The 92,320-nt window shown below is 37.1% G+C and carries 72 protein-coding genes and 3 pseudogenes (1 of these 75 cut by a window edge); 17 read left to right on the plus strand and 58 right to left on the minus strand.

The window, feature by feature from the left end; genetic code table 11:
• The 3 genes in view from GH715_RS01030 to GH715_RS01040 are tightly spaced (each overlapping or abutting the next) and all read right to left on the minus strand, a layout consistent with a single transcriptional unit that may run on beyond the window.
• A protein-coding gene (locus GH715_RS01030) for an FAD binding domain-containing protein (protein WP_153833694.1) crosses the window boundary here: on the minus strand, positions 1–807 show its 5' portion. It extends 72 nt beyond the left edge of the window; 807 of the gene's 879 nt are visible here — the first part of the coding sequence; its start codon is at positions 805–807; its stop codon lies off the left edge, out of view.
• Positions 777–1,394, minus strand: coding sequence for a nucleotidyltransferase family protein (locus GH715_RS01035; RefSeq protein WP_153833693.1), 618 nt, complete (start codon positions 1,392–1,394; stop codon positions 777–779). The genes GH715_RS01030 and GH715_RS01035 overlap by 31 nt, the downstream gene beginning before the upstream one ends.
• On the minus strand, positions 1,381–2,421 hold the full coding sequence (locus GH715_RS01040) for an XdhC family protein (RefSeq protein WP_153833692.1): 1,041 nt from the start codon (positions 2,419–2,421) through the stop codon (positions 1,381–1,383). Before GH715_RS01040 ends, GH715_RS01035 begins: the two co-directional genes overlap by 14 nt.
• A gap of 342 nt (positions 2,422–2,763) precedes the next feature.
• Between GH715_RS01040 and GH715_RS01045 the strand changes: the two genes are divergently transcribed.
• A complete protein-coding gene (locus tag GH715_RS01045) occupies positions 2,764–4,212 on the plus strand; it encodes a flavin-containing monooxygenase (protein ID WP_153833691.1) in 1,449 nt (482 codons plus the stop codon).
• Between the two features lie 23 nt (positions 4,213–4,235).
• Here GH715_RS01045 and GH715_RS01050 read toward each other — a convergent pair whose 3' ends face one another.
• From GH715_RS01050 to GH715_RS01080, 7 genes are read right to left on the minus strand one after another with little or no spacing between them, the layout of a single operon-like run.
• Complete coding sequence (locus tag GH715_RS01050; protein ID WP_153833690.1) at positions 4,236–5,486, minus strand: amidohydrolase family protein; 1,251 nt, start codon at positions 5,484–5,486, stop codon at positions 4,236–4,238.
• A gap of 15 nt (positions 5,487–5,501) precedes the next feature.
• Positions 5,502–6,848, minus strand: a complete 1,347-nt coding sequence (locus tag GH715_RS01055) for an amidohydrolase family protein (protein ID WP_153833689.1) — start codon at positions 6,846–6,848, stop codon at positions 5,502–5,504.
• A 2-nt stretch (positions 6,849–6,850) separates the two neighbouring features.
• Positions 6,851–7,924, minus strand: a complete 1,074-nt coding sequence (locus GH715_RS01060) for an ABC transporter substrate-binding protein (RefSeq protein WP_153833688.1) — start codon at positions 7,922–7,924, stop codon at positions 6,851–6,853.
• A gap of 22 nt (positions 7,925–7,946) precedes the next feature.
• Positions 7,947–8,792 carry an ABC transporter permease gene (locus tag GH715_RS01065; protein WP_153833687.1) on the minus strand — a complete coding sequence of 282 codons (846 nt, stop codon included), beginning with the start codon at positions 8,790–8,792 and terminating at the stop codon, positions 7,947–7,949.
• 11 nt (positions 8,793–8,803) lie between these two features.
• Entirely contained in the window at positions 8,804–10,144 is a 1,341-nt protein-coding gene (locus tag GH715_RS01070; protein WP_153833686.1) for an FAD-binding oxidoreductase, read from the minus strand.
• Between the two features lie 13 nt (positions 10,145–10,157).
• Positions 10,158–10,958: an ABC transporter ATP-binding protein gene (locus GH715_RS01075; protein WP_153833685.1), complete on the minus strand. Its 801-nt coding sequence runs from the start codon at positions 10,956–10,958 to the stop codon at positions 10,158–10,160.
• Positions 10,955–11,776 carry a creatininase family protein gene (locus GH715_RS01080; RefSeq protein WP_153833684.1) on the minus strand — a complete coding sequence of 274 codons (822 nt, stop codon included), beginning with the start codon at positions 11,774–11,776 and terminating at the stop codon, positions 10,955–10,957. The genes GH715_RS01075 and GH715_RS01080 overlap by 4 nt, the downstream gene beginning before the upstream one ends.
• A 772-nt stretch (positions 11,777–12,548) precedes the next feature.
• Here GH715_RS01080 and GH715_RS01085 point away from each other — a divergent pair.
• Entirely contained in the window at positions 12,549–13,715 is a 1,167-nt protein-coding gene (locus GH715_RS01085; RefSeq protein ID WP_153833683.1) for a DUF4317 domain-containing protein, read from the plus strand.
• A 112-nt stretch (positions 13,716–13,827) separates the two neighbouring features.
• On the opposite strand, the gene GH715_RS01090 is transcribed toward GH715_RS01085, so the two are convergent.
• From GH715_RS01090 to GH715_RS01160, 15 genes and pseudogenes are all read right to left on the minus strand, one after another.
• Positions 13,828–14,652: a PHP domain-containing protein gene (locus GH715_RS01090; RefSeq protein WP_153833682.1), complete on the minus strand. Its 825-nt coding sequence runs from the start codon at positions 14,650–14,652 to the stop codon at positions 13,828–13,830.
• Complete coding sequence (gene phnL / locus GH715_RS01095) at positions 14,642–15,364, minus strand: phosphonate C-P lyase system protein PhnL (RefSeq protein WP_153833681.1); 723 nt, start codon at positions 15,362–15,364, stop codon at positions 14,642–14,644. Before phnL ends, GH715_RS01090 begins: the two co-directional genes overlap by 11 nt.
• 2 nt (positions 15,365–15,366) lie before the next feature.
• Positions 15,367–16,557: a phosphonate metabolism protein PhnM gene (gene phnM, locus GH715_RS01100; RefSeq protein WP_153833680.1), complete on the minus strand. Its 1,191-nt coding sequence runs from the start codon at positions 16,555–16,557 to the stop codon at positions 15,367–15,369.
• Positions 16,558–16,570: 13 nt separating this feature from the next.
• On the minus strand, positions 16,571–17,410 hold the full coding sequence (locus GH715_RS01105) for an ATP-binding cassette domain-containing protein (RefSeq protein WP_153833679.1): 840 nt from the start codon (positions 17,408–17,410) through the stop codon (positions 16,571–16,573).
• Positions 17,403–18,269 (minus strand): alpha-D-ribose 1-methylphosphonate 5-phosphate C-P-lyase PhnJ, encoded by an 867-nt coding sequence (locus GH715_RS01110; protein WP_153833678.1) that lies wholly within the window; start codon positions 18,267–18,269, stop codon positions 17,403–17,405. Before GH715_RS01110 ends, GH715_RS01105 begins: the two co-directional genes overlap by 8 nt.
• Positions 18,266–19,375 carry a carbon-phosphorus lyase complex subunit PhnI gene (locus tag GH715_RS01115; protein WP_153833677.1) on the minus strand — a complete coding sequence of 370 codons (1,110 nt, stop codon included), beginning with the start codon at positions 19,373–19,375 and terminating at the stop codon, positions 18,266–18,268. The genes GH715_RS01110 and GH715_RS01115 overlap by 4 nt, the downstream gene beginning before the upstream one ends.
• The gene (gene phnH / locus GH715_RS01120; protein ID WP_240469330.1) at positions 19,375–19,986 is read right to left on the minus strand and encodes a phosphonate C-P lyase system protein PhnH; all 612 of its coding nucleotides are present in this window, start codon (positions 19,984–19,986) and stop codon (positions 19,375–19,377) included. Before phnH ends, GH715_RS01115 begins: the two co-directional genes overlap by 1 nt.
• Positions 19,987–20,000: 14 nt before the next feature.
• Positions 20,001–20,423, minus strand: coding sequence for a phosphonate C-P lyase system protein PhnG (gene phnG, locus GH715_RS01125; protein WP_153833676.1), 423 nt, complete (start codon positions 20,421–20,423; stop codon positions 20,001–20,003).
• A gap of 74 nt (positions 20,424–20,497) precedes the next feature.
• Complete coding sequence (locus GH715_RS01130) at positions 20,498–21,217, minus strand: GntR family transcriptional regulator (protein WP_153833675.1); 720 nt, start codon at positions 21,215–21,217, stop codon at positions 20,498–20,500.
• 225 nt (positions 21,218–21,442) lie between these two features.
• Complete coding sequence (locus GH715_RS01135) at positions 21,443–22,837, minus strand: NAD-dependent malic enzyme (protein WP_153833674.1); 1,395 nt, start codon at positions 22,835–22,837, stop codon at positions 21,443–21,445.
• Between the two features lie 52 nt (positions 22,838–22,889).
• Positions 22,890–23,057: a hypothetical protein gene (locus GH715_RS01140; RefSeq protein WP_163578375.1), complete on the minus strand. Its 168-nt coding sequence runs from the start codon at positions 23,055–23,057 to the stop codon at positions 22,890–22,892.
• 1,125 nt (positions 23,058–24,182) lie between these two features.
• On the minus strand, positions 24,183–24,788 hold the full coding sequence (locus tag GH715_RS01145; RefSeq protein ID WP_153833673.1) for a hypothetical protein: 606 nt from the start codon (positions 24,786–24,788) through the stop codon (positions 24,183–24,185).
• A gap of 41 nt (positions 24,789–24,829) precedes the next feature.
• Positions 24,830–25,573 carry a hypothetical protein gene (locus GH715_RS01150; protein WP_153833672.1) on the minus strand — a complete coding sequence of 248 codons (744 nt, stop codon included), beginning with the start codon at positions 25,571–25,573 and terminating at the stop codon, positions 24,830–24,832.
• A gap of 667 nt (positions 25,574–26,240) precedes the next feature.
• Positions 26,241–30,089 (minus strand): tetratricopeptide repeat protein, encoded by a 3,849-nt coding sequence (locus GH715_RS01155; RefSeq protein WP_153833671.1) that lies wholly within the window; start codon positions 30,087–30,089, stop codon positions 26,241–26,243.
• A 727-nt stretch (positions 30,090–30,816) separates the two neighbouring features.
• Positions 30,817–31,077, minus strand: a pseudogene (locus tag GH715_RS01160) (IS3 family transposase); the annotation flags it as partial.
• On the opposite strand from GH715_RS01160, the pseudogene GH715_RS01165 reads away from it, so the two are divergent.
• Positions 31,062–31,292 (plus strand): annotated as a pseudogene (locus GH715_RS01165) (IS256 family transposase); the annotation flags it as partial. The pseudogenes GH715_RS01160 and GH715_RS01165 sit on opposite strands and share 16 nt — an antisense overlap.
• 171 nt (positions 31,293–31,463) lie before the next feature.
• Here the strand turns inward: GH715_RS01165 and GH715_RS01170 are convergent.
• Complete coding sequence (locus GH715_RS01170) at positions 31,464–32,438, minus strand: NAD(P)-dependent alcohol dehydrogenase (protein WP_153833669.1); 975 nt, start codon at positions 32,436–32,438, stop codon at positions 31,464–31,466.
• A gap of 167 nt (positions 32,439–32,605) precedes the next feature.
• Between GH715_RS01170 and GH715_RS01175 the strand changes: the two genes are divergently transcribed.
• Positions 32,606–33,292: a DUF4386 domain-containing protein gene (locus tag GH715_RS01175; protein ID WP_163578384.1), complete on the plus strand. Its 687-nt coding sequence runs from the start codon at positions 32,606–32,608 to the stop codon at positions 33,290–33,292.
• Positions 33,293–33,295: 3 nt separating this feature from the next.
• Here the strand turns inward: GH715_RS01175 and GH715_RS01180 are convergent, their stop codons facing one another.
• The 13 genes from GH715_RS01180 to GH715_RS01240 form a co-directional block, all read right to left on the minus strand.
• Positions 33,296–33,865, minus strand: a complete 570-nt coding sequence (locus GH715_RS01180) for a Crp/Fnr family transcriptional regulator (RefSeq protein WP_153833667.1) — start codon at positions 33,863–33,865, stop codon at positions 33,296–33,298.
• A gap of 184 nt (positions 33,866–34,049) precedes the next feature.
• Positions 34,050–34,562, minus strand: coding sequence for an acyl-CoA thioesterase (locus tag GH715_RS01185; RefSeq protein WP_018931908.1), 513 nt, complete (start codon positions 34,560–34,562; stop codon positions 34,050–34,052).
• A gap of 52 nt (positions 34,563–34,614) precedes the next feature.
• Positions 34,615–35,799 carry an aminotransferase-like domain-containing protein gene (locus GH715_RS01190; protein WP_163578376.1) on the minus strand — a complete coding sequence of 395 codons (1,185 nt, stop codon included), beginning with the start codon at positions 35,797–35,799 and terminating at the stop codon, positions 34,615–34,617.
• Positions 35,800–35,879: 80 nt separating this feature from the next.
• Positions 35,880–37,238: a YjiH family protein gene (locus GH715_RS01195; RefSeq protein WP_153833665.1), complete on the minus strand. Its 1,359-nt coding sequence runs from the start codon at positions 37,236–37,238 to the stop codon at positions 35,880–35,882.
• A 217-nt stretch (positions 37,239–37,455) separates the two neighbouring features.
• Complete coding sequence (locus tag GH715_RS01200) at positions 37,456–38,004, minus strand: hypothetical protein (protein WP_163578377.1); 549 nt, start codon at positions 38,002–38,004, stop codon at positions 37,456–37,458.
• A gap of 385 nt (positions 38,005–38,389) precedes the next feature.
• Entirely contained in the window at positions 38,390–38,971 is a 582-nt protein-coding gene (locus tag GH715_RS01205; protein ID WP_153833663.1) for a hypothetical protein, read from the minus strand.
• 9 nt (positions 38,972–38,980) lie between these two features.
• The gene (locus GH715_RS01210) at positions 38,981–40,144 is read right to left on the minus strand and encodes a ParM/StbA family protein (RefSeq protein ID WP_153833662.1); all 1,164 of its coding nucleotides are present in this window, start codon (positions 40,142–40,144) and stop codon (positions 38,981–38,983) included.
• A gap of 387 nt (positions 40,145–40,531) precedes the next feature.
• Positions 40,532–40,825: a hypothetical protein gene (locus GH715_RS01215; protein WP_153833661.1), complete on the minus strand. Its 294-nt coding sequence runs from the start codon at positions 40,823–40,825 to the stop codon at positions 40,532–40,534.
• A gap of 115 nt (positions 40,826–40,940) precedes the next feature.
• Entirely contained in the window at positions 40,941–41,456 is a 516-nt protein-coding gene (locus GH715_RS01220) for an RNA polymerase sigma factor (RefSeq protein ID WP_153833660.1), read from the minus strand.
• Between the two features lie 3 nt (positions 41,457–41,459).
• A complete protein-coding gene (locus GH715_RS01225) occupies positions 41,460–42,545 on the minus strand; it encodes an outer membrane lipoprotein-sorting protein (RefSeq protein WP_153833659.1) in 1,086 nt (361 codons plus the stop codon).
• Position 42,546: 1 nt separating this feature from the next.
• The gene (locus tag GH715_RS01230) at positions 42,547–44,022 is read right to left on the minus strand and encodes a HAMP domain-containing sensor histidine kinase (RefSeq protein ID WP_153833658.1); all 1,476 of its coding nucleotides are present in this window, start codon (positions 44,020–44,022) and stop codon (positions 42,547–42,549) included.
• Positions 44,019–44,720, minus strand: a complete 702-nt coding sequence (locus GH715_RS01235) for a response regulator transcription factor (RefSeq protein WP_153833657.1) — start codon at positions 44,718–44,720, stop codon at positions 44,019–44,021. The genes GH715_RS01230 and GH715_RS01235 overlap by 4 nt, the downstream gene beginning before the upstream one ends.
• 317 nt (positions 44,721–45,037) lie before the next feature.
• Complete coding sequence (locus GH715_RS01240) at positions 45,038–50,221, minus strand: ATP-binding sensor histidine kinase (RefSeq protein ID WP_163578378.1); 5,184 nt, start codon at positions 50,219–50,221, stop codon at positions 45,038–45,040.
• 110 nt (positions 50,222–50,331) lie between these two features.
• Here GH715_RS01240 and GH715_RS01245 point away from each other — a divergent pair, with 110 nt between their 5' ends.
• Positions 50,332–50,475 (plus strand): hypothetical protein, encoded by a 144-nt coding sequence (locus tag GH715_RS01245; RefSeq protein ID WP_163578379.1) that lies wholly within the window; start codon positions 50,332–50,334, stop codon positions 50,473–50,475.
• On the opposite strand, the gene GH715_RS01250 is transcribed toward GH715_RS01245, so the two are convergent.
• The gene (locus GH715_RS01250) at positions 50,472–51,218 is read right to left on the minus strand and encodes a response regulator transcription factor (protein WP_153833655.1); all 747 of its coding nucleotides are present in this window, start codon (positions 51,216–51,218) and stop codon (positions 50,472–50,474) included. The genes GH715_RS01245 and GH715_RS01250 overlap by 4 nt on opposite strands.
• 350 nt (positions 51,219–51,568) lie before the next feature.
• Between GH715_RS01250 and GH715_RS01255 the strand changes: the two genes are divergently transcribed.
• Positions 51,569–55,732, plus strand: coding sequence for an endo-1,4-beta-xylanase (locus GH715_RS01255; RefSeq protein WP_153833654.1), 4,164 nt, complete (start codon positions 51,569–51,571; stop codon positions 55,730–55,732).
• A gap of 189 nt (positions 55,733–55,921) precedes the next feature.
• On the opposite strand, the gene GH715_RS01260 is transcribed toward GH715_RS01255, so the two are convergent.
• Positions 55,922–57,442: a malate:quinone oxidoreductase gene (locus GH715_RS01260; RefSeq protein WP_153833653.1), complete on the minus strand. Its 1,521-nt coding sequence runs from the start codon at positions 57,440–57,442 to the stop codon at positions 55,922–55,924.
• A 348-nt stretch (positions 57,443–57,790) separates the two neighbouring features.
• Here GH715_RS01260 and GH715_RS01265 point away from each other — a divergent pair, with 348 nt between their 5' ends.
• The 8 genes from GH715_RS01265 (at position 57,791) to GH715_RS01300 (ending at position 65,818) form a co-directional block, all read left to right on the plus strand.
• Positions 57,791–58,441, plus strand: a complete 651-nt coding sequence (locus tag GH715_RS01265; protein ID WP_153833652.1) for an SDR family oxidoreductase — start codon at positions 57,791–57,793, stop codon at positions 58,439–58,441.
• 149 nt (positions 58,442–58,590) lie between these two features.
• A complete protein-coding gene (locus tag GH715_RS01270; RefSeq protein ID WP_153833651.1) occupies positions 58,591–59,865 on the plus strand; it encodes a phytoene desaturase family protein in 1,275 nt (424 codons plus the stop codon).
• Positions 59,865–60,722, plus strand: coding sequence for an RNA polymerase sigma-70 factor (locus GH715_RS01275; protein WP_153833650.1), 858 nt, complete (start codon positions 59,865–59,867; stop codon positions 60,720–60,722). Before GH715_RS01270 ends, GH715_RS01275 begins: the two co-directional genes overlap by 1 nt.
• 69 nt (positions 60,723–60,791) lie before the next feature.
• Entirely contained in the window at positions 60,792–61,148 is a 357-nt protein-coding gene (locus GH715_RS01280) for a DoxX family protein (RefSeq protein ID WP_153833649.1), read from the plus strand.
• A 382-nt stretch (positions 61,149–61,530) separates the two neighbouring features.
• Complete coding sequence (locus tag GH715_RS01285; protein WP_153833648.1) at positions 61,531–62,928, plus strand: sodium:solute symporter family protein; 1,398 nt, start codon at positions 61,531–61,533, stop codon at positions 62,926–62,928.
• 14 nt (positions 62,929–62,942) lie between these two features.
• On the plus strand, positions 62,943–64,043 hold the full coding sequence (locus GH715_RS01290) for a M24 family metallopeptidase (protein ID WP_153833647.1): 1,101 nt from the start codon (positions 62,943–62,945) through the stop codon (positions 64,041–64,043).
• A gap of 423 nt (positions 64,044–64,466) precedes the next feature.
• The gene (locus GH715_RS01295) at positions 64,467–65,153 is read left to right on the plus strand and encodes a DUF421 domain-containing protein (protein WP_163578381.1); all 687 of its coding nucleotides are present in this window, start codon (positions 64,467–64,469) and stop codon (positions 65,151–65,153) included.
• A gap of 98 nt (positions 65,154–65,251) precedes the next feature.
• On the plus strand, positions 65,252–65,818 hold the full coding sequence (locus GH715_RS01300) for a permease (RefSeq protein WP_153833646.1): 567 nt from the start codon (positions 65,252–65,254) through the stop codon (positions 65,816–65,818).
• A 117-nt stretch (positions 65,819–65,935) separates the two neighbouring features.
• Here the strand turns inward: GH715_RS01300 and GH715_RS01305 are convergent, their stop codons facing one another.
• Positions 65,936–66,880, minus strand: coding sequence for an NADP-dependent oxidoreductase (locus GH715_RS01305; protein ID WP_153833645.1), 945 nt, complete (start codon positions 66,878–66,880; stop codon positions 65,936–65,938).
• Positions 66,881–66,971: 91 nt separating this feature from the next.
• On the minus strand, positions 66,972–68,162 hold the full coding sequence (locus GH715_RS01310) for an MFS transporter (RefSeq protein ID WP_153833879.1): 1,191 nt from the start codon (positions 68,160–68,162) through the stop codon (positions 66,972–66,974).
• A 451-nt stretch (positions 68,163–68,613) separates the two neighbouring features.
• On the opposite strand from GH715_RS01310, the gene GH715_RS01315 reads away from it, so the two are divergent.
• A complete protein-coding gene (locus GH715_RS01315; protein ID WP_153833644.1) occupies positions 68,614–70,053 on the plus strand; it encodes a carbon starvation CstA family protein in 1,440 nt (479 codons plus the stop codon).
• A 144-nt stretch (positions 70,054–70,197) separates the two neighbouring features.
• Here the strand turns inward: GH715_RS01315 and GH715_RS01320 are convergent, their stop codons facing one another.
• From GH715_RS01320 to GH715_RS01355, 8 genes are all read right to left on the minus strand, one after another.
• Positions 70,198–71,880 carry a glycoside hydrolase family 13 protein gene (locus GH715_RS01320; protein ID WP_153833643.1) on the minus strand — a complete coding sequence of 561 codons (1,683 nt, stop codon included), beginning with the start codon at positions 71,878–71,880 and terminating at the stop codon, positions 70,198–70,200.
• Positions 71,881–71,965: 85 nt separating this feature from the next.
• The gene (locus GH715_RS01325) at positions 71,966–72,784 is read right to left on the minus strand and encodes a carbohydrate ABC transporter permease (protein ID WP_153833642.1); all 819 of its coding nucleotides are present in this window, start codon (positions 72,782–72,784) and stop codon (positions 71,966–71,968) included.
• A gap of 1 nt (position 72,785) precedes the next feature.
• Positions 72,786–73,646, minus strand: coding sequence for a carbohydrate ABC transporter permease (locus GH715_RS01330; RefSeq protein ID WP_153833641.1), 861 nt, complete (start codon positions 73,644–73,646; stop codon positions 72,786–72,788).
• A 58-nt stretch (positions 73,647–73,704) separates the two neighbouring features.
• Complete coding sequence (locus GH715_RS01335) at positions 73,705–74,940, minus strand: ABC transporter substrate-binding protein (protein ID WP_153833640.1); 1,236 nt, start codon at positions 74,938–74,940, stop codon at positions 73,705–73,707.
• Positions 74,941–75,031: 91 nt separating this feature from the next.
• Positions 75,032–76,036 (minus strand): LacI family DNA-binding transcriptional regulator, encoded by a 1,005-nt coding sequence (locus GH715_RS01340; protein ID WP_153833639.1) that lies wholly within the window; start codon positions 76,034–76,036, stop codon positions 75,032–75,034.
• Positions 76,037–76,286: 250 nt separating this feature from the next.
• The gene (locus GH715_RS01345) at positions 76,287–77,009 is read right to left on the minus strand and encodes an amino acid ABC transporter ATP-binding protein (protein WP_153833878.1); all 723 of its coding nucleotides are present in this window, start codon (positions 77,007–77,009) and stop codon (positions 76,287–76,289) included.
• Between the two features lie 2 nt (positions 77,010–77,011).
• The gene (locus GH715_RS01350) at positions 77,012–77,665 is read right to left on the minus strand and encodes an amino acid ABC transporter permease (protein ID WP_018931940.1); all 654 of its coding nucleotides are present in this window, start codon (positions 77,663–77,665) and stop codon (positions 77,012–77,014) included.
• A 319-nt stretch (positions 77,666–77,984) separates the two neighbouring features.
• Positions 77,985–78,788, minus strand: coding sequence for a transporter substrate-binding domain-containing protein (locus GH715_RS01355; RefSeq protein ID WP_228760225.1), 804 nt, complete (start codon positions 78,786–78,788; stop codon positions 77,985–77,987).
• Between the two features lie 370 nt (positions 78,789–79,158).
• On the opposite strand from GH715_RS01355, the gene GH715_RS01360 reads away from it, so the two are divergent.
• Complete coding sequence (locus GH715_RS01360) at positions 79,159–80,964, plus strand: M3 family oligoendopeptidase (protein ID WP_153833637.1); 1,806 nt, start codon at positions 79,159–79,161, stop codon at positions 80,962–80,964.
• Between the two features lie 70 nt (positions 80,965–81,034).
• Here GH715_RS01360 and pckA read toward each other — a convergent pair whose 3' ends face one another.
• The 6 genes and pseudogenes from pckA to yeiL form a co-directional block, all read right to left on the minus strand.
• Positions 81,035–82,606 carry a phosphoenolpyruvate carboxykinase (ATP) gene (pckA, locus tag GH715_RS01365; RefSeq protein WP_324186968.1) on the minus strand — a complete coding sequence of 524 codons (1,572 nt, stop codon included), beginning with the start codon at positions 82,604–82,606 and terminating at the stop codon, positions 81,035–81,037.
• A 49-nt stretch (positions 82,607–82,655) separates the two neighbouring features.
• Positions 82,656–83,987: a 2-hydroxycarboxylate transporter family protein gene (locus GH715_RS01370; protein WP_153833636.1), complete on the minus strand. Its 1,332-nt coding sequence runs from the start codon at positions 83,985–83,987 to the stop codon at positions 82,656–82,658.
• A gap of 272 nt (positions 83,988–84,259) precedes the next feature.
• Positions 84,260–84,973: a response regulator gene (locus GH715_RS01375; protein ID WP_153833635.1), complete on the minus strand. Its 714-nt coding sequence runs from the start codon at positions 84,971–84,973 to the stop codon at positions 84,260–84,262.
• On the minus strand, positions 84,963–86,570 hold the full coding sequence (gene dcuS, locus GH715_RS01380; protein ID WP_324186967.1) for a DcuS/MalK family sensor histidine kinase: 1,608 nt from the start codon (positions 86,568–86,570) through the stop codon (positions 84,963–84,965). Before dcuS ends, GH715_RS01375 begins: the two co-directional genes overlap by 11 nt.
• Positions 86,571–86,672: 102 nt before the next feature.
• Positions 86,673–87,867, minus strand: a pseudogene (gene ystJ, locus GH715_RS01385) (NADP-dependent malic enzyme).
• Between the two features lie 343 nt (positions 87,868–88,210).
• Positions 88,211–88,879: a transcriptional regulator YeiL gene (gene yeiL, locus GH715_RS01390; protein ID WP_153833633.1), complete on the minus strand. Its 669-nt coding sequence runs from the start codon at positions 88,877–88,879 to the stop codon at positions 88,211–88,213.
• A gap of 82 nt (positions 88,880–88,961) precedes the next feature.
• Between yeiL and GH715_RS01395 the strand changes: the two genes are divergently transcribed.
• Complete coding sequence (locus tag GH715_RS01395; RefSeq protein WP_153833632.1) at positions 88,962–90,128, plus strand: MFS transporter; 1,167 nt, start codon at positions 88,962–88,964, stop codon at positions 90,126–90,128.
• A gap of 68 nt (positions 90,129–90,196) precedes the next feature.
• On the opposite strand, the gene GH715_RS01400 is transcribed toward GH715_RS01395, so the two are convergent.
• Positions 90,197–92,260, minus strand: coding sequence for a choice-of-anchor J domain-containing protein (locus GH715_RS01400; protein WP_153833631.1), 2,064 nt, complete (start codon positions 92,258–92,260; stop codon positions 90,197–90,199).
• Positions 92,261–92,320 lie beyond the last annotated feature (60 nt).

The raw sequence follows: 92,320 nt of genomic DNA on the forward strand, positions 1-92,320 counted from the left end.
TACGAACGGTTCAGACGTCGGATGAAATTCTGCCAAGACTAATTCAACAAGCTCCCAGATGTGTACTTCTGTTAATTGCTTACCACTCAAATACGCTTCACATTCTTTTAACCTTACTGGTGTAGTAGTTCCTCCAGCTACAGCCAACCGAACATCTCCCACTTCATCCCATTCATTCCAATTACAAAAGATAGCTACGGTAACAAGTGAAGGGATGAAAGATTCCCTCCGGCCAACTTTTTGATAATACTGCATTTGTTTCTTGCTGCTTTGTTTTTTAATATGAATGGTTGTAAGTACCGCATTAGGATCTGCTTCTTGCTGTAAATATTCCCATAGCTTTGCCGTACGCAATTGATCTTCTATTACCCAGGAAATATCAGCATCTAATACTAATAATGCAGGTATCGTATCCCCAATCCGATAAGCTATATTTCCGCCAATACTTCCCCTGTTTCTTACCGCAGGAGAAGCAACATCTTTCACTGCTTCTGAAAGTAATGGAGCAAATTTACGTATAATCGGATTTACTTCGCATTCTGCTAATGAAACATACGCGCCTATGTGTAACATGCCCTCATCTTGTGTAATCTCATTCAATTTCGGTATCTGATCTAAACGAATTAAGTTTGATGGAAGGGGAGTCCCTTGTTCTCTTTTTAATTGCAACAGTGTCCCGCCCGCAATATAGGTCGAGTCTTCTCGAAACTGCTTCTTCCATTTCATTGCTTCTTGAATACTTGCTGCCTCCCATACTTTCTCGACGTCCATTTTCTTTACAGTTGCTCCTGCCATTTCTTTGCCCATCGATAATCATCCTTCGTATCAATATCATAAAAACTTTTCCTATCATCGCACTTCATGATATAACCATTATTGTTCATACTTTTTACTATTGCTTTAGCTCCTTGATCTCCCTGAAGAGTCAAGAGACGTTCAAACAAGAACGGGTTAAATAAAATAGGTGGCTGTGTAACACCTGCATACTGAGCAGCTATAAACGGGATTTCTTCATTATAGATATGGATTAATTCATTAATAATAGATACTTGAAGAAATGGTTGATCAGCTAACATTATCAAAGCTCCATCAAATGAGGATTTTTGCACTTGCTCAATCCCCGCTCTGATTGAGTAGGATTGTCCTTGATAAGCCTGTGCATTTTGAACAACCTGGTATTTAGCACTTTGCCGCTTCACCTCATCCGTCATCCAATGTAGCGGATCATTCTCCTGCACGACGATAAAAACTTGATCTAACTGAGAGGCTAGTGCATTCCGCAAAGAAGCACTCCCAATAGTAGTACCACCAATAGCTAAAGATAATTTGTCTTCTCCCATCCTCCGGCTGTTTCCGGCAGCAAGCATGATGCCAGCTACCTTAGCATATTTCATCGACAACTTCTTGACTTTTTAACATCTTTTTCTTTTCCTGAATTAATTCCGCCATCACACTTACTGCTATTTCGTTCGCGCTCTCTGCATTAATATTTAACCCGATTGGAGAAAACAAATTTTTTGGAGGTTGTTGTCCAGCTAATAATCTTTTAGTTCTTCTAGCAGAACCTAACAATCCCAAATACCTTAATGGTTCTTCTATTAAAAAGGATAATAGTTCTTTATCGCGTTGAAAGTTGTGGGTTAGTAAAATGACATAATCCGTTGTATGGAAGGATATCTGTTGTTGTAGTTCTTTTGGAAAGCCAAGGTAATGTTTATTAGCTTCTGGAAAATTGATCGTATTACACAACTCTTCCCGCCAATCAGCAATTTCTACTCGAAATCCCGCTTCTAAAGCTAAACGAACAATAGGTTTCGCATCATCACCCGCTCCAATTACTATTAGTCGAGGTTTAGGTTGATAACAATCAAAGTAAATCGCCTGTTGTGAATGAGCCATTTTTTGCGTACCTCTTGTAAAGGAATTGCTGCTTTGCATCAGTTGATTCAAAGTAGAATTTTCATTTACTTTCCCAAACTGAGCATCGTTCGTCTGAAACCAATAGTTCATAGCTTTATTTTCTGTAGGAAGCTCCTTATAGATTAGTACTTTCTGACCGTTATCCAATGCTTTTTTGATCCGATATAAATGTTGTAGCAATACATGATCGACAGGTTCCACCAATACTTGAATTACCCCGTTACAACCTGAACCCTGTCCCCACAACAAGTCATTATCAGCTCGCATATCATAAGTTATCAATTCTGGCTCTTTTCCGATCCCCAGACGGGTAATCCGTTCAACCAAATCCACCTCAAGACATCCGGCACTCAACATACCTATTTGTGAACCATCTGGTTTAAATAACATCATGGCGCCTTCTTTTTTATACGCTGATCCTTTCACATCTACAATCGTCGCGAGTATAGATCCTACTTGTTGATTCGTAAGCGAGGTTAATACCTCATGAATATCATCCATGTTTCCCCCTCCTCCTTTGACGATCCAACTTTCATGTTAATTTATATAACAATTCACGTAATGTATATAGGTATTCTATAAAATGAAAGAATAGATGTCATTGGTTATAATCCATCAAAAATGGCTGACTTCTTATCTGTTTTCACCAAATCCAAGGGGTATTTAGTAAGAAAATCTTTCAAGTTTGATGAACAACCTCCATTTTAATAGCTAATTCCACCAATAATGTGGGATCTTTTTAGTCAATTCATACATACCTTAACTTAATCATACATGATAACATGTAATAAATTACATTATATGTTAAATAAACTTACAGATATTTTGAGAGGAGGAAGAAGAATGACAATCGAAACACTTAATAAACAGGTAAAAAAAGATCTCGCATATCTTAATATGCCCGAAAAAACTTGGGTACCCTCTCGCGAACTGGATGGCCAGCATATATACGATGCTATTATTATAGGAGGTGGACAGAGTGGCTTAGGCGCAGCATTAGGATTAATCCGAGAAAAAATCACTAATATACTTATTATTGATGAGAATCCCGAAGGTCTAGAGGGCCCTTGGGATACGTATGCACGCATGACAACATTGCGCACACCTAAGCATCTAACGGCCATCGACACCGGCATACCATCTTTAACCTTTCGAGCCTGGTGGGAGGCTCAATTCGGAAAGAAAGGATGGGAAGAATTAGACAAAATTCCGAAAGGAGACTGGATGAATTATCTTCGATGGTTCCGTGAAGTCCTGTCACTCCCGATGCAGAACAATACAAAATTGACATTAATCGAACCTATCGAAAGCGGAATGGTTTACCGTCTACATTTAGAGTCTACTTCAGCCAAGTCGCTACTTTCACGAAAGGTAATACTAGCTACCGGAATTCAAGGAGGCGGAGAGTGGCATGTACCTCCTTTCATTAAAGAAAAACTACCTAAAAATCTGTATGCACACACCTCTGAAAATATAGATTTCACGAATCTTAAAAATAAGCATATTGCCATCCTAGGAGGTGGCGCATCGGCATTTGATAATGCCAATTACGCACTATCACAAGGTGTATCAGAAGCACATGTATTTATACGTCGCAAGAATATACCGAAGATTAATCCTATCCGCCACATGGAACAATCTGGGATGATTGATCGTTTTCATACTTTCGCTGATTCAACAAAGTATAAAATTATGAGTCATTTCTTTTATCATAATCAACCTCCAACAAATGACACCTTCCGTAAAGCAAGCGCTTGGCCAGGGTTTTGTTTACACACTGGCGAACCTTGGTTAGACGTTCAACAGGTGGATGATAAAGTAAAGGTCATCACAGAACGAGAGGAATATATTTTTGACTTTATTATTGTGAGCACGGGGCTTAAAACTGACCCAGCATTACGACCAGAACTACGAATGGTGGAACCATATATTTTTAGATGGCGTGATTATTACCAAGCACCTAATAATATTGCTAACCCATTATTAGATGCACACCCCTATTTAAGTCCTGGTTTTGCATTTCAAAGTAAAGCACAAAAAGGAAAAAGGTTGTTACACGGATTATATTCATTTAATTACTCTGCTTTGATTAGCTGTGGTCTTTCTGCATCCGCTATTTCCGGATTGCGTTTTGCTATACCTAAACTAGCTTCAGCAGTAGCTGATCAGCTGTTTCTAGATAATCAAAAAGAGTTATTGGAAGCATTTTTTCAATATGATGAAGAGGAATTTGTTGGAGAAGTACCTCAACACTCAAAATCAACTAATCAAAACCAACTATTAAACGCCTGAAAGTAAATTTTTCAGGCGCTTTGTTATGTTTTGATCTTTTCAAAATAACGTGTTTGAGCAGGCTCTGTTGCAGCGATCATCTCTCCATCTCGCACCACACAAATTGGTTTTGGCTGCACACTAAGCATGTCTTCCAGATTATCTACTGGTAGAACGATGAAATTTGCCGGTTTGCCAACCTCAATTCCATATTGGTGACTAGCCCGAAAGCAGGTTGCAGCATTTTTGGTGATCATATCGATAACTGAATAAAAGTCACCCCTTCCTGTCATATGCGCAAGATGCAGTCCAAGATGAGCTGCCTGCAGTATGTTGCCGACCCCTAGAGGGTAAAAAGGAGTTCTTATATCATCGTGAGCGATGCAAACATTCACCCCTGCTTCATCCAATTGCTTTACCCTCGTAATCCCCCTCCCCTTCGGATATGGGTCATACCTGCCCTGCATGGCACTGTTAACTAAAGGACAAGTCACAACTGTAATTCCTGCTTGTTTCACCAGTTGAATTACCTTGTTCGCATATACATCAGAATAATAGGCTAATGCATTCGCATGACTCACTGTTACTTTTCCATGATAATCATAATCGATAGCCAAGTTTGCTACTACTTCAAGATACCTAGAATGTTCATCATCTACTTCATCACAAAAGACATGAATGAACGTATCATACTCTTTCGCCATCTGAAAGCAAAAAACTAAAGATTCTATCCCCTTCTCTCTCGTATGCTCCAGATGCGGAACTGCACTAACCGCATCCGCTCCCAATTCTATTGCTTTGCGCATCCTGACTATATTTTCTACACAAGACACTAAGCCACTTTGCGGAAAAGCAATAATTTGTAGTTCTACTTTCCCTTTAAATTGTTTTCTCACCTCGAGCAACGCATTTAAAGCGGTTAAATTTGGATCTGAAATATCAACTGCCGCCCTAATAAAAAGAACCCCATATGAGATTAATAGTTTTATTGCCTTTGAGGCACGTTCAACAACATCATCTACTGTTAAATCATCTTTTCTTGATTGCCAAATATCAATCGCTTCAAATAGTGTTCCAGACTGGTTGTAACGCGGAGAACCAGCTGTTAACACCGTGTCCATGTGCGTATGTGTTTCAACAAATGGCGGTAATAAATAATTACCTTTCCCATCCCATTCTGTATGCCCAGCAATTTCCTGATCCGTAATGGAAACAAACTTACCATTGTTAATTCCGATATGAACTCGTTTTTCACCCTCGAGCAATTTCACATTTTTCACTGTAATATCATACATGCTAACACCCTCTTTTTATATAGGAAGTGAACTATCTTCAGTCGTCTTATTCCATAGTGCTTCTAGTTTTTTATCTGACATCATCATTTCCGCCTTTACACCATTTAACCAACGATTTTTGGTAAATACATATCGGGTTGGTGCAATGGTTCCAAATAGCTCATAGATATCCTTCGCATCCGTCATCACAAAATTTGCAGGGGCATTTTCTTTGATATCGTGATGCTCCAACCCATAAATGCGCCCGGGAATTGTTGTCATCATTTTCAAGACATGTAACAGTTCTTCCTCACTTGCTAAATGAGCAGCATAAGCGGTTAAAAGACCGATTTGTACCATATCTCCACATCCAAAAGGGTGAAAAGGGTCATTAACATTATCAGAAGCAGTAGCGATCGAGACACCATGGCCGATTAACTCTTTTATTCTTGTTACACCTCTACGAATAATCCCCGAATCCTGTCTGCCTTGTAGATACATATTGGCACCAGGGAGTGTGACAGCATGAATCTGATGTCTCCTCATCCCTTCCATGATATGATCAGCCTTCATTTGTTCCATAGCAGCTAACGAACATAAATGTCCAGCCGTAACATATCCTTCCAGTTGGTATTGGGCAGTTTTGCTTATCAGCTCTTCAATCGTACAAACGGCTGGATCATCATTTTCATCAACATGTAAATCAACAAACTTTCCATGCTTTATCGCTAACTGCATAGCAATCTCAATATTTTCCGCTGGGAAGTCCATTAAATGGGGCGCTCCACCAATACCATCAACCCCCAATTGAATTGCTTCTTCGATTACCGCAAACTCTTGATCTGTTCGTTGAAAAAGTTTAGAAAACATCGGCACAATTTGTATATCAATAAAATCTTTTAATTCTTCTTTCACCTCGATTACCGCTTGGAAATTGTCGATTGCCAATTGCACACTGGTATCCATTTCAAAATTAACATGTGATCGGATATGTGTTGTTCCAAAGGAAAGCGACTGAATCGCCTCTCGTCGCACTCGTTGCTTTATTTCTTCTTTTGTAAACAAATGTGCGCGTTCACTATAATTTCGAATCGCTTCGAATAATGTCCCGGTTTTATTAGGCACCGCTTGTAAGGAAAATGCTTTATCGAGATGGGTATGAATATCAACAAAAGAGGGAAGAACAATTCTTCCCTCAAGATCTATTTGCGAGCAATTAGGTAAGTCTTGCAACGCTTGTTTAAACGGAGTCAACGTTTGGTCAATACGTTCTGGCTGCATATCGATTGATCGATATTTACCCTCTTTTATCGTTATTTTGTACCGTTTACTTTTGTCTATCAGCGGCAGTTGTACATTATATAAAGTTAGGGTTTGGGCCATATTTATTCCTCCGAAGGCAAGAATTCCGTCGTAAAGTAATTGTTGGGATCTTCATCATTGCTAATAATACCTAGATCTAGCATTTGATCTTGTAATGTCGACCAACGCTCCTCCGTCATATAACCAAAGCCATATTCTTCTGCATCTCCACCAAAGATTAATTCTTCTTGTTCTTCTGCACCAAATTCCATTAATCCTTCCGTTAAATCAGGGTTGTACTCCAGTAAAATATCTTGATAATTCGCAGGATCTTCTCTGTATGCTTCCCAGCCTTTAACAGTCGCTTCAATGAATGCTGCCACTAATTCTGGTTTTTCCTCGATGATTTCCTCCGTAGTGAAAAGCACGTTAGAGTACGGTTGGAAACCCGAATCATGGATACGCAAGTAACTATTCTCCACTCCCTGCTGGTCTAGCACATAAGGTTCTGAAGTAATGTAACCTTGAGTAACAGCATTTGGATCATCAATAAACGTACTTAATTGACCAGTATAAGAGAGCTCACTCATATCCCCCAATTCATACGCTTCTTTTATATATTCCCAATAACCAACACCAGGAGCTGTAATACTGGTCATTCCACTTAAGTCCTCGAAATTTTCAACTCCTGCATCAGCATGGGAAATTAATACATATGGACTCACTTGGAAGATGGCCCCGATGGCTACTAACGGAATACCTTTATCACGTGAATTAAGAATATCCTCACCAGACGTATAACCGAAATCCATCTTTCCGGATGCAACTAATTGGGTAGCAGATATTTGCGGTCCACCAGGCTCAATCGTCATATCAATTCCTGCTTCCTCATAATAGCCTTCATCTAAGGCAGCGTAATTCCCACCATGTTCAGGCTGGGCGAACCAGTTAGTAACCAATGTAGCTTCACCTAAATCGACCACTTCTTCTACATCAACATCTGTCGCCCCCTCACTTTCCGACGTCTCCACATCGGTTTCTTCGCCACTTTCCGCTTCTGCCCCCGAACTATTATCGCCTCCACACGCTGCAAGTAACAGTAAAAACATCATTGCAACTAGTGCCAACATTCTCTTATTCCAACTAGAACCCTTCATCCTTATTCCCCCCTCAAGACTGTTAATCTTTCTTCATTTCAGATTCATGCCAAGATCCTAATAAGACCTTAGACAATAAACTAACTAATAAGAAAAATACAATTCCTAATATTGATGCAGCTATCCCACAGGCAAATAAATAAGGAATTTCCATCGTTGTGGATGCCACGGTGATCGCATAGCCTAAACCGCCATCACCTCCTCCAATACCAGCTATATATTCACCTACAATGGCACCAATGATTGCTAAAGTACAAGATATCTTTAAACCCGCAATAATATAAGGTAAAGCAGCCGGAATTCTAATTTTCCACATAATTTGCCATTTGGAAGCTTGATAAAGACTTAGCAAATCAAGCATTCCCCTGTCAGTTGCATTCAATCCTATCAACGTATTGGATAACATCGGGAAAAAACCGATTGTAAAAGCAATAATGACAATCGCGTTCATCCCCGAACCGAACCAAATTACAATAATGGGAGCTATAGCTACGATCGGAATCGTTTGGAGCAATATCGCATATGGGTATAAACTTCTCTCTAATATTTTCGAGCTAGCCATAATAATTGCACCAGATACACCAATAACAACACTAAAGAAAAATCCGATCACTGACTCTAGTATAGTAGTAGAAGCTGAATCCCATAGTCGACTCCAATTGTCAACCGTTGCCATAAAGACATCTGTTGGCTTAGGCAAAATATAAGGCGGAATCTGTAACATTGCCGTTCCAAATTGCCAAGCCAACATAAAAATCAGAAACGCTATAAGCGGTGGAACCCAGCTATGAAGGAATTTCAAGTTTACTTTCTTCCGATTTGCCATTTCATTGTTTACTTCCAGTTTTTCCGTCTGTACATTTTCCATTTCCATCCTCCTCACTTTGCAAGTTTCACATTCACTTCTTTAGGAATCTTTCCTCTATTCAAAAGATCATACGGGTCATTCTTTTCTTTTAAGGATGTGATCTTTTCCATCCGTAAGTTATAACCTCCAAAGCCAAGTAAATACGTATGAGGATTATTGACAGTTACACCAACCTCTTCAAAAAACTCGATAATTTCATAGAGTCTTTCTTTAGATTTATAGATCACAACCGGTAAGGAAGTCGGGGTGACATTTCCTTCAATTTTGATATATTCGAAGTGGAATTGAACTTCGTACCCGAACACCTCTCTTATCCTTCGCATTTGTTCAAGTACTTTTTCTGTATCAAATCTCGCTTGTAAATAAGTCATGTTCTCACCGTGTTTGTGAGCCCATAGTGTTGCATGGTTCCAAGTAAAATCAGAAACTTTTAGCCCTTTGTGATACTTTGATGCCGGAATATAAAAGGATTGCTCGCCTCCATATTTCTCGGACAATTCCTTCATTCTCCCTTCTGCATCCTCAGTTATTTCAAGCATCACAATCGATTTATCCTCTACCAAATATTTTTTTAACTGCTGAAAGTGGGAAGGAATCGGCCATTCACAAACAGAAACTAAACGTTTTGTAATAGCTTCATCACGCGAAAGTTCATCACTGAACATAACTGCTTCATGAAAAGTATCAAACGACATAATGTACTGAGACCATTCTGTTCTTGATTCTATTGGCAATACAGCTTCAACCAGAATTCCAGTCGTACCGTAATTATGAATATAATCCAATACTTCTTCATCCTTAATGGTTAACAGTTGGGGCTTTTCTTCAACCGTCAAAATCGTAACCTCAAGAACGTTGCCATCCCACAAATTCCCCCAACGAATTGACCCAATTCCACCAGATCCACCACATAGAAAGCCGCCGACGGTCGATTTCATAAAGGTACTTGGGTAAATACGAAGCTCCTTCCCCTCCTTTCGTAGCGTTTTCTCTAATAATCCCAACTTAACACCAGCTTGTACGCGAACATCCTTTTCATTTATTTGCACAATCTGATTCAGTTTTGTTAAATCAAGAATAATCCCGCCATTTAAAGGAATTCCTTGACCATAATTTCCTGTCCCCGCTCCTCGCGGTGTGAGGGGAACACGATTTTTTACTGCAAAGCGGATTATCTTTGTTAATTCATCGATAGTCTTGGGGACCACAGCACAGTCAGCAACCTTATCCTTCAATTCCTCAAACAAAATGGGGGAGTACCAGTAAAAATCCTTCGATAGCCGATCAATTGCTGAATCTTTGACGATTACATTCTCTTCACCTATCAGTTCCATCAGTCGTTCTTTCCACAATTTGATCACCTCATTAAAATTTAAGATCGCGTGAAACTCTAGCAACAATATCACTAAACTGGTGTGTCGTTCTGATTTCATCATCACGAGGAAATGGTAGCGAGACATTTACAGTAGAAGCAATCTTACCAGGACTAGGGGTCATCACTGCTACTTTGGTAGATAAGTACACTGCTTCAAATACATTGTGTGTAATAAACAATACCGTCATCTTTTGTGATTCCCATATTCTTAATAACTCCGACTGCAGACTCTGTCTTGTTATTTCATCCAAAGCACCAAAAGGTTCGTCCATGAGCAACAGTTTTGGCTTTGCCACTAACGCTCTTGCAATGGACACACGCATTTTCATGCCCCCAGATAATTGACGTGGCAAAGATTTTGCATAATCCTTTAACCCTACTAACTTTAAAGCTCGTTCAGCTTCTTCTCGTTTTTCCACTTTTGACATTCGTTGAAATTCTAAAGGTAACATGACATTTTCCAACACAGACCTCCAAGGCAAGAGAGTGGCATCCTGAAATACAAAGCCAACATCCGTACGTTTTTGTTGTGCTGTTTGCACCTGCGAACCTAAGATTTCAATCTCACCTGTTGTATTTTCTACTAATCCGGAGATCATTTTGAATATGGTGGATTTACCACAGCCAGATGGTCCTACAAAAGATATGAACTCTCCGTCTGCTATATCAATGTCTACGTTGTCCACCGCCACATTCCCATTCGGAAAAATCTTACTTACACCTTTCATTTTTACAACATGTTGACCTGTTTTCTTTTCTACCATTTCTTCCAATTCAGTAGTTGTCATCATGATCCTCCCTTTTGTAATTCGTCTATATTAAATCTACTCATTTCCTTTAATGCTTCCGCAATATATTTACCTGCTCTCTGATTAATTTCCTTCCCTTTTTCTACAGTAGCGCGGGTAGCATCTCCAGCCATCCCCGTGGCAGATATATCGTTAATCACCCACGCAAAATAACAACTCCCCTTTAAGTACAAATACTGGATATCCTCCGGTAAGGAAACAAAATCAACAGGGCTTTGTTCCATGTTCACCCAATTACCTTTGATATCTAATACCATCGAGGTTTCAACATCTCCTCCATGTATCCCAAAAACTCGTTCTTTTTCTGGGATCAAATCCGTTAGCAAATTCCCATCAGAAGAGTTTAATCTGAAGACCATCATGCCCGTTTCTATCCTTACCTCTCTAGAAATCATATTTAATAGATCATGATTACCACCATGGGAATTGAATAAAACCAATCTTTTAAAACCACTATCACTGACACTTTTGGCAATATCCATCACTACGGATTGCAACGTTGCAGCAGAAAGTGTAATTGTTCCAGCCATCCCTATGTGTTCTGTACTTTTTCCATATGGGAGTGGTGGGAGCAGCCAGATATTATCTACCTCTGCAAAATGTTCAAATGCTTCCATTAATACCCCTTCAGCTATTAATGTATCTGTATAAATCGGCATATGCGGACCATGTTGTTCCACCGCTCCAATAGGTAATACTATTAATGCGTCATCTTTCGGTAGTTGTTTCACTTCCTCTGTTGAGAGCCTTGCCAAGAATCTTTTTTCAAAAGCTTCGCCATGATATCGATCAGTTTGCATACGAACAACCCCTGTTCTTTGAAATATCGAATAATAATCAATAGTGGTTCACTCATGTTCATTCGAAAACACATATTGTTATAAAATGTTACATATTCCTATTCATTTATTTCTTTAGATTCATTATCCTAGGAATCATTAGATAATTGTTATAAAAACTAACACTATGCGTTATTTATTGTTACGGTTATCTTAAGGGAAATCATGATAGGTGTCATTGGTCATTGTAAATAAATTAGGCCTGTTATTTAGACGTTTATTACAAAGCGAATTTGTTCTTTTCTGATAAACCCTTTTCTAACAAGCACAGATACAACCTTTCATTTGTTATCATTTCTTACAAAAAGAGAAAAATCGCTTCCGATTGTATTTTGGTGATTCTCATACTATAAAAAATACCCTTCAGCCATTAGACTAAAGGATATTTTGGTTAATATGATCTTTTTTTTCGAGTCGCAAGAGTGGCGCTAAGTAGAAATCACTAATTATAATATCGAAACAGCTGAAGTATTTATGGTATGTTGGAAGTTACGGACCTAGACACTGATCATCACCGACTGATCAAAGTTTATTGCCTCTCCATCTACAGTTAGTCTGAAATCGATCAGATCACTTAAACTTTCAGGATGTTATTCTTTTAGTTCTTTCGGGACTGCTGCAAATTCAATATCCCCTTTTAAAATCGCAACAGGAAGTCTTTCTTTACTTACAAGAGAAAGGGAAAAGTGATATAGTGATGTATGGGAAGAATTGATGTAAGGGAGACAAAGAAATGAACAAAAAAGACATCGCTAATATTCGTAAACAGTTTAAAATAGATAATGACTTAATGAAAATTCATGAGATTTTTAATGTTTATATTATGAAAGAATCGAGTGATATCTATCATTCGCAAAGTCAAATTTTCGATATGCTCGACGAAGACGAAAAAGAATTGTTTATGACCAACTTTAAAAAAGTTTTAACAGGCCAATTGGATGAAAAACTTTTTGAACTAAAATTTAAATCTGATGTTGATAACCCAACACAACTGATCCTACACAAAGGATTGCTAACCGCAGAAAGTGAAGACTGGAAAGACCAGATGTTACAAGTCGTTGGGAAAATGCTACAGGATAGACAATACGAGATGGATGTTGTCGTTACCTTTATCCGTGGTGAATACTTGAAACCGATGAAACGTAGCAATGAAGAAACAGAAGAAAGTGATCGGGATTCGGTATATTCTCATTCCTTTATTCTTTGTAGTATCAATAAAACACAAGATCCGAAGAAGGAATTGCATTTTGATTATGTAGAAAAGGAATTTAAATACAATGTCGTAGTAGATCCCGTGATAAATTTAAACGCACCAATCGGAGGTTTTTTATTTCCTTGCTTTACCGATAATGCGGCAGATGTAAACCATGTGCTTTATGCAGCAGGGAAAGCAAATGAACCGGATGAGTTATTTGTTGAAGACGTCTTAAATGCAGAAGAAACAATGACAGCAAAAGAGGATAAAATTGTTTTTGAAGAGGTTGTTCGTGATGCTGTCGGTCATCAAATTAATACATCTACTCTAGCAAACGTCTATGAAGAAATTCATCGTATGACAGAAGATAATGAGGAAGAAGAAACTCCAACATTAGATTATAAAGATGTCGAACAAGTATTAAAGTCCAGTGGTGTAGAAGATGTCGATACAGAAAAAATGGAAGCTGCTTTTAAAAACGTCATCGATGATACGAGCTATGAGTTAAAAGCGCGTAATATCGTACCAAAATACTCATCAAAGTCAATTAAAATCAATACTAAAGTAGCTAATATTGCCGTCAGCCCCGAGGAACTACGTCACGTTAGGCAGGTAACATTAGACGGTAGACGTTACCTGATGATTGAAGTAGAAGAAGATACTGTAATTGATGGATTTACTATGATCCCAGAGGCTTTTAAATAAGATACTATAAACAACAAATCTCTGTGAGGAAAACTTAGATTTGTTGTTTTTCTTTGTTTTGATAACAAATCTTTTACTGACTGCGATTTGTCTATGATAACCTAGTAAACTACTAGCCCCGAACACGCCCATTATGAACAAACGGTATTTCCGGACTTGTTAAATCTCCTACATCTATTTCTATTCCAAATTTTCCATGATAATCTGTTCCACCTGTCATAAGAAGGTCATATTGTTTAGCTAACTCTATTACTCGTTGATGATCGGCTTTAGTATGATCAGGATGTGTTAACTCGATTCCACCTAATCCAATTTTGACTAGCTCAGGGATAAGTTCATAAGAATTTAGTTGACCTGGATGCGCAACGACTGCGATACCACCATCTAAGATAATTGCTTCTACCGCATCATAAACATCGACGTAAGTTATATCCCTATTGGCAACACCATCTCCTTTAAAAAGCGATCGGTATAGATGTCGATAATCATCAGAACTGTACGGTTTATTGGTGATATGACGCATAATATGCTGTTTATAGATTGTTTGTGATGGTTTCGCTGTCTCTAAGATTTCACCTCGATCAAGTGGATAACCTATTGAACGAATTTGCTCTATTTGCCAAAGTGAGTTTTTTTGTCTGCGTTGTAGTAGTGGCGTGCATAACTCCTTAATATGTGGTGCATCTCTCCGATAAAGATAGCCTAACACGTGTACTTTCCTATTGCGTTTATAATCATATGCAGAAATCTCCACCCCCGGAATCACTTCCACTCCATATAATTCTCCCATTTCTTCCACTTCTGGCCATCCTGCAACAGTATCATGATCTACAATACTCATATGTGTGACATTTGCCTTTACCGCTTGCTTTATCAATTCTTCCACAGAATCTGAACCATCAGAATAATGACTATGTACATGTAAATCAGCTTTCATGTGGTACACCTTCTAGCACTACTGACATTTCATTGCTTTTCATGTCAAAGACCTTATCACACAAACCTTCCATAAATTCAATGTCATGAAAAATCCCAACTAATGTTGTACCTTGTTGTTTTAATTTTTCAATCATTTCACGAACCTTCCGTTTTGATTGCTGATCCAAGCTTGCTGTTGGTTCATCTAGTAGTAGTAACCTTGGCTTTTTGACAGTGGCCATCGCAATATTCAATCGCAATTTCTCTCCACCTGAAAAGGTATTTGGATAACTATCCCACAATCCCTCATCCATTTCAAAATAGCTTAGTGCTTTTTCTGTTTCTATTCGAGCAGTTTCTTTTGTTTCCCCCATCTCCAATAATGCGTTTTGGACAAGCTCCCGGCACGTTGTTCGAGGCATAACATTTAAAAATTGTGATACATAGCCAATTTCATTTTTGCGTAAGAAAATTATTTCACGCTCTGATGCTTGTATTAAATCGATTTTGCCAAATTGTTTCGAATCATATATTATCTGACCAGCATCTGAAAGATAAGTACGATAAATACTTTTTAAAATAGTAGATTTACCGCTGCCACTCTTCCCAATAATCCCGAGAAATTCACCCGCATGAACAGAAAATTGAATCTCGTCAACCGCAAGAATCGTTTTATTTAAGTGATGAATGGTAAAAGCTTTACCTAGCCCATTTACTTCTAACATAGTCATTATTATACCCCTTTCTCATTCATACGATAGTTCATTGTTGTCATTAACTCACCATTTACCATTGTATGAGTAAGCGTTGGATAGCCATCAGCCAAACGATCTATTACGAGCAAATCTGCCTTTTTACCCGGCTTAATCGAGCCGATCTCGTGATCCATATGAACAGATCGAGCGGGATTCAACGTCACCATCCTAAACATCTTGTGTAAATTCTCACCTTTATCATGCAACTGAAAAATCGCATGCAGTAATGCTGCAGGGTAATAATCACTACACAAAATATCAGCATAATCATACTCTATCGCCTCTCTAGCTGATAAATTACCAGAATGAGAACCGCCCATTAAAACATTTGGTGCCCCGACAATCGTATAAAGGCCATGCTGCTTAGCTTCTCGTGCTACATCAAGTGTAATTGGAAATTCACTTATCGATGTACCATATGATTTAACTAGCTCTAACTTTTGGACATTATCATCATCATGAGAAGCAACGGCAATTCCTTTAGACTGTGCTAATGCTGCTACTTCTGTTATTTTTTCCATCGTTAATAATTCTGTACTTGTTCTTTCCGCAATCAAAACACTTACTTCTTCATCTGAAAGATTACGGTGGACTTTGATATTATTCCGGTATATTTCTAAATTGCGATATTGGCCTTGACCAGGTGTATGATCCATAAAGGATAATAAATGAACTTTCCCTTCTTTAATATTGTCTACCAGTTGATCAATTCCTTGAATATTATCCAATTCAAAACGCGCATGTAATCGATGACGAATCATATGCTGTTGGTTGTGTGCCTGATGAATCGTATCAACCATTCGTTGCATGTTTTCCGGATGACGAATATGTTTACGGGTAATTTTCCCTTCTTGATAAAAAGAAAGGGAATGAAACATCGTGGTGATACCGTGGCCAAGCAATATCTTCTCTGTTTCTCGCAAACTTAGTTGAAAATCCATCATACTAGAAGGTCTCGGAGCTACTACTGTCTCAATATAATCAGAATGAATATCTATAAATCCCGGTGAAATATAACCACCATTCGCGTTAATGAAATGTGCATGTTTATAATTACTCACTTCTGCTTCAGGAATGATTGCATCAATAACATCATCTATCACTACCACGGCATGGTTTTCTAATATAGAATCCTCTGTAATGACCTTTCCATTATGAATAATGTACAATCTGATCGACCTCCTATAATAATGAATAAACAAGCTGTTGCGTATACTCGTGTTGTGGATCCTCCAGAATTTGATCTGTTAAACCTTCTTCAATAATTTCTCCATTCAACATAACAATGGAACGATCAGCTAGCATGCGAATTACAGCCAAATCATGGGAAACAACCACCATACTTATATGTAGCTCACGTTGAATTTGCTTAATCAAATCTAAAACACTCGCCTGAACAGATAAATCCAAGCCTGTCGTAACTTCATCTAAAAACAAAATTGGTGGATTATTTGAAAGTGCCTTTGCAATTTGCACGCGCTGTTGCATCCCACCCGAAAAATTTTGTGGTTCTTCTTTCCTTCTTCTTAACGGAATATGGACATTTTTCAGTAATTCTTCTCCTCGCTTTTCCATGCTACCAACATGACGATTTCCCGCTGCAATCATTTTTTCAGCAATATTTCCAATTGAGGAGAAGTTCATTTTTAACCCGTGTACAGGATTTTGATATACCATTCCATAAACATTATTACGAATATACCGTTTTTGTTGAGATGAAAGAGTCAATACATTGTTACCTGCTAGTCCTGGTTGATTAATATACACTTCTCCAGCAGTCATATCACTATCAAAATAAAGGCCCTGAAGCATAGTTGATTTGCCACTACCGCTCTCACCAACAATTCCGAGTACTTCTCCTGGATACAAATCAAAGGAGACATCTCGAACAGCATGTACGGTACCACAAGACGTGCAATAATTCTTCTCTAGATAAACACTTTCTTTATCAAGACAATGAGGACAACCTGTTCCAAATTGCTTTTGTAAATGTTTCACTTGCAACATTGGGATTTCAGACATAACTATTCTCCACCTCCTCCTTCTCTTTCGCATTTAAATGCTCCATACAAAAGCTAGTATCGTTACATTGATAGCTTCTCTCACCTGTATCAGGATCAATGATTTCATCAAGAAATACATCAGTTGATCCACAAAGCTTACATGCCTTTCCTTCAAATGATTCAACAGCAAAAGGATAGTCATCAAACGCCAATGATTTGACATCCGTATAAGGAGGCACAGCAAAAATTTTCTTCTCTCTCCCTGCACCTAGTAAAATAAGTGCTTTGGATTGATGCATTTTAGGGTTATCAAATCTCGGAATCGGACTTGGCGTCATCATATATCGTCCATTCACATATACAGGATGTTCAGCACCGGTAGACATCCGTCCATATTTCATAATCTGCTCGAACAAAAGCAACCATGCACCGCTGTAGTCATCCTCCGCATGCATTCTTTTCGTCAGATATTCTCTCGCCTCCACTTTACGGAGTGGCTCGGGATTCGGAACTTGTAAAACAAGAATTTGATCTTCTCTTAACTGTTTTTCAGGGATTCGATGCCTTGATTGAATGATATTAGCTTCTGCTGTGTCTTCCGTTACCGAAACACCCGTCGTATGCCGGACCAATTTTTTGATACTAACAGCATTGACAGATTCGTCAGCACCTTGATCGATCACTTTTAGCACATCGTCTTTCCCGATCAGAGAAAGGGTTAACTGTAAACCACCCGTCCCCCAGCCTCTCGCTATCGGCATCTCTCTTGATGCAAATGGAACCTGATAACCAGGTATGGCAACTGCTTTTAATGTAGCTCTTCTAATTTCTTTCTTTGATCCTTCATCAAAGAAGGCAAAATGGGGTTTCGTGATCATTTGTTGTTTCCTCCTTTCTTCACTTGTCTCGCACTATCCAATTTGGATTGGAATGTAACGTAATGTGGCAATTTCAAGTGAGAAATAAAGCCAGTCGACTCAACGGAATCAATATGTAACAAGACAAACTCTTCATCATGAGTCGGAAATTCACCGTGAGGATTTTCTAAACATTGATCCAATATACTCATTGCAATAGCTTTTGTTTCATTTTGCCCGAAGCTAATGCCATAACCTATTTCAAATTCGAGCTCTTCCTTTTGATTTTGTTTCTTCACATTTACCGGCACAAATGATTCTACTTCCGTCAATTTCACGTCACCAATATAAAATAAATCGTCTGGATCACTCTCTTCCTCGTATGGATGTTGAACATGAATCGGTACATTACCCACTCTTACTTCCCCAATCGTTGGATGCACCTGTCCATAGCCACGTAGTGATGCATATCCTAAAGAAGTAACAGCACCAGTTTGACCTCTCGTTAAAACCTGCAATCTTTCACTTCGTCCAGTTGGAAATTGTATACTTTGCTTTGTAATATCTTTCGGAGGCGTATCATCTAGTGGATATCTTTCAAATAGACCTTCCTCACGAAGATAATCCACTACTTTCGGAAAAAACTGAAGCTCTTTATCCACAACATCATCACGCATTCGCTCCTGAAATTCTTGTAACCAAGCTTGATTCTCTTCCTTCTTCTCGTTTACCAGATTAAAATCTAACAAACGATGTGTATAATCATTGGTTGATCCTAACAGCTGACCGCCAGGAATATCCTTGAAACTAGCGGAGATCCTTCGCTCAACAAACATATCCTCTGTATCTACTGTTTCACTATAGTAATAACGTGGCAGAGTGGAACGATGAGCTCGTAGTAAGAAGACAGCTTCTTCCATGCTTCCGCCGGCTTGCTTGATGGCAAGAGCTGACAAAAAAGGAGCATACAAGCTTGCCTCCGACATTACCTGATCCACTAATGGACGCATTGTTGCTAAAATAGTCTTGATTTCAACTATTTCTTCTCCTTTTAATCGATCATATTTCAATCGGTCCAAAGACGCTTCGATTGCCTCTGTTCCACCCTTAACTGCAACATATCCCATTAGCTCACCTCCGTTATCGTGACAGATGTTGTTCTTGGTATACAGGCTACCTGACTTGAAAAGTCTGCTAATATGACATCTATACCCAACGGATACTCGTTTACTTTCTCATTTCGTTTTTGCCAAAATAATGGATGGAGTCCGGTTTGTAGTTGTTGGACACCATTAATCCCTGGACCGTTCAAAGACAGACCAGTACTATTAGACAACAGATCACATTCAACTATCCATGTTGCCGATAATTGTGGATCATGAAGATTACCAGTCTTACATTCTATTAATGCTTGCTCAATTTGGTATTCTGGTGCATCCTGTAGCATCAAAATAAAATCTGCTTTGTCAACCGCTTCTGTTTTCGCTATGGTATAAGAGGAAATAATATCCATTAATCTTGCCTTTTTCTCATCATTTGCTATAACATGGAAGGTTACTTCGGCATCTATAAACGTTAAGGCAGACAAAAGAAAAGCATGATTACACGGGAATTCTTCATTCATTTTTTCTGTAATGCTATTTAACCTTGAAATGTTCCCTGGTCTAGACATACTGTAAAGAATCTTTCGGTAAACTTGTTGCAAATCATGAATTTGATCAACTACCATTCCGATCACCTCAGGCAATTATATTAAACTTCCATCGTTTCAAAATTTACTTTCGTCTTTAAGATTTCTGCTTGTTGTTTTACTTTTTGCTGATAGATTTTTTCTGCCGCTACTTCTAATTTCTCTTCCCATTCCGTAGTCTCTGGTAATTCTGCACGATAGGCTGCATCAATGATTGCTAAATGCTTAGCAAGTTCTTCTTCCATTCCAATCACTATTCCGATTCCGATCGATTGATGAACCTCAACCTTTGCTTCTGTAACTAAGGCCTCTCCAAGATAAAACAAGGATTTTTTTGCTGTTTCTCTCATTTTGATCATCGTCAACCCATAATGAGGTTCTTCGATTTCACGAAATTTATAGCTTTGCGTAACCATCTCCGCTAATTCCTTCGCAAGAACGCCTCCATCTTGGATTAGTATTTCTGTTCGCTGTTTTCGCTTCATTCTCCTAAAACCTCCTTACACGCTCAGCATATCTTGTTGCCAAGTTGTTGTCTTGTTAAGATTTTGTAAATCCGTCAGCTATCCCAACTAATGTTATATTTAAATTTATTACTTCGATATAAAACTTTTGTGTGTTCTAATACCTTGTCAGATGAGGCGTCTAAACAGTTACTCTCCACCATAATCAATGGTTCCATACTTTGGCATGCCAGTAATTGTTGTTCTTTAAGTGTGGGAAAGGTAACACTAAGCAAGCTATATCCATTGATCAATTCTGTATACCCTCGTTCTTTGTAGTAGGCAAATATTGATTGAATAGATGAACCATCTTGCTCAATATCTGGAAACAATTTTTGATTGAGATAAGAAATATGAATTGCAATTGGTTCATTTTTAATTACTCGTAGTCTCTTAATTTTATAAATATTGTCTTCTGGATCTGCAGATAGGCGGTCATAGATTTTCTGATCAAATTCAATCTGTTCACAACCAAGATTCTCAGTAATCAGTTGGTGACCCGATCGCTTCATTTTTTCTGTGAAACTAGCCTTTCCATTTAAGTTTAACTCCACTCGGAATGACTCATTTTTCACATATCTGCCAACTCCTTGCTGAGAATAAATAAACCCTCGTTCTTCTAGCTTAGCCAATGACTTTCGAACGGTAGCCCTTGGAACTCGATATTGTTCAGCTAGTTCATTTTCTGAAGGAAGTTTCTCGTTCTCATGAAATTTTTCATCGATTATTTTTTTCATCAGATCATCTAGTATTTTTGATTCGATATCTGCTGACAATTGTATATTCCTCCCCTTATAGAAGTGATTTTTATCTTACATTTAATGATAACTTAGTACCATAAAAGAAATGTTAAGTTTTGTTAAAAAGTTGTTTGCAACGATATCATGGCGAGATATTATCACCTATCTCATCAATGGATGATATATATCGTCAACAAATTTATTTAATTACAAAAAACTACTTACCGCTTCATAGCTGATAAGTAGTTTTTCCGGCTGAAATTATATTTTTCTTGATACACCACTATCAATGGCTGCTTGAACAACTGCTTCTCTTACACGTCCTACGACTTTTTCATTAAACACACCCGGGATAATGTAATCGTCACTTAACTCATCTGATCCAATGGTAGCTGCGATCGCTTCTGCTGCGGCTACTTTCATCTGCTCATTTATCGAAGAGGCTCTCGCATCCAATGCTCCTCTAAAAATACCCGGGAAACAGAGGAGATTGTTGACTTGATTCGGATAATCAGACCTTCCTGTTGCCATTACTCTAACATGATCACGGGCAATGTCAGGTGAAATCTCTGGAATTGGATTGGCTAAAGCAAAAACGATCGGATCTTTCGCCATATTCTTCAAATCCTCTTCTTTTAAAATATCCCCTCTAGAAACACCGATAAATATATCCGCATTTGTCATTGCTTCAGAAAGGGAAGCATCCACTTTCTCCGGATTAGTATGATTCGCATACCATTCCCACATCTTATTGTCATACTGATGATCACGGGTAATACTGCCTTCCTTATCTACCCCAATAATATTTTCAGCACCTGCCGCTAAAAGCATTTTGGTGATGGCAATACCTGCTGCCCCGATACCACAGACGACAATTTTACACTCTTTCAAGCTTTTCTTTGTCAGCTTTAAGGCATTCAAAATACCTGCTAATACAACAATAGCGGTTCCATGCTGATCATCGTGAAAAACAGGGATATCTAACTCCTTTTTTAGTGTTTCTTCAATTTCAAAGCATTGCGGAGATCCAATGTCTTCTAGGTTAATTCCACCAAACCCTGGACTGATCGCTTTAATCGTTTGAATAATTTCATCCTTATCCGTCGTATCAAGGCAAATGGGATAAGCGTTAATATCAGCAAACCGTTTAAACAGCATCGCCTTTCCTTCCATTACAGGCATTGCTGCTTCCGGACTTATTTGGCCTAACCCTAGGACAGCTGTGCCATCTGACACAACCGCAACAGAATTACTCTTGATCGTTAAGTTATAGGCTAATAAAGGGTTAGCATTAATCGCATTACAGACCCTTGCTACTTCAGGCGTATAAACATGGGAAAGTTGTTCTCTGTTTTTCAAATCCAATTTAGGTTTAATATCAATCTTCCCACCTAAATGGACAAGGAACGTTCGATCGGAAATGTGCTTCACATACACTCCATCACTATCATTTAAAGCTTTAATCACTTTTAATTGCCCTGGTTCATCATTCACTTTTATCGTAATATCCCTGATCGTTTTTTCAGGTGTCTCTTTTTTGACATCAATTGCTACCAGATCAGCATCATTTTCATGAATAAGTGTTGCGATTTGACCGATATTTGCCTTAGCCTTTTCAATTTCCAAACGGATAATGATATGCATGTTGGAACGCATAAGGACAGCCTCCTTCAGGATTATAAGTATGGATTACAAAAAGAACTTACCATTAATCATCTAAATCTTTTTTAACAGGCTTCATAACCTGTGAGTGCTTTTGTTCTACATACTTACCTATTACTGATGAATTTATTCCTCTTCTGACAGCTGTTTCGATTACGACGGATAAAATAAACATTACAATAACAAATACAAATATATTGATAGTTATTTCCATTTCATCACCTCAAGTATATTGTATTTCCTATTGAGTTTGATTTAAACCAATTCTTTTCGACAAAATAAGCAAATAAATAATTCTGACGGATTACATCATGCCGCCCGTATAATAACCATTGAAATAATTAAAAACATTGACTAAAAACCTTGTTGTAACAACATTTATATCGATCCGGAAGGTTTTAAGTTGAAGAATCTAAGATGAAGATATGATTAAGTAGGGGTATTTCATGAGAGCTAATAAAAAAACATAAAGGGGGTGATTAAACATGACAGAGCTTTCTATAACTTTGTCCAGTATTGTTATTTTTTTAAACTTTTTACAATAACTCTTTTATTCAAGTATAGAAGAGCAATTAAATAACAAATTATAAAAAATCAGAGAACATACTTTCCTATTACTTATGACAAAATAAAAGACAGAACAACCCCAAAAGTCGAAATAATTGGGGGTTCTTAAATCTCTGTATAGTGACGAATTCCTTCCTTATCTTTACTAAGAAAAGCAGCCTGAATTGGATAAAAGGTACAGGAACCATCCGTTCGATTGTACTTTCACTTACAAGTCCTTACAATTCATAATGAAGGTCTAACTATTTGTGTTCCATCTTCGGATTTAAACTTACCATCGATATATTCTTCAAATGATTCTAATCCTAAAAAGGTTACTATTCCATCGTCATCCTGTAACTCGATTTCTAAAGGTTTAAAAAGGAACGGTTCATATTAACCCGGACTGTGTTCTTTATCAAAAAAATACCGTTACTTATGGTACGATTCTCCATAATGTATCTAAGTGCGGTTTAGTTATTATATTTTCTTATTTTATCTCTAAATTTAACCAATTCATTTTTAATTTCTGTATAATCCCCAAAAGGATTATCTTCACAACTGATTTCATATAAAAAAGCTTTACATCATCAACATTAAGGACCCTAAAGGTTTGCTAAAAGTTTATCCAATTCTCCCTTTCCTTCCAATAATTTCAAGACAAGCAACTGTGCCGAGCTCAGCATCATCATTTTAAAAATTCAAAACGTAACTCGGGTCTACAAAAAGAGATTTACACATAATTCTTGACACTACCTCTTATCTATTAAGCAAAGGAATGATTAGCTGCATGTTATACAATAAAACCTCTAATATAGCTTTGTAATTCCTTAAACTCTCCCTTTAACAGTTCTTTTGCAAAATGGTTTGCTTTACCTTCTTCTTTTTTATCATTTATATAGAAATCCGTTCGAAGCTTAAAGCTTTTTATTGGCGCTAATTTTGCTTCTTGATTTAAATTGTCCTTTTTAAAGAAGTACCAAGTGATACAGTCTGTAAGTATAACCTTTTCATTTTTAGATAGATGGGATTTTATCTGTGTTCTGTGCTGCTCTATATTTTTCTTTTCATTTAGTTCTTCTAAAGGTGCTTTTATTTCAAGTGCGGCAATATAGTCCACGTTCAACTCATCATCAGATTTATTTTTATATTGATAGCCACGTGCCAATAATATGTCTGGTGTTCCCCCAGCACCCGTATAGTGATCCCGATTGTGTATTTTGGTATTTCGATTAGTAGAAACATCTATCACTTGAATATCTGTGTGCACAAGGATTTCCTTCAGGAAATCAGCTATAAAATATTGATAATTTCTTTCCTGAGGGTTGATAATCCCTATTTGTTCCACTTCACTTATATAATCATCGAATGAATCATACCTTGCTTCAACTATCTTCATATAAATCTCTCCATCAGTTTTTCATAGTTTATATTCTATCATTATTTTTCTTGTTTCCATCCAACATATCTATGGGTTTCCATCCCAACTACTGGATTAAACCAAGCGTTTGGTAAGTTACCCATTATTTCTTTTATTTTATCAGTTCTAATTACCTCCAAAGATTTTTCATGAAACAATATTAGGTATTCTATTTTATCTTTGAAATCATATATCCACTTTAATAGTTCTTTATCTGCACTAATTCTATAAGAATCGTATATCGTAACTGGCCTATCCTCATTTTCTATTGCTGTTTGCAAAGCAAAATCTGTATATTCCATTAAAAATATACTATGCTTTTCCTTCAAACAATAATTATCATAACTTATTATGTGCTTTTCCCAATTTTTTTTTATTGATTTATTAATATTTAAATGTGAGTGATTTTCTAAATACTTACCAACTGAATGTTTAGTTACGTTATCAACCTGGCTTTTCTCAAGCTTTAACAAAAAATCGCGCTGGCTTTTTGCTTGTAATTTAGAGGATTCTGCTTTCTGCTTTGAACCTTTTCTTCCCTCAAAAGATGAGGTAACCGAAAAATGCTCTATAATTCCACCCTCAAATAAAAAGTCTGGAAACTCACTGCTCTTTTTATTTGGGACAGCAGACTCTAACCACATTTTTAAATCTTCGTAATTTTCTTCTGATACGCCAAAACAAACATCCAGAGACAACCTCTCTCTAACCTTGTTTAAGCAGTTCAGCTCAATATTATTTTGACCACTTAAATTTTTGTTCATACTGCCTCACCTTCTTCCTTCACTCATTATCCCATAGGAATTAAATTTTCTCCTTTCAAAGATATTATTATAATTTAAGAATACGAGAACGTTAACATTCTTATTTAAAAAAATATTCAAACCTTTCACTACTATATCGTCGAGTAGGCGAATTAAATTACAATAGCTTCTCTCTTAATTCTATTATAAAAGAAGTATACGAAAATACAGGAGCATTTAGACACTCAAACGTGATTAAATAGTTACATGATCACAGCCACCAAAATGTACCCTCTGTCATTTGTTTTTAGCACTGAATGTCAAAGTTTATACTGGTAAATGCCACGCATTTACTACTTCATACTTTTGGGTAATTTTCATGAGCAAATTACAGATTAGGCTGAACTTTTGTAATATGTAGTAGACGCTTACTGCGCAGCAAATGATTTCATTTTTAGTCCGATTTTGTGAAAGCATGCACTTAATCTAATTCGCACTAATGTTGAAGATGAATAAGACATCTAAACAGATCTTGGAGATATCTCCAAGATTTGTTTGTTATTTTTGTACTGTTAATTCGTTTGCATATATAATATATAGCACAGTAAAAATGTTATTTGGACTAAGACTGTAAGTTTTATCCACCTTATGAGAACAATTTATCCCCGCACACTTTTTTCTCCTTTGTTTAACTATTAAGGAACGTCATCACTTCTTCTGACAGGTTGACTTTTAGCCCCTTGCTCATCAAAAGTATTAACTCCTTTACATGGAAGTCTTTTTTTTCTAATAACAACATGAACTCTTTATCAATTTTCTCAGTGTTATTAAAATAATTCCTTTCTTTGATGTATCTGTTGGTCCAAAAATGATTAAAAAATGGTGCTAATATCTTCTCATGTACGTAGTTGTCATTCTTAAATAACTTTGTTAACCATTCAAGCACATTACAATGGAGTTCTAGAGCTTCTTTTGGCAAAAGGTTATTAGCAGTCGCAAGATAAGATAAAGCCTGAAGAACAGTTTTGTCAAATTCTTCAATATCAGGTATTTCCTGAATAACCTCAAATGGAGCGTTCGAAGGCTCCAAAAGACTCTGAAATGCTTTTTTTGCATGAGAATAGAACTTTTCATTAAGACCTTCTGAGCTCTGATTTTCAATAAAGGTTATTATTTCATTCACAACGTTTTCTAATGAATCATCAACACGTGCCTTCAAGGTCGAGGCGTAAATCATCATCGGGACAATATGCAATTTTACTGCGTCATAGACAATTTCGTTTTCTAGGTCAGGGTGATTACTGAGAACCGCTTTCACATCAATTTGACCTAGTTTAGGCATGTCTCCTTTTTGAGAAATGATTCTAACAGCTTGAAGAATTTTATAAGACTGGATTGCTATTTTAAAGGCATCCTCCATTTTATTCTCTACCATAAGGTAATAAGGAAGCCGATAAAAGAGATAGCCTGACAACTCATTTTCTCGTTGATTTCTTTTATTTTCCTCCCAGCCTTTATAAAGCCATTTCCTTGCTACTAAAAAATCCTTCATTCCTTCTGCATACATCACGAGATACATTTGGGTTCCAGATATCGTTTCTTCCTTAAAAAAGGAAGCCAATTTTTGATTATTTTCTGCAAACATTCCTCGGAAAGGCTCCCAATACTCTTCACTTTTAGGTTGTTTTTTATTTTGAAGGATGGAGGAATAATACATAAGTACATGACCAAGCACACTAAAGGAACATTTCCAAGCTTCCTCATATGTTTTTTCTTCCAGTAGGAGAGATACGGCATTTTCAAATGCATAAAATGCATCTTTCTTATTCTCTTCTTGCCAAAGACTGATACCATATTCTCCAAACAAATTTGCAATCTGATAGTTTGGGAAATACCCAGCAGCTTCAGCTTTTTTTATAGCTTCTTCTTGAATTTTCCTAGATTCCTCATATTTCTTGGTTCTGGCCAAGCAAAGGGAATATTCACCTAGAGCATCAACTATTTCCCAATCATATTTTTGCAGAGCTGGCTTCATGGAAATTTGATAATGTTCCATTGCTTTTTCGTGCTCTTTTACTAGAAGATATTGCTTCGCTAACATGGAGTGAATCATAAAGATTGCTTCACTAGGTACAGATTCTCCATGAAGAACCTCGACGGCCTTCTCATTTGCTTCTTCTTTTCTCCCAAGAAACTCAATTAGTATTCGTATTTCCTCTCTTGTAGTGCAATACTGAAGGTGTGGAATCTCATTGTCCTTTGCAAACTGCTTCAGGTCATTTAATACAGCCAGCGCCTCTTCCCATTCTCTTTCATTAGGTGTCTTCTTAAACTCATAGAGAAAAATATTTTGAGTAATAGCTTTGGAACTTTCGGCAGCCAATTCACAAACAAGAACCTGTTGTTTTTGCTCAGATGATAGTTCCTCAAAGAATTCCTTCCATGCTTGTACACCTGCTTTGGTATGAAGTTTAAAGAGAATTATCCAAACAAGTTGTTCAACGTTATTATCAAAGATTAATTCTTCGAACTCTCCTAGTGCACCTGCTCTCAGTATCTCGAAAGCTTTCCTTAGATATTTAAGAGATTGCAGACCATCACTTTCTAAATTGTGCACAGTCATTAACAGGCAAGATAAAAGGATAGTTTCATTTATCTTACTTTCCTCAGATTTTTGGAAGACCATATCATTGATATCTGCCAAAATATAATCTATGTTATCTCGGTAATGCTTATAAACCATTACCTGTTTGACACGAATCATTAATTTCATATCAAATGGAATATCCTGTGGCAATGGAGTGTTGGCCCACATGATTGTGATTCCCCAGTAATCTTCCACTGGTTTTTCTTCTTCAAAGGAATGCAATAGATTTAAAAATACTTGTGCAAGATTGACATATTTTTTGGCGTCAAGTAGATGACCTAATAGCTTGGTAGCTTCTAACGGATTAAGCGTTTTATTCTTAGAAATCACCTTAGCAATCTCACTATGCACGCTTTCCTTTACATCAGTTGCTAAGTTCCTTTCCCCTATCGGAACAACTAATGGGCTAATGGTATATCTCTCCTGTACATTAGTTATCCAGTAACCTGAAAGCTTGTTCAGCTGCTCAAAAGGATGCTTGATTTCAGGGTGAACATTAGACACAGCGTGTAAATAGTCATTGTTAAATGTGTCTTTTATTAAAGATAAGCGATATAGTAATTCCTTCGCTTCATCATCTTCTATTTTTTCAAGAAGTATAGATTGGATTTCACTATTTAAGTCCATAGCATATTCCCCGCGTTGAACAACGTCAAAGACTTCCGCCGAAACTTTCCAAGATTCTGAAGCTAGATATTCAGTTAATGTATTCAACAGAGCAGGACTACCTTTCGTGATAACTAAAAGCCAAGGCGAGAGCTTCTTAGCAAGCTCGGACGGTGCTCCCTTTTGGAGAAGCAATTCTTCTGTTTCTTCTTCTGTAAAACTAGGTACTCTAGTTGAAAGTACGATATCCTTTCCCAACTGCTGTTTGACATATAATCCAACATCATTAGAACCAGCAGTAAGGATTTTTACTCCCTGATCCTCACATGCTTTTGCCACCTTGATTAGGACGTCCCTTAAGCTACTGTACACTGAGAGGGATGGCATGTCATCAATGATAATAATATCCCCTTTTTTAAGTTTTGAAATAGCTGCTTGGTACCATGCATTTTTGCTATTTACACGGGTCCTGGAACTTGATGCGAGTGTCGCATTAAATGCTGCAATGGCTTGTTGTTCATCTAGACCTTTCAAGCTTACCCATATTCTTTTTGAGGCGAATGAAAGGCTCATTAAGTTTAGAAACTGCGTCTTTCCTGAACTTATTTCTCCACTAATATGAACCCAGATCTTATCAGTCCCTCTATCTAGCATGTTTTTTATAGTAATTTCTCTTTTTACTACATTCGAAATTAGCAATGGCGGTGAATCATCGATATTAGGTGTGGTAAGTAACTGATTGCTTAAAGCAAAATCATTTGGCAAGCTCTCAAAAAGCCCACTGATTTTATCACTGACCATTTCAATTAATCGTTCAAAGCCCATACTAGATTTTTTTATTTGGTCTTTTAGTTCTTGATGGTGTTCCCTTGTTTCAGCAATATGTTGAGTTGTTTCTTCCATATGTGCCTTTTCAGCAATGATTTTACTTAGAAATAAATCCTCTTTCATTTCTTTTTCAAGAAAAGCTATAAAATCTATTACCGCTTCAAAAGAGCCATCTCGAGAACCATTAAAACTTTTAGCGCTAAAATCATCTGGCTGAAGCTTTTGTGTACCGTAATACATGGACCGAACGACAGTATCTATGTTTTGTTGGCTTTCCAAAAAACTGTTCAGTTCATCACCAAACTTATCACCATATTTTTTATAAAAGTGCTTTCTTGCTCTTTGATAAGCATCATCCACTCTTCCATATAACTCATCTTCATTTTCAAAAAAAGCATCATAGCTTAAATTTGTCATAAGTCCTGTTGCAATCCCCATTATAGTAGCAGTAAACATCCTAACCCTCCAAAAGCAAGAATCTTTAAACTTTTGTTACATGTATTAATCATAATTGAAAAATTCATTCATTTCCAACTGTTAGGTAATTTTTGAAGAAAAACCACTGTAACTAAATTATATAAAATTGTAAAAAGTTGCAAACTTTTTATTGTAGTAATATTTCCTTTGATAATAATTTTGGAGTGAATAAATGAAGAAAAGATTGTCTTCGGGGTGAAGAGACATTTAAAATTGGAACTGTTTCACTTTCCACAATATTCGTGCAGTCTACTAGTAGAAAACCTAATAGACCAATTAAGAAATTTATACTTTTTAATTTTATAGTTAATAAATGAGTTTCTATACAGATTTTTTTACTGCGCAGTACAAGGATACTACTCGATAATATTATGAAATTCCACAATCGATTATGATTGCAGAAATACCAAAAGCTAAAGCTTAACTCTTCGCGTTTTCTATCCCTATTGGTAAACTTAACTAACATCAAGTAGTAAATATGGTAACTTCTTGTAAATAAAAAGGCAACAGTGCTTCATTTAAGTGGCTGTAAACATTAAAATGTAATTAGAATCGATTAACCTATATATACGCATAATAGAAGATTTATCAGAGCACATTCTGCAGACAAAAAAATACATAAATAGAATAAAATGACTTATGTAGGGAGTGTAATATTAACTGTGTAAGTAAGAAATGGTGGTTACCCCCAAAAGTTAGAGTCTTGTTATGCAGCTGATTGGCTAGATTGAGTTCGGTATTCTACTGGACTCAATCTAGCCAATTTTTCTTTTGATCGTTCATGGTTATACCAGTAGATGGATTCTTTAATTCGTCTTTTTAATTCCTCATAGCTTACTAGTTCTTTTCCACAATACATTTCTTGTTTCAATAGACCAAAGAAATTCTCTATTGAAGCATTGTCTGCACAAGTAGCTTTACGTGACATGATTTGGAATACTTTATTTTCCTTTAATGTACTTACCCACAAATGCCGTAGAAAGTATACATTCCAGCTTTAGAAAAGTGACTAAAAAAGGAGCATTCTCAAACGAGAACGCCCTTCTAAAAGTTTTGTATTTACGAACTAAAGAACTTGAAAGTAAATGGGAAGGTGGCCATATTCAACAATGGGCAATTGTAATGAACCAGTTCTTAATTCATGACCATCTTAATGAACGAGTGTTAAAGTATTTAGAATAACTTACACACTTTACTTGACAAGCCCTCATCCTAATTTAAAATATTTCAATTCAGCAAACTATATAAAGTTGTAATAATAATTTTAAAAAGAGGCTTCCAATAAGGTTAATACCTCAATGGAAATATCTCAATGTCTTATTCTGAATAGCCTATAACAACTGCTGCCAGTGGTCACGAAACAGTAATCACAATTTTTCCTTTCGCATGGCCTTCTTCAAAATACCTAAAAGCATCAGGAACCTCTTCTAGTTTAAACCTTCTATCTAAAACAGGCTTAATCAAGCCTTGTTCAAGTAGTTCTTGGAGAAAGATTAAATCCCCTTGATTTGGCCTTTGTAAAAAAGAGACCATCTTCCTGTTCCCTGTTAAGGTTAGCAATGGTCCAAGCACCATTGCTTGTGCCATTTGAACACCTTTACCACCGACCATGACATACGTTCCATTCGGATTCAATGCCCGTTTATAATCAAAAATGGATCGATAACCATTAACAGCCAAGATTAGATCATACTTGTTTGTTTTTTGGGTGAAATCTTCCTTCGTATAGTCTATTATATGATCAGCTCCGATCGATCGTAAAATCTCTATATTTCTCGCACTACATACCCCCGTTACCTCTGCGCCAAAGTATTTGGCAAATTGTACTGCAAAAGTGCCCACACCGCCAGATGCGCCGTAAATCAGAACTTTTTGACCTGACTGAATGTTCCCTTTATCCCTAAGTGCTTGTAGGGCAGTAACTGCTGCCATCGGGACTGCAGCCGCTTCTTCGAATGATATATTATCTGGCATTGGCACTAAAGCTTCCTCAGGAACAGCAACATATTCAGCATATCCACCCCATCCAAAAGGTTCCAGGTCTCCAAACACTTTATCTCCGGATTGAAATTGCTGCACGTTTTTACCAACCGCTTCAACCTGACCTGCAATATCTCCTCCAGGTATCGTGTATTTAGGCTTAAATAATCCAAACGCGAAACGAGATAAGAATGGCTTTCCTTTTAGAACTACTAAATTACCATAGTTCACTGACGCTGCATGTATCCTTACCAACACTTGATTGTCAGTGGGTTTTGGTTTGTTGAAATCTTGTAATTTAAGCACATCAGGAGAACCATATTTTTTATACATGATTGCCTTCAACATAATCCCTCCTTATTTCGTTATTTTTTGAAGTGCGCATTAAAGTGTCAATCTGGTTATATCAATATTTATGATATTGTTCATTGACTTAAGTCAATGAACAAAAACTTATTTACTTATATAATGCCATTAATGCAATAACTTGGGAGGATGATAAGATGGTTAATTCTATAAGTCAACGAAATGCTGCTCTGACTGCTGGCATTTCACTAATTATTATGACTATTGCTGCATTTTTTTCTTCTGGATTTGTCTATGAAAGTCTCATCGTACAAGGGGATGCGGGTACTACTTTTCACAACATCAATAACTCACAAATACTTTTCAAAGCCGGGATCTTTGGTTGGCTAATCATCTTGATAACGGACATATTAGTTACTTGGGGATTCTATATATTCTTGAAACCACTTAATAACAATCTTTCTTTACTTGGTGCTTGGCTTCGTCTTATGTATACGGCAATATTAGCCATCGCAGTGTTTAATCTAATAATGGTAATGCTCCTTACGAATAGCACTGATTATGTATCTTTGTTTCATATCGATCAGCTCCAAGGAAAAGTGATGTTGTTTTTAGATGCATTTCATATGATTTGGTCGATGGGGTTAGTTATTTTTGGCGGGCATCTCTTCGTTGTCGGATATATTACGTTTAAATCAGACAGCATACCTAAATTCATTAGCATTTTGTTGTTGATAGCCTCTGTCGGGTATATAGTTAATCACCTTTTGATTACATTTCTTCCTCAATACGAAAGTGTCATCACGGTACTTGAGTTGGTATTTCTATTACCTATGATTGTAGGAGAATTAGGATTTGGTATTTGGCTACTAATTAAAACCAAGATAAAGGTTTGATCTCTACTGCTTATCTATCACTCGCTTTTTAATTCTGCTTAATGATTCTGGAGTAATACCAAGGTAACTTGCTAACTGATGTTGGGGGACGCGTTTGATTAAGTCTGGTCGTTTCTGTAAAAGTGCTTTGAACCGTTCTTCCGGTGTGGAAGCAATAAATTCAGCGAAATCATCTTTTAGCTGAATGAAGTTTTCTTCTGTCATCTTGCGTGTCATGGATTCTAATTGTGTATACTTGTCAAACATGTCATTCTCTATATCAAAATCGCCATTAACAAGTAAGGAATCTTCCAAACATGTAAAACTGTATGCAGATGGATGATCCGCTTTAGGGACAATTGCTTGTTCTTCTGTATAGAAGTTAGATGTGACTTCATTGCCATCTTCATCAATTGCATATTCCCTGATACATCCCTTCAAGACGAAATAACACCTTGTAGGAATCTCTCCTTGTCTTAGGAGAACGGTTCCTTTTTTGCATTCCTCGATCACAAGATCTTCCATAATAACTTGTTGTTCTGCTTGTGTAAGGTTTGTAAACTTACTCATGTACTTGAATAAGATATCTTTCATTTGCGTACTTCCTCCCCTATATAGTTGCTATTCTAATTATATTACATGTCAGCAAATACCAAAATAGATAGGGGAAGAAAGAAAAATAACCATTGGCTAACAATTCGGTTATTCGCCAATGGTCTCAGATAAGTATATTAGTGTCCTTCACTTATGGCTTAGAAAACTTCCGTCGAAATTTTTTCTATTTCCACGGTTTGCCCTTTTGAATAACATGCGCTAACTCTTTGCTAGCAGCCCTTCGTTTTTTTCTAGCTTCCACTCGTTCTTTCGCTGTTTCGTGCAAATATTTCTCTTCCTCTGTTACTGGAATAACATTTGGAACAGGAACTGGTTTACCTTCTTCATCCACGGCAACAAAAGTTAAAAAAGCATTCGCAGCAATTTTACGATCCCCTGTAATCAGGTTTTCTGCCAAAACTTTGACAAACACCTCCATAGAGCTTGTTCCTGTCCAAGTAACAATCGACTCTAAACAAACAGACTCACCTGTGCGAATAGGTGCCAAAAAGTCGACAGAGTCAGTTGAAGCGGTTACGACAGGACTCCTCGAATGTCTCATTGCAGAAATCGATGCAATATCATCAATATAACTCATTAATTTCCCACCAAAAAGTGTTCCGTGATTATTCGTATCGGGTGGGAATACATGGCCAACTTTCACAGCAAGGGTTTCATTAATATAAGTATCTTCCATACTATCACCTTTTTTCGTTATTTTTTATTGATCATTGTTTCTTCATAACAGGCTATTTATTAATAACTTCCCCCAACCTCTCGATCCCTTTCGTTATTTCCTTCTTATCACTATAACTAAACGATAGACGGAGCCATTCTTTGCCATCTTGTTCATTTAAGAAAAAATATTTACCTGGCAAAAAGGACACACCTTGATCTTGTGCTTGTTGTAATAATCTTGAAGTATCAACACCAGCCACCTTAATCCAAACGAAGTAACCTCCCTCCGGCACATACCAGGTAACAGACTTTGGCATATATTTTTTTAATGCAGCAAGTAACGCCTCGAACCTCTCTTGATAGGATATTCGTAACGTGTTAAGTCTATTATCAAAATTATTATTCCCCAGATATGTAGCCATAATCGCTTGTGCAAAGGGATGATCTAAATCTTTTTTAAACCAATATAAGGAAGTGATTATTTCCTCTGTTGCAGCTACCCAGCCAATTCGTAAACCTGGCGCGACCACTTTGGATAAAGAACCAACATGTAGGACACGATTTTCATGATCCATTGCTTTTAACGTTACAGGCGGTTTATCAAAATATAATTCACCATAGGCATCGTCCTCTAAAATAAGGAAGTCATACTGAGAAGCTAGCTCCAAAATATGCTTGCGACGTTCTGCTGTCATCGTTGTTCCGGTTGGATTTTGAAAAGTCGGGATCGTATATACTATTTTCGGTAGCGGAAGACCTTGCTCTTTCCTTTCTGCCAATACTCTTTCTAATTCTTTTGTCTGAAGTCCCTGTTCATCGATTGGGATACTAATAAATTGACTCGTATAATTTTGGAATACTTCTAGTGCTTCCATATATGTCGGTGCTTCAACTGCCACAACGGTTTGCTCATCTACAAAAACTCGAGCAATTAAATCAATTGCCTGACATGCACCAGCTGTAACTAGAAGTGCTTTATCTGCAACTCGCATACCACGATCAGACAACCTAGCTTGAATTTGCTCCTTTAGTTTATCCATCTTCGGTGTACCAAGATAATGCAGTGGTAAATCCTTTTCTTGTTTCAATAATTGAACAACCGCCTCTTTCAGCTCATCAACGGGGACAAGGTCTGGTGCTGGAAACCCTGAACTAAGCCGAATACAATTGCCTGGTATATTCGGCATCCATTCACCTGGTGGGTCGTTTTTTAATGCATTCTTTATGTTTTCCGAATAGAAATTTTCGACATTCACGATGATCATTCACCTTTCTTTGAGACAATAAGAAGCATTGGTAAGCACCAATGCTTCTTATTTATATTATGACCGATTATTTAAAAGAATAAAAGGTGTGCCATTAATGCCGCGACTGGCAACGTAATAATCGTTCTTTGTAAGAAAATAATAAATAATTGAAAAAACGAAATCGGAATTTTTGATTTTAATAACAAAATACCTATTTCCGACATGTAAATTAATTGAGCAAGTGACATAACTCCAATTACAAAACGGGTTAATTCAGACTCAATCCCACTACCAACTACTGCAGGCAAGAACATATCCGCAAAACCAACAATCATTGCAGGAGCAGCAGCCTCTGCCTCTGGTAGTTGCAATAATTGCAAGAACGGAATAAATGGATAAGATAAATAGTTAAAAATAGGTGTCTTCTCGGCAATAATCAGTGCGATAGTACCTAACGCCATCACCAATGGAATTAAAGCAAACCAAATATCAACTACATTCAATACACCGCTTTTGATAACACCACGATAACTTTTCACTTGATCCGCTTTTTCTACTGCTTTTTGTACACCCCATTTAAAACTGGACACACCTTCTGGTACGACTTCATTTATTTGTTTACCTGCTGCTTCATAATAGGTATCTTTTTTTAAAGATAAAGGTGGAATTCGCGGTACAATGACCGCCGCAACAACACCTGCAACTATGACAGTTATATAAAACTGAACAAACATATGATCAATGCTTAAAAATCTAGCTATAACCAAGCTGAAAGCAATCGATGCAATCGAGAAGTTAGTTGCAACTACTGCTGCTTCTCGTTTCGTATAATAGCCAGATTCGTATTGCTGTGTCGTTAATAATACCCCTACTGTTCCACTCCCCATCCATGATGCTAAAGCATCAATCGACGAACGACCTGGTAGCTTGAATAAAGGGTGCATAATTTTTCTTACGATGGTACCGATAAAATCCATTAAACCGAATTGTAACAACAGTGGCATAAAGAGACATGCAAATAGGAACCAGACCATTAACACCGGAATCAGATCAAATAATACTGTTCCGCCTGTCGCCATCGACCAAATAAATGCAGGGCCGATTTCTGCTAATGTCATGATCGCGAATATGGCACCGATAAATCGTAAAGCTATCCATAGTGGCGGGATATTAAATAAACTATCCAAAAAAGAATTGTTCTTTATCATCTGCAAATTTATACATTTTACTATTAAACTACCAATAGCAGACAAACATAAAATAATTGTCATAATGAGCGGGATATAATCTGCTAACAGTGCTTGTAAACCATCTGCTAACACACCTAACCCAATTGTAACCTTACCACCTACTGAAATCGGGACGAGGAATAATAACACCCCAATAAGAGATGGTAGCCAAAATTTCATATATTGATTTGCTGTGAATTGTTGTTGTTCTGATTTCATGATGTTCTCTCCATTTTTTTCTTTGTTGTTTCTATTATTTTCGTAAGTTATAATATATCATTTTATTGTATAAATATGCAACAACTTTTTTATAAAGGTAGAACAGCCAATATAATTATTTAGTCTAAAAAGAGATATCGATTATGAAAAATAGTATTCTTATAATGTGGCAGGATGAGAAGATAACATTATTTCAAGAATATGACCAGTTCAAATTTCAATTATCTTTATCTCCTGCTAGCGCTGGAAGAAAGCGATACTCCCAGTTTGTACGACATTCAAAAAACTTGTAATAGGCATCTTTAGGATTAGTCGTGTCTTTTTCCAGCCATCCACATTGCTGTGGCGCATTATTGAAAACGTCCTGTGTATTGCTGTTTTTATCATAATAAGTGGTGTCTGGATTCACTTCGATCCATCTCTGATCGGCCTCTTCTGAGTATCTTGATTTTAAGTCATAAATGATAAAATTATCAGAACTGAAATATTTCACTACCCGTATTTCAGAAGTATTATCATTACCTTTCGTACCAGCTGTTTCCATAAATGTTTCCAGAACTTCTTTATTTTTTAACTCGTTGTTTTGAAAGATAACATCTGTTTCTTTCGGGACAAACGTTTCGTCTTCTGTTTGATTTTGTTCACCTGAAGAACTTGGATTAATATCACTTTGAACTTCATATTGATCGGATGTACCACATGCCTGTAACAGGATAAGCAGTACAATGAACAGACAAATGCTTTTTTTCTTTGAAACAATCATCATTTCACCCCAATAGAGTATGTGCTTTTATAACTGAACCTATGTCCTATCCTTCCTATTTACTTTATCATATTGGAAGCTTTTTTATAATATTATTTCACTTATTAGTAATTAATTTCCACTTATGGATTGAAGAAAACGAAAAGCTATCCTTTCAAAAAATAGCTGAAACAATCACCTTAATAGAGTGATTTATCTCTAAAGAATACTATTCAGTTACCTGCTTGCCCATGGCTAGAAATATCAAGAGAGACTGATTTTAGAAAGTTAAAATAATTGTAGCAGAATTGCTTGAAGATAAAGTGGTTAGCCACAAACTTTAGACTTCCTTTTCTAAAAAAAGCTCTTATAACAAGATGTATTATAAGAGCTAGACGCTTTCACCAAATTATTTATTCATTTTATTTAAGAAATCCCCAAGCAAATCATTAAGATCTGCTTCTTCTGACTCTTTTTCCTCTTCCTCCAATTCTCGATTCTCTTTTACAGCTTCTTCCCAGTCAAACGAATCTAAATCATCATCTAATGGATCATGTTCCTTTTCTGTCTCACTAACATCCTGTAATCCATCTTCATTAGTTTCTTCCGGTAATTCCTCTTGTAAATATAGTGCTTCATCAATATCTGTAGAACTACTATTAAGTGAAGCCAGTAAAGCAGTAGCTCTCACCGGATCATTTAAGAGCTGATAAACAATACTGCCTAACAGCGCTTCTGAATGTTCATGTTTAAGCCAATTACGTTGCGCCTTGTTCAAACTGCTTGGAAGAGGAATTGTAATAGTTTCTCTTTCCTTAGAGCTTGTTTCATTAATCCCTTTTAACACCAATTCAGCCATTTTGCTTGAAAAATTCCGTCGTTCCGTTTCCTTCAGCTGTTGGATTTCCTTCAAAAGATAATCTGGTGTATCTGAAGGGATTCGAAATGAAATGGTCTGGCCTCTTTTAATTTGGTTTGTTGATTTTTTCATGTCATCACCTTAAGACTTTTTCGCTGGCTTTTTCTCTTCCTTTTGCTTCTCAGCTTTTTTTGTGAATTCAGAAATAAGCTTATAATACGCATTGGCCATCATCCAAATACTTTCCTTTTCATCCTCGAAAAATTCAATGTTATAGCCATCTAAATTATTGTTAAGTGTTTTGATATACTCCTTCAAAACATTGGAACCACCGCCAACAAAATAGCAGATTTCTGTTTGCGAATTTTTTTGCCAAACGTTTCTTAATAAGCGATATTGTTTTTTCGCTAATTCCAATAAAATTCGGTCGGTAATATCGTGTACACTTGTCCGGCTTCCTTTGACCATAATATGGTTGCGATCGTTATTTCGAGTAATAATTTCAACGACATCGCGACGACTGTCCAGTTCAACTCCATGGTTACTGAAAATTTCCTCGCGAATATTTTCAAGCGACTCTGACACTCCTAGATTAAAGCCTTGTGCTTTATCATCGTCAACCGTTCGATTCTTGATTACTGCTATATCAGTAGACAAACCGCCGATATCTTGAATAAGAATTCGTTTATCAATTAAATCCTTATTAATGATTTTCAGATCATGATCCATTACCAGGTTTATATAAGCAGCAAAACCTTCTGGATACACCTTAACCTCATCAAATTTAATATTTACTTTAATCCCTTGATATTTCGGCGTCACTAAAAATTCTACCTGGTGAACCGATCCGAGCAGCTTCGAACGATACCCTGCATCTTTTCCTTCTTTCACTTCTCGAAGTGGTAATCCTGTACCTAATATGTAATTCGCATCAATCACTTGATTAGAACCCTGTTTATTTCCTTTCGCTGCATCTAAAGCGATTGAGGCAAAAAGCATAATTAACGTCTGATCTTCCTGTGATTTACTGCTTCCTGGGTCAAGCTCTGTCGAATTACTTGATTTGGATGCTAAGTGCCCTACACGGTAAATCGCATTGTTTTCCTGGAGAGCAGGGGAGTGCACCCGAATATGTATGCCTTCCAAAGGATCTTTTTGATCTAATTCTTCTATACCTATGACAGGACGGTCTTCTATATCTCTGGCAATAATATTCGGTATGTTGAATTCCTGATCCAACTCACCAAATATCGCTTTCACTGAATCATTTCCTACATCAACTGCTGCAATTCTTGATTGGCTCATTTTATAATCATCCTTTTTTTAAAAATCTATTCTTCTAAAAAGGATATTGCAGATGATTGCTGTCATCAATGAGTTAGAGCAAAAAGATATATAACTGTAATTTCCATGAAATAAGTCGTAATGCGTACACAAAATTGTTTACGTCGTTTACATTCAAGTACACATATTGTTTCTTCAACTTGTAAACAACTTTGTAAACAAGCAAACGTGTTTGTGTACTTATTGTTTACAATTTGTACACTTGTAAACTGAAATGTTTATGTAAAGAAAAACGGAACGGACCAAACATGATGATAAACGAAAAGGACCACATTTTTCATTAAAGTGGTCTTTTTCAATGCTATTTAACATGTGTTTTCAGAAACGATAGAGATACCATTAGTAATGTTATGGGGTTACATTATCTTCAAAAGCTTCAAGATTTGTAACTACTCTTTTCAATTCGTGCTGACATTCTTCCACACGTAGTTGAGCATTAAATAGTGGCTCCGTCGAAGTACCACTTCCATTGATCGCTTTGCCACGTGCATCTTGAATTTGTTCCTGAACTTCTCGTAGCTGTTGTTGTAGTTCTTTAATTACTTCGATATCAGCTGAATTTCTCGCATCACGAGTAGCTTCCTCCAAGTCATAAGAAACCTTAGAAAGTTGTTCAATTTCATGTCCGTTTTGTATCGGCATGTTCCATTCCTCCCTATTCATAGTACTTCTTATACTTTTTGCAAAAAGCTTAGAATTACTCATAGTTGAAGGAATTCTACAGAACCCATGAAATAAAGCTAGTGAACAGGCTCTTTTAGCATAGCACTTCATAATAGCGCTCAGTATTATTCTCATCTAACATCTCCACTAGTAATTCCCTACTTTGTTGAAGACTTGCTTGAACTTGTTGTTTTGAAATAGCTAATATCTCCGTAATCTCATTAATCGATAATGAACAGATATATGTTAATCCGAAGATAAATCTGTCTATGATTGGCAACAACAAGATATAAAAAATGGGTTGTCCAAGAAGTTCTTGTTGGAAGTTAGAGTCTTTTCTTATCAGATTTTCTTTCTTAATGAGCGAATTCTGTACATGGCCATGTAAATACTGATAAAGAGCTATTCGACTAAATCGATCTACCTCTTGAAAACGATTATGCCGATACATTTGAACAAACACATCACTTGCTGTTTTTTCGGCTAACGTTTTATTACCAACTAACAAATAACAAAGCTGAAAAACCACTTTTTGATGCGTTTCTATAAAGGCTCTAAATACCATCATATCTGTAGATGAATTGGTTGTTTGTAAAAACGGTATTCTCATGGTTTATTCCTCCACGAATTCCATGTTTTCAACGATTTCCATTATCTCCTCTTTGGTAAGCTCATCGTTATGTATAAGTAAGGAATAACGGAATCCCTCTTCGTCCCAAACAAGGCTTTTGATAATATCGTCCATAAAAACAGCTTCTTTTCCACGTACTTCTATTTCCTCTTCTTTGCCTAATCCTGTTGTTAACCCTTCTCCTTCTGGTGATTCAAAAGACGTTAAAGTAAATTGTAATCGGCCTTCCTTCTTGAATTCTTGATTTACTTCCGTCCTGTCAAAGGAGTCCAAATGAAATTGCTCAACGCTGTCTAATTGATAGGCATTACTAGTTAGGATGGGCTGACCAGTTGCTGCTACAACCTCTGCTAAAGTAGTTTCCTCTGTTTGGTCCATTTCTTCAAAAGGTTTAACTTCCACCCCTTCAGGAAGATCCATCGTAAAGGAGTTTTCGTCAAAAGATGGATTAATCTCCAAATCATGAACCACATAATTAACTGTGATATCTTCTGTCGTAGATACGGATTTTACAACAAACCAATGATCCGTTGTGATCCAGTATTCTTCAACCCCTTGCATCATAGCTTCTTTTTTAGGAGTTGCTTTGAGATGATAAGTATCAAAACCATTTATTTCTTCATTACCAATTAGCTCAATTTCATGAGTTTCCCGCGCAAGTTCAAGTCCATCTTCTACCTGTTCGCGTGTTTTTTGGCCAACTAATGATTCCCCTCCGATATCGGAAGATTCTATTTCAAATGCTGCTTGTTGTATGCTAGAGTATAAAATAGTCTTTTCACCATCATCTAAAGTCATAGTGGTGTCACCATTTGATGTTTCAGATATAATCTTTGATTGATTACTTTCATTGTCTAACCATTGTTCCAAAGTGGAGTCATCAATTTTTTCCTCTCCTTTGAATACTTCAAAATCAGCTTGCATATAATATCCATTTACATCACTGTCATTTTCCACTGCTTTTGTTACGATTTGATCTGGTAAATATTGTGCCATTTCACCTGCTGAACAAGCCACTAACATGAATCCCAAACAAATAACCGTTAACATATTACATATATTCTTCATATCATCCTGTCCCTTTCCATAACTGAAATTTCATTGCAATTACTGTTCCGCTCTTGTCAAAAGACCACAATTTCATTTCGCCATGATGCTTTTCAGCGATTTGCCTAGCTATACTTAATCCAAGACCAGTGTTTTTCATTTGATAGGTGGTGCGTGCTTCTTCGCCTTGGAAGAACGGCGTAAAAACTGATTCTATATCATGAATCGCCGGACCATCATTTTGAACGATCAGAAGCGCATGTTCACTTCGAAATTGTTCGATCTCCAACCTTCCTTCTACAAATAACCAGTCAGGCAACTTCTGATCAGGACCAACGACTGCCAATCCAATAGATGCTCCTTGAGGTGTATAACGTAAAGCATTACTGATTAGATTATCAAGGTAACGAATCATCTGCCTGTCATTCATCTTACATATACCAGTAATGGTCTTGTATTTTTTCAAATAAATATCATGTTGTCTTGCTAATTCATCATAGCCTTCAAACAGCATGTCAAAAAATTCTTCAGCATCTACGTCGATTAATTCCATATCATATTGAGTGGATTGAAGCTTGGCATACATCGTCAAATCCTCAATCATCCCTTTTAAATGACTTGATTTGTTTTTGATGATTTGCAAGTATTCTTTTCTTTCTTTCTCTGTTAAGCTTTGCTCTTCCTGCAATGCCTCGGCATAGGCCTGCAGAGAGGTTAAAGGTGTTTTGATATCATGAGAAAAAGAAGCCATCATTAATTGCTTTTCTTCCTGCTCTTGCTTCGTTTCATTTTGTGCTGCATTTATTTTTTCTTGCATTTGTTCAAAGTGATACATTAACTGACCAATTTCGTCTTTCTTTTTTGGGGCAAAATAGGTTGGCTTTTGCTCTGTTGCGAATGATGACATACCATTCATTAATTTTCCCAGTGGTCTATTTAACTTATGATTCAACATCCAAATAACCACTACGTATACAAAAATAAATAAGGTAAGAAATGCAACAATCATCATATTGCGTCTAATTTCTATTCCTTCTACCCATTCAGATCTATCTATACTTATCTCATAAATTCCCATTATTTGCTCTTCTTGATCTTGGTAGACTGGCTTTTTCACGGTAAATGATTTATAAGTCAAATCATTTTGGTAGAGACCCTTAAATAATTGTGCTCGATCAACTTGATAGATAGACGGACTCTCCCCATCAGTTTGATAAACAAGGGTCCCATCACGACTATAGAGTTTTATACTAACCTCTCTAGCTTTTGCATCCTCCGATAGTTTGTCTTCTATCTCACCCTTTGGTCTTATCTGATATAAATCCGGTGATTGTAATTGCTCTTCAATAACTTCGACTTGTTCATATAACTCCAATGATTCAACTAATCTTTTTGACTGGTCCCATTCTTGAACTAATATAAAAAAACCATACGCAGCAGCTAGCGGTAACAACATAACAATTAAATAAGAAATCATTAACCATGTTCGTATTTTCATTCTACCTGTTCTCCAATAAAGCGATAGCCAATACCCCAAACCGTTTCAATCCATTTAGGGTCTTTCATTTGCTCACCTAATTTTTGGCGCAGACTCTTAATATGAACATTGATCGTATTATTACCTATGTTATCGATCTCACCCCAAACATGTTGATATAACTCAGCTTTTGCAAAAGTTCGGTTAGGGTGGTTAATAAACAATTGAAATAAAGCAAATTCTTTTGTTGTTAATGGAATTTCTTGATCATCCACAAAGACAAGACGTTTCTCCACATTCAATTCTAAACCGTCATTAAATGTCCTATGACCTTTTTTCGGATCTACTCCCTGATATCTTTGATACCTTCGCAAATGTGATTTCACTCTAGCCATTAATTCTGCAAGACTAAAGGGCTTGGTCATGTAGTCATCTGCACCTAGATCGAGACCTTTAATTTTTGCCTCATCTTCCAATTTGGCACTAAGAATAATCAACGGTACATCACTATTAAGACGTATATTTTTACATAATTGATAGCCGTCCATCTCTGGTAGCATTAAATCGACAAGCACAAGATCATAATTATCTTGATTGAAATCCTCCCAACCTTCTTTTCCTGTTGATGCCCACGTAACATACATACTTTGACGTAGCAGATGATCCCTAACAATCCGAGCAATCTCTTGATCATCTTCCACGAGTAAAATAGAAACCATGGTAACTACTCCTCTCACACTATCTATTCTAAAATGATTTCAGTAATGATTTGAAAATTTAATAATTATTTTATATTTTTAAGAAAAACCGGGAAAGCCCACCCGGTCCTGTCCAAAGTAGTTATTTTGACATGAATAATAGGCGTAACAACCGCTGCGATGGTTTCCTGTACAAGCTATTTCAAAATGGCTACTATGCTTACAAATACGTTGATACCGTGGATTATATACTTTCTTTACTTATAAAAAAAGCCAATAGTCCACTATGTACAAATATAGTGAACTATTGACTAAAAAGAAAGCTATTAAACTATTAGTTAAGTAACGAAAAGTTGATGTGAATAAACAGGTAAAGCAAAATAAAAAGTTGTCCCTTGCTGCTCCTTACTTTCCACCCATAAGCGACCATTATGGCAAAGAATAATTTCCTCGCTAATAGCAAGACCTAGCCCATTACCTTGCCCCCTACTCTTTGTATAATACCGGTCAAATACATAGGGAATATCTGATTGGGAAATACCGGTTCCTTCATCTTTCACAGCGAAAATTACTTCATTCGATTCAGAAATGGTTAACGTTATTTCAATCGCACCTATTTCGGTATGTTTAATAGCATTGGAAACTAAATTCGCCATCACTTGCTCCAGTCGCATCACATCAACTTCCACTAACGGATACTCACCCATACAATCAGCCACGATTCGCTGGCTAAAATCAAGACCAGCCTGCTTGATTTCTAACTCGAACATATGACAGAAATGCTCATACAATTGGTCGACAGGAATCGCTTCCATCGAAAAGTTCATGTTTCCTGATTCTAGTTTGGATAAGTCGAATAAGTCTTTAATAAGCTTATCCAAACCGCCCATTCTATTTTTTATGATGTGTAAGTATTCCTTTTGTTTTACAGGATCATCCACCAATCCATCTAATAAAGCACTGACATAGCCTTGAACTACCGCAACTGGTGACTGCAGGTCATGTGACACATTTGAGAGTAAGTGTTTCATTTTCTCTTTTGAATTATTCAATTGCTGGTTAACCTCTGTTAATTGTTGATTGGTTTCATTTAATAATGCTGTTCGTTTACGCACCTTTTCTTCTAAATCGGCATAGAGATAAGCATTAACAATCGATACTGCCGCTTGCGATGTAATAAATGTTAATAAACTTAATCGCTCATAGGTAAAAACATGTGTAGATTTATTGTTTTCCATATATAAAACAGCTACAAGTCTGTCTTGGTTGACAATCGGGAGACACAACAGCGATTTCACCTGTGTCTCTTGAATATAACGATTTTCGATAAAAGGTCCTTGTTCTGCCGCATGGTCTAATACAACCGCTTCCCTACTATTCACTACAAAATGAACGATAGCTGTTGATACACGAGAGTGATCCTCCAGTGGTTGGGGGTGATCATATATTTTTACGTCTCCATCCATATGCTTATAGGCTACCAATTCCAGCTTGTTTTCTTTAGGCAACAGAAAGGATGCATGCTCTGCTCCTGCGTAAGTTAAAACTATTTCCATTAATCGACTAATTAATTGATTTAATACCACTTCGCTCGAAATGACGCGAGCCGCTTCAAATACTGCTTTTGTATCTAAGTTTTCCTTCATGTGATAGTTAGTTGCGAAACTCGTGTTGATTTGTAGTAACAAATCTGGATAAGTTTGCTTGACTTGTTCAGCGACATGCACGGCTCCCCAATTAATATAACCGTTATAGGCCTCTGTCACAAAGGATTTGGCGGTTTTCGGGAATTGTTTTGCTAGATAGAAATTTGCCGCACAGTGATTGGCGATTGCTACATCTTGGAGGAATCCATTCTCTTCTGCATTTTCTATTGCTTGATGATAATTCACGATCGCCTGGTTATCTTGACCAACCAGTTTTTGATATTCAGCGAGAATCAATACATACTTATGCAAATAATTAGCTGGAGATTGTTTTGCCCACTTTTGTAATTTCTTCAAGTTAGCCTTTAACTTACTTAAACCACTTCTTCTCGTGATCTCTTTTTCTTCTATTAACTTTATAATCCATAGTGAATGGTACAAAAAGTAGTCTGGTGCAACGATTAAAACCATGGTATTATCCACGAGTGGTTCTAGCTCCTCAATCAATGAAATTGCTTTAGAACGGTTGTTAAATAAATAGGCCATTTGCAAGCGAGTCGTCTTATGAATAATTGCAGCTGATTTATCGTCTGTGAACTCGGAAAATTTCCATGTTGGCTGCTTCTCCGGTGAGGAAAGCACATCAATCCAATCTAATAACTCACTTAAATAATCATTGGAAATCGCATATTCATGTTTCTTTGCAAATGTTAACTGTCTTTCGATTCCTTCCTTAACCTGTTCTAAGTTATCTCCCTTTAGATACTGTGTCAGACCAATGAATGCACCAGTAGCACCAGCTAAATGTAAATTACCTGATTCGATACAAAGTTGCTGTGATTTCTCTAAATATTCTAAGCTATAGCGGATAGGCTTTATCCAATGGTTAACAAAAGAGCCAAATACAAAGTAAACTCGTGCTTGTAATGCACTATCTCCAGACTTTTCTACATGTCGAATCGCAAGACTTCCAAATCGAAAGCTTCCTTCGTAATCACTAAATCCAGCGCTTAATGTCAATGCATAATTGTTGTAAACAAGTGCAGCTAAATCCATATCACCATATTTCAAGATTAACCGGAGTGCCCGCAGCATCAAAATTGTGGCTAAATTTTGATCAAAATGATATGCCGGCGCATTGGAATTAATGAGAGTTCGCATAATCAACTTTCGATCTTCATCTTTTACAGCTGGGAGCTTGAGTAAATCTTCTTCCCGTTTGTTTGCTAAAGCAAGCTTTGTTAACAAATATTCTTTTGCTACTAGTGCTTTATTCGGGTTATCCTTTATTTCAATACCATATAACCGCAAACCATCAAGCCCTGAATTTGTCGCTTGTTTCACCTCATGGATATGGGTGTACAATGTTATTTTTAAATTGTAAATATACAATTTTTCTTGTGAGTTTTTTGCTTTTAGTAATGTTTCTTCAAAAATGTCTTCCGCTTCTTCAAAAAATTGGTTAAGGTATAATGATTCGCCGTATCCCACCATAACAGCATATGTTTCCTGATAATCACTTTCCCACTTATCCTGAGATAATAATTGAAAAGCATTCTGATAAAACGTTAATGCTGATTTAAATGCTGCTGCACGCTTTGCTTGTTCGCCAGCTATTCGATTCCATTTGATTAAATCGCTTTGTTGACCTTTAGTTAGCCGAGATTGACAGAGATTCAAATGGTTCACAATCGAAAAAATGTGCTCCTCCATTTCATCCATTGTCAAATGACTAATTAATTCTTCTGCAATCAATAAATGACTTTGCTCGCGCTCTTCTGTAGACATCGATGTATAAAATGCTTGTTGAATCTTATCGTGTAAAAACCGATAGTTTGGAGGGTTTTCATCTAATAGCTGTTCATTCTCATTAGGATAGACCCATTTATAACGGGAATCTAGCGGGAGGATAACCCCTTCTTCTAAACCATTCCATAATTGATTTGCGGTTGTTACATAACTTTCCCCAGCGATAGTTGCCAATAATTTAAGATTAAACTGACTTCCTATACAAGCAGCCAATTGTAATAGCTTTTTCGTTTCCGCTCGTAACGTATTGATCTGCTTCATAATAAAATCAATCATGGAATCGGTCATCGGAATCTCTTTCAATGTGGTAAGGTTAATCTGCCAAGTCGCTGTACTTAAATCAAAATGAATCATTTTTTCTTGATTTAACAATTGTAATAACTGAATGATAAAAAAAGGATTTCCTTTTGTAACACGATAAATTAACTCAACCAATGGTTCCGCATCTATTGCTTCAAGTGAAAGGATTTCCTCTATCCATTGTTCGATATGGGCCTTTGCTAAGGGGTGGACAGGAATAGTAGATACATGTACTTCAGTTTGATTGATTTGATTGATAAACACTTCAAAAGGATGCCCAACTGACACTTCATTATCACGATAAGCACCAATAATCAGTAAATTTCTTCTGTCTGGATTTGTTAGAAGATGCTTCATTAAATCAATCGTCGCACTATCTGCCCATTGTAAATCATCAATAAACAATACAAGTGGATGTTTATCAGTAGCAAACACCTCAACAAACTTTCTGACCGCTAACATAAAACGGTTATGGACGCCTTGCGGTGGAAGGTCAGACCCTTCTTCCTGCTTTCCTATCAACCATTCAATCTCCGGGATAAAATTCGCGATTACCCAAGCATTATTGGCCAATGAATGAAAAAGTTTAGCTCTCCACCTTTGGATACTTTCCGCATCCTCCGATAAGATTTGTTTTATTAACGACCGAAAGGCTTCTATAACCGGTGCATAAGGAATATGCTTCTGATATTGAACAAACTTACCCGAAATAAAATATCCTTGTTTGTTTAATAATGGTCGATGAAGTTTATGAACCAAGGCCGTCTTGCCTATTCCAGATGGACCTGGGAGTAATACTAGTGCAGGCTTTCCATGTTGAACATGCTCAAACTTGCTGATCAACTCCTCCAGTTCACGATCTCTGCCATAAAGTTTATTTGGCTTCTCAAGCATCGGACTAGCATCATGCTCTCCTAATGAAAATAACCCTAAGTGATTATTTGAATAAAAAGCATGAGAACATCTTTCTAAATCTTTTTTTAATCCGTAAGTACTTTGATACCTCTGTTCCGGCATTTTAGCAAGTAGCTTCATGATGATATTAGAGATGATTTCAGGTATTGTAGGATTTACTTCGTGAGGGTGAATCGCCGCTTGCGCCAGATGTGCATGAATCACTTCTACCGGGTCCTTCGCTTGAAATGGAACACGACCGGTTGCTATTTGATAGAACAAAATTCCTAACGAATATAGATCGGAACGGTAATCAATTGGTCGATTCATTCTACCTGTTTGCTCAGGAGATACATAACTAACTTTTTCGATCTGATATGGTGTTATGTCAGCTTGGGGCATTTCTTTAGTGAGCATAGTCGATTGGTGAAAGCCTGTTAATTTTAATTGATCGCTATCTGGGTCATATAAAATATGATCTGGTTGAATCGATTTATGAATAATATTGTTTTGATGAACAGATCCAAGAATAGTTGTTAATTTAATCGCGATCTTTAGAAATGTGCTGATATCAAATATTTGATTATTTTTTAACCATTCTGTTAAAGGTTGTCCTTCAAAATACTCCATTACCACATAAGGTTGTTCCTTACTTTTCTCTAAGGCTACTGGTTTAAGAACTCCATAAAGCTCTGAATCAGATAGCGTATAATACTCATGAATTAATTCAGCTTTTGATTGGGGATCTACTTTATTAGGGATAATCTTGATCAAAACTTGTTCCTCACTGAGACTAGAAACTGCTTTATATAAAACCCATGACTTTGAAGCAATAACCGTATCCTTCAGTTGATAACTCGATAATTTCTTCATCATCTATCATCCTAATTTTCAAAATTTTAAGTTAATTTTAACCAGACTTTAGCTCTTTTTTAAACTCGATCCTTATAATTTGGATGACGAGTAAGAAAGGGGGAATACATTTGCAAAATACAAAGACCAAAAATCATCAAAATAAACAGGAGTTAGATAAGGAATGGTTGGTATTACTTATTTTCGCCAAACAAAAGGGATTTACTGTACAACAGGTCCAACAATTCTTAAGAGAAAAGAAGATGACCGATTAAGGCGATTTAATATCGTGGTGTTCTTCGATTCGATTAAATTTATAACCAATTCCGCGGACCGTTTCAATATACTTAGGTTGATTAGTATTCATTTCTAACTTCTTTCTTAGATTACTAATATGTACCATAACTGTCCGATAATCTCCTAAACTGGTTTCATCCCAGATTAACTCAAATATTTTCTCTACACTAAATACTCTTTCAGGATTTTGCGCTAACAAACATAAAATCTGAAACTCCTTTGCCGATAACCGCAATGTTTTGTTATTTAACTTCACAACAGCGCTATCAAGATTAACCTCTAAGCCTGGGTACTCAATTATATTGGACTTTTTCTCCATGGTTTCATTTTGTTTATCAGGATGGGACAGCTTCCGATACCGACGTAAATGCGCCTTTATTTTAGCGATTAAAACTGGTGAACTGGTTGTTTTCTCAATAAAATCATCACCGCCAACACCTAATCCTAAAATTTTATCCATATCATCTTGTTTGGAGCTAAGGAAAATAATAGGTATATCTATTATTTTCTTTATTTCCTGACAAAGCTCATATCCGTCTAATTTAGGCATCATTACGTCTAAAATAATTAAATCTGGCGTTTCCTGCTCGACCATTGCCAAAGCTTCCAAACCGTCTTCTGCAGATAACACTTGGTAGCCGTTTTCTGTCAAATACAATTCCAATATGTTACGCATATCCGCATCATCATCAACTATTAAAATCTTTTCGCTAGCCACCATCAATCCCCCCTCTCTTAAACTATTCTTATTCCTTCTGCTCACAATGTTGTATATATCATTAGTACTTTCGGGTAATATAAACTACCTATAAATGGTACTTTTCTATTAGTATACCAAAGGTTTTACGGAGAACAACAATATAATTAATTATTTCCAATTTTTCCATGATGTTTGTAGGTAAATTCTACTAAATTCCAAAAAAAGATGTTTAATTTTTAAAGTATTTCCTTTAACTTTTGTGGTTAAAGATTTTCCTTTAACAAGCTACAATATGAATTGGAAAGGAGGTTCCACTATTTTGTAAGCGTTTTATTATTAAAACAATTTTTAAATATGGAGGAATTCAAAATATGAACAGGAATTTTAAAAGATTTATTTCATTATTTCTCGTAACTATTTTGGTCATTCCATCTGGTTGGATTACACCGGTTACAGAAGCGGCAACGACTGAAGATATTCCAGTTCTGCTCTATCACCGTGTTGTTGAAAATCCCACCGATGAATGGACGGACACTGGCACCGATAAGTTTGAACAGACGATGAGATATCTCCATGACAACGGTTATAATACACTCACCGCAGAGCAATATGTTCGCATCATGGAAGGAGAAGAGGATGCTCCTGCAAATCCCATTTTATTAACCTTTGATGATGCAACTCCAGATTTTATCACCAATGCACTTCCCATCCTAGACAGTTTTAATATGAATTCGGTTCTATTTGTTGTCTCCGATTGGATCGATGGTGACTACAGCATGTCCGAAGAGCAATTACTTAGTTTAGCGGATAAACCTAATGTGAGTATTCAAAACCATAGCTTCGATCACAGTGATGCTCTATGGGGGAATGGTGTTGGTAGTAACAGTACGATCACAACAGAAGATGCTGAACATCAAATTACTGAAGCTAACACTTACCTAAAAAGCATTACCGGTCAAGATCCGACGCTTATGGCTTATCCATATGGTAGCTATAACGACGAGGCAAAAAAAGCAAATGAAGAACAAGGCATGAAGTATGCATTTAAAGTAGGCTATCCTAATGATGGAGAATATGCAATGGGACGTCATTATGTCATGATGGATACGACTTTAGAGGAAATTGCTAATTGGATTGGTGGTCCGCCACCAGCCCCTGCTGAAGAATCAAACGAACAGCCAGAAGAAATTGTTTACCAGGAATCCTTTGCAGATGGACAAGGTCTAGCAAGACAATCTGGCGGAGCTAGTCTTACTACCGTGACAGATAAAGCATTTGAGGGCAATGATGATGGTACTGCTTTATACGTAAACAACCGTAGTAATGATTACGATGCAGTAGACTTTTCTTTTGACGAACTTGGTTTAGAAGATGGCAAGACATATACAGCTACTGTCACTGGTTATGTTGATCGTGACGAATCTATTCCTGACGGGGCACAAGCAGTTCTTTCTACTGTCGATAGTTATAGTTGGCTATCCAATAGCGATTTCGTTAGTGGGGAAAGCTTCACATTGAATGGACAATTCACGGTTAATACTGAAGCAGATACAAGCTTAAGAGTTCAATCTAATCCTGATGGTGCGACTGTTCCGTTTTATGTTGGTGAAATTGTTATTACGGAACAATCATCAGATGATAATGATGAACCAGATGCAGATAGACCACCTGCCAAAGAGTTCACACCTATTACATTTGAAGACGAGACTACTGGCGGTTTTGAAGCTAGAGGTGGAGAAGAAGTTCTAACCGTAACCGATGAAGCGAACCATACAGAAGATGGAGCTTTCGCGTTAAAAGTGGAAAACCGATCTGAAAACTGGCATGGTCCGTTCTTACGTGTGGAAGAGTTTGTAGACCAAGGTAAAGAATACCGAATTTCTGCTTGGGTTAAGTTAATCTCACCGGATAGCTCTCAGTTACAATTGTCTACTCAAGTTGGGGAGGGAGATGGAGCGAATTACAACAACCTACACGGAGAGACGATTACAACAGAAGACGGTTGGGTGCAATTAGAAGGAACTTATCGCTATGACAGTGTTGGTGATGAATATTTATCCATCTATGTAGAAAGCTCCAACAATAGTACAGCTTCATTCTACATTGATGATATAACATTTGAGCCGACGGGTTCTGACGATGTAGAAGTGGAAAAAGACTTAACGCCAATTAAAGATGTATACGAAGATGATTTCTTAATTGGAAATGCGGTTTCTTCCGGAGAATTCGAAGGAACTAGACTTGAACTGCTTCAAATGCATCATAACCTCGTTACAGCAGAAAATGCTATGAAACCAGGTTATGCTTATAACGACGATCGAGAATTTGATTTCGAAGCGGAAGATGCACTTGTTGGAAGAGCATTAGAAGAAGGGTTTGATGTACATGGTCACGTGCTTGTGTGGCACCAACAATCAGAAGAATGGTTACATTCCGATGAAGATGGTGATCCACTAAGTCGTGAAGAAGCACTTGAAAATTTAAGAAACCATGTCCAAACAACAGTGGAACACTTCGGGGATGACGTTATTTCTTGGGACGTTGTCAATGAAGCAATGATTGATAACCCGCCAAACCCAACTGATTGGAAAGCATCTTTACGTCAATCAGGTTGGTATCATGCGATTGGAGAGGATTATGTAGAACAATCCTTCCGTGCAGCAAAAGAAGTCATCGATGAAAATGGCTGGGATATCAAGCTTTATTACAATGATTACAATGATGATAACCAAAACAAAGCAGAAGCTATTTACCAGATGGTGAAAGAAATTAATGAGGAATATGCAGCAGAAAATGATGGCGAACTACTTATTGATGGTATTGGCATGCAAGGACACTACAATTTAAATACTAATCCGGAAAATGTAAGACGCTCCATGGAGAAGTTTATCTCTCTTGGTGTAGAAGTTGGTGTGACAGAGCTTGATATCACTGCTGGCAGTGACAATGAACTAACTGAGCAACAAGCCATTGCCCAAGGTTATCTATATGCACAATTGTTCCAAATCTATAAAGAACATGCTGAACATATCTCACGTGTTACATTCTGGGGGCTGAACGATGCGACAAGCTGGAGAGCTGAACAAAGCCCATTATTGTTTGATAAAGACTTGCAAGCAAAACCAGCATACTATGCTGTAATCGACCCTGATACATTTATTGAGGAACACGAGCTTGAGGAGACAGAAGCGAATCAGTCCACAGCTTCATTTGGAACTCCTGAAATCGATGGTTCTATAGACGAGGTTTGGAGCGCCGCAACAGAGTTACCAGTTAATCGCTATCAAATGGCTTGGCAAGGAGCAAACGGAACAGCCAAGACTTTATGGGATGAAGAAAACCTCTATGTTTTAATTCAAGTTAGCGACTCGGATCTTGACGATACAAACGAAAATGCATGGGAGCAGGACTCCATTGAAGTATTTGTTGACGAAAACAACGCAAAGACATCATTTTATCAAGATGATGACGGACAATATCGAGTCAACTTTAACAATGAAACCTCCTTCAATCCAGAAAGTATTGCTGACGGATTTGAATCTGCAACGAATGTTTCTGATAATGGCTACACGGTAGAAGTAAAAATACCGTTTAAAACAATTTCTCCTTCTGACAATACAGACATTGGTTTTGACGTACAAATTAATGACGCAAGAGATGGTGCGCGAGAAAGTGCTGCAACATGGAACGACACAACTGGAGCCGGATATCAGGATACATCCGTGTTCGGTATTTTAACACTGGAAGATTCAAGAGGATCTACACCTGATCCAGAGGAACCGCAACCAGAAGAACCAGGTGATCCGGAAAATCCAGGTTCAGATGATCCAAAACTTGAAAAACCAAAACAAATCGTAACCAAACCAGTAGTCGAAGATAAGCAAGCAACGATTAAAGATGACGATATGAATAAATTAAAACAAGAAGATGAATTAGTCATCAACCTAAGAAATCATGACTCTTCCATCACTGTTTCATTTACTAGTGATCAAGTGAAACAGTTAAAGCAACAAAATGTTAACATCACTATTAACATGAAAGATGTTACCATCCAATTGCCAGCCTCCATATTTACTAATGGAGATCAAGCTGTAGATTTAGAAATTAAAAAAATGAAAGATATAGAAGATGCATTAAGTGCAGTCTATGACTTTACCATTTTCCAAGGTGACGAAGAAATCAGTCAGTTCGATTCGAAGGTTACCCTTTCATTTAAAGTTAATCAGGACAAAGTAAAAGATCCTAACAAAGTAAAATTGTTCTACTGGAACCCCGATACGGAAGAATGGGAACTCATCGGTGGAGAATACAAAGATGGAATAGTGACAGCCGAAACGGATCACTTCAGTACATTTGCAGTATTTGAGATAGAAGATGAAGAGGAGACCAGCGGGAACAACGAAAAAACTGAGGAAGATGAAGGAAATGAATTGCCTGATACCGCTACTAGCACATTTAATTATTTACTAGCAGGATTCATTATCCTATTCGTTGGTGGTGCCCTTCTCATCTATAATATGAGAAGAAAAGCATAAATGAAATGAGGGACTGATGCTATAGCATCAGTCCCCTTTGATTTACTCGCATAGTCCGCTAAGTTTTCTGGCAACCTTTGTGATTTACTGGCAACTTTAGCTAGTTTTCTGGCAACTTTTACGAATTTATTTATGCAAAAGAAAAATGCCGGTGATTTCCATAAGAAAGCCGGCATTCCATATGTTCAATTAACTACTTTTTGATTTTGCACCGCTAATCGGGCCATTGACGGTTAGCCCAAGTGTCTCTTCGGTTTCCGTATGAATTTCCCGGAACATTTCAGGATTTTCTGCTAGCGACACACCATAAGATGGAACCATTTCTTTTATTTTCGGTTCCCATTCTTTTATATGTTGCGGGAAACATCTCTCCAACACTTCTAGCATAACTTGTACTGCGGTAGAAGCTCCTGGAGATGCACCGAGCAATGCGGCTATCGATCCATCTTGAGCACTAACAACTTCTGTTCCAAATTGTAGTGTTCCTTTACCACCTGCTTCGGTGTCTTTAATAACTTGCACACGTTGACCAGCTACAACTATGTCCCAGTCCTCACTTTTGGCATTCGGAATAAATTCACGCAATTCTGCCATGCGCTGTTCTTTTGATGACAACACTTGTTGGATCAGATATTTCGTTAATGCCAGCTCTTTTGCCCCAGCCGATAACATGGTTAAGACATTACTCGGTTTGACTGAACCAAGCAAGTCGAAATTGGAACCGGTTTTTAGAAATTTTGGTGAGAAACCGGCATATGGTCCGAACAATAATGATTTTTTGTTATCGATAAATCTGGTATCAAGATGTGGGACAGACATTGGTGGAGCACCAACTTTAGCTTTGCCATATACTTTTCCATGATGCTTCTCTACGATTTCAGGATTGTTACATACCATAAACAGACCACTTACCGGGAATCCTCCAATGTTTTTGGACTCGGGAATGCCCGTTTTTTGTAGTAAAGGTAGACTTCCGCCCCCACCACCAATAAAAATAAATTTTGCAGTATGAAATTCTAGTTTATCGTTATCTAGATCATGCACTTTTACTTCCCAGGAACCATCACTGGTTCGTTTAATATCTTTCACACTATGCTTATAATTCACTTCCACGTCCGTTTCTTCTAAGTGATCGAACAATTTACGTGTTAAAGCACCGAAGTTTACGTCCGTTCCTGAGTCGATTTTGGTTGCTGCAATTGGTTGATCTTGTGTACGGTCTTCCATTATAAGTGGAATCCATTCCTTCAGTTTCTCTGGGTCATCAGAATATTCCATATCTTGAAAGAGTGGAATATTTGATAACGCTTCAAAACGTTTTTGCAAAAAGGCCACATTCTCTTCCCCTTGAACTAAACTCATATGAGGAATTGGCATGATAAAATCTTGTGGGTTCTCAATCAGATTACTTTTAACTAGATAAGACCAAAACTGTCTCGATACTTGAAACTGTTCATTAACTTTTACAGCTTTAGTAGTGTCGATTGACCCATCTGCCTTTTCCTTTGTATAGTTAAGCTCGCACAATGCGGCATGACCTGTACCCGCGTTATTCCATTCGTTAGAGCTTTCTTCACCTGCTTTATCGAGCTTCTCAAATACTTTAATATCCCAGTCTGGTGCTAACTCTTTCAGAATCGATCCTAAAGTCGCACTCATAACTCCGGCACCAATTAAGATAACATCTGATTTTTTCTGTATGTCGCTCATTAAAACCTTCCTTTCTTATCTGCAAAAAAAAGAGTAGGCTCTCCTGCTTTGGTATAACAAAAAGTGAGGCATTATTCAGGAATAAACCTTTTCTTCCCAATCCAACTATTGTCAGTATATTAAAATTATTTAAATATCTACTATCATCTATTAATTATAAACTATTTAAGGTTGGAAAAAAAGTAAGAATAATGTCATAAGCGTCTTGTCTATAGCACTAATGAATTTGGAATAAGTAATCCATACTAGAAACAGGAGGAGTCCAGAGGGGCATAAATCAATTATTTAACTTTTCTTCCTTTAACCTTTAAAATGGAAAATATAGAAAAGTTGGAAAGGGTGAAGTACATGAAAGTATTAGTTGTAGGTGCAAATGGTCAGATAGGAAAACATCTTGTAAAATTCATACAAGAAGATGACAATTTGGAAGCAAAAGCAGTGATTCGAAAAGAAGAACAAGCCGCTTACTTTCAAGATTTAGGTGCTGAAGTGGCGATTGTAGATCTGGAAGATGATATTGATGTAATCGCTAAGGCTGCTGAAGGAGTAGATGCGATTGTATTTACAGCAGGATCTGGCCCACATACCGGCAAAGACAAAACCCTTATGATCGATCTAGATGGTGCTGTTAAAACAATTGAAGCAGCAAAACAAGCTAATGTGAAACGATATGTTATGATCAGTTCTTTCGATACGAGTCGTGAAGCAATCCAATCAGCTCCAGAAGGTTTTGCGCCATACGTAGTGGCAAAACATTATGCGGATGAATGGCTGACTGCCACTGATTTAGATTATACAATCATTCACCCTGGTGGACTAACTAATGAGCCGGGCAAAAACCAAGTACAACTAGCTGAAAAAGTAGAAAGAGGACAAGTTCCGCGAGAAGACATTGCCAGAGTAATTGTAGCTAGCTTGAACAATGACTCAACGATCGGCAAGAGATTTCAAGTTGTGACAGGTAATACTCCCGTTGAAGAAGCGATTAAATCGATTTAAAACAATACAGCATCGTATAGACAGATCCATTTCCCTGTTTGGTGAAATGGATCTGTTTATTTCATCCAACTATTTTTTCCTTGAAGTTCTGTCACAAATAAGCTACATCCCTCGTCTTGAGTTATGAAATAACAAAAGGAGGCTATCTTATGACTAAAAAATGGGATGTAGTCATTATTGGTGCGGGGTTAGCAGGTTATGTTGCAGCTAATTATCTAGCTAAAAAGAATTTGTCGATATTACTATTAGAAAGAGGTAAGCATGTTGGTGGAAGGGCAAAAACAGATAAGGTAAAACGCCAATATTTTAATCTTGGCCCCCATGCTCTTTATAAAAAAGGAAAAGCGAAACCTATTCTCGAAGAATTAGGTATTAGTCTTAATGGTAAATCACCTAAATTAACTGGCTTTATAATCGAAAATAATACGGAATATGTTGCACCTTTGACACCTTCAGGGCTATTTTCTACAAAATTTCTTAATTGGAAAGATCGTTTGGAATGGATCAGCGCTTTGATGAAAGTAAATAGAGTGAATACCGAACATTTAGCAGACCTCACATTCCAACAATGGGTGAAACAAATCACATCATCGCAAAAAGTAGTGTCATTACTTTATTTATTAGCGAGACTTACGACTTATTGTCATGCACCTGATAAGGTGAGCGCTAAATTAATCGTATCCCATTTAAAAGTGGGCATGAGCGGCGTACTATATCTAGATGGTGGTTGGCAGACGATGATTGATCAGCTCCACAATCAAGCGGTTATTGCAGGTATTCAGGTACAGTCAAACTCTGTGGTAAAACATATCGTCCCATCAGTTGATCATCATACATTAATATTGTCTAATAATGAGGAAATACTTGCAAACAAGGTGATTTGTACCACTCACCCTCAAGAACTTAATGACATGCTAGATGATCATCTTCAGCATCGTTTTTTTACCCAAATAACACCTGTAAAGGGAGCAACTTTAGATGTCGCTTTAACCCAGCTTCCTAATCCAAAGTTATCGTTCGCTATGGGAGTCACTAACCCTCTCTATTATTCTGTACATTCAAATGATGCTCAACTCTCTGATGATGGAAAAAGTACGATTCTTCATGTGTTTAAATATCACTCTCCTAATGTGCATATAGATGGGAAAGAGGTAAAAAACGAGCTGGAACAATTTTTAGAACAACTACAGCCTGAGTGGCAGCAATATGTGATAACCAAACGCATTCTCCCTAACATTACAGTAAACCAACGCTTACCTCAGGTAGGGGATGAACAAAACCTAAAGCGTTCTGAAACGGATATCCCTGGCTTGTATATAGCAGGAGATTGGGCTTCTGCTAACTCGATTTTGTCAGAAGGAGCAATCAGCAGTGGGAAACAAGCAGCTGATGAAATAATTAAAAAAGAAAATGGGATGATATAATGCAAATTAGTAATGAAGAGTATCAACAATTTAAACCATTATTATTTTCATTAGGGTATCGATTATTAGGTTCCATATCAGAAACCGAAGATATAGTGCAAGAAACTTTTTTAAAAGCGTTCGAAATAACGGATCAGGAGATAGAAAATAAGAAAGCATATCTCTGCAAAATGATGACGAACCGCTGTCTTGATCTACTGAAATCTGCCCGGTATAAACGAGAGCAATACGTGGGACCATGGAATCCTGAGCCTCTATTGCTAGATCCATCACCTGACTTTGACCCAACTGAAGTAGTGCTACAAAAAGAAGGTTTAAGTATCGCGTATTTACGAATGATGGAACATTTAACACCAGATGAAAGAGCTGTGCTACTTCTAAAAGAAATATTTGGCTTTCCGTACGCAGAAATTGCAAACGTTATTGCAAAGAAGGAAGAAAACTGCAGGAAAATTTTCAGTCGAGCAAAGCAAAAAATCTCACTCATAGAAGATGAAAGCCTAAACTATGAGAAAAACAAATCTATTATCACTCGTTTTATCCAAGCATTTCAAACAGAGAATATGGATACCTTATTAGAGCTTATCTCGGAAGATGTTACGCTATATTCTGATGGCGGAGGCAAAGTCCATGCTGCTATTCGTCCCGTTGTATCACTATCCAACGTATTGGCATTATTATACGGCATAACCAAAAAAGCTCCAGAAGACTTTTATCTCGAGATTAAGAATGTTAATGGTCAGCCGGCAATTGTAATTTATATGAATGGAGCACTTCAGAGTATCATGAGTTTTTATATTAGTAACAACAAGGTTCATGAAATATATCTCACCGTGAATCCTGATAAATTGCCCTAAGAATTTCTTTGCATAGCTTGTCTCCTTTAATGCATATATATAGATTATCAACGACTAAGGAGGCTTTTTATGCCAAGAAATATTTCATCCTATCAACTTATTAGATATGTTGTTGGCTATGTATTTATCGCTTCTGCTTTAATGAAGTTAGTAATTGCTGATTTTACCGGTCCATTTTCTAATTACGGTGTACCGTACCCTCAAGCAGCGGTTTTAATTGTAGGTATTACTGAATTAATATGTGGGGTAATAATCGTTTTTAATTACTATGTAAAAAAGGCCGCTATTCCACTATTAGTCATTATAGTCGCTGCAATTTTTCTTACGAAGGTTCCTGTGTTACAAGCAGGGCTACTTGAATTCGCATTTGAAGCAAGATTAGATATTGTCATGTTTTTTCTTCTTTATATTCTTTGGAAAGACTAAAGTAAAAGATTTTTCTTTAGCTCCACTACTTTATAAACTACTCACTAGCCCAGGTCCATCCGCTGTTATGCATTGATTGATAATAGTGGATGGAATTTTTATAACTTTTTAAAAAAAGTTGCCCTCTTTAACAATGCTCGTCATCTGATACTCTTCTGTACAAGCAGATAAGAAACATATTAGCCGATTCAACTCACCTCCCCATTAGAATTCTTATGAATGGTTTGATTCCGTTCACCACAACAGTTATGGTGACGTTTTTTTATCATTCATTTTTAATAGGATCAACAGTAAATAATTTGATAGGGATTTATGCACCATATATAATGAGTAAGCACCTTTAGATAAAGACTATATATATAAAACAGGAGTGAATGATGTAATGGAACTTGAAGCAAATCCCCAATTACTATGGTTTATTGGGATCTATGCTGTCATAATGATCGGACTAGGCATTTATATGTCCAAGAAAGTGTCCAATAGCACAGACTTTATCCTAGCAGGAAAGAGTTTAGGACCTCTTGTGTTGATGGGTACTTTGCTAGCTACCTGGACAGGAAGTGGTAGTATATCAGGTGGAGAAACATCTGTTGCTTATAGTTTTGGTATTCTCCCTTCCCTAATGTTAATGATACCCACTTTAATCGGGATTTTTACCCTTTACATAGCGGCGCCTAAAATCAGAGCATTTGGAAAATATACGATTTCCGGTATTCTTGAAGAAAAATACGGTCCCTCTGCTCGCAATCTTGCCAGTATTATTGTTCTTTTAGCTTATGTAGGGATCGTTTCCTATCAAATGAAGGGATTCGGATTTATTCTTAATCTTACAACAGGAATGAGTGTAGAGACCGGTACGATTATAGCTGCTGTTCTAATCATTTTTCTTGCGATGATTGGAGGTCTTAAATCCGTATCTCAAACAGATGCAATCAGTGGTTTCTTAATGGTTGGTGGCTTAGTGATTACCGTACCAACGATTTTCGCTGATGCCGGTGGTTGGGATTCGATCGTTGAAAATGTCCCTGATTCGCACCTGACTGCAACGGGCGGACTAACAAACATCCAATTGATTGGCTACCTATTACCGTCCTTATTCCTTTTACTTGGTGACCAAAACATGTATCAACGTTTAGCGTCATCAAAAGGAGACGCCTCATCAAGAAAGGCTCAAATCGGTTGGCTTCTTATTATGTTAATTATTTCTCCAGCCATTTCCCTAATTGCCTTTGCATCTCGTTCGTTATTCCCTGATATAGATCCAGGAATGGCCTTAATGGCGACAACGCTCGCAATGCCGATAGCAATCGGAGGAGTTTTACTTGCGGCAGCCGCTGCTTTTATCATTACAACAGGTAACTCCTATTTGCTTTCTGCAGCTACCAATATGACGTATGATATTTATGGAAAATATATTAATAAAGATGCATCAGATCAAAAACAATTAAGGATGACCAAAGTTTTTATCGTCATTCTTGGTGTATTTGCCTATTTATTGATTAGCTTTTTCCCAACGGTGTTAGAAGTCCAAATGTATGCTTATACCGTTTATGGTGCAGGTATCACACCAGCAATTTTAGCGGTATTCTTCTGGAAACGCGTCAATGCCATCGGTGGTATTTCTTCCATGATTGTAGGTGTTGTAACAACATTAGTATGGGAAATTATACTCGGCAAACCATTTGACTTAAATAGTGTTGTTATTTCAGTTCCTGCTGCGGTTATTGTATTAATAGTTGTATCATTAACTACGCAGAAGAAAACAACGAATAATTCCTGATAGGAGTGTCCAACATGCAAGAACGATTAACAAAAGTAACGGAATGGATGAACGAGAAGAATATTGAAGTATCTTTCTTGAACTCAACTGAAAATGTCTTTTATTTATCCAATTTTTATACAGACCCACATGAACGTTTGATGGGAATCCTTATATTTAAACAAGCACAACCAGTATTTGTCCTACCTGAAATGGAAGCAGGTCAGTTAAAGAATACAGGATGGGAATACGACATTATTGGATATTCTGATCACGAAGATCCATGGCAACTCATGCAAACTACATTAGAAAAAAAACAATTAGAAAAAGTGGAAGCAGTTGCTATTGAAAAAGAAGTTCTCACTTACAAACGGAGTGAAGAGTTTCTATCATTCTTCCCAGAGGCAAAAGTCATATCTATAGAAGAAAAATTAAATGACATGCGTGTTGTGAAGGATGAGGCAGAAATCACGATCATTCGGCGAGCTGCAAACATGGCTGATTATGGAGTTCAAGTAGGTATTGATGCACTCGAAGAAGGTATTAGTGAAATGGAAGTATTAGCAAAAATCGAATATGAATTGAAAAGAAAAGGAATAAGAGAAATGTCCTTTTCAACCATGGTACTATTTGGTGAAAAAACTGGAGACCCTCACGGAAATCCCGGTGATCGAACATTAAAAGCCGGTGATATGGTTCTCTTTGATTTAGGAGTTGTACTGGATGGCTATTGCTCAGACATTACACGAACCGTAGCATTTAAAACAGTCTCAGACAAACAAAAAGATATTTACCAAACCGTATTAAAAGCACAACAAGCTTCCTTAGAAAAAAGCAAACCAGGTAATCGTATCGGAGATTTAGACAACGCTGCTCGAAATATTATCACTGATGCTGGATACGGAGACTACTTCCCACATCGGATTGGACATGGCATGGGCATCAACGTCCATGAATTTCCTTCGATAAGTCATCTAAATGATGGCATTCTTTCAAAAGGAATGGTTTATACGATTGAACCAGGGATATACATCCCAGGAATCGGTGGTGTAAGAATAGAAGACGATGTGCTAGTTACAGCAGATGGTTATGAAACATTGACTAAATTCCCCAAAGAACTACAAATAATAGAATAATTTAAGGGTAGTGCACTCTTAGTGCAGTAATAATACTCATATAAGGAACTTTCCACTTGCTTATATGGGTATTCTTTTTTCAGATGATGCCATGTCCCACTCTCGGTCGCTGATTAATTTAGGAGTGATTACCCTTTGGATGATCATTGTGCTTTGCAAGAGACAGTTATCATCGCATTCTATTGTTACCGCATACGTAATCGGCGTTTTTTGTGCAGCTATATTGGAGGGTTTGTTTAACCTGATTTTAGGCCTTTATCAATTTCCGACTCATTTGAGTACTAACCCCATTTATGAAAACGAATTTGGTGTTATTTTCACCGATTTTTTAACCCTCCCCATATGAATTTATCCAATAAACTTTGGAAAGAATAATAGTGTATTAATTTTATAGATTATCAGAGTTTGCAGGAGGAATAAGCAGTGGAATTAATCCAAATATTGACAAAATTAGTGATAGGTTTCTTTTTACTATTTCTGTTAGTTAGAATTATAGGATCAAAATTAATAGACCAGTTTACTCCTTTTCATTTTATATCAGCTGTTGTGTTAAGTGAATTGTTGGGAAATGCCATTTATGAAGAGAAGGTTCCCATCAGCTATATCTTCTTTACCTTACTTATATGGGGATCTTTATTGTTTTTAGTAGAATACATTGCTCAGAAATCTCTTTTTTATAGAGGAAAGTTCGAAGGGAAGCCTGCCACCGTTATCCGAGATGGTCAAATCGACTTTGACGAGTTAAAGAAAAGTCGGATGAATCTTAACCAATTACAAAGTCTACTTCGGCAAAGTGAAATTTTTTCTATTCGTGAGGTAGCATTTGCACTTATCGAACCTAATGGCTCCATTAGTGTATTAAAAAAAGCACAATATCAAAAAACTACTCAGCAAGACTTCAATATGCCGCCACAACCTGTTTATCTTCCTATAACAGTAATTAAGGATGGCGAAATTATGAAAGAACATTTAACAGAAATAAACAAAGACGTAACATGGTTACAGAACCAGTTATTAGCCTATAACATAAGCAAAGTGGATGACGTGCTGTTCGCTGAATGGCTTGAAAACGATGGTTTATTTATTATCCCCCACAAACAATTAACATAAGTACGATTTAATTAAAATTTTACATTTAACAGCACGATACAATTGTAAGTAAAATTGGATAATATGAACTATTCTCCATGCTTGAGGTGGTGTTTAAAATGTTCGCGGGTCACTTCGGAGTTGCCGCTGCGGTAAAAAGTAAAGCGCCAGAATTACCGCTTTGGTCACTATTAGTTAGTACACAATTACTTGATATCGCATTTATTCCGTTTAATTTAGCAGGATTAGAATATATGGAGCCTATCGGTGAGGGTGGCTATGCTAATATGATGATTTATGCATTCTACACTCACTCTTTAGTGGGAGCACTGTTGCTTTCACTTCTCTTCGGATTCCTTGGTTCAAAATTCTGGGGTAAAAAATCTGGAGTGATTATAGGTGCTGTTATATTTAGTCACTGGATTTTAGATTTGCTTGTTCATCGGCCGGATATACCTATTTTCCCAGGAAATGCAGGTAATTTTCCGCTTCTTGGTTTAGGACTATGGCAGTCTATGCCTGCAAGTATTCTAGTGGAATTCCTCCTTATTGCTATTGGTTCCTTTCTGTATTTCAAATATGCACTTAAATCTTCAGGACCTAAACACAGAGTGAAAGGAATTGTAGCTGGATGTGTGATGACTTTATTTCTTTTTCTTTCTTTAGGCTTTGATGCGTTTTTATAGGATAGAAGATCCTCACGCAATGGGTAAGCCAATAGTAAGGTAACAATAAAGATTATGATTTCGAACATATGTAAAAAAAGCTCTACCATTTGATAGAGCTTTTCTCACTTCATCCTATTAATCAACCGTAATAACAATCTTTCCTACAGCGTGATGCGTTTCGCTTAATGCATGAGCATCATAAACGCCTTGCTGTGTTAATGGGAAAGTACTACCCACAATGCTTTTCATTTTTTTCGCTTGTAGTAGATCAGCTAACTTACTAAGTTGTTTACCCTCAGGTTGCAGCCAAATTCCTTTGGTCTCCACATTTTTCTCTTTTGCTTTTTCCTGATCTGGCTCACCTAGAACAGATATGAGACGTCCCGTATTTTCTTTCAGGACATCAAAACTGTTAAGTTGTACCTCACCACCCATTGTATCTAATACAAGATCTATTTCTTGTACGACATCTCTAAAATCAGTAGTGCGATAATCAATGACCTCATTTGCACCAAGTGATTGAAGTAGTTCATGATTCTTTTCACTTGCCGTCGTATATACATACGCACCTGCTTCTTTAGCAAGTTGGATTGCATATGTTCCAACTCCACCTGCACCAGCATGAACTAACACTTTCTCTCCTTCTTTTAGGTGGCCATGATCAAATAAGCCTTGGTATGCTGTCATTCCGGCCAGTGGTACTGCTGCTGCCTCTTCAAAAGATATATTAGCTGGTTTCTTCGCTAATAAATGATCATCAACAACGGTATACTCTGCATAAGTACCAAAGCGTGTTGTTTCTGGACGGGCAAATACTTCATCGCCTTCCTGCCAATCAGTGACTGCTGATCCGACAGCTTCAATAACACCTGCAACATCCCAACCTAGAATAATGGGAAACTTCCAATCAAACATTTGTTTTAAATATCCTTCACGAAGTTTCCAATCAATCGGATTAATCGACGTTGCTTTCACACGTAATAATACCTGATGTTCCCCTAGTTCCGGTAAAGTGACTTGGCCTTCTTCTAATACATCTTTACTGCCATATTTATTAATAATCACGGCTCTTGTTTCCATGATAATTCACCTCTTTTTTTATATTCAGAGTCATTCAGTCTGAGATGGATATAGTACCATTTTTAGTATGACCAAGGAAAATATTCTGATTCTATGAATGTGCAGGATAGTGCTCCACACTTGCTTTTGTTTCATGTTTAACTATATATAATAACGCTAATCCACCAACTAATAACAGTGAACTACTGAAATAAAAGACAGTAGAAATAGTATACAAGCCAGCAATCCAACCACCAATAACCGGTCCAATAATGTTTCCTAAGAAACGAACACTAGTATTGTAGCCTAACACTTCACCTTGAATATTCAATGGTGTTACTTGGCGGATATATGCCGTTCTAATCGGAATCACACCACCAATTGCTATACCTAATAAGAATCGAACGATCACTAATTGCCAGATATTATCAACTAAAGCTCCTGGTATGAAGAATACCGCAGACAACATCAATAAAATGATTAAGACCTTTTCATAACCAATTCGGTCTCCTAATTTGCCCCAATTCCGTGACATAAAAAGATTTCCAAGTCCTGCTGCGGAAAATGCAAGCCCTGAAAAGAAAGCAATACTATTTGCTCCATGTATTTCATCAACATATAACGATAAAATTGGCTGAATACTGAAGTTTGCTACTTGAACAAACATCGATACAACCATAACCATCACAAGCACAGGATTACTCATAATATGTTTAAGGACTTCCAAAGCTGAATAATTTGTGCTTTCTGTCTTCGTTGTTTCAAATTTGATCTCTTTCACACCAAACACAACAAAAAAAGCAGCGATAAATAATGTAATAGATGTTAGTTGGAAAGTTGCGGCATAGCCGATCGTATCTGCTAACACCCCTCCAAACAACGGTCCTAATAAGCTTCCTGTTACATTACCTGTTTGCAATGTCCCTAACACCTTACCAGCGATATGCTTCGGTGTTTGAGTAGAAATAAATGCTTGTGACATCGAAATAAAACCAGTAAAAAACCCCATAAACATGCGTAAGATAAATAGCTGTGGGACATTTGTTACAAATCCCATAAGTAACACACAGATTCCTAAACCGAAACCTGCTATCACTAAAAATGTTTTACGACCATGTTTATCACCAAATCTCCCCCATATTGGTGAGACAATAAATGCTATCAAAAAAGTAATAGCAAATACCCAACCAGACCATTTTTGCACATAGCCGTCGGCATAATTGCCTAATGTTCCAATATATAAAGAAAGAAATGGGATCACCATCGTCATACTTGCTGCAATAAAAAAGTTCGCAAACCACATAATGGACAAATTACGCTTTGCTAGTTGCTCTTGATTTAAAATAATAATCCCTTCTTCTATTTATTTCGTCTCTCTAAATAATATGATACGCCCAATCTTGACAAAAGGGAAATATTGTGCATACAAGAAGCCTAATTCGAAATATTGCGTCAATTTCTATATGAACAATAACAAAACTTAAATAATATACTATCTTCCATAAAAGTGCTTTATTCTTATTAATCTAACGCCTAGTAACATCCACTATAACATGCCTTCTTTTCCCCTCATAAAACAGGTGAACATATGCATAGAAATAATGTAATTAAAAAATCCAATTATCGTAAACCCTCGACCTGTATCTGGTATAAATCTATCATTTTTTGGAAAGTGATTGTGCTTTTCCAATGAGTAATATATAATTCGTTTTGTCAGCGTTTACAAAAGAACATTTGCATAGGGGGAGAGAAAGATGATAACGTTTTTCATTTCCATTGGATTGTTAATTATTGCCTATTTTACATACGGTAAATTTGTTGAAAAGACCTTCGGAGTAGAACATTCACGTAAAACACCTGCTATTGCAAACCAAGATGGTGTTGATTTTGTTCCGATGAAAAAACAAAAGAATGCGATGATTCAATTACTTAATATTGCTGGAACAGGGCCGATATATGGTCCAATTATGGGTGCCCTCTTTGGTCCAGTAGCATTTATTTGGATTGTACTTGGTTCAATTTTTGCTGGGGCTGTTCATGATTATTTGACCGGCATGATATCGATTCGCAACAAAGGGGCGCATATACCTGAACTTGCCGGAAAGTTTTTAGGGAAAATCCCCCGGCATTTGGTCAATGCCTTTGCATTGTTGCTCCTTCTTCTAGTCGGAACGGTATTTGCTACCACATCTGGATCACTACTTCATATTTTACTAAATGGTCATGTAGCATTATGGATTATTTTAGGTGTTATCTTTCTTTATTTCGTGTTATCAACGATGCTCCCAATTGATAAGATTATTGGTAACATTTATCCTGTCCTTGGTGCTATCTTGTTAATCGGGACAGTTGGTGTTGGTATTGCGATGTTTACGTCAGGAAATGGTTCAGCTATTCCGGAATTGTCATTTGAAAACATGCATCCAGAAAACCTAGCCATATTCCCGATGCTATTTTTAACGATTACTTGTGGTGCCTTGTCAGGATTTCATGCGACACAGTCTCCGCTTATTTCCCGTACCGTGCAAAAAGAAGCACAAGGTCGTTATATTTTCTATGGAATGATGATTGCTGAAGGGGTTATCGCGATGATTTGGGCAGCGGCGTCCATGAGTCTGTTCCACGGGCAAGAATTAAATGACCTGATTAAAGCCGGTACCGCCTCTGCTGTCGTAAATGAAGCATCGACAACTCTACTTGGGGCAATTGGAGGGACTATTGCCGTGTTAGGTGTTATTGTACTTCCGATCACGTCAGGTGACACCGCTTTCCGTGCTGCAAGATCCGTTATTGCGGATTATATGAAGTTAAATCAAAAGAAAGTAATAAATCGTTTAGTGATTGCAGTACCTTTATTTGCCGTGTCTATCATTTTAACGCAAATAGACTTTAACATTTTATGGCGGTATTTCTCCTGGGCAAACCAGTCTACTGCTGCACTGGCTCTATGGATTGCTACCATGTACCTGCTGTTGAAAGATAAAAACTATTGGATATCGCTCGTTCCAGCACTGTTCATTACCGACATGGTGTTAGTCTATATTCTAAATGCACCGATCGGCTTTAACCTGCCACTTCCAATAGCTCATATCGGTGGCATCATCCTAACCATGATTTTTGCAGCTTGGTTCTTCAGGAAGGCATACCAAAATAAAGCAGAGCGAATTGAAGCAGACTTACAAAGTGTTGCTTAATTAATTAGGAATTTACTCCCTAATTCTCTATGTAAAGGACGTACAGGAATATAAAAAAGCTGTGTAAGAGAGAGTACATACGACTCTCTTCCTACACAGCTTAACCTCATCTACTCTGTTCAAAACCCTGCTATTACAAGTCTGTTATTTTCCTTTATAGACTCTTGCTTCATATGGTTTTAATGTAAAGGAAGTAAAAGTGTCTGCTTCAGACGCATCATAATTACCAATTAATTTTTCTTCAGCTTCAAAGGAAACATCCTCTGGTAACTCAAATTTCACGTTCTGATCACTAAAGTTAGTTACGACTAATAATTTTTCATTTTCATAGTTGCGAAGATATGCATAAATCTTATCATGATCCGGCAAAATCAATTGATAATCTCCATAGACAATAATCGGATGGGTCTTTCTAAGCTGAATCAACTGACGATAATAGTGATAGATAGAGTCCTCATCGTGAACCGCTTGCTCTGCATTTACAGTTGTATAATTACTATTTAGCTTAATCCATGGCTCACCATCCGTAAATCCTCCATGCTTAGAATTATTCCATTGAAAAGGTGTTCTTGCATTATCCCTTCCTTTGACATAGATAGATTCCATTACTTTGTCAGGATCCTCATCACCTTCTATGACTTTTTCTTTGTACATGTTTAATATTTCAATATCTTTATAATCGTCGATCGAATCGAAACGAACATTCGTCATGCCGATTTCTTCACCTTGATAAATATATGGCGTACCTTGCAGCATATGCAGGAATGTTCCTAACATTTTCGCTGACTCCACACGGAATTCTTTATCATTTCCAAAACGTGAGACAATTCGTGGTTGGTCATGATTGTTTAGGTATAGACTATTCCAACCCACTCCTTGTAGTCCAGTTTGCCACTTTGTAATATTATCCTTTAAATCGGTTAATTTTAATGGTTTAAGATCCCATTTGCCATTAGGACCAGAGTCTAAATCCATATGTTCAAACTGAAATACCATTTGTAATTCTTCACGCTCAGGGTCAGTGTATTTTTTCGCTTCTTCTACATCCACACCAGGCATTTCCCCTACTGTCATTACATCATATTTGGAAAGAACCTCTCGGTTCATCTCGTGTAAGAATTCATGGATACGTGGCCCGTTCATATAGTATTCGCCACCACCAACGTATTTTTTTCCTTCTGGATTTGCTGCATCAGGCAGATCAGGTACTTTCGATATAAAGTTGACAACATCCATACGGAAACCATCAATGCCTTTATCTAACCACCACCTCATCATCTCATATATTTCCTGACGAAGCTTTGGATTTTCCCAGTTTAAATCAGGCTGTTTTTTACTAAAAAGGTGTAAGTAATATTCATCTGTTGCCTCATCGTAATCCCATGCTGACCCACTGAAAGCAGATTCCCAGTTATTCGGTTCTTTTCCTTCTTTACCAGGACGCCAAATATAGTAATCACGATATGGGTTATCCTTCGATTTCTTTGATTCTTGGAACCATCGATGTTCATCTGATGAATGATTAACCACAAGGTCCATGATTAATTTCATTTCACGTTTGTGCATTTCATCTAATAAGTTTTCCCAGTCTTGCATTGTTCCAAATTCATCCATAATTGCTTGATAATCGGAAATATCATAGCCATTGTCATCATTTGGTGACTTGTAAACTGGAGATAACCAGATAACATCCACACCAAGATTTTTTAAGTAATCTAACTTTTCGATAATGCCTTGAATATCGCCAACTCCGTCTCCATTACTGTCATTGAAACTTCGCGGATAAATTTGATAGACCACACTTTCTTTCCACCATGCTTTTTTCATACAGATTCCCCCTATTTGGCAGCATTCTTCTATATTGTCTTGCTACCGTATCTTTATAATTCTATTTTTCTCTATTAACTATCTATTATTTCAGTGATCCTCTCATCACACCGCCAATAATCCATTTTTGTGCAAAGATATAGATAATAATCATTGGCAACATCGCCATTAAATAAGATGCAAAGGCTAAGTTATAATCCGTACTAAACTGTCCTTGAAATGCATATTGCACTAACGGTAATGTATATTGGCTTGAATCACTTAAAATAACGAGTGGTAACATGAAGTCATTCCAAGCAAACAATGCGGTTAAGATTGCAACTGTTGCGTGCATTGGCTTCATGATTGGGAAAATTATTTTCCAGAATACCTGCCAGGTAGTTGCCCCATCAATAATGGCAGCTTCCTCTAATTGCACGGGAATTGATTTTAGAAAACCAACATAAACGAATACATTAAAGGCTAATTGCATGACAACATTTAAAAAGGCAAGTCCGATTAAGTTATCCATCCCCCACATACTTGTTTGTTTTACAATTGGTAACATGATAATGGGAAATGGGATAAACATAGCGCTAATAAAATAGAAATATAGAAACTTATAAAACTTCTTATGCATATTTCTAGCAATGGCATATGCCACAAGCGAATGTGTTAGCAACACCAATACTACGGTTATCACGGTTACGAAAACACTGTTACCTAATGCTCTAAAGAAATTGGTCATCTCAATAGCGGTAATAAAGTTTGAAATCGACCAAGATTCTGGTAACGCTAATAAGTTACCTGACATTTCTTGAGGTGTTTTAAACGCGATTGTTATCGTTAAATACAATGGAAAGAAAATAAATAGTGAACCAAGAATTAATAACGCTGTTACTTTCCAATTCTTTTTCCCTGTCATGTTACTTCACCTCTCTTCGTTCAAGAACACGTAATTGGATAAGAGAAATTACGACAATTACAATAAAGTAAACAACTGCATTGGCTGATTGGTAGGCGAATTCTCCACCCTCGAAACCACCGCGATAGATTAGTAACGAGATAGATTCAGTCGCTTGACCTGGCCCACCACCAGTTAAAGCAACAATTTGATCAAATGCCATTAAAAAGTTTTTCATGGCAACAACCATATTAATAGTGAAAAACGGTGCAATAAGCGGGAACGTTATTTTCCAAAACTTCTTCCACGATCCAGCCCCATCAATATCTGCTGCTTCGTATAACTCATTTTCAATCGTAGATAGTCCTGCTAAGTAAAGAAGTGTGTTAAATGCCGCAGACTGCCATACCGCAAGAATTACAACGCCTATCCATGCTAAGTCCGGATTCCCTAATATATTCGATGATAGCATTTCAATCCCTAGTGCTTTACCCATGTCAGGTAATAAATGTGTAAACATAAACTTGAAAATATAACCGACAATTAAAACACTTAGAATAAAGGGTAAGAAATAGGTCGCACGTAATGTTTTTCGAAACTTAATATTTGCATTAAGTCCCAAGGCAATCAGTAAACTAACGATATTTACAAGAATTGTTGCGGTTATAGCAAACTGAAAAGTAAAACCATATGCACTTAAAGCACGACCATCCTGAAACACATTGAAATAGTTTTTTAATCCTACGAAATCCCAATTACCATATCCTTTATAGTCAGTAAAACTATAAAATATCCCTTGTAGTGCTGGATATGTGTGAAAGGTGAAAAAGATGACAAATGCAGGAATAACCATTATTAGATAGGTATAATTTTTTTTCACCATGAAATGATCTCTCCTTTAAAAATAAAGTAGGGGCTCTTCAGGAAAAGCCCCTAAACCTTTAGCGATTAATTACTTTATCCCACTCAGCATCTAATGTTTCTAGTGCTGCCTTCTTATCCTTTTTAATAAGGAAGTCTTGTACTAGATTTTCCGCTCCCATGCCAGCTGGATAGTAATGATCAGGAAAACTAGTTAAACGGTCTTCTTCAAAATTCACTTTAATTCCATCAAACACTGGATCTTCTTGGAATACTCCCTGAATGGCTGAGAATGCTTTTTGTTCTTCAATATAGCGCTGTGCTGTTTCTTGACTAGCCATAAACTCAATAAACTGCAATGCTTCTTCTTTATGATCTGTATCCTCATTAACAGTTAACACTACATCGACACCAGACACTAAGTCGTTTTCTTCTGCTTCATTATTGGAAGGTAGTGCAAATGTTCCTAACTCCACATCAGGATTTGCTTTTACAATCTCAGGAATTGCCCAGTTCCCTTGAATATAAAAGACCCCTTCACCATTAGCGAATGCCGTGTTACCGTCACTATAGCCAATTCCAAAGTTATCCGCATGTCCATAATCTAGTAGCTCTAACATTCTATCAGCAACAACATTATATTCTTCTACCATTGTTACTTGTCCTGCATTTTTTCGCTCTGCAAAATCGTCAGCAACTAGGTTACCTGCAACACCATTCCATATTGGCATCGCTGTCCATGCTTCTTGTAGTGTAAAGTAAATTGGCGTTTCACCAGCTTCTTTTGCTGTCTCTAATGCTGCAATAAACTCATCCCAAGTTTTTGGAATATCTATCCCTAATTCTTCTGCTTTTTCTTTTTTATAGATAACCGTATTGGCGTTTGTTGCATAAGGGATTCCATATGCTCCTTCTTCCTCAGATCCTACTAACTGGCCAAGCATATCTACATAAGAAGATTGCACTTCTCCAAGAACCTCTGAATCAGTAAAGTCATGGAATACACCAGCACGAGCTAATTCACCATAAGTGGCATTTCCGCCTAAAGACATAATATCTGGCAAATCATTCTTCGTTAATCTCGTTTTTATGACGGTTTCCGCTTCTGGTGGTGCTTCTAACTCGATATTGATATTTGGATTCTGTTCCTCAAATTCTTCAATTAACCCGTTATAAGTATCAATACTTTCAGATTTATTGGAAAAAAGCTCTAATGTTACTTCTCCATCTCCACTTCCTCCATCAGAGCCACAACCAGTTAATAATAAAAACGTCCCTAATCCAAGTGCAACTAATCCTTTTGTTATTTTTCTCATTCTTAACCCTCCATATATTATGATCTTTAACGTAAACGTTTACGTTAAATGCGTGAGTAAACGTTTACGTTATGTGTAAAGGAACACGTTATCACGATAGTTCCTTCACACTTTGTCTTTCTACTATTTCATGAGGAAATATACGACTTTCTACAGATCTATTTGATTCCATCATTTCAAATACGAGTTCAGCTGATTTCTTTCCCATTTCTACTAAAGGCTGTGCGACAGTTGTTAAAGGTGGTGTACTCATTTCTGCTATTCTGAGATTATCATAGCCAATTACCGACAACTGATCAGGTACATGGATGTTCATTTTATAAGCAGCTGAAAGGATACCTAATGCCACTTCATCACTGGCTGCAAAAACAGCCGTCATTTCCGGAAACTGGTCAATCAGTTTATGAAAACCATTTACGCCATCCTCAAAATTAAAGCCTTCTGTTACAATCCATTCATCTTTTACTGATAATTCATGCGCTTTCATTGCTGCCATAAATCCATCAATCCTTGGTTGACCAGCTATGATGTCCCCTCTTCTCCCACTAATCATGCCAATTTTTCGATGACCTTTTTTAATTAGATATTCTGTTGCGCTGTATGCAGCACGACGGTCACTTACTTTGACATATGGTACAGGGAAATCAAAGGATTCAGTAGATAGCAGTACCATCGGTATATCCATATCCTTAATGATTTGATAATAGTCTTTCTTAAGCACTTCACTCGTAAAGACGATACCATCGATCTGCTTTTCTTTTAATACTTGTAAGTATTGCCTCGTTTTTTGCCCTTGGGATTCCGTGTGACAAACGATGACACTAGAACCATAATCATGGGTAACATGTTCAATCCCACTAATGAACTCGGACATTAGCATACTAGAAATATCTGGAACTAATACTCCTATTGTATGAGTACGTTTACTAATTAATCCTCGAGCTAACCCGTTCGGATGATAACCAAGTTCTTGTATAACTTGTAGAACTTTTTGTTCTGTCTCTTTCGAATAGCCTGGTTTATTATTTACAATCCTTGAAACGGTTGCAATAGATACATTTGCTTTTTTGGCTACATCCTTAATTGTAATTGTCATGTTCGATACTCCTTCTAAACCCCGTAAACGTTTACGTAAATTATAATAGCATGGAAAGAAAGGGATTTCAATATTAAATTTTAAATTGTTTATTTTATCTTATTCTCCATATGCGTTTCACAAACTACTTCATCTATGCAACTTCAAACGTAGTAATTTGCTTTTGATATAAATTGCTTGAGTGTATTTTACGTTTAAAAATGCATAGAGGTATGCCCTCTATGCGATTTGTTAACTGTCCTATTTAATTTTACAACACTTTCGACAAAAACGCTTGAGTTCTTTCGTTTTGCGGATGATTAAATAATTCATCTGGTGTTCCTTGTTCGACGATAAAACCTTCGTCCATAAAGATGACGCGATCGGCAACTTCCTTGGCGAAGCCCATTTCATGTGTCACAATAATCATCGTCATACCCTCTTCGGCCAAATCTTTCATAACCTGAAGGACTTCTCCGACCATTTCAGGGTCTAAAGCCGAGGTAGGCTCGTCAAACAACATAATGTGCGGTTCCATGGCTAAAGCACGAGCAATAGCTACCCGTTGTTTTTGCCCGCCAGATAAGTTATCGGGATATACCTCGGCTTTGTCTACCAATCCAACTTTATCAAGTAACTGTGTTCCTAATTCATTTGCTTCTGACTTTGTTTTGCCTTTTAATTTTTTTGGTCCCAATGTAATGTTTTCCATTACCGTCATGTGCGGGAACAGATTGAATTGTTGGAACACCATTCCCATTCTTTGGCGCAACTCATTAATATTAGTTTTGGGAGCAGTAAGGTTGTCCCCCTCGATCAAAATATCGCCACCTGTTGGTTCCTCTAACAGGTTCATACAACGTAATAGTGTACTTTTTCCTGAACCTGAAGGACCGATAACACACACTACTTCTTGTGATTGAACATCAATATTTATATCTTTCAGAACCTCTAATTTACCAAATGATTTCTTAAGATTTTGTACTTCAATCATTCTCATGCGACATCTAATCTCCTTTCAAGCCAACGTGCGAATAGGCTTAATGAATAAATAATGACAAAATATAGTACTCCAACTGCGAATAATATTTCGAAAGCACGGTAATTAGCTGCATAAATCGATTGGCCAGATAAAGTAAGCTCGGCTAACCCAATGGCAGAAAGGAGTGAAGTATCTTTAATACTTACAATAAATTGGTTGACAATTGCGGGGATCATGCGCTTTATTGCTTGAGGTAAGATGATTAAACGCATCGTTTGTGCATAAGAAAAGCCAATTGTTCTTCCGGCTTCCATTTGTCCTTTATCGATAGAGTTTATTCCAGCACGGAAAATTTCTACTAAATAGGCTGCAGCATTGACCGTTATCGCAATCACACCTGCGGAAAATGCTGTTAAATCAATATCGATTACACTTGGTAAACCAAAATAAATAAATAATATTTGAACGAGTAATGGTGTCCCACGAATGATATCTACAAAAGCCGTGGAAAATCCCCTTAAGATTCTACTCTTTGTTATACTACATACACCTAATATCAATCCAATAAACATGGCAAGAATAAGTGATATAACTGTAATTTCTATTGTTACACCCATCCCTCTTAATAGAGTGGGTAATCCCTCAAGAATAACCTCTATAGTTTCCATAATAACTGGTATCCCTCTTTCTTTTAGAAAAGCGCAGAACGCCCGTTTAGAAACGTAGTGACTGGAGTGAATCAACTGAGATAAAGGAATCGCGGTGAGCAAGTGACGCGATGATGACTTTCACCTAAAGGTATAAGTGCGACTAAGCCTCTGGTTTCACCAATCGGCAAGTCTTCTTTATCGTAGGGTGATTCGTGAAGTCGCCTTGTTTCAGGGCGCTCGGAGCTAGACATCTACGCTAATTTTATACTTTCTTTTAGAAAAGGTGTGACAAGAAGCGCCACACCTTTTTATTGAATCAGAATTTTTACGTTAATGATTATTCAGAAAAATATTCGCTATAAAGCTCGTCAAACTCACCACTATCTTTGAGCTCTTGAAGACCAGTGTTGATTTTTTCTACTAGTTCTTCACTTCCTTTAGAAATGGCTACTCCATAGTCCTCACTTGGATACTTATCACCAACTAAGCGAAGTTCTGAATCTTCGCCATCTTGGTTGATTTTATAGGCAACACTAGGATAATCATTAATGACCGCATCGGCATTACTGTTTTCTAATTCCATATACATGGTCGCATCGTCTTGCAGTTTCGTTACCTCACCGTTATATTCATCAGCCAGTTCGTTGGCTAATTCCAAACTGGATGTCCCTTGTTTTGCTACAATGGTTTTGCCTTCTAAATCTGCTTCTTCTTCAATATCACTATCTTCTAACGTAATTAAAGATAAACCAGATTCAAAATATGGATCGGAGAAATGGACAACTTCTAAACGGTCCTCTCTAATTCCGATAGCTGATACGGCTGCGTCGACTTGATTAGCTTGAAGTGCTGGGATAATACCATCAAATTTCATGATCTCCCAGTTAACAGCCAAGTCTGCCTTCTCAGCAATTGCCTCCACTAGCTCTACGTCAAAACCAGTTAATTCATCATCTACTTTATATTCAAATGGTGGATAGTCTTGCACCACAGCAACGGTAATCTCTTCTTTTGTTTGATCCGAAGCGTTACTATTATCTTCGTCACCTGTCCCACACCCTGCTAATGCAAATGTAATGATACCGACTAAAGCAATCAAGACCATCTTATTAGCGAATGTGTCCTTCTTTTGTTTATTCATCAAGAATAATCCTCCCACAAAATTTATTTGTTATCACACGACTCTATCTATTGTATCGATATATTTAGATAGATCCAAATTACAATAATATTTGTTTATCATGATATGTTCATGTTTAGTCAGTTATGATGATTTATATGGTAGATTTTGCAGATATCCTTAGAGAGAGTTAGATATACTGTCATATCCTCTAATATTGCAGTAGGAATAGGTATAACGTTTTCCTCCAATTTTTCATATTTTACTTTATAGAGAAATACTATTAAAGAAAGAGGTGATAGTGAATAACACGGTAAGACTCACAAAATGCTCTAAGTTTACTATTACCAACGAAATGGATACAATAATTGCAAAAGGGAGAGTGATATAAATGAAATATATGAATACCTGGAACCTAGAAACAATTTTCTCTGGCGGTACGAAATCCCAGGAACTACAAACGAAATTAACCGATATACATAAACATATAAATGAATACCAATCACTATTAACTAACTGGAATCATCACCCAAAATCAGTAGATACATTTAAAACAATCTTACATAAACAAGAGACTATTGAAAATGGATTATCCCAAGCTGCCACATTTGTACAAATGTGGCATGATGCTTATATGAATGATGAACATGCCAATGTTGTAAAAGGACAAATTATGGAATTGTATAGTGAGGTACAAAAGGCTACCAACACCTTTACGAAACAAATAGTTGAAATTGCAGAGGATGATTGGCAGCAACTATTAGCAGATGAAGATTTAAGTGAAGTTGCTTTTGCTTCAAATGAAATGCGGAATAATGGAAAGCGTCTACTATCTGAAGACGAAGAAGAGCTAATTGCAGAGCTGAATAAAGATGGTTTGGCAGCATGGAGCGATTTATATGATACAGTCGTTTCGATTATGACGATTCCATTTACGGATGATAAAGGGAACACTACCGAACTATCTGTAGGCCAAGCGATGAATAGAATGTATGCTGATCCAGATCCTAAAGTGAGGAAGCAAATTTTTGAAAATTGGGAAGCGGCCTGGTCAAAGAATGGCCCGATTTTTGCTGATATTTTAAATCATTTAGATGGCTATCGGATTACATTACAAAACAAACATCAATATCAACACCACTTAGAAGAGCCTTTAGAATATAATCGGATGACCGAAGATTCTCTAAATGCGATGTGGTCAGCCGTTGCCAATAATAAGCAGCCATTCCTTGATTTTATCAGTCAAAAAGCAAAGCTATTAGGTATGGAGAAACTAGGTTGGCAGGATGTTGATGCTCCAATTGCTTTAGGTGATGTGAAGCCAACCGATTTTACATATGATCAAGCTTGTGACTTTGTCATTGATAACTTTGCCTCCTTTGGTCCAACACTTGCTGATTTCGCCAAGCATGCATTAGAAAATCGTTGGGTCGAGGCCGAGAATAGACCAAATAAGCGACCGGGTGGATATTGTACGAGTCTTCCAGAGTTCAGTGAATCACGTATTTTTATGACATTTACTGGTTCATCCTCTGATACAAGTACTTTAGCACATGAATTAGGTCATGCATTCCATAGCCATGTGATGAAAGATCTGCCAGCATTGAATCGAAACTATGCCATGAATGTCGCAGAAACAGCTAGTACGTTTGCAGAAACAATTATTAATAACGCAACGATAAAAAACGCAAAGTCTGAGAAAGAAAAGATCACCTTATTAAACACGAAACTAGAAAATGCTACAGCCATGTTCATGAACATTCATGCTCGTTTCTTATTTGAAAATGCTTTCTATCAAGAACGTGCCAGAGGGGTTGTGTCGGAAAAACGATTAAATGAATTAATGGTGGAAGCACAAAAGGAAGCATATGGGGATAGCTTAGCTAACTACCATCCACACTTCTGGAGTAGTAAGTTGCACTTCTTTATTGATGATATACCATTCTACAACTTCCCCTATACATTCGGATTCTTGTTCAGCTTAGGCATCTATGCGAAATACTTAGAATCCCCTGAAGGATTCGAAGAAAGATATATTGCCTTATTACGTGATACTGGGTCAATGGAGGTGGAAGATCTTGCAAAGAAACATCTTGGTGTGGATATTACGAAAGAAGGTTTTTGGGCAGCTGGTATTCAATTAATGGCGAAGGATGCTGAAGAATTTATGCGATTAACAGAGAAGATCGAGCATTAATTCATTAATCGTTTTGCATTTAGTGGAGATACAAAATCATTTTCAATTTGTATCTCCACTTTAATAATCTTTATATCTTCGGTCCCGCCTCCACAATGGCTTGTGATACATTAGAAAACCGATTAAAGTTTGATGAGAACTTTTCTGCTAACTCTTGTGCTTTCTTATCATAATCTTTTTGGCTTCCCCAAGTTAGACGTGGGGTTAAGATTTCTGTCGGAACGCCGGCAATCATGTCAGGCACATATAGACCAAAATGGGAATCTTGCTTATAATTGGCTTTCTCCAGATCCCCATTTATTGCTGCTCGAACCATCGTGCGAGTGTAAGTTAAATTTATTCTTTCACCAACTTCGTATGATCCACCAGACCATCCTGTATTCACAAGATAGACACGTACATCATGTTCAGCGATTTTTTTACCGAGCAACTCAGCATATACAATTGGGTCAAGTGGAAAGAACGGCTCACCAAAGCAAGTAGAAAAGGTCGCTTCTGGCTCCGTGACACCACGTTCCGTACCAGCAAGCTTCGATGTATACCCAGATAGAAAATGATACATTGCCTGCTCTTTCGTTAGTTGCGATATAGGTGGAAGTACACCAAATGCATCTGCTGTAAGAAAAATAATAACTTTCGGATGGCCTGCAATACTAGGATTAACTGCTCCAGGTATATTTGCAATGGAATAAGCTGCACGTGTATTTTCCGTATGCGTGCTATCATCAAAATGCAACTGACGGGTATCTCGATCAATTGCTACATTCTCTAGAACGGAACCATATTGAATAGCATCCCATATTTGGGGTTCTTTTTCTTGTGAAAGTCCGATACATTTTGCGTAACAACCACCTTCAAAATTAAAAACACCACTCTCTGACCAACCATGTTCATCATCGCCAATTAAGTATCTTTCCACATCTGCCGATAATGTTGTTTTTCCTGTTCCAGATAATCCAAAAAACAACGCCACATCCTCTGAATTATCTCCCCTATTAGCAGAGCAATGCATTGGTAAAACACCTTCAAAAGGGAGTAAATAGTTGAGCACACTAAAAACAGATTTCTTCATCTCACCTGCATAAGCAGTACCACCAATTAACACCGTTTTTCGCTCAAATGAAATTGCAATAAAGGTTTCAGAGTTTAATTCATCTTTGCTAGGATCTGCTTTTAAGCCGGGTAGACAAATCACAGTAAAATCAGGTTCCTGTTTTTTAGCGTCCAAATCATTCTGCTCAATAAATAGCTGTTGGGCAAACAAGTTATGCCATGCAAACTCATTGATAATACGGATAGAGAACTTATGCTTTGGATCTGCACCAGCCGCTCCTTCAAAGGTAAATAACTCCCGTTCAGACATATAGGCTACCGCTCTTCGATAAAGGGAATCAAATGTTTCTTGAGACATCGGCTGATTAACTTTTCCCCACGTTACGTGTTCCTTTGTAATAGAATCGGCTACAATATATTTATCCTTTGGTGATCTACCAGTAAATTCCCCGGTATAAACAAGTAGTGCCCCTTTTTCCGTAAGCATTGCTTCCTTTTGGGTAATTGCCTTCTCCATTAGTTGGGACACTGATAAATTTCTGTTCAAGTTTTCTAAATGGAAATCGTGTCTCGTATTAAGCTCTTTCACTCATCTCATCCCTTCTATTCACTTGGTACTAAAAATTATGTTTACAGTACTACACAAACAATGGAATTAGTAGTCCTGCAAGTAATAAAATTAATGCCCCGCCTAAGCGTGAAGAAATTTGGGCAAATGGCATTAGATCCATTCTTTTTGCTGCAGAAAGCACGGCCACATCCCCTGTACCTCCCATATTTGCCATACAAAGACCTGCTGTAATTGCTGCTTCTATTGGATAAAAACCAACCAATTTTCCTAATAACGCCGCGCCAATAATTGCACCTAGTATAACCCCCAAAACTGTTAAAATATATTGCAAAGTTAATGCCTCTAATACGGTACCTAAATCGGTATAAGCAACACCAATACCAAAAAGTAAAGCAAAAGTCCAATTTCTGGCTACGAATTGATACCATTGACTAGCACCATCGATAACCTGAGGCGGAATAATATTTGCAATTTTTGCGACTGCTACAAGAATTATCATAATCGCATAGGGATGTAATGGAATGATAGCTCCTAATAGGGAGCCAATTGAAAAAAAGGATAGTGCTGCAAGTAGGCCAGCACCCATCTTCTGAATATCGTATTTTAACGTTGGTTTTTCATATGTGAATCCTTTTACTAATTGTCCATTACCAGTTAGTGAGGGGTAGATTTTTCCAATTTTATCTAATAGACTTGCTAATACAATAGCAAACACATTTCCTAATGCTAGTGCTGGCACAAGCATCGAAATATAATAACTCGGATCATTTCCCAGTAATTCGGAATAAACTTGACTCATCGGAACTGCTCCAGCACCCATTCCACCACCCAGAATTGGCATTGCAATGACTAACACTGCATCTTGAAGTGTAAAACCAATAAGAGAACCAATCAATCCAGTAAGTGCCATTGCGCCTAGAACGGCTCCACCAATAGGAAGGAAATAACGCAAGCCTACTTTCATTAATATTTTTGAGTTCATTCCTAAAATACTACCTGTTATTAAGGCGGCAATATAAAAGTTTAAAAAACCGCCAGATTTCATAAATTCCGCTATAGATGTTGTGATTGTTTCTGGAAGTAGCCCACTATATACCATATAAGCGGAACCGAATATGGCGACTATAGCTCCACCGCCAAGATAGCTATTAACAATTGGCAGACGATTTCCTATCTCTCCGAATAACTCACCTAGTACAATCATAACGAGCAAGCTGCCAATCATTCCTACTGGCAAATTGCCGGTATACATACATGTAAGCGTAATTGCTGTAAATATGGAAAACCAAATTATTGGAATATTAAAGATAGTATATGTGTTAGCCACTTCAAGAGGGTGTACATTTGTATCATTTTTTACAACCGTTTTATTCGAGTAATCTTTAGCTAATTCCGTCATGAAACTTCCTCCTCATCTTGCTTAGAAGCCAGGATTTTAAATGTACCTGAACTTCTCCTCTTCTTTTTGGTAGATGTCATTTTCACCGCCTTCTTTGTTATATGTTTTGTCATTCACTCACCAAGTGGATAAATCGCTTTCATTTTCGGTAGCCAATGTTAATTGATATTTATATATCCTATTATTTCTTTTGCTAAATGAAAAGTTTATAAAACTAATGAATTTTTTTTGTAATTAAAAAAAGTATGACTCAAAAACCTCCTGTTTTTGAGTCATTTTAAATAAGCATCTAATATTTCGCTATGTTCTTTATACGAATATTGATAAACGGGTCTACCAATCCCATAGGTTAATGTTTCTTCCAATACATCAATCTTTACTAAAAACGTAAGATACTTCCGCACAGAAACTCTCGATATACCTGTTGATTCCGCAATCTCATCTGTTGAGAAAGTTTTTGCTTTTTTGATCGTGTTAATGATGATTAATAGCGTACTTTTCGTCAATCCTTTTGGCAAAGCCTTGTTTTCGATCACTTTTTCTTTATCAGAATTTAATAATTTTTGGTCTAATTCTAGCTGATTCAATTTTTTTCGTCGATGTAATAATTCAAACTTTTCTTTGTAGCGCATTAGTGCTTGTTTAAAACGTTCAAATTCAAACGGCTTGATTAGATAATCAATTGCTCCATGATGCAATGCAGATTGAATATTTTCTGTATCCGTGGCAGCTGTAATTAAAATAACATCAATCGGTATCTCCTTTTGACGAATAGCGGACAACATTTCAAGTCCATTATCCCCTGCCATATAAATATCTAGCAGCACCAAATCAATGCCATGTTGCTTTTCTTCCATTTGTTCCATTGCTTCTTCCACGGAATAAGCGATATCTACTAATCGATAGCCTTCTACCATGCTTAGGAAGCGTTTATTAAATTCCGCTACCATTGGGTCGTCTTCTACTATTAACACTTTAATCGCCATCTTGCATCCCATCTCTCATAGCAGCATAGTCGAGCACTACGTTAAATGTAGTCCCTCTTTTATTAGTGGACATTTTTAATTCCCCATTTAATTTTTCAATACTTTGATTCATTAAATAAAGACCGAAACCTCTATTTGAACCTTTAGAGGAAAATCCTTTCTTGAAAATTTTCTCTGTATTTTCTGCAGAGATTCCTGGTCCTGAATCAGATACTGTTATGGATAATTTACCATGATTTTTCTTCAACTGTAATGCAATTTTCTTCTCTACACTAGTGGTGAGCGCCTCTATTGCATTATCAACTAAGTTTCCAATAATGGTGATCAGCTCTTGACTCGTTTCTAAGCTAAGTGCTTCATCAATTCGTGAATCGTTAGAAATTTTAAACGTTACATTCCGCTCTCTTGCATAGCTCATTTTACCTATCAGAAAACCCGCAAGTACTGGATCCTTGATAGTTTTGGTAATCACTGCAGCTTCCTGATTGTTCATATCAATTATTTTGCGGATAAATGGCAATAATTCATCATAAGCTCCCATTTGAACCATACCAAGTATAACATGAAGCCTGTTCATAAATTCATGTGACTGTGCACGAAGCGCCTCAACATAGGTTCTAACACCTGTTAACTGTTTTGCCAATTGATTCACTTCGGTTTTATCTCTAAATGTAGAGATTGCACCTACAACCTTATTGTTAACAATTAACGGCTCACGGTTGGTTAGAATAGATATTCCATTTAGCGTCTGTTCCTCATTACGTTCTGATTCCCCTGTCTCAATGACACGATCCAGTTTGGTATTTGGCATATAATCTGTTATTTTCATGCCAATGGGCTGATCTGACAAACCAGCTTTTTTAAACAAATGAAGTGCTGATTTATTTACTAATGTAATTCTTAAATCATCATCGACAGCTAAGATTCCTTCATGAACAGATTGTAACATGGTACTCCGTTCTTCCAAAAGCTTTGATATCTGATAAGGCTCCAGACCGAATAACATTCTTTTTATATATTTAGCAAGTAAAAATGCTCCGATGATCCCGACAATAATACCGAGTAAGCTTCCTTTCATAATATTTTGGTGGCCTTGTGACAAAGCAAATTCCACATTGTCTAGTGAGATCCCAACCGCAACAGCACCGATTTGGTTTCCATTATCATCATATATCGGTGTAAATGATCTTAAAGAATCTCCGAGTGTACCTTCAGATACTGATACATACTCCTCTCCTTGGAGAACAGCCTTTTCATCTCCTCCTTTGAAGTACTCGCCAATCATTTCTGGGTTAGGGTGGGTATATCTAATGCCCTCGATGTCCATAACAACGACAAACATCATTTCCGTTATTGTTTGGACTTCTTGTGTATATGCTTGAATAGCTTCTGTTTTCTCTTTTTGTAATAGGCTTGCTTTTACAATCTCAGATTTGGCAACAGTCCTAGATACAATCTGTGCCTTCTCTTCCTGATTATCCCTAATCCGCTCACTAGTTGTATTGCTGATGAGCAAATCTGTAACTAATAAAGAAAGTAAAACAACGATACAACCAAACAATGTAATAATAACACTCAATTTAAACGGTCGCTTCACCACATCACCCCATTTTATATTAAGGATTATAGCAGACATATGTCTAGATTTGATATAAAAAAAGTCGACTGATTGCCAAACAGTCGACTGATTTAAATACTTTTATTTAGACATAGCAACTCTTCTAGCTACTCCTGTATCTATTGCTGCATTTGAAACTGCCTGTGCCACTGCTGGTGCTACCCGTTCATCAAAAGGTGCCGGAATCACATAGTCTTTAGACAACTCCTGTTCCGAAATTAATGAGGAAATCGCAAGTACGGCTGCTTTCTTTATTTCCTCATTGATATGTGTTGCATGTACGTCTAATGCCCCTTTAAAGATTCCTGGAAATGCAAGCACATTATTTACCTGATTCGGAAAATCTGAACGCCCAGTTCCAACCACTTTAGCACCAGCAGCCATAGCATCTTCCGGCATAATTTCTGGTATAGGATTAGCCATCGCAAAAATAATTGGATCTTCATTCATGGTGGACACCATTTCTTTAGTTAAAGCACCTTCTACAGATACGCCGATAAATACGTCTGTACCTATAATAGCTTCTTCTAATGTACCTTCTACACGATTGACATTAGTAATTTTCGCGATCTTTGTTTTAAGTGGGTTCATTCCATCAGGACGTCCTTCATAAACGGCGCCTTTAGAATCACATAGAACAACATCTGAAACGCCAAAATAATTTAATAATTGAACTATCGCAATGCCAGCAGCACCAGCCCCATTAATTACCACTTTAATGTCTGTCATTTTTTTATTCACAAGTTTAAGTGCGTTTACTAACCCTGCTACAGTTACAATTGCCGTCCCATGTTGGTCATCATGAAAAATGGGAATGTCCGTTTCTTTTTTCAAGCGTTCTTCAATTTCAAAACATCTAGGAGCTGAAATAATCTTCTAAGTTAACTCCTCCAAAGGTTGGCTCTAATAATTTCACTGTATTAACTATTTCATCCACATCATTTGTATTCAAACAAATCGGAAATGCATCAACACCTGCAAAGTTTTTAAATAAAACAGCTTTTCCTTCCATAACAGGCATTGCTGCTTCTGGCCCAATATTTCCAAGCCCTAATACGGCAGATCCATCTGAAATAACTGCAACAGTATTTCCCTTCATTGTATAATCAAACACTTTGTTGTTGTCTTGATAGATTTCTTTGCACGGTTCCGCTACTCCCGGTGAATAGGCAAGGCTTAAGTCATACATATTGCGAACTGAAACCTTAGCACTTGTTTCTAATTTTCCTTTATTGTCTCGATGCATTTGTAATGATTGTTCCCGTAGTGTATCCATCGTTGGTCTCTCCATTTCTAAAAATTTCTAGCGCTACTTCTGTTATACCTTCATTTATAATAAATATTTTCTACCATTAATAGGTTATATAACTAATTAAGCCTTTTTGTAATTAAAAAAATTATCTGTTGTTTCATTTAGAAACTTTGTCTTTTGATTATTTTATATTCAGAAAGAAAATGCCCCCTTTTAGTGAAGGCATCAGTTAGTTTCCGTTATGTTCATTTATCTGTCACTTTCACCTATTTATTGGCCACTTTTTTGTGTTTATCAGTCACTTTCATACATTTATCAATCACTTAGCGGAGAATTCCTGTCTTATAATAAAGAAGGCAAACTGCTCCTAATTCTGTAACACATCGGCAAGATCTTCTAAAGAATGGTACTGTCTAATTTGATAGTTCCTTCCTTCTTTATATAAGTATCCTTTATCACAAAATTGTCTCAAAACATGCTGCAGGTGTCTGTAGGATACTCCTAAATAATCGCAAACCGTAACATGTCTCTCTTTATAAATCCCTTGATCGGCGGTTTGCAAAATAAAATCGGCCAACCTGTTTTCCAATGGGAATGCTGAGCTTTGTGTATACTTAGCCGCCATCTCTGTTGCCTTTACACTTAAAAACTTGGTTAGCTCACGTAGAAATTTCGCATCTTCGAGCAATTGTTTGCGATAGTAATAGATCGGAAGCGCAAAACAAATCGTCTTCGTTGAAGCTTGAATTCCTTTTGTATAATAGACATCATGTAATAACTCCATTTCTCCGATGTATTCATTGGCATTGATAAAATTTATTAATGATACCTTTCCATTTTGATGGGTTATGTAAATCTTTGCTTTCCCCTCAATAACGTAGAAAAGAAAATCTGGTCTCTTGTCCTCCTGAATAATCCAATCATTACGTTGATATTCATGTACTTCGATAAAGTCCTCCACTGAAAAGGAAAATAAATGCGCAATAGAGTGTTCTTCTAAATAAACCTGCTTTTTCTTCCCTTTATACTTTTTCATCTATTCACCTCAAAATAAGAGATATCTCCTATTATTTCTTTATACCTCCATGATATCATGCATTTCATGAGGAGGATATATAATGAACACACAACGCTGGATGAGCTTGCATTTTTTTAGTTTCTTTTTAACATGGGGGATTTTTCTACCTTATTGGTCAGGTTGGATGATTCAGACAAAAGGGATATCTGTTTCTGAAGCTAGTTTGATCATGAGCTTAGGCTTGGTTGCAAGAGGGCTTTCGACTCTATTTGCCTTTCCTTATTTATCAGCGAAGGTAAGCAGTAAGAGGTTATTAAACATCATGGCAATTGGTACACTAGTTGCTATTGTCTATTATATACCGTCGAACTCGTTTGTCAGTTTGTTAATAGCAACCATTATTTTGCATCTATTTTATCCTATTTTGATGCCTGCGTTAGACAGTGTGGCAGGTGTCCTGGTGCAAAGCAAACAATTACAGCATTATGGAAGAAGTCGCCAATGGGGCTCTATTGGTTTTGTTTCCGTTGGGATGGTTTTGACCATTTTTACCGGATGGTTTGGCGATGAAATCATCTTGTGGGCGCTATTACTTGGCATAATCGGATTCATGTCTCTTCAATTTATGCAAACACCAGATATTTTAGCGGAAAAGCCATCAAAAAACCAAACAAAAAAAGAAGGCATATTACAATTATTCCGTATCAAACACTTCCCTTTGGTACTTATTATCGTTATTTTACTGCAAGCGGCACATGCAACCTATTACAACTATGGCTATATATTCTTACAAGAAATACAAGCACCGACATACCTGATTGGTTTCATTATTAATATTGCTGTCATTGCGGAAATCATCTTCTTTTCCATTGCAGATAAGAAATTCGATAAATTCTCTATCGGGGCTTTACTTACTATTGCGGCAATTGGTTCATCTGCGCGTTGGATATTAGTTTTTGCTTTTCCGAATGTAATTGTTTTCTGTATCGCGCAAACGTTACACGCATTATCGTTTGCGATGGCACATTACGCTTTTATGAAATACTTAATCCAAAACATTCCACATCTACAGATAGCAAAAGCACAAGGTATCTACTCTGCGTTAGCACTTAGCTGGAGTACCGCTATATTCACTATTTTAGGTGGCTATTTATACGAAATAGAGCCGAGACTGTCCTTTATTGGAATGATTTTATGTACGATTCCTGCGATGTTGCTTGCGCTTATGTACCGAAGATTGGAAAATAGAAAGGACATTTCGATTTAGCACTTTCTCATATTCAAAAGACAAGCTGCCCTAAATCTGGAGGCAGCTTGTCTTTATTGGTTCTTCCGTTACTTTTTCTTCCCCTTTGTAACCACTTCATAATCATACGCCGCACTTCCACCCTTACCAGGATCAGGTGCATAAGTAACCATCATTAATACTTGGGCGTATTGAGAGCTTCGTAGCATATCACGAAGATCTACCTTATCACTTTCACTCATATTGATTAGATCTGGGAATTGAATGACTTTGACATGATTGTCTTTCCCTTTAGCTTTCCCTTTCTTAAATCCGATAAACTGAACCTGATAATCAACATAATCCTCTGTTACTTGTTCTAAACTCATGAAACCATCAGTAGTTTCCGCAGCATCAATTAGCTCGTTATTTATTTGAAGGTTTGATACGTACCAACCTTCTTCATTATAACCCCAGTCTGTCATGTAACGAAATGCCAGATGAACCTTTTGACCAGCATATGGAGAAAGGTCGAAACTCTCAGTGGTCCAGCCATTTGAGCTTCCTGTGAAGCCTGGTAAATTTTCTTTGATCGATGGATAGCCATCCTCTACTATATCACTACTTGTATTTTCGTTTGCTAAGGAAGCCCATGTCTGTCCATTATCTGTAGATACTTGGACAACACCGAAATCCCAATCTTCTTCTATATCATATTTGGTTTCGAACGATAGAACTGGATTTGTTTCACCTGTTAAATCAAGCTCTTTTATTAAGAAGTTATCTGCCTGGTCTCCTTCGTTCCCCCAGAGAACCTCACCCTTATCCGGGTCACTTACTGTTGTCCAGTTGGTGCCAAGGAAATCGATACCTTTGAAATATAGATTGTCTAGCTTCTTGTCAGGTGTAATAAATTTCATATCCGTTCCCCAAGCTGGCGCAATAGCTTCTAACTCTGAAGCAGCTTCTAGATTTGGGTTTAAGTCTATCGAGTCAAACTGATAGGTTTCACTATCACCTTGATATTTCCCATCTAACAATAAAGCTACCATAAAATCTTGATAAACTGCTTCAAAATCTCTATCGCTTCCCATTTCTTCTAGAATCGCATTAATACTATCAATACCTTGTAATTGACTTTTAAACTCTTTCTGGAGAAATTCTTGTCCGTATTGTTCATATAAATACAGTTGGAATAGATAAGAAACTCCATAGTCACCTAAAATTTGAAGGTCAGACTGATCCCCCCACTGTGTTAAAGAGTTTTTAAGGTTATTCATAAAGAAATCAACGTGTGACGTGGAATGACCATACCCCACAAGATATTGCGCAAAGTCAGATAACCCTTCGTTGATGAAATTTTCTTCTGCTGGATCACTGTCATGATGAAGTAAATGTTGAAATTCATGTGCAAATGTTCCTTCATACAAGAAAGGTTTCTCAACATCAGGACCTGTGCGGTTTGCCCAATCGAAACTATCAATTGTCATTACATTTCGATCGGTAAAATCACTAATAGTAGGGGAAAAATATCCGGCAATATAACTCGGATAATTCGGGTCATAATAATTATCATCTTTAATATTATCTATTAAAATTACAACTCGCCCGGATTCGTCTTGATGATATTCAGGAAACATTGCCTGTTCTCCTGTTCTTTCATCAGGGGCATCGAAAAATTCAACTTCTTGTTCATATATATTCTCATCAAACTCATTTAAAAGATAGGTAACTTGTTCGTCGGTGATAGTAGTGACTCCATCAGCATTCCTTGGATCTCCTTCAGGATAATCAAGGTCGTTCGCTACCCATACTTCTCCATATTCCCCGACACCTTTAAGAGTAAATTCTGTTAATACATATTGTCCGGATGTATTATTAACCGTAACCCATGGTTTACTAATGCCTATATCATCCGGTGTAACGGTTGAAGATGGCTCAGCTTGTCCACTTTCTGCCGATTCTTCTTCACTTACATCAGCCTCACTAAAATCTACCTTTCCCTCCCTTAAGACCTCTTCTACCGTTTCCGATCGAAAATCTGGATCTACTTCCTGCACATCGGGATCTGGGTTGTACCCTTTAACTTGCGCACTTACTGTTGAAGGAAAAAACAGACTACCTACTAGAATGGGAATAAATAAAATGGATACAACTTTTTTTGGTGTTTTCATTTTCACCCTCCTATTTTTTAAAACGTATTGTCAAAGTTTTTCTTATTAAAATAGCTTTTT

The sequence above is a fragment of the Gracilibacillus thailandensis genome (genome assembly GCF_010994055.1).
GTDB lineage: Bacteria > Bacillota > Bacilli > Bacillales > Amphibacillaceae > Gracilibacillus > Gracilibacillus lacisalsi.

What these genes read in the sequence shown, in the direction of transcription:
- GH715_RS01265 (WP_153833652.1), top strand. Translation starts at nt 57,791, where the DNA reads ATGAAAGTATTAGTTGTAGGTGCAAATGGTCAGATAGGAAAACATCTT.
- GH715_RS01045 (WP_153833691.1), top strand. Translation starts at nt 2,764, where the DNA reads ATGACAATCGAAACACTTAATAAACAGGTAAAAAAAGATCTCGCATAT.
- GH715_RS01360 (WP_153833637.1), top strand. Translation starts at nt 79,159, where the DNA reads ATGAAATATATGAATACCTGGAACCTAGAAACAATTTTCTCTGGCGGT.
- GH715_RS01350 (WP_018931940.1), bottom strand. Translation starts at nt 77,665, where the DNA reads ATGGAAACTATAGAGGTTATTCTTGAGGGATTACCCACTCTATTAAGA.
- GH715_RS01170 (WP_153833669.1), bottom strand. Translation starts at nt 32,438, where the DNA reads ATGTTGAAGGCAATCATGTATAAAAAATATGGTTCTCCTGATGTGCTT.
- GH715_RS01325 (WP_153833642.1), bottom strand. Translation starts at nt 72,784, where the DNA reads ATGACAGGGAAAAAGAATTGGAAAGTAACAGCGTTATTAATTCTTGGT.
- GH715_RS01250 (WP_153833655.1), bottom strand. Translation starts at nt 51,218, where the DNA reads ATGGTGGCTAGCGAAAAGATTTTAATAGTTGATGATGATGCGGATATG.
- GH715_RS01315 (WP_153833644.1), top strand. Translation starts at nt 68,614, where the DNA reads ATGATAACGTTTTTCATTTCCATTGGATTGTTAATTATTGCCTATTTT.
- GH715_RS01230 (WP_153833658.1), bottom strand. Translation starts at nt 44,022, where the DNA reads ATGAAAATACGAACATGGTTAATGATTTCTTATTTAATTGTTATGTTG.
- GH715_RS01210 (WP_153833662.1), bottom strand. Translation starts at nt 40,144, where the DNA reads ATGAGCCAATCAAGAATTGCAGCAGTTGATGTAGGAAATGATTCAGTG.
- GH715_RS01180 (WP_153833667.1), bottom strand. Translation starts at nt 33,865, where the DNA reads ATGAAAGATATCTTATTCAAGTACATGAGTAAGTTTACAAACCTTACA.
- GH715_RS01335 (WP_153833640.1), bottom strand. Translation starts at nt 74,940, where the DNA reads ATGAGAAAAATAACAAAAGGATTAGTTGCACTTGGATTAGGGACGTTT.
- GH715_RS01310 (WP_153833879.1), bottom strand. Translation starts at nt 68,162, where the DNA reads ATGTGGTTTGCGAACTTTTTTATTGCAGCAAGTATGACGATGGTGATC.
- GH715_RS01355 (WP_228760225.1), bottom strand. Translation starts at nt 78,788, where the DNA reads ATGAATAAACAAAAGAAGGACACATTCGCTAATAAGATGGTCTTGATT.
- GH715_RS01155 (WP_153833671.1), bottom strand. Translation starts at nt 30,089, where the DNA reads ATGTTTACTGCTACTATAATGGGGATTGCAACAGGACTTATGACAAAT.
- GH715_RS01050 (WP_153833690.1), bottom strand. Translation starts at nt 5,486, where the DNA reads ATGTATGATATTACAGTGAAAAATGTGAAATTGCTCGAGGGTGAAAAA.
- GH715_RS01055 (WP_153833689.1), bottom strand. Translation starts at nt 6,848, where the DNA reads ATGGCCCAAACCCTAACTTTATATAATGTACAACTGCCGCTGATAGAC.
- GH715_RS01375 (WP_153833635.1), bottom strand. Translation starts at nt 84,973, where the DNA reads ATGGCGATTAAAGTGTTAATAGTAGAAGACGACCCAATGGTAGCGGAA.
- GH715_RS01320 (WP_153833643.1), bottom strand. Translation starts at nt 71,880, where the DNA reads ATGAAAAAAGCATGGTGGAAAGAAAGTGTGGTCTATCAAATTTATCCG.
- GH715_RS01215 (WP_153833661.1), bottom strand. Translation starts at nt 40,825, where the DNA reads ATGCCGATACAAAACGGACATGAAATTGAACAACTTTCTAAGGTTTCT.
- GH715_RS01035 (WP_153833693.1), bottom strand. Translation starts at nt 1,394, where the DNA reads ATGAAATATGCTAAGGTAGCTGGCATCATGCTTGCTGCCGGAAACAGC.
- GH715_RS01400 (WP_153833631.1), bottom strand. Translation starts at nt 92,260, where the DNA reads ATGAAAACACCAAAAAAAGTTGTATCCATTTTATTTATTCCCATTCTA.
- GH715_RS01370 (WP_153833636.1), bottom strand. Translation starts at nt 83,987, where the DNA reads ATGACGGAATTAGCTAAAGATTACTCGAATAAAACGGTTGTAAAAAAT.
- GH715_RS01075 (WP_153833685.1), bottom strand. Translation starts at nt 10,958, where the DNA reads ATGATGACAACTACTGAATTGGAAGAAATGGTAGAAAAGAAAACAGGT.
- GH715_RS01150 (WP_153833672.1), bottom strand. Translation starts at nt 25,573, where the DNA reads ATGAACAAAAATTTAAGTGGTCAAAATAATATTGAGCTGAACTGCTTA.
- GH715_RS01260 (WP_153833653.1), bottom strand. Translation starts at nt 57,442, where the DNA reads ATGAGCGACATACAGAAAAAATCAGATGTTATCTTAATTGGTGCCGGA.
- GH715_RS01200 (WP_163578377.1), bottom strand. Translation starts at nt 38,004, where the DNA reads ATGATGATTGTTTCAAAGAAAAAAAGCATTTGTCTGTTCATTGTACTG.
- GH715_RS01105 (WP_153833679.1), bottom strand. Translation starts at nt 17,410, where the DNA reads ATGTCTGAAATCCCAATGTTGCAAGTGAAACATTTACAAAAGCAATTT.
- GH715_RS01195 (WP_153833665.1), bottom strand. Translation starts at nt 37,238, where the DNA reads ATGAAATCAGAACAACAACAATTCACAGCAAATCAATATATGAAATTT.
- GH715_RS01305 (WP_153833645.1), bottom strand. Translation starts at nt 66,880, where the DNA reads ATGGAAACAAGAGCCGTGATTATTAATAAATATGGCAGTAAAGATGTA.
- GH715_RS01060 (WP_153833688.1), bottom strand. Translation starts at nt 7,924, where the DNA reads ATGAAGGGTTCTAGTTGGAATAAGAGAATGTTGGCACTAGTTGCAATG.
- GH715_RS01065 (WP_153833687.1), bottom strand. Translation starts at nt 8,792, where the DNA reads ATGGAAAATGTACAGACGGAAAAACTGGAAGTAAACAATGAAATGGCA.
- GH715_RS01255 (WP_153833654.1), top strand. Translation starts at nt 51,569, where the DNA reads ATGAACAGGAATTTTAAAAGATTTATTTCATTATTTCTCGTAACTATT.
- yeiL (WP_153833633.1), bottom strand. Translation starts at nt 88,879, where the DNA reads ATGAAAAAGTATAAAGGGAAGAAAAAGCAGGTTTATTTAGAAGAACAC.
- GH715_RS01080 (WP_153833684.1), bottom strand. Translation starts at nt 11,776, where the DNA reads ATGCAAACTGATCGATATCATGGCGAAGCTTTTGAAAAAAGATTCTTG.
- GH715_RS01290 (WP_153833647.1), top strand. Translation starts at nt 62,943, where the DNA reads ATGCAAGAACGATTAACAAAAGTAACGGAATGGATGAACGAGAAGAAT.
- phnG (WP_153833676.1), bottom strand. Translation starts at nt 20,423, where the DNA reads ATGAAGCGAAAACAGCGAACAGAAATACTAATCCAAGATGGAGGCGTT.
- GH715_RS01280 (WP_153833649.1), top strand. Translation starts at nt 60,792, where the DNA reads ATGCCAAGAAATATTTCATCCTATCAACTTATTAGATATGTTGTTGGC.
- GH715_RS01040 (WP_153833692.1), bottom strand. Translation starts at nt 2,421, where the DNA reads ATGGATGATATTCATGAGGTATTAACCTCGCTTACGAATCAACAAGTA.
- GH715_RS01240 (WP_163578378.1), bottom strand. Translation starts at nt 50,221, where the DNA reads ATGAAGAAATTATCGAGTTATCAACTGAAGGATACGGTTATTGCTTCA.
- GH715_RS01220 (WP_153833660.1), bottom strand. Translation starts at nt 41,456, where the DNA reads ATGAGAATACCGTTTTTACAAACAACCAATTCATCTACAGATATGATG.
- GH715_RS01140 (WP_163578375.1), bottom strand. Translation starts at nt 23,057, where the DNA reads ATGGAAATAACTATCAATATATTTGTATTTGTTATTGTAATGTTTATT.
- GH715_RS01205 (WP_153833663.1), bottom strand. Translation starts at nt 38,971, where the DNA reads ATGAAAAAATCAACAAACCAAATTAAAAGAGGCCAGACCATTTCATTT.
- phnL (WP_153833681.1), bottom strand. Translation starts at nt 15,364, where the DNA reads ATGACTATGTTAGAAGTAAATGGGCTAGGTAAAGCTTTTACCATTCAT.
- GH715_RS01225 (WP_153833659.1), bottom strand. Translation starts at nt 42,545, where the DNA reads ATGAAGAATATATGTAATATGTTAACGGTTATTTGTTTGGGATTCATG.
- GH715_RS01275 (WP_153833650.1), top strand. Translation starts at nt 59,865, where the DNA reads ATGCAAATTAGTAATGAAGAGTATCAACAATTTAAACCATTATTATTT.
- GH715_RS01185 (WP_018931908.1), bottom strand. Translation starts at nt 34,562, where the DNA reads ATGGAAGATACTTATATTAATGAAACCCTTGCTGTGAAAGTTGGCCAT.
- GH715_RS01110 (WP_153833678.1), bottom strand. Translation starts at nt 18,269, where the DNA reads ATGATCACGAAACCCCATTTTGCCTTCTTTGATGAAGGATCAAAGAAA.
- GH715_RS01345 (WP_153833878.1), bottom strand. Translation starts at nt 77,009, where the DNA reads ATGATTGAAGTACAAAATCTTAAGAAATCATTTGGTAAATTAGAGGTT.
- GH715_RS01270 (WP_153833651.1), top strand. Translation starts at nt 58,591, where the DNA reads ATGACTAAAAAATGGGATGTAGTCATTATTGGTGCGGGGTTAGCAGGT.
- GH715_RS01395 (WP_153833632.1), top strand. Translation starts at nt 88,962, where the DNA reads ATGAACACACAACGCTGGATGAGCTTGCATTTTTTTAGTTTCTTTTTA.
- GH715_RS01285 (WP_153833648.1), top strand. Translation starts at nt 61,531, where the DNA reads ATGGAACTTGAAGCAAATCCCCAATTACTATGGTTTATTGGGATCTAT.
- GH715_RS01085 (WP_153833683.1), top strand. Translation starts at nt 12,549, where the DNA reads ATGAACAAAAAAGACATCGCTAATATTCGTAAACAGTTTAAAATAGAT.
- GH715_RS01145 (WP_153833673.1), bottom strand. Translation starts at nt 24,788, where the DNA reads ATGAAGATAGTTGAAGCAAGGTATGATTCATTCGATGATTATATAAGT.
- GH715_RS01235 (WP_153833657.1), bottom strand. Translation starts at nt 44,720, where the DNA reads ATGGTTTCTATTTTACTCGTGGAAGATGATCAAGAGATTGCTCGGATT.
- GH715_RS01115 (WP_153833677.1), bottom strand. Translation starts at nt 19,375, where the DNA reads ATGGGATATGTTGCAGTTAAGGGTGGAACAGAGGCAATCGAAGCGTCT.
- GH715_RS01090 (WP_153833682.1), bottom strand. Translation starts at nt 14,652, where the DNA reads ATGAAAGCTGATTTACATGTACATAGTCATTATTCTGATGGTTCAGAT.
- GH715_RS01330 (WP_153833641.1), bottom strand. Translation starts at nt 73,646, where the DNA reads ATGGTGAAAAAAAATTATACCTATCTAATAATGGTTATTCCTGCATTT.
- GH715_RS01135 (WP_153833674.1), bottom strand. Translation starts at nt 22,837, where the DNA reads ATGCGTTCCAACATGCATATCATTATCCGTTTGGAAATTGAAAAGGCT.
- GH715_RS01340 (WP_153833639.1), bottom strand. Translation starts at nt 76,036, where the DNA reads ATGACAATTACAATTAAGGATGTAGCCAAAAAAGCAAATGTATCTATT.
- GH715_RS01300 (WP_153833646.1), top strand. Translation starts at nt 65,252, where the DNA reads ATGTTCGCGGGTCACTTCGGAGTTGCCGCTGCGGTAAAAAGTAAAGCG.